This is a genomic window from Pseudodesulfovibrio halophilus DSM 5663, assembly GCF_059568665.1.
In genome coordinates, this window is the sequence record NZ_JCANTV010000011.1 from 62,672 (window position 1) to 173,824 (window position 111,153).

Here is a 111,153-nt window from a genome sequence, read left to right on the forward strand (position 1 = left end):
TGCAAATCTCCGTCGTCTCGCTCGTCTGCGCAATGCTCCTCGGGATCATCATCTGCGTAATGCGCATGACGCCTTTCAAACCCTTCAAGTGGTTTGCCCTCGCATTTACGGAATTTTTCCGGAACACGCCGCTGATGGTGCAGATCCTGTTCTGGTATTTCGGAGCGTATCTCGTGATTCCGGAAGGGATCATGACCTGGCTCAACGAGCTGTATGTTTTCGTTCCCGGCGCTTTCACGCTGTTCGGTCATGAATTCGTGGGCGAGTGGATGCTGCTCAACGTCGAGTTCTTCTCCGGCGTAATCGCCCTGACGGTCTACACCTCTGCGTTCATCGCAGAGGAAATCCGGGCCGGCATCTTCTCGATTCCGAAGAACCAGCTGGAAGCATCCCGCGCCGTGGGGCTCTCGTTCACGCAGGCATATCGCTATGTCGTCTTGCCGCAGGCGGTGCGCATCGTCGTGCCGCCGCTCATCTCCCAGTCCCTGAACCTCATCAAGAACTCCTCCCTGTGCATGGTCATCGGCGTCAGCGAGCTGACCTACATGGCCCGTCAGGTGGAGTCCTATTCGTTCCGCGGGTTCGAGGCCTTTACCGTCGCGACGCTCATCTACCTGTGCATCTCGCTCGTCGTCTCGCTTTGCATCAATCTGTACAACAAGCACTTCATGCTGCAGGTGAAATACTAGGGGGCCGCAATGCACTGGGAAGTCGTTTGGAACAACTTCGATTATTTCCTCTGGGGGGCCACCAAGTTCGACGGGGTCTTTCCCTACATTCACAACGTCGGCGGGCTGCTGGCGAGCATCATTCTCGCTGTGCTCGGCATCTTCTTCGCCTTCTGGATAGGCATGGCCTTCGGCCTCATGCGCCTGTCCAAGAAGCCCTGGCTCAGATATCCGAGCGTCTTCTACATCGAGGTCATCAGAGGCGTGCCCCTTCTGATGCTCATCTTCTGGTTCTACTTTCTGGCCCCTGTGGCCGTTGGCAAGAATCTGCCCGGATTCCAGAGTTCGCTCATCGCCTTCGTCATCTTCACCGGCGCTTACATCGCGGAGATCGTCCGTGCGGGCGTTCTTGCGCTGCCGAGCGGACAGCTTGAAGCGGCGCGCGGCACCGGCCTGTCGCAGACGCAGGCCATGGTGTTCGTGATCCTGCCGCAGGCGCTGCGCAACATGATTCCGTCCTTCGTGAACCAGTTCGTGTCCCTGACCAAGGATACCTCGCTGGCCTATGTCATCGGCGTGAACGAGCTTACCCGGACCGCGGTTCAGGTGGACAACCGCGAGATGAATGCCTCCGCAGAGATTTACATCACCATCGCGGTCCTGTATTTCATCATCTGTTGGGTGCTCACATCCACGAGCCGCAGGTTGGAAAAACAGTTGTCACGCTATCAGGCCAGAGGAAGTTGATGCAGATTACCAGACCGCTCGAGGTCGCGCCTTACATCGACCATACGCTACTCAAACCCGACGCCACCGCCGCCGACGTGGACAAGCTGTGCGCCGAGGCGGTTCGTTTCGGATTCCGCACGGTGTGCGTCAACCCCATACACGTCAAGCTCGCCACCTGGCTGCTCAAGAGGGAGGAGCCGGGCGTATGCAGCGTGGTGGGATTCCCCTTGGGAGCGAGCCTGACCGAAACCAAGGCCGCGGAGACCGAGGCCGTCGTCCGGCTGGGCGCCTCAGAGGTCGACATGGTCATGAGCGTCGGGTGCTTCAAGGCTGACGATCACAAGACCGTGCTTCGGGACATCGAGGCCGTGGTGAAGGCGGCTGGCGGCGTGCCGGTCAAGGTCATTATCGAGTCCGGGCTGCTCAAGGATTCCGAAATCGTAAAAGCCTGCGAACTGAGTGCGGAGGCCGGGGCCGCCTTCGTCAAGACATGCACCGGATTCGGGACCGGGAGTGCTTCGCCTTCTGCCGTGCGGCTCATGCGCGAGACTGTCGGAGATTCGCTCGGCGTCAAGGCCAGCGGGGGCATCAAGAATTTCAACGACGCCCGGCTCATGCTGGAAGCCGGTGCCGACAGGCTCGGCACCTCCTCGTCCGTGGCGGTCTGCGGCGGCCGTGCTCCGCGAAAGCCCAAGCAATGAGTCGCGACAGCATCCGCAACATACCCCTCCCAGCCGCCATCGAAGCCGAGTCCTTTCGGATCATCGACGCCGAAGTTCCCGAGCCGCGTCCTTTCGAGGGCGAGCAGTGGGAAATCGCCCGCCGCATGGTGCACACCACCGCGGATTTCGAGCTGCTCGAACTCGTACACTTCCACCCTGACGCCATCGACCGGGGTAAGGCCGCGCTGGCATCCGGCTGCACCATCGTCACCGATACCGAAATGGCCCGTATGGGCATCCCGAACCGCCGCATGGAGCCGCTTGGCTGCACCGTGCGTTGCCTGATGAACGACCCGCGCGTGGCTGAGGCAGCCAAGGAGCGTGGGACCACCCGGGCTTTCGCCGCCGTTGACGTGGCCCTTGCGGAAATGAAACCCGCGGTCTGGGTTGTTGGCAACGCGCCCACCGCCCTGATCCGGCTGGTTGACCGGATCCGCGAAGGGGCCGAGCCGCCTGCGCTTGTAGTCGGCATGCCCGTGGGCTTCGTCAACGCAGCCGAGTCCAAGGATTACCTCATGGACTCCGGCGTTCCCTGCATCTCCGTGCGTGGCCGCAAGGGCGGATCCGCGCTCGCCGCCTGCGTGGTCAATGCGCTGGCGGAGATCGTTCTGCGCTGAGTCGTTATTCCCGTATCATATTCGTCCCTGTGACGCTTGCCTTGCTCATAAGACAGTGCTACGCCGGAACTATTACTGTTCGGCCGAGGCATTGGGGTTACCACTCTTTATCGGATTGAGGTTATGGCAAAAAAGAAGAAGGGACAGAGCAAGGTCACGGTCTATCCGGACTGGTGCAAGGGTTGCGGCGTTTGTGTGTCCTTCTGTCCGGCCAAGGTGCTTGAGCTGGACGAAACGGGGAAATGTCACGTTGCCAGGGAAGACGACTGTATTCACTGCGGGTTCTGCGAGCTGCATTGCCCGGATTTCGCCATCGTCGTCACTGCAAAGACGAAATCGGAAGAATAGCAGTCCACCGCTGCGGGAGAGGATTTTCCAACATGGCAAGAAAGAAGAAGAAAAAAGAGATTTTCGCGCTCGGCAACGAGGCGGTGGTCGAGGGGGCCCTCATTGCGGGCTGTTCGTTCTTCGGGGGCTATCCCATCACTCCGTCCTCTGAAATCATGGAGATAATGGCGAACCGTCTTCCCGGAACGGAGGACGGTGTTTTTATCCAGCTGGAGGATGAGATCGCCAGTATGGGAGCCGTGCTAGGCGCGTCGCTGGCCGGCAGAAAAGCCATGACCGCCACCTCGGGTCCCGGCTTCTCGCTGATGCAGGAGCATCTGGGCTACGCGTGCATGGCCGAAACTCCGTGCGTGCTGGTCAACGTCATGCGCGGCGGCCCTTCCACCGGACTGCCCACGAGTCCGGCGCAGGGCGACGTGATGCAGGCCCGCTGGGGCACCCACGGCGACCATCCCATTGTCGTGCTCTCCGCTTCTGATGTGCAGGAATGTCTGGAGATGACCATCAGGGCCTTCAACATGGCCGAAAAATACCGCACCCCGGTGGTGCTGCTCATTGATGAAATCACGGCTCATACCCGGGAGAAGATCGAGGTGCCCGAGAACGGCGACTACGAGATCCTCAACCGCGTGGTGCCGTCCATGCCGCCGGAGTGGTACAAGCCTTACGAGGAGACGGTGCGCGGCGTGCCGCCCATGCCGCCGGTCGGGTCCGGCTACCGTTTCCACGTCACCGGCCTGACCCATGACCGCAACGGCTTTCCCACCTCGCGCCCGGACGAGGTCAACGAACTGGTGCAGCGGATGCACCGCAAGATCGACCAGTTCTTCTACGACATCCAGATCACCGAAGAGACCACCACGGAAGACGCCGATGTGGTCGTTGTGGCCTACGGGTCGGTGGCCAGATCCGCGGAATACGCCGTCCAGCAGGCGCGCGAATCCGGGGTGAAGGCCGGACTGCTCAAACTCAAGACGCTCTTCCCCTATCCCAGACGGGCCACCGAAAAGCTGTTGGCCCGCGCACGCACGATCGTGGTGCCGGAGATGAACATGGGGCAGATATCCCGCGAGGTGAAACGGGTGAACATGGGGCGCGCCTCGGTGCGCACCGTGAACCGCGTCGACGGCCAGATCATCACGCCTTCCGAAATCCTCAAGGTTATCATGCAGGGGTAGGGCCATGAACGAAGTGACAGGAAATCAGATCATTCATCAATACCTGAGGCACAACAAGAAGTTCCCGCACGTCCTCTGCGCCGGATGCGGCCACGGCATCGTGCTCGGTTCGCTCATCCGCAGCGTGCACGCGCTCGACATCCCCAAAGACGACATGGTGATTGTCGCAGGCATCGGCTGCTCCGGCAGACTCGCCGTGTACGTGGACTTCAACACCATTCACACCACGCATGGACGCGCGCTGACATTCGCCACCGGCATCAAGATGGCCAACCCCAAACTCAAGGTCATCTGCATCATGGGCGACGGGGACGCGCTGTCCATCGGCGGCAACCACCTGATCCATGCGGCGCGGCGGAACATCGGCATAACCGCGCTGGTGCTCAACAACAACATTTACGGCATGACCGGCGGCCAGAGCTCTCCGGCCACGCCCTCGGGCAGCGTGTCCATGACCGCGCCCTTCGGCCAGCTGGAGGAAAACTTCGACACCGTGGACCTCGCCAGAGGCGCCGGCGCCAACTATGTTGCCCGCGGTACAGTTTTCCACGTTCAGAAGCTGGAAAAGCTCATGCAACAGGCCATCACCCAGCCCGGGTTCAACATGCTTGAAGTGCTGACTCCCTGCCATACGCAGTACGGTCGCAAGAACAAGTTCAAGGGCCCCGTGGATATGTACAAATGGCTCAAGAAAACGGCGGTTCCCGTTGAACGGTACGAAGAAATGACCGAGCAGCAGCGGGCGTCGCGCATTCCCATTGGCGTCTTCGCCGACAAGGGGCAGCCCGGGCTCGAGGACCGCTATTACGCCCTCAAGAAGGAAATGCTCGCCAAGCAGGAAGGGGAGGGCAAGTAGATGAAACAGCCAATGAATCTGGAACGTTTCGAAATCCGTTTCTCCGGACTCGGAGGGCAGGGGATCATCACTCTCGGCAGAGTCATGGGCGCGGGGCTTGCGCTGGGGCACGGCTACAACGTGACCCAGACCCAGAGCTACGGGCCTGAAGCGCGCGGTGGGTCCAGCCGCTGCGACCTCGTGGTCAGTTCAGGGCGCATCAGCTTCCCCAAGGCGGAAAACCTTGATCTGCTCGTGGCGTTGTCTCAGGAGGCCTGCAATGCCTATTATCCGTATCTCAAGCCCGGCGGAGCGCTGGTTATTGAGACGGATATAGTGAAACAGCCGCCGTCCAACCACTACCTCGGCCTGCCTTTCACCAAAATGGCCAAGGAGAAGATCGGCATCGTGCAGGCCATGAATACCGTGGTGCTCGGCGCGTTGACGCACCTGCTGCCGTTCACGGTTCAGCGCGTTATGCGCAAGAACATGGAAGAGGCGCTGCCGCAGAAGATTCGGGCAGTGAACGTCAAGGCGTTCAACCTCGGTCACCGTGAGGCGAAAAAAGCGTTCGGAGAGTCCCCCGAAATATGGGGAAAACCTTCCGAGGACCAATAGCTCGTCAAAAAGCCCTCTTCTCTGGAAGGGGGCTTTCTTTTCGGCATGACGGGGTGGGGTTTGCCCCGCACACAGCTTCGTTGAGGCCGGGACACTGATCTATCAGCGTGAACCCTCTTGCTGCGTTCCCTCAAATTGGCTAACATTGGGATTAAAACCAACTCCCCTTTTGACCTAGGGGAAGGCTGGAAGAACGTCATGCATGATGCCGACAAGCTGTCGATTGGGGATTTACGAACCCTTTTGAAGCCTTATGCAAGGTATGACCATGTGCGAGCCGGATGGCAGGTCGTGGATACGTATCTGCCGTACTTTGGCATGTGGGGACTGCTCATTTATCTCGTGAAGAGCGAAGCGCCATTTTACGCCGTATTGCCCCCCATCATTCTTGCTTCCCTGCTCCTGGTCAGAATTTTCATCATTTTCCACGACTGCACCCACGGTTCGTTTTTTGCCACGCGCCGGGCCAATGTTGTTCTGGGCTACATATCCGGCATTCTGACCTTCACTCCCTTTGCCTACTGGCAACACAATCACCTTGTTCACCATGGAAGTTATGCCAATTTGGACAAAAGAGGCGTGGGCGACATCTGGACGTTGACCGTGAATGAGTATCGGAATCTTCCTCCGATCAAGCGGCTAGCGTACCGCCTTTATCGCAACCCGCTCATCTTCCTTGGAATCGGCCCAGGCTATTCATTCCTGATTACCCAACGTTTCCTGCACAGATGGGAAGGAAGGCGTGAGCGCTTCAGCGCCATGATTACAAATGTCGCCATCGTGACGATCGTCGTTCTGGCCAGCCTGATCATTGGCTTGAAAACCTATCTGATGATTCAGGTGCCGATAATGCTCATCGCCGGAGCCATAGGGGTATGGCTGTTTTACGTTCAGCATCAGTTCGAGGGTGTTTACTGGGCGCATCAGGACGAATGGGATCCGGCAAGGGCTGCCATGGAGGGGTGCTCGTACTACAGGCTCCCCAAGGTGCTGCAGTGGTTTACCGGCAACATCGGGCTGCACCATGTGCATCACATTCTCCCGAAAATCCCCAATTACAGGCTTCAGGAGAGCTATGATTCCACACCGGCGGTGCAAAAGGTCCGGGAGTTGACCTTTCTGAAAAGCCTGAGGTCTCTGAGACTGAAGCTGTGGGACGAGGAAGAGCGTAGGCTTGTCGGCTTCGCTTCCGCAACCGCTTAGTGCCACCTGTTCCGACAGAAGTTGCGACGCCGGACCGCGCCTGCGGCAGAGGCGTTCGCGGTAGGGCATGGCGCGCGGAGCACGCGGTTATTGCATCAGTCCGAGTACGCCGAATATGATCAGATAGGCTGCAACAATATAGTTGAGCATCTTGGGGACGAGAAGGATCAGTATTCCTGCCATGAGAGATAGCAGAGGTTGCAGGTCCACGTGAAGATTCATATTGGAACTCCTTGTTGTTTCTTGTCGGTGCTATCAAGCGCCGATTTTCTGTTATTGTTCTTCTTCGCTCAGCTTGTCCTTGAGACCGCCAACCATCTTGAGCGTCAGGTAGTTAACCACGCTCAGGACGATGGCTATCTCATAGCGGTTGAACGCGGTGGCCACGCCTATGGCGCCCATGTTCCAGATGCTTGCAGCGGTTGCCGTGCCGATGACGGATTCCCTGTGTTTGAGGATCGCGCCGCCTCCGAGGAAGCCGATGCCTGTGACGAGCCCCTGAAAGACCCGTGCCTCGGACCCGGTGGAATCAAGCACCGAAATGCCCACCAGCATGAAGCCGCAGGTGACGACGGCCACGAGCGGAAACGTTCTCATGCCGAAGCGGATTTCGCTTGCTTCCCGGTTGAGTCCGATAGGCAGGGCCAACAGGTAGGCAAAGGCGAGGTGCCAGAGGTGATACCAAACCTGCGCCCAGTCGATATCCATGAATGGCGGCACGATGCAAATCCTCGTGACAGCTAGTTGTCCACCGACTCTTCGAGCTTGTCCCCGGCTTCCTCAATGCTGTCGCCAGCCTCTTCAATGGCCTGATCGACCTGCTTGCCAGCCTTTTCGGCGGGTCCTTCCTGTTCACAACCGAAACCGACGACAAGAAATGCCAGCAGACAGAAAACGTAGATGAGCTTCTTGAATACTTTCATGAGGTCTCCTTATTGGGTGAAGTGAATCAAACGCGCGGCTTGCGCCTGCCCATAACCAGCGAGATTACGAAAGCAACAAGGAACACGAAGAAAAGAATTTTCGCCACTCCAGCAGCCGCCGCAGATATTCCGCCAAAGCCGAGGATGCCTGCGAGTATTGCCACGATGAAAAAGACGACTGACCAGGACAGCATATTCCCTCCCTATAGTGAAAGTGAAGACTGGGGCGGAAGCCCGCCCCAGTCGGCATAAGCTATTTGATGCGTGCGCTTGCGGACTTGATGGCTTCGTCAAGAATGTCCCACGCGCCCTGAAGACCAATTTTCAGGTCCTGCCAGGCGCTGTCTCCTGCCTCCTGGAACTCGGCCAGCTTGATCTTGGCCTCTTCGCGGCGTTCCTTCAGCTGCCTGATTTCATCGTCATACTTGACGCGCAGGTCGGCCTCCGCGCCTTTGGCCTTGGCCTCCAGGCGGGACACTTCGGCGTTGAGCTCGTCGAGCTTGGCCTTCATTTTCTGAACATATTCTTCACGGTTTGCCATGAGTAATGCTCCTTCGTGTTTTGTCTGTTGAGTGAATTTGTAGTGCGCAATTCACAGGAACTTAGTGTGCATACTACATGAAACGAACGTTTCGTCAAAGGGGGGCATAAAACGAGAAGGGGCAGCTGGCGGGAGCGGCTGAAATGGAACGGAACGGGCTTAGTCTCTGAGGGCGCGAATGAGGCGTCTGATGAGCGAGTCGTTACCGGCGGCACTGTTTGGGATAGGGGGAGCTGCGGCGCAATGGACGGGGGTACAGGAATCCGGCAGTTCGGGAATGGACAGGGTCAGCCCGTGCCGCGAGGCAAGTTCGGTCAGCGCGGCCTTGATGGAATGGAACGTGGCGGAGCCGTGCCCGGAGTCCTCGTCATGATCGCAGCGATACTGTTGATGTGCGCGATGGAGCTGCTCCATGCAGGACTGGAAGAACGACGGGAGATCCTCGCCCACCACCGGGTCCACGGCATCCAGAGCCATGTTGGCGGCGGTGATGATCTCTTCGCCCGTATTGCCCCAGTGCATGGAGTCGTTCTTGCGCTGTCCGTCGCGGATCTCCTGTTCGATGATCCGGTCGAGCTCGCGTCGCACAGGGCGGATGAGGGGTTGTTCCAGAGGTGGCTTCGTCATGGGCTTACAGGTTTTGCAGCTCACTAGCGCAATCCGGCGGGCAGATCAAGCCCTTCTTCAATTCGGGGCGCTTTCTCGGGCCAATCCGTTGCGAATGACGCGCAGCAGCCCGTAGTCATAACGTCCCTGAAGCTCTTCGTGGACCGGAGAGAGCTCCATGATGCCCCGTGTGCGGAACGCGGTCATGACGTCGCGAATCTCGCGGACGGCGTCCTCCTCAAGTAGACACATGTCACGCCAGTTCACCTCGCCTGTGGATACGGCGCTGGCAAGGTGGTTCCAGACGGTGTTCGGCTTGAGGTTTCGTTCCTGCGCCACCGCCTCGACGCTGCCGAGCCGCGTGAACGCACGCGCGCTCTCGAGCGCGGATTCGCTCGCGCGTTCCGGTGTCGATTTGGCGGCGCGTTGATGCGGCAGGGGCGGGATGTCATCAGGTCGGCCGTTTATGGCTTCATGCCCCTCCAGAACGGCAAGGAAGGTTTCACCGAAACTTTGCAGCTTCATTGCCCCGATGCCGCTGAGAAGCCCCATGTCCGCCTGTGTCGACGGGCGGTAGCGGACCATCTCCAGCAGGGTGCGGTCCGGAAAGACCGCGTAGGGCGGAATGCCGCGCTCGGAGGCCAGTTCGGCCCGCTTTGCGCGCAGGGCGTCGAAGAGGATGCGGGCTTCGCTGGTGGACAGCGTTCCCTCCTCGTCGATGCGTTCGCCCTTGGTGCGACGGCGGGAGACCTTCGGAACAACAGGATCGGTGCGCAGCACCACTTCGCGTTCGCCGCGAAGCACCTGCCACGAGTTCTCGTTGAGACGCAGCGCCCCGTGGCCCTCCATATCCACCTCAAGCAGTCCGGATGCCCCGAGCTGGCGGTAGACGGAACGCCACTCCCCGCCGGAAAGCTCCTCGCCGATACCGTATGTGGAGAGCTGGTCGTGGCCGAGCTGGGTGATGCGCTTGCTTGTTTCGCCCTTGAGCACGTCCGCAAGGTGCTTGGCCCCGAAGCGCTGCCCAGTTCGGAAAATGTTGGAGAGCGCCTTCTGCGCGGCCACGGTGCCGTTCCACGTTTTGGGCGGCTGGGCGCAGGTGTCGCAGTTCTGGCAAGGTTCGATGTCCTCGCCGAAATAGGAGAGCAGCGCCTGTCTGCGACATCCCGGAGCCTCCAGAAAGGCCATGATGGAATCCAGTTTGCGGTGCTCCACGAATTTGCGCCGGTCGTCGGCCTCCCCGCCCACGATCATGGAGCGCATGATGGCAAAGTCCTGAAGCCCGTATGTCATCCACGCGTCCGCCGGTAGCCCGTCGCGCCCGGCGCGTCCGGTCTCCTGATGATACGCCTCAAGGCTGCGCGGTGGTTCCAGATGCGCCACGAATCGTACGTCCGGCTTGTCCACGCCCATGCCGAAGGCCACGGTGGCGACCATGACCAATCCTTCCTCGCGCATGAACCGCTCCTGATGCGAGTTCCGGTCCTCCGCGCTCAGGCCCGCGTGGTAAGGCAGGGCGGTGATGCCGTTTTTGTTCAGGAACGCGGCGGTTTGTTCGGTCTTCTTGCGGCTGATGCGGTAGACGATGCCCGAGTCGCCCTGATGTGTATTGCGTATGAACTGGAGTAGCTGATGCTGCGGCTTGTCCTTGGGCTGTACCGTGTAGCGGATGTTCGGCCTGTCGAACCCGGTGGCGAAGATACGTGCCCCGTCGAGGCTGAGGTGCCTGAGGATGTCGTTGCGGGTGGGCAGGTCCGCCGTGGCTGTGAGCGCCATCCTCGGCACGCCGGGAAAGCGCTCCGGGATGATGGAGAGTTGGAGGTACTCCGGCCTGAAGTCGTGCCCCCACTGTGAGACGCAGTGCGCTTCGTCGATTGCGAAGAGGTTCGGCCGAAGCCGCGCCAGCCGGTCCAGAAATTCCGGGCGGCACAGGCGCTCCGGCGCCACGTAGAGCAGGTCGAGCCGTCCGTATTCCAGGTCGGCCTGCACCTCGTTCATTTCCTGCGCCGAGAGAGATGAGTTCAGGCATGCAGCGCGCACGCCCGCCTGACGCAACGCCGCCACCTGATCCCGCATGAGCGCGATGAGCGGCGAAACCACGACCGCGAACCCGTCCCTGAGCATGGCCGGAATCTGATAGCAGAGCGACTTGCCGCCGCCGGTGGGCATGAGCACGACCGCATCGCCTCCCTCGGCCACGTGAGGGATCACGTCGCCCTGAAGGCCGATGAAGTCATCGAATCCGAAAACCGTGCGCAGGATATCATGGGGAGTCGGCATGCGATGGAGCTACCAGTTGGGGCCGATTCGGTCAAAGCCCGATGCAGGGGCTACTCGGCATTTCCCTGATAGTCTGCGAGAACTTTCTGCAATTTTGGCAAGGGAGTATCGCTGTTGCGGACGATGGCGTCCGGGATCTTTGCAACACCCGGATGCCGTTGGATGGTTGCCCCGAGGGACCACTGCGCGGCGGGGCTGCGAAAGTCAGCTTCTCGGCCCTGGCGACCTTGGCCACGTACTGTACGTATGCGCATCCCTGTATGCGTAAAAGGGCATCCAGCACCGGTCCAGATCCACCACGAACATGCGGTAACTCTGTATTGTATGTTTTTACAGGGCAAAGAAAACGGGCGGAGTGGAACCGCCCGTTTCATATATGCATATGTTCGCCCGTGAGGGCTTGGATGGACCGGATGTGCGCATCCGGTGGGTGCGCCGGTTACCAGATTGTCCGGATGACGACTCCGGCGTCCGCCATGTGCTTTTTGATGTCCGGCAGGGTCCACTCGCCGTAATGGACGATGGAGGCGATGAGGGCGGCGTTGGCGCGGCCCTTGGTCACGGCGTCCACCATGTGGTCGGGATGCCCGGCGCCGCCGGAGGCGATGACCGGGATGTGAACGGACTCGGCCACGAGGCGGGTCAGTTCAAGGTCGTACCCGTCCTTGGTGCCGTCGGCGTCGATGGAGTTCAGGCAGATTTCGCCTGCGCCGAGCGCCTCGCCGGTCTTGGCCCATTCGAGGGCGTCCATGCCCATGTGCTTGCGCCCGCCGTGGATGACCACCTCGAACCCGGAGGGGATGTCCTCGCTCTTTTCCACGCGTTTGACGTCCATGCCCAGCACGATGCACTGGGAGCCGAAGCGGGCGGCGCCTTCGCTGATGATGTCCGGGTTCTTGACGGCGCCGGAGTTCACCGAGACTTTTTCGGCGCCGGCGAGCAGCACGTCGCGCATATCGTCGACCGTGTTGAGGCCGCCGCCCACGGAGAAGGGGATGAATATCTCGGAGGCGACCCTGTCCACCACGTCGAGGAAGATGCCGCGTCCTTCGGAAGAGGCGGTGATGTCGTAGAAGACGATTTCGTCCGCGCCCTGCTCGTAATACTTGCGGGCGGTCTCAACGGGATCGCCGATGTCCACGTTGTCCTTGAACTTGATGCCCTTGGTCAGACGGCCGTCGCGAACGTCGAGGCAGGGGATGACTCGTTTACTCAGCATTGGCTGCCTCCAGACAGAAATTGTGGAAGTTCTTGAGCATCTGCAGTCCGGGCTTGCCGCTCTTTTCGGGGTGGAACTGCACGGCCCAGAGCCCCCGGCGCCCGTGCACGGAGCAGAAGTCGCGGCCGTAGCGGGTTTCGCCGATGATGAATTCCTCCTTGGGGGCAGGGAAATAGCTGTGCACGAAATAGAAATTCGCTTCGGGGTCGATGCCCCTGAAGAGTTCGCATTCCTGCTTCAGTTCAATGGTGTTCCAGCCCATGTGCGGGACGCGGATGGGGTCGCCCTCGTAGTCGGTCCAAGAAGGGTTGAAGAGGCGGCATTCGCCGGGGATGATGGCCAGTGCCTTGGTGTTGTTTTCCTCGGAATAGTCCAGCAGAATCTGACAGCCTACGCAGATGCCCAGCATGGGTTTTTCCTGCCAGATGAGCGCCTTGAGCGTCTCGTCCTTGCCGTCGATGTGCAGCTCGTCCATGGCCTGTCCGGCCGCGCCGACACCCGGAAAGATGATGCCGTCGGCGGCTTCGAGCCGTTCCGGGTCATTGGTGATTTCGTTTTCGATGCCGAGGTGATCCAAAGCGCGTTTCACGCTGGTCTGGTTCCCGGCGTTATATTCAAAGATTGCCAGCATGTCGGCCCTCCTCAGGGGTTTCATTCATTCCAGCGAGTAGTGAAAAAAAGCTCGGATTGCAAGTCGTTTTCCTCACGCGCTCATTATTTACGTTTTTCGAAGCGCTTTTGGGTGTCTTTTCAAAAATGTAATTTTTCATGGAGTGTATGCTTTTTACAACGTGCCGGAATGATTTGCAGTTATAAATGGCACACTCTTTGAGAAGGAAAAGGGAAAAACGGCGTATGCATAAGCCGCAAAAACAAGGAGGCCGCATGATATCGATAGTAATGGGAACCGTGTTGTTCGTTCTGGCAAGTCTTTCCGTGTCGGTCTTCTTCGTGAAGCTCGAACTGGTTGCCAAGGACGTGGCCGAGGCCGCGGTCGAGAGTCCCGCCCCGGCAGTGCGCGAGCTGCGCAACGGCAGGGAAGGGCTGGTTATCTGGTAGGCCGGGCTTCTTCGGGATAGACCTTCAGCAGCAGGTCGCCCTTCCACGGGCCGACCTGCTTTCCCAGTCCCCGCAGGCGGATGGGACGGCCAGGATGGAAGTCAGAGGGCAGGGTCACTTCGATGGTACGAGGCTCGTTGCTGAAGCGGCGATGAACCGTGATGCGGATCTTGCGTCCCGGCATGAGCACGCTGGCGGGGAAGTAGGCAGTCAGTTCGTCGTCGAGGTGGGAGCGAACCCAGTTCCGGGCGCTACCGACGATGCCGTCCGAGAGGTCGAGCTCCAGCTTCCTGCCTTTGAAGTTGAGGCTGAGTTTTCGGCGTTTGAGTTTTAGTGGGCCACCGTGCGGGCGGTTCTTGTCCACACGATTGTAGATGTCCTCAAAGACCTGTCGTGCGAACGGGTCGTTCATGAGGTCCCGGAATACTTCTTCTTCTCTGTAATAGAAGCGTTGGCTGCGCGAGCGCGTGGATTCCGGTCCCGGCTCCCACTTCTTGCGCTGTTTCTTTTGTGCGCCGGGTCCGGGCCGCGTGCTGCGCTGCTGCCGCTGATAGGCCCGCGCTCCTTCGTCGGGGCGCTTGTAGGCCCTTCCGTGGCTGCGGTCGCGGTGCTCGCTGTCCGCACGGCTGCCCCCGCCCGAGCCGGGCTCTTCCCCGATGGTCTTGCGCAGAGTGACGTACGCCTCGTTGACCTTCCGGAAACGGTCGGCCGCATCCGGCGAGTCGTTCAGGTCGGGGTGGAGCTTGAAGGCGAGCTGCCTGAAAGCGGTCTTGACCGCGTCCATGTCCGAACCGGCGCGGACGCCGAGAATCCGGTAGCATTCATTGACGGACATGGACATGGTGGACGGTTACTCCTCGTTGATGAGCGCGTTGGCGTCGCAGTCGGGGTCGTGTCGCGAAAGTCCTTCCCGGCGGATGTATTCCTTGCCCTGACGCACGAACTCGTCGTGACCCGCCTCGGGGTTTACGCCGGGACAGTATTCCTGAATCATCCTCCAGCTTCCCTCGTCGACGAGGTTGCCGCGAAAAAAGGGCCACGCACGACAGATGTCGGGTCTGCCCGGATGCACGCTACATCCCGCGCCTTCACGGAAGAAGACGCAGTAGCCGTCGTCACCCGTGACGACCTGCCATTTCCCGCCGCGCTGGTAGGCGTACTGTTCAAGCATGGAATCCACTTCCTGCTCAAGATGCTCCGCAAGGCGCACACGGTCTTTTTCGGACATGACGATTCCGCCTTCGCCATGGCAGCAGTGGCCGCACATTTTGCAATCGAAAGCCGCGACGCTCATCGGGCCTCCGGCAGCAGGCGTTCGGCTTCGACCTTGAGGCAGAGGTCTTCTACGACCATGACGCCTTTCGGTTCGAGCATGGCGCGGGCTTCGGGGTTGAAAATGCCCGACTGCATCCAGAAACAGCGGGGCAGCGAGTCCAGCTCCAGAACCTCGGCGGCGTGCTCCGTGCAGAACTCGGAGGCTCGAAAAAGGTCCACTATATCAACATGATGCGGGATATCCTTGATGGTCTTGTATGTTTCCAGTCCCCATACTCCGGTTCGTTTCGGGTGGACGGGGATGACGGTGAAACCCATGTCGATAAGGGCGCGGCCCACTCTGTCCACGGGGCGGCCCGGCTTGTCCACGGCTCCGACGACGGCGACGGTCTTGACCTCGCGGAGCAGGGCGGCTAGCTCTTTCTCGTTGTACAGCATTGCAACTCCTTCGTCCGCATTTTGATACCGGAAACATCCGGTCTTGCATAGTCCCCCGTAACCGTCCAGGAGATTGAGACATGTTTGAATCTTTGGCGAATATACCGCAGGAAGAACTGGAGCGTCGGTTTGAGGCCGTGCGAAGCCACCTTCGCGAGATCGCACCCGAAACCGGCGGTATTCTGATTTTTTCCCGCCTGAATATCTATTATTTCACCGGCACGCTCGGGCAGGGCGCGCTGTGGATTCCGCTGGAGGGCGACCCGGTCCTGATGATTCGCAAGGGCGTGGATCGCGCGCGACTCGAAGCGGGGCTTGAGCCGCACCCCTTCAAGTCCTACGGCCAGATTCCCGAGGTCTGCGCTGCGGCAGGAAGCCCGCTGAGCGCGACTGTCGGCGCGGAGACCGCCGGCCTGACGTGGCAGCTCTCCAACATGCTGACCGCCAAGCTCTCCGACACGACCTTCCAGCCCGCCGATCATGCCGTGGCGCTGGCCAAGTCCGTCAAGTCGCCTTGGGAGCTGAACATCATGCGCAAGGTCGGTCAGCGGCACCACCACTGCCTGCACGAGCTTATCCCGGAAGTGATCAAGCCGGGCATGAGCGAGCGCGAAATCTCCCACAAGGCGTGGGAAGTGTTCTTCGCCAACGGGCATCAGGGACTCATGCGAATGCAGGCCCACGGCGAGGAGGCCTTCCTCGGCCATGTCTCTGCCGGGGATTCCGGCAACTACCCCAGCATCTTCAACGGCCCGCTCGGATTGCGCGGCGAGCACCCGGCGTCGCCCTACATGGGCTATGCGGGCAGGCTCTGGAACGAAGGCGAACCGCTCGGCATGGATATCGGGTTCATTGTGGAAGGGTACCACACCGACAAAACGCAGACCTATTGGGCCGGACCGGCCTCATCCATCCCGGACGAGGTTCGCCGCGCACAGGATTTCTGCATGGAGATGCAGCAGTGGGTAGCGGACAACGCCCGTCCCGGCGCAACGCCCGAGGAGTTGTACCTGCACTGCGCGTCGCAGGCGGAAGAGCGCGGTTTTGCCGAAGGCTTCATGGGCCTCGGGGAAAACAAGGTGCCCTTCATCGGCCACGGAATCGGCCTGACCATCGACGAGTGGCCGCCGCTTGCCAAGAAATTCCGCGACCCGCTCAAACCGGGCATGGTCATCGCCGTGGAGCCGAAGCAGGGTATTCCCGGCGTCGGCATGGTCGGCGTGGAGAACACTTTCGAGATCACCGAGGACGGCGCACGCTGCATCACCGGCGACGAGTTCGACATCATCTGTGTGGAATAGCGTCCGCTCCGATATAATGGCATGGAAAAGGCCCGCATCGAAATCTCGATGCGGGCCTTGTCTTATACGAGTGTTTCCGTGTTACTTCAGGGCGCGGCGGTAGATTTCCATCACATCTTCGCGGTTCATCTCGATGGGCGTGATGCTGAAGAGGTTGCCCATGGTGTTCAGGGCGTTGTCGGCCAGTGCCGGAATTTCGTCTTCGGTGACGCCGTAGTCGGAGAGCTTCATTTCGTCCAGCCCGATGTCGGTGATGAGGTCGTCGAGCATCTCGATGAAGCACATGGAGCCTTCACCTTCCGGCTCGACCTCACGGGAGTCGGCCATGGTCAGGCCCACGTCCTCGAGGCGCTCCTCGCCCTTTTCGGCAAGGTAGCCGAAGTAGGCTTTGGAGAGCATGACCAGACCCGCGCCGTGCGGCATCTCGGGATGGAAGCCGGAGAGGGCGTGCTCCATGCTGTGGTGCGAGATGCAGCAGGAGAGGGCTTCGCACATGCCCGCGGCGGTACTGGCCCATGCCAGAGCGGTGCGAGCTTCCATGTTGTCGCCGTCCTCCACCGCGATGGGCAGGTAATGCGTGATGAGGTGTACCGCCTCCAGCGCCAGCAGGTCGCTGGTGGGCTGGCGGCAGGTGGCCAGGTAGCACTCTACGGCGTGGAAAAAGGCGTCCATGCCGGTGAAGGCGGTCTGGTTCTGGGGTACGGAAAGCATCAGCTCCGGGTCAACCACGGAGAGGGCGGGGAAAGTGGAGTCGTTGCCCCAGCCGATCTTTTCCTCGGAGCCGGACTTGGTGATCACGGTCCACGGGTCGGCCTCGGTGCCGGTGCCGGCGGTGGTGGGGATGGCCACGATGGGGAGCGCGGGCTTTTCGGGTGTGGCGCCCTTGCCGGAGCCGCCGGTCATGTAGTCCCAGTATTCGCCGCCGTTTGCGGCAAGCAGGGCGATGGACTTGGCGGAGTCGATGGTCGAGCCGCCGCCGAGACCCACCACGTAATCCACGTTCTGCTCACGGCAGATGTTCGCGGCTTCTTCCACATGCTCGGAGAGCGGGTTGGGTGTGATGCGGTCGTAAACGATAGTGGAAACCTCGCGCTGGCCGAGCAGGCCCTGAACGCGCGAGAGGTATCCCTGCTTGAGCATGACGCCGGACTCGCCGATGACAATCATGGCTTTCGAGCCCTGCGGCAGGCGGGGCGTGGTGGCAAGGACGTCGAGCTTGCCCGCGCCGAACTCGATGCAGGTGGGAATGTTGAAGGTAAATTGCATTCTATGATTCTCCAATGTGTTTATCTTCTTACTTATTATATGATTCCAGAATTGTTTCAACCTGCTCTTCGGTGAAGAGATCGCGAAGGACCACCGGTTTGTTCCAGTCGTCTCCCGCCGGGAAGAAGGCCGCCACCGGGAGGCTGCGGCTGCCGAGCGAGAACAGCAACTCCTCGCCCTCTGGGTTCTGTTCCGAAAGGTCCACCTGCACGAACCGCACGCCGTGCTCCTCGCGCCACTGGGAGAGATTCTCCGGCGTCAGCACCGTGGCCTCGATGACCTTGCAGGTGGGGCACCAGTCAGCGGTGAAGTCAACGAACATGGCTTCGCGGCCGAGGCGCTCCTCGAAGGTGACCGGGTTATAGGCGGTCCAGCGGAAGGTTTCACGCTCGGGCGAGTAGAACCAGAACAGCGTGATCCCGAGAAGGGCTATCCCGGCAAGGCGCAGGCCCCAGCGGGTTCCGGTGGAGACGCCCGGTCCGGCGAGGCCCCAGAGCCATCCGGCCGGGACCGCCAGCCACATGACGAACAGGGCGGGCATGACATCGCCGGGCGGCAGAATGTTGATGAGGTACAGCACGGTGCCGAGGAGGAAAAATCCCACGACCCGTTCCACGTGCTGAACCCATGCGCCGGGGCGCGGCAGCCATGTCGCCACTCCGGGAAAGACCGACATGGCGAGATAAGGCGAGCTCATGCCGAGGCCCACGGCCATGAAGACGGCGGCGATGTGTCCGGGAGGCTGCTGGAGCGCCCAGGCGAGCACGCCGCCGAGGAAGGGGCCGCTGCACGGCGTGGCGAGCAGGGTCGCCAAGAGACCGGTGAAGTAGGCCTGCGCCTTGTGTGAGCGCACTTTGCTGTCGAATTTGAGGTCGATGACCGGCAGGTCGAACAGCCCGAGCAGGCTCAGGCCCATGACAAAGACGAAGATGGCGAGTCCGGCGACCACTTCGGGCTGCTGGAAGATGCCGCCCCAGGCGATGCCGGTCTTCCAGAGAATGACCGCCAGCGCCCCGAACCATGAGAGCACCCCTGCGGCGAAGAATATCCCGTGCGTACGGATTTCCTTCCTCCGCTGCTCCGGATCCCCGCCACCGCCGAGCAGGGCGGAGACTTTCAGACTGATGACCGGCAGCACGCAGGGCATGAGGTTGAGCAGCAGGCCCGCAATCAGGCCGAAGAAGAGCGCGGCCCCGAGGCTCGTGACCTCGAGGGATTCCGTGTACGGTTTTGGCGAGAAGCCCCATTTCCCGCCGGGATCAACGGGCTCCTCTCCGAAGGCTTCCAGAAATTCTGGCCACCACGGCTGCAGCTCGGCCTTGGCGAGGTCGTCGGGGTTGAATGTCTTCGGCCGGAACGGGATATCCATTCTGGCGGGCAGGCATTTGGTGTCGGAACAGAAGAGCAACTCCACCTGTGCGTCGATGCTGCCGCTCTCGGGAGCGTCGGGCGGAATGGGCAGGAAGACCCGCATGACGCCGTCAAAGATGTTGGCGGTCTTGTTCGGGTCGAAGGCGTCGGGCTTGGAGACACCCGGCGGGAAGATCGCGCCCAACTCCATGCCGCCGGGCTCGATGGTGGCCTGAACGGCTGTCGGCTTTCCCACTCCGGTGGGTTCGGCGGAATAGGTGTGCCAGCCGTCCTCGAAGGTCATGGTCAGGACGGCCATGGACGTGTCGCCTCCGGGAAGGGCGTACATCCCCCAGCTTGTCTTGGCGGGGTAGTCCTGTGGCTGAAAGCCCAGTTGTGCCGCGGCTGGTGCGGCTGCGAGAAGCATCAGGAGCAGGCTTGCGAGGAGCGTTTTCAGAAGTCGATTCACAAAAAATCCTTGAAAAGCGTTTTTTATTGTTGACATCGAACCGTCACATGGATAGTTATCTCTCCGCGCTGAGGGCAAACGCCCCCGACGCCGAGTGGGTCACTAGCTCAATTGGCAGAGCAGCGGACTCTTAATCCGGAGGTTCAAGGTTCGATTCCTTGGTGACCCACCACTCGAAAGACCAACCCGACAGCTGAGGCTGTCGGGTTTTTTCGTTGTGTGCGTCTTTTTGTGAGCAGCGTCGTGTTTCACCGGGTGATTCCTCAACGTTCAGTGTGATGAAGCGGTCGGTTGACGGCTTGTGAAAAAATATCCGCCCGAATGGGCGGAGTCAATGGGAATCGCGTTATTACCCGACAAGTTCGCACTTTTGTGTTTCTCAGATGGCTGTACTGAATGCGCTGCCGGGAGTCGGTGTTTCGATGGGCGAGGAGGCGGCCTGATAGGCCTGTGCGGCGCGGCGGGTGCGCGGAGAGGGCGCCGTTTCGTCTTCGGCGCGTGCGGAGTCTTCACGGTCGGCTCTGGCGGTCTGTTGCTCCTCCTCCGCTTCCTTGCGTTCCGCCTGCCTTTCCTTCTGCATCTCGAGCCGGGCTTCCTGCGCCAGCTGGGTTGCCTTGGCCGCAACCTTGAGGTCTTGCGCCGAAGGGTTGGCCGGGGCCATTGCCGCCTTGCGGACCGTGCGCGCCTTTTCTTCAGTTGCCTCGGGGTTGCCCGGCACCTTGGAAACGTCGATGCTGACGTTGCCGCCTACGGCATACTGGCGCCCGTCCGGGCCGGTCTCATAGGAGTAAGAGGGGCCGCCCTGCACGTGCGCACCGCCCGCAGACATGTGCGCCTGCTCATGGGTGCGTACTTCCCGGTCTCGCTGCTTGAGTTGGTCGAGGTTTCGCTTCTCCGCACCATTGAGTTCGGAGCGGGTTTTGACCACCTTCTCCACGCCCTGTTGCGCCGAACCTCTCTGCCCGGCCTCGGCCTGACGCTGGTCTCGACCCTGTTGCTTTCTTTCGTCCTCCGGGTGCTCCTGCACTGGCTCCACGGGAGCCATGCGCGGCGTGCTATGCATCTTCTGCAAGCTGCCGTAAAGGGTCCCGAAGAGGGATGCGGTGAAGTCGTTTGACGAAGTGACGAAGCTCATACTGTCTCTCGCGTATAAAAGTCCTTTTCAGTCTACTTATCGGTAGGCCCTTGGCTGTTCTTTAGGGGGGAGGGCAAAAAAAACGGGGCGACCCGTAAGTCGCCCCGCAAGTGTTTGCTATGGCTAGAAAAGCTAGACTTTCGCGCCCTGCATTTCTTCTGCGGAGAAGTCCCATTCCACATCGTGCGGCGGGAGCTTTTCGGTGCTGAAGAAGCGCGGGAGTTGGTCGTCCTTTTCGGTGAAGCCGGCGCGCTTGTTGAATTCCAGCTCGTCCTTGAGGCAGTCCACGCCAAGGGCGAGGAATTCGTCGGCGGTGAATTTCAGGCCGGTGTGGGCCGCGACAACGTCGCACATGGCCTGCACGCCGTTTTCGTCATCGAGCACGGCAAAGGCCACGAAGAGGCAGAGTCCGAGGGAGTCAATCGCGGCGGTGGCGATCTGAAGGTTCTTGGAAACCTCCACGTTGCCTTCCTTGTTGTGCCCGTCGATCTCGCCGCCGACCTTGAGGACGTTCTGGCAGACCGCGTAACCGGCGGTGTGGTCGCCGCCCATGGGGGTGGTGGCGTAGGTGACGCCGACGCCCTTGACCGCGCGCGGGTCGTAAGCCGGCAGGGACTGGCCCTTTACCGTGGGCAGGCGGTCCACGCCGAACGCGCCGCCCGCGAAGTCCACGCCGTTGGCGATGATGCGGCCGAGGTGGTCGCCGGTGCCGATCTTGTTCAGCAGGTCGATGGCTGCCTCGCCGTCACCCCAGGGGATGATGCCGCCTTCCATGGCCACGGCGATGGTGTTGCCCATCTCGATGGTGTCCACGCCTTTGTCGTCGCAGATGCGGTCCATCTGTGCGATCTGGTCGATGTCGTCGATGAGGCAGGCAGCGCCCATGGCCCAGATGGTCTCGTATTCGAAGCCGGAGGTCAGGTAGTTGCCGTCCTTGTCGTTGTACTGCTGGGAGCACTGGATGACGCAGCCGACGTGGCAGCCTTCCTTGGTCTTTCCGCCGCGCGCTTCGATGGTTTCGGCGATCTTTTCGCCGGAGATGTCGGCAGCCTTGTCATACTGGCCGAAGCGGAAGTTCTTGGTGGGCAGTGCGCCGGCTTCGTTGATAATGTTCACGAGCACCGCGGTGCCGAAGCCCGGCAGGCCCTGACTGGTGACCGGATGGCCGGTGAGCACGTTGACCCAGTCCTTGCGGGCGGTCTTGAATGCTTCGGGGTCGGCAGCGGTGACCTTCTCGTTCACTTCGGGGTCGAGCACGAGGGCCTTGATGCGCTTGGAGCCCATCACGGCGCCCATGCCGCCGCGACCCGCGGAGCGCGCAGGACGCTTGTAGGGGTCGGTGAACTGGATGGTGGAGGCTTTGCCGCAGTATTCGCCGCCGGGGCCGATCATTGCGGCAACGACCTTGTCGCCATATTCTTCCAGCAGCTTGTCGTGGGCCGGGTAGGTGTTCATGCCGGTGATGTCGGCGGCGTCACGGAACTCGACCTTGTCCTTGGAAATGAAAAGGGTCTGGAGCGGGGCGTCGGCTTCGGGCTTGTCCTCCAGCACGATCGCGAGGATGTCCAGCTTGGGCAGCTTGTGGGCGAACAGACCGCCGGAGTTGGACTCCTTGATGCCGCCGGTGAGCGGGGATTTGGCGCCCACGGAGGCGCGGCCGGAGTTGGCCGCGGAGGAGCCGGCCAGAACGCCGCCGGCGAAGACGAGCTTGTTCTCGCCGGAGAGCGGATGACAGTCTGCCGGGACTTCCATGTTGACCAGCCGGGAAGTCAGGGCGCGTCCGCCGAGACCGGCGTATTCTCCCAGTTCCTCAAACCGGTATTCCTTGGTACGAGTGTTGATTCGCAGAATGCGGGGCATGAAGCACCTCGTCGTTTGAAGTTATCTGTCACCGCAGCGGCGGTGGCGAACATTTATTTGACAAATCCATTTCACTATACTCATTGTGAAGAAAATTTGTCAAAGAAAACAACAGACTATGCCTAGTTGGGCATAGTTGTGTCTAGGGTGCGGATAAACCGTACGTTCTGGAGGAAATGACCATGGAGTGTGAAATGCGGGCGGTGGAAATTGGCGAGGGAGTTCCGGGGATAACCACGCTCCTGCAGAAGGGTGTCGGCATCCCCGCGCCTTCCGGTACGAGTGTTGGCGACTTCCTTGAGCAGATCCTCGGCCTGACGCCCCAATACATAGATACCGATGTGCGGACGATCTTCTTGAACTGTTCCCCGGTGGACGACATTGATGCCGTGCACGTGAAGGATGGGGACGTGCTTTCGCTTTCCGCCGCCATGCCCGGCCTCGTGGGCATCGCCATGGGGCGTAACACGCCCGTCAGCGGCTTCCGCAGCGACATCAGCGCCAAGGACTGCGGGGAAGTGCCGAAGGGCGACGCGCTGATTACGGTCAAGCTGTTCAACCTCGTGGCCCGCGAAGTCGGGCCGGAGATACTCTCCCGCGGAGTGATTGTTTCCGCAGGGGCCTTGAAGTCCGCACTGGGCGATGCGGCGCTGGATGCGATGCCCGAAGAGGAGAGAGTAATCCTGCGTGTCGTCTAGCCTCTCGGCATTGACTCCCTTTTCACCTGACAGTACCACTGTGCGTGGATTTTATCCGAGTAGGCCGAGTTCCGTTCCAGATATAGACAAGGAGTCATCATGACCGAGCATATTCAGTATTCTCCCGAAAAGGACGCCCTCGTCCTTCTTGATCAGCGCTTTCTGCCCAATCGTGAAGACTGGTTCGTCTGCAGGACCACCGACGATATCTGTTTCGCCCTTGTGGTCATGGTGGTTCGCGGCGCCCCCGCGATCGGGGTTACCGCCGCCTATGGCTGCTATCTCGCGGGACGGGAAGTGCAGGGGAAGGAGGGTGACTGGAAAGAGAACCTGAACGCCAAGCTCGATCAGATCGAGAACGCCCGCCCCACAGCGGTGAACCTGCGCTGGGCTGTTCGCGAAATGCGCCGAGTCTGGAACGAAGCCGGCGCGGTCGCCCTCGACGAACTCTGTAGCGTCTGGCTGGAACGCGCCAAGCAAATCCATGCGGGCGATATCGAAATGTGCGAAAGCATCGGACGCTTCGGCGGCGAGGTGATCGACGACGGCGACACCGTCATGACTCACTGTAACGCCGGGGCTCTCGCCACCGCAGGGTACGGGACCGCTCTCGGCGTCATCCGCGGCGCCGTCGATCAGGGCAAGAACGTGAAGGTCATCGCCAACGAGACCCGCCCCTTTCTGCAGGGAGCGCGGCTCACCGCCTACGAGCTTCACAAGGACGGCATCGAGGTCAAGGTCGCCTGCGACAACGCCTGTGCGCTGCTCATGAAGAAAGGCCTTGTGGACAAGGTGGTCGTGGGTGCAGACCGCATCACCGCCAACGGCGACGCCGTCAACAAGATCGGCACCTACGGCGTGGCGCTGCTTGCCAAACACTTCGGCGTCCCGTTCTACGTCGCCGCTCCAGTCTACACCATAGACCCCGAAACGCCCTCCGGCGACGATGTCCCCATCGAAGACCGCGATCCAAAGGAAGTCACCCACGTCGGCGACCACCAGATCACGCCCGATGACGTCGAGGTCTACAACCTCGCCTTCGACCCGACCCCCAACGAGCTCATAGCGGGCATCATCACCGAAAAAGGCGTGCTCAGACCTCCGTATACGGAAGCTATCGCCGCGCTGTTCGAATAGCGGCTCGAGGCCACGGCACGAAGGCGCTGTCAAAGCCTAGCCTGCTGATACGTTTTCCCATCCATGCCGGGCGTGGCATCTCCACGTCCGGCATGGCTTGCGCATGATGACGTTCCTGTTACACGCAGGGTTTGCCGTTGACATATCCGCATAGGCGGATACGTTCTGTCTCATGCAGCAACTTGCCGACCGCCTCAAGGGGTTGTCAGACCCGACCCGCCTTCGAATGCTGGCTCTGCTCGACATCGGGGAGCTTTGCATTTGCGACCTCATGGAAGCCCTGGACCTTCCGCAGTCCAAGGTGTCCCGTCATATGTCCTTTCTCAGGAAAGGTGGATGGGTGACCAGCCAGCGCAAGGGCAAGTGGGTCTATTACGCACTTGCCGTCCCCGCCGATCAAATGCAGATCGAATTGCTAGCGGTATTGCGAGAACATCTGCCGGAACTCGCCGCAGGCGTTGAGGATCGCGCACGTCTGAGGGACTATCTGAAAACCAAAACCGCAGACGCTTGCGGCTGAGCCGACGAGGAGAAGTCATGTCCGAATCCGTTGTGAAAAGACTGTCCTTTCTGGATCGCTACCTGACCCTTTGGATCTTTATGGCAATGTTCATCGGCGTCGGCGGCGGATATCTCTATCCCGACATCAAGAACGTCATTGATTCCTTTCAAGTCGGCACCACGAACATTCCCATCGCCATCGGGCTCATCCTGATGATGTATCCACCCCTCGCCAAGGTTAAGTACGAGCAGCTGGGGCAGGTTTTCAGGAACTACAAGGTGCTGGCCCTCTCTCTGGTGCAGAACTGGGTCATCGGCCCGATTCTCATGTTCGGCCTCGCGATCACCTTCCTGTCGGGATACCACGAATACATGGTGGGCCTGATCCTCATCGGCCTTGCCCGCTGCATCGCCATGGTCATCGTCTGGAACGACCTCGCCAAGGGAGACAGTGAATACTGCGCCGGACTGGTGGCGTTCAACTCGATTTTTCAGGTCCTGTTCTTTTCCGTCTATGCATACGTCTTCATCACCGTCCTGCCCGGCTGGTTCGGTCTGGAAGGGGTCGTGGTGGACATCTCCATGGGCCAGATAGCCGAAAGCGTACTCATCTATCTTGGCATCCCCTTTCTTGGAGGCATGATATCCCGATTCGTCGGAATCAAGCTCAAGGGAAAGCAGTGGTATGAAACGGTCTTTATCCCGAAAATCAGCCCGCTGACCCTCGTTTTCCTGCTCTTCACCATCTTCGTGATGTTCTCGCTCAAGGGCGACAAGGTGGTCGAACTGCCGTTCGACGTGGTCCGGATCGCCATCCCGCTGACCATCTATTTCCTGCTCATGTTCCTGGTATCCTTTTACCTTTCCTACAAGGCGGATGCCACCTACGAACAGGCCACAACACTGAGCTTTACGGCCGCTTCCAACAACTTTGAACTGGCCATAGCCGTGGCCATTGCCGTTTTCGGCATCAACTCGGGCGAAGCGTTTGCCGCCGTCATCGGCCCACTCGTGGAAGTGCCGGTCCTGATTGCTCTGGTGAACGTCGCTGTCTACTTCAAGAAGAAATTCTTCCCGCATGCGGTGGAAACCATCGGCGGCGTTTGTCACGTGAAGTGCGAAACGTCCGAGGTAAAGTAGTTACAGTGCCTCCGGCGGGCCTTTCAGCCGGACCAAAGGGGCGGGCCCCCTTTGGAAACCCTGAATTGTCCGCGGGGGTGCAGCTGCTGAATCCGTGCGGCCGCACAACTCGCGACCTCGCTGCAACCCCGCGGACGGGTTGATGGATTTGTTGAGATTGTTAGCGAATTCCTCCCATTTCCCTCCCCGCCCGTTAAAGAATGATGTCCCCGCTGACGCGAAGCGCAGCGGGGACATCATTCTTTACGGGCAAACCGGGGAGTCCAGAGGGCCCTCGGCCCTTTGGCGGGGGCAGGGCAGCGCCCTGCTCCTCGAAGAGCCGCCGGAGGCATCCTTTTCTATATATCCGACTCCACGCGTTTCTTGTCTGCTTCGACGAGCAGGAAGGCGATTAGGCCGCAACCGATGATCTTGAGCCAGTCGAGGACGTCGAGGGGCGCGCTTTGGAAGATGTTCTGCATGAAGGGGGCGTAGGTGTAGAGCAGTTGCAGAATCGCCATGATGCCGAACCCTGCAGGTACCCACGGGTTGCTCATGAAGCCGAGGGCGAAGGGGGAGCTTCTGAAGGAGCGCGAGTTGAAGAGATAGAAAGCCTCGACGGCGACGAAGACGTTGACGGCCATGGTCCTGGCTTTCTCTACGCTGGCTCCGCCGAGCAGTTCCCATTTGAAGAGCCCGAAGGCGGCGATGAGCAGGAGGAGGCTGACAAGGGCGATTCGGCTGAGGATGACCTTGTCGAGTATGGGGCGGTCCGGGCGTCTGGGGGTTCTTTCCATGATGCCGGGTTCTTTTGGTTCGAAGGCGAGCATCATCCCGAGGCATCCTGCGGTGGTCATGTTGATCCAGAGTATTTGCAGGGGCAGGATGGGCAGGGTGGCGCCGAAGAGGATGGCGGTGAGAATGACAAGCCCTTCGCCAGCGTTGGTGGGCAGTGTCCAGGCGATGAATTTGACGAGGTTGGCGAACACGCCGCGTCCTTCTTCCACGGCGGCTTCGATGGTGCTGAAGTTGTCGTCGGTGAGCACCATGTCGGCGGCTTCCTTGGCGGCTTCCGTGCCGCTGATGCCCATGGCGATGCCGATGTCGGCCTGCTTGAGGGCGGGGGCGTCGTTCACGCCGTCACCGGTCATGGCGCAAACTTCCCCGTGAGACTGCAGGGCCATGACGAGGCGGAGCTTCTGTTCGGGGGAGACGCGTGCGAAAACAGGGACGCCCTGAACGCGTTCGCGCAACTGACTGTCCGTCATTTCGCCGATTTCCCTGCCTGTGAGCACGGGGCAGTCTTTGCCGAGGGTGCAGCCGTCTCCGCCTAGGCCGAGCATCATGCCGATGGCTTCGGCGGTGATGGCGTGGTCGCCGGTGATCATCTTGACGCGGATTCCGGCGCGCAGGCAGGTGCCGACGGCCCGCTTGGCCTCTTCGCGAGGCGGGTCGATCATGCCCTGAACGCCGAGCAGAACCATGTCCCCGGACACATCCTCGTGTCCGAGTTCCTTGCCGTCGGGCAGTTCCCTGCTGGCGAGAGCGAGCACGCGCAGGCCTTTGGAAGCGAGTTTGTGCTGGATGGCGACCATCTGCTCCCTGTCGATGTCGGAGAGAGTCCCGTCAGCGTTCATGACCTTGGAGCAGTAGTCGAAGATTTTTTCGGCGGCGCCTTTCATGTAGGCGATGTTGCGATTGCCCTCGCGGTGCAGAGTGACCATGTACTGCATCTCGGATTCGAAGGGCAGCTCGTCCTTGCGGGGGGCGTCGGCGTTTTCCTCTTTGCGGGAAAGGCCGAATTTACGGGCCGATACGAGCAGGGCCGCCTCTGTGGGATCGCCTTCCACGGTGAACTGGTCCCCGTCGTGACGAATGACAGCGTCGTTGCAGAGAAGCCCGGCGCGGAGACATTCGCGCAATGCGGCGTTTTCGTTCAGTGGGTGGGAGCCCGCCTCGCGGGGGGCCAGCTCGCCTTCGCTGGAATAGCCGGTGCCGCTGACATCGTAATAGGAGTCGCCGCTGTGTATTTCCTGCACGGTCATCTGGTTCTCGGTGAGCGTTCCGGTCTTGTCGGAGCAGATGACGGTGGTCCCGCCGAGGGTTTCCACCGCGGGAAGTTTTCGGATGATGGCCTTTTTCTGCGCCATACGGGAGACGCCGAGAGCGAGGATGATGGTCACGGCCGCTGGGAGCCCCTCAGGGATGGCGCCGACGGCGAGGGCCACGGCCGCCATGAAGGTTTCCGTGACGGGCTGGGCGCGCATCATGCCGAGCGCGAAGGATGCGCCCGCGAGGGCGAGGATGGCCACGAGCAGAATGTGACTGAAGCGGGATATCTTGCGGGTCAGGGGCGTTTCCAGCTCCTGAGCGGCGTCGATCATGCCGGAGATGCGTCCGATCTCGGTCTTGTTTCCGGTGGCCACCACGATGCCGCGGCCCTGACCGTAGCTGACGAGGGTGCCAGCGAAAGCCATGCTGGTTCGGTCCGCCAGCACCGCGTCATGGGCTGCGGGAGTGCCGCTTTTCTCTACCGGCACGGATTCGCCGGTGAGTGTGGATTCGTCCACGCGCAGCTCTCTTCCGCGGACGATGCGCACATCGGCGGGCACTTTGTCTCCGGAGCGCAGGACAACGACATCGCCGGGGACGATGTCTGCTGCGTCCATGCGCAGGGTCTCACCGGCCCGGATCACGGTGGCTTCGACGCCCATGGAGGCGGCGAGCGAGTTGAGGGCCTTTACCGCCTTGGATTCCTGAAAGAATCCCACGAGCGCGTTGACGAGGACGACAGCGAGGATCACCCCGGAGTCCACCCACTCGCCGAGAGCGGCGGTGACGATCCCGGCGACGATGAGGATGTAGACCAGCGGCTGATGGAACTGCAGCATGAACCGTTGCAGGGCGGTCGTCTGCTTTTTGCCGCTGATGGCGTTGGGGCCGAAGTCTTTCAGTCGTTTCTCGGATTCGAACTGATCCAGTCCTTTTTCCGGATCGGTATCCAGAAGGTCGGCCACTTCTTCGGAAGGCATGTGATACCAGTGTTTTTCAAGCAGAGATTCCATATTTTCTCCGGTTCTATGTATGTCGCTGTTTTGCAAGTGTGGATCGGGGCGCGGGTGGTACTTCTAATTGTGTAAGATGTCCAAAGAGTCGGGGAAGGTCAAGCGTATCTTTGCCAGCCGGATGGGACCAGTCGGATGCGTGATGAAATGAAAAGAGGGGAGCGCCTGCAGGCACTCCCCTCTGTAATAAACGTGGTATCTGACCGGATCAGCTGAATATCAGCTCGCCGTCGGCCAGGTCGACCGTGACGCTCTGACCGTCCTGCAGGTCGCCGCTGATGATGCGCTTGGCAAGCGGCGTCTCAAGATGCACCTGAAGGTAGCGGTGCAGCGGGCGCGCGCCGAAGCTCGGATCGTAGGCGGATTCCGCGATAAAGGCTTTGGCCGGATCGCTGATCTCCAGTTCGATCTTGCGGTCGGCCAGACGCTCGCGGATGCCTTCGGCCAGCAGGTCCACGATCTTCACCAGCTGGTCCATGTGCAGCGGGCGGAAGAGCACTGTCTCGTCCACGCGGTTCAGGAACTCCGGCCTGAAGTGCTGGCGGAGCGTGCCCATGACCTGAGCCTCCACGCCTTCGCGGAACTCTCCGGTCTCGTCGATGCCCTCGAGCATGTACTGCGCGCCGAGGTTGGAGGTCATGATGATCACCGTGTTCTTGAAGTCAACGGTGCGTCCGTGCGAATCGGTGAGGCGTCCGTCATCGAGAATCTGGAGCAGCACGTTGAACACGTCGCCGTGTGCCTTTTCGATTTCGTCGAAGAGCACCACGGAGTAGGGCTTGCGCCGCACGACTTCGGTGAGCTGGCCGCCTTCGTCGTAGCCGATGTATCCCGGAGGCGCGCCGATGAGCCGGGCCACGGTGTGCTTTTCCATGTATTCGGACATGTCGATGCGCACCATATTGTCCTGCGAGTCGAACAGGGCCTGCGCGAGCGTTTTGCACAACTCGGTCTTGCCTACGCCGGTTGGGCCGAGGAAGATGAACGAGCCGATGGGGCGCGCCGGATTCTTCAGGCCCGCGCGGGCGCGGAGCACGGCGTCGGCCACGGCGTTTACCGCCTGATCCTGTCCTATGACCCGCTCGTGGAGCTGATCGCCGAGGCGCAACAGTTTCTCGCGTTCGCCCTCCAAGAGCTTGGAAACAGGAATTCCGGTCCAGCGGGCGATGACCTGCGCCACGTCGTCCGGTCCCACTTCCTCCTTGACCATTCGCTGGCCTTCGCCGTCCTCGAGCGCCTTGTTGCGCTCGGCGAGCTCGCGTTGAAGCGCGTTGAGCTTGCCGTATTCGAGTTCCGCGGCGCGGTTGTAGTCGTGGATACGCTTGGCTTCATCGATCTCCAGCCGCACGGACTCGATCTCTTCCTTGATGGAGCGCAGCCGCTCGATACCGCCCTTTTCGTTTTCCCATTGGGCGGTGAGCCGGGCCTGCTTCTCCTTGAGATCGGCCAGTTCCTTTTCCAGCTTTTCAAGGCGCTCCTTGGATGCCTCGTCGGATTCGCGCTTGAGGGCCTCGCGCTCGATCTCGAGCTGCATGACCTGCCGGCTGGCCTTGTCCAGCTCGTAGGGCTGGGAGTCGATCTCGGTGCGGATCAGGGCCGCGGCCTCGTCGATGAGGTCTATGGCCTTGTCCGGGAGCTGGCGGTCGGAGATGTAGCGGTTGGAAAGAACCGCCGCCTCGACCACCGCGCCATCAGAAATGCGCACGCCGTGATGCACCTCGAAGCGCTCTCGCAGGCCGCGCAGGATGGAAATGGTGTCCTCGACGCTCGGCTCATCCACCAGCACGGTCTGAAAGCGGCGCTCAAGCGCCGGGTCCTTTTCGATGTGCTTGCGGTACTCCTCGGTGGTGGTCGCGCCGATGCAGTGCAGCTCGCCGCGCGCCAGCATGGGCTTGAGCAGGTTGCCCGCGTCCATGGCGCCGTCGGTCTTGCCCGCGCCTACGATGGTGTGGATCTCGTCGATGAACATGATGATCCGGCCCGCGCTCTCCTGCACTTCCTTGAGCACGGCCTTGAGGCGCTCCTCGAACTCGCCGCGATACTTTGCCCCGGCGATGAGCGAACCCATGTCGAGGGCGAAGATCAGCTTGTCTTTGAGCCCCTCGGGGACGTCGCCCTTGACGATGCGCTGGGCCAGTCCTTCCGCGATGGCGGTCTTGCCCACGCCCGCGTCACCGATGAGCACCGGGTTGTTCTTGGTGCGTCTGGAGAGGATGCGGATCACGCGCCGGATTTCCGCGTCACGGCCGATGACGGGGTCGAGCTTGCCGCTCTTTGCGGCCTCCACAAGATCGCGTCCGTATTTCTTGAGCGAATCGTAGGTGGCCTCGGGGTTGTCCGAGGTCACGCGCTGGTTGCCCCGCACTTCGGTGAGGGCTTCGAGCACGCGGTCCTTGTCGAGGTTGAACTGCTTGTTCACGCGCCCCACGCCGGAGGAAGCCGGCTCGTCCATGAGCGCGAGGAAGATGTGCTCGACGCTGATGTATTCGTCCTGCATGCGTTTGGCGTGCTCGTCCGCAGTGACCAGCGCACGCTGGAGCCGCTGCGTGACCACGATCTGGTCCGGCTTGGCGCCGGGGCCGGAGACGCTGGGCAGTTTCTTGATTTCGGCTTCGAGCGCGCCGGAGTAGCGGCCCGGTTCGGTGCCGAGCTTGGACAGGATCTGCGGAACCAGTCCGCCGTCCTGCGTCGCGAGTGCGTGGAGCAGGTGCTCCGCGTCTATCTGCTGGTGCCCGTGCCGAATGGCGAGGTTCTGGGCCTCCGAAACGGCTTCCTGGGTCTTTTTCGTAAATTTGTTCGGATCCATATATGTACCTCCTTGACGAAAATGCTCTAGCGCTGCCTGAGTTCCGTGATCTCGCTCTCAAGCTCCTCGATGCGCTCGAGGAGGTCGACGATGATGCTGCCTCCGGTGAAGGTGATCTCGAGGTCGTGGCAGATGCGCATGAGTTTCTGTATGCGGTACACGTCCCGGTGGCTGAAGATGTATTCCTCTGAAGCGGTTCTTGCAGGTTCTATCCAGCCCAGCTCGGTCAACTCGGCCATGGCCCCGGGGGTGACGCCGGTCAGCTCCACGAGCTGCGTCCAGGCCACGTAGGTGGAGCGCTCCGGCAGATTGAGGCCGGGGATCGAAAGCAGGGTCTGCTTGAGTTTCCGCGTGGGCATGAATACTACCTCCTAAAAGTCTCTCGGCGTGAAGGACGATTTCTCGGCCAGTTCTTCCATGAGTTCCCGTTCTTGGTCGGAAAGTTTCTGCGGCACCTGAATCATGATGCGCACGTACTGGTCGCCGCGCTTGGCGCCGGTGCCGAGGCCCTTGTCCCGGATGCGCAGCTTCTTGCCGGAGCCGATGCCTGCCGGGATGTTCATGTCCACGGAGCCATCCAGCGTGGGGACCCGGACCTTGGTGCCGAGGGCGGCCTCCCACGGTGCCAGCGGCAGATCGAGGGTGACGTTCGATCCGTCGACCGAGAAGCGGGGATGCTTGCGCAGCTTGATTTTCAGGAACAGGTCGCCCGGAGGGCCGCCCGCGGGGCCGGGGTGTCCCTGCCCGGAAAGCCGGATGCGCTGGCCGTCCTTGATGCCCGCGGGCACGTTGACGTCAAGAGTCTTGGTGCTCGGCGCGCCGGTAGGACCGGTCTCGGTCAGGGTGATGGTCTTCTGGCCGCCCTGAAAGGCCTCTTCGAGCGACAGCTCGTAAATGGCTTCGGAGTCCTGTCCCTTGCGAGGGCGCTGCTGGAAGTGCTGCCCCCCGAAGCCGCCGGTCTGGCGGAAACCGCTGCGGAAGTCGCCTCCCGCGCCGCCGAAGATGGTCTCGAAGAAGTCGCTGAAGCCGCCGGCATCACCGAAGCCGCCACCGCCTCCGCCGAAGTCGAAGTGCATGTTTTCATAGCCCGGCGGGGGCTGGAAATTCTGTCCGTGCTCCCAGTTGGAGCCGAACTGGTCGTACAGCTTGCGCTTTTCGGGATCCTTGAGGACTTCGTAGGCCTCGCCGATCTCCTTGAACTTGTCCTCGGCGCTCTTGTCATTGGGGTTCAGGTCCGGGTGGTACTTTCGGGCGAGCTTCTTGTAAGCCTTGCCGATTTCCTCCTGACTGGCGGACCGGGATACCCCGAGAACCTTGTAGTAGTCTTTGTATTCGACGCTCATCTACGTCGCACTCCTTGAACGAAAAGATTTCTCGATTTCAAGGTCCTAGGATAATGCGCGACAGTGCCAAGTCAAGGCCCCCGGATGGAAAAATACCATGACTTTTCCACAGGGGGCGACTGCTTATGAACAGGCTGGGGGACTCAACCCGCCGAGCGAAGGTCGGGCAACGGCGGGTCGATGGACTTGCAGTGGGGGTGGAACTGTTTTTCGAGCAGGGCGTTCACGAGGTCTGCGCGAGAGCGCACCGGGACTGTGAAGCGCGTGGGGCGGGTCGCGATCTCTTCCGGAGTGTGGGCGTCGGACCCGGCGGTCATGGCGAGCCCCCGGCGGCGGGCCATGTGCATGGCGCGAATGTTTTCCTCCGGTCGGTTGCGGCCGTTGGCCACCTCCACGATGTCGCACAGCCCGGGCCCGAAGACGGAAGTGTCGGCAGGGCGTGCCTGCCTGAAGGGATGGGCCCCGATGGTGGCCCCGCCGGTGTCGCGCACATGCTCCACGAGCTGTGGGGCGCTCATGCCGGGCGGGATGTCTTCGAAGGGGCCGAAGACAAGGTAGTCACCCTCGTCCGTGGCGTATTCCATGCCGATGATGACCAGCAGCCCGTTGTCCTGCTCGCCTTCGCGAACGAGCTCGCGCGCCCGCATGCTGTCGTGGTCGGTGATGCACACGGCGTCCATGCCCAGAAGACGGGCTCTGGAAAGAATGGTATCCATTTCGAGAACGGAACACGGCGAAATGGAACTGTGGACGTGAAGGTCGACGAGCATGTCTATTTATGGACATTCCCCGCGTGGATTGCAAATATCAATGCTCTATCCTGTTGCGTACAGGACATAGATAAAATATATCCTCGGCAGATTCGGACGCATGTCCGAAATACAAGGGAGCCGCAATGCCGAAGAAATGTATAATGATATTGTTGGACGGAATTGGTGACCGCAGCTACGCGCGCTACGGAAACCGCACGCCGCTGCAGGCCGCGGAAACTCCGAACCTGGACCGGCTGTCCACGCTCGGGTGCAACGGGCTGTACCACGCGGGGAAGCTCGGACAGCCGCTGCCCAGCGAACTGGCGCACTTCGCCATGTTCGGCTATGAGCAGGACGCTTTTCCCGGCAGGGGGGCGCTGGAGGCTCTCGGGGCCGATATTCCGCTGGAGCCGGATGACGTGGCCGTGCTGGCCCATTTCGTCCACCTCAAGAACGAGGAGGGCAGGCTCAAGCTCGGGTATGACCGCATGTGCGGCGACAACAACGAGATCGAGACCTACTGCAACACCGTTGCGGAATATGAAGTGGACGACGTCACCATCCGGTTTCATCCCACCAAGCGCATGTTCGGGGTGGTCACCCTGCACGGCGAGGTGGCTCCGTGCTTCACGGACTCCAACCCCATGGTCGACGGGCGCTGGCTCTCCGACGTGGTGCCGCTGGATTCCCACCGCGGCGACGCCCGTTGCGTGCGCGCTGCCGGGGCGCTCAAGAAGTATCTGGCATGGGCCTATCGCCAACTCGAAGCCACGGAAGTCAACAAGATCCGCGAGCGACAGGGGCTTCCCTCCATCAACGGGATGGTCACCCAGCGCGCGGGGCAGCTCGGCAGCGTGCAGCCTTTCCGCGAACGGCACGGCCTCACGGGCCTGAGCATCGCCAACGGCGTCATGTATCGCGGTCTGGCCCATTATCTGGGCATGGACTTCGAGCGCGCCGTAGACTCGGGGGACCACGCCTTCGACATTTCATCGCGCATCCGCCGCGCCCTCGACAAGTTCGACGACTACGACTTCATCCACGTTCACACCAAGGCCCCGGATCAGGCCGCGCACACCAAGAGCACGGACGCAAAGCGCAAGGTCATCGAGGCGCTCGACACCGGCATAGGCATGGTCATCGACGAGCTGCTGGCCGACCCGGAGCTGTTGGTGGTCGTCACCGCCGATCACTCCACCCCGAGCTGCGGCGAAATGATCCACTCCGGAGAGCCTGTGCCCATGACCTTCGTGGGGCAAGGAGTGCGAAAAGACAAGGTGCATTATTACGATGAGATTGCGGCTGCCACCGGCTGCCTCGGCTATCCGCGCGGTGACGAGTTCATGCATCTCGTCCTGAACTATCTCGACAGGGGGCGGCTGAAGGGAATCCGCGATTCGGCCAGGAGTCAGCTGTTCTGGCCGGGCGACTACCGCCCGTTCATCCTCCCGGGAGAAGAGTGATGCACCCGGTCGGAGTTATTCACGGCCGCTTTCAGGTGCTCCACAACGATCATCTGGAATACCTGCTGGCCGGGAAGCGGCTCTGCGAGCATCTCGTGGTGGGCATCACCAATCCCGACCCGGCCCTGACCGCGGGAGAAGAGGCCGACCCGGAGCGCGACGACCCGGCCAACAACCCGCTGACCTACTGGGAACGGCAGGTCATGGTGCGTGAGGTGCTGACCGGCGCGGGCGTCTCCCTGAGCGATTTTTCCGTGGTGCCGCTGCCCATCAACAAGCCGGAGCGCTTTCATTATTACGTCCCCATGGATGCCCTGTTCTTTCTGACTATCTACGATGATTGGGGGCGCGCCAAGTTGCGGCGGTTCCGCGAACTGGAGCTGGAGACCCACGTACTATGGGAGCGCTCCCCGGAAGAGAAGGGCATCAGCGCAGGCACGGTCAGGGAGGCGCTAGCCCGAGGCGAGGATGTCTCGGATGTGGTGCCGCCGGAAACCCTGCGGCTCGTGAAGCGGTGGGGATTGGCGCAGCGATTGCGCGAGATGTGTGAATAATGAAAGGCCGGGGAAAGCCCCCGGCCTTTCATTTTAATACCGGACCCGGTTGACCGCCGTATTGTCGCGGCTGACCGTCCGGTGATATTTGAGGGCCGGGTTTCCGAAGAGCATCACGTAGACAGATTTATGGTCCTCGGGTACGCCGAGCTTGCGGCCGAGCTCCGGCACGATGTCGAACAGGGCGTATTTGCCCAGCCCGCACCAGACGGTCCCCACGCCCTTCGAAGTCGCGCAGAGCTCGAAGTAGCTCAGGGCGATGAACGGGTCTGCCTCCGGACAGGGGGAGTCCTCGGGAGAAGACGCGATGATCATGTGCGGAGCGCCCCGGAACGGCACGTCGATGCCCTGCTCCCAAGCCCCGATGAACTGCTCGAAAGGCGCATACCGTTCGGGAAGGTTGCCTGATTGCACTGCCTTGCGAATCCCTTCGAACGCTTCCTCGCGGATATTGTCCATGGTGTCGGCGTCGTCAACCAGCGTGAAGAGCAGGCGGCGGTTGTTCACGCCGGTGGGGGCGTGCGCCAGCATGTCCATGAGCCATTCCACGGTTTCGGGGTCCACGTTTTCCTTCTTGTAGCGGCGGGTGGAGCGGCGGCCGCGCACCAGCGTTTCCATCTGCTCCGGTGTGGGCAGTGCATCATCAAGGGGCAGGCAGTCTTCCGGCGAAGTCCCCAGAATGGAAAGCGCGCCGGGCTCGCAGATCGCCAGACAGTGCTGGCAGCGGATACATTCTTCTTCGCCACCGTCCTTGATGCGCGGAAATTCGGGCTCGAGTTCGATGATGGAGCGCGGGCAGTCTGCGGCGCACTCGCCGCATTGAGTACATTTTTCCTGATCAACCGAGAATTGCAGCATAGTGTATCCCTCCGGGTTTTGCCGTTTCGATGTTTGGTACAGAGTTTAGCATGGTGACGGGAAAAGTGAAGAGGGCACCCTCGGGTGCCCTCGTATGGTTTCGGTGATCAAAGCGTCGATCAGTCGTCCGGCAGGTGGGACGCGTTTTTGGTCTTGATGTAGCGGATCATGGACAGGGTGTTTTCGGCGCGCAGCCGACCAATGGCTCCGGTTGAATAGCAGCCGACCACCAGCTTGCCCTTGTCATCCGCCACCAGACCCGTGGCGTGGATGTACCCGTCCTTGTGATCGTAGTGACAGCCGAAGGTGCGCGAGGTCTCCTCGGCGTCGAGGCCGTAGGCTACCGGTATGCTCAGTCCGACGCGTTCGACCATCTCACGGGTCTTCTCCGCATCGTCCACACTGGCAAGGCACAGCCTGACACCGGCCTCACGGAACTCCCCGGCCAGTCTCTCGAATTCAGCAGCCTGCTGACGGCAGTAAGGTCACCAGTGCCCCCGCAGGATGCAGATGACGCTCCATCTACTCTTCAGGTCGAGGGCGGGGTTGAGGCTGGTGCCGTCCAGCATTTGCCATGTGACGGCCGGAAGGGGGCTCCCGGTCTCCAGATGGCTTCCGAGAGTGGTCATGGTTGCCTCCTTTTCCTACCTCATTAACAGGGATTGAGCGTCGGGACAAACAGGAAGGGACGAGGAAAGGCCCCTCTAGTCGCTTCCGCGCGTCGGATTGGCCAGCACCCGCTTCACCGCCTCGCGCATCTGTTGGCGGATTTCTTCGTCAGGCAGTTTGTTGGAGATGACGATGCTTCCGCGCTGGCTGTAGCGGGGCGGCAGCAGGTTCAGGGTCAGCGCGTAGATGTCCTGAAGGTCCAGCGGATCGAACTCGTGGCCCGGAGCTTCCTCTTCCAGAAGGCCGGGCATGAGCGTCGCCACGCGTTTTTCGTTGCGGTTGCGGATGCCGGAAAGGTCCACGCCGTTCACCGGAGGGAAATCGTGGGGTGTTGTCATGCGGACTCCTCGCTTTTTGCGGTCATTGTAACGCATGATTAAGGAGATGCACAAGCGTTTAAGGTTTTGGCATGTCCGATGCATGCCTTGCAGCGGATCGTCATCAAAACGACACGCAGGAGGACTGGGTCATGACGCCTTATGTGAGCAATGCGCTCGGCAGCTACAGCACCAACGCCTATACCTTTTCATCGCAGAAGCAGGATGAGGCTCAGGCCGCGCCCAAGTCTGGCGACAGCGCAAGCAAATCCGATGAAAACCAGAAAGGTTCCGACAGCTCGTCAGTGGCCAACAGGGTGGCGGAGCTTCTCAGGGACATGCCCAAGGATGCTTTCGGCCGCATGTCCTTCGAGGAGATAAGCGGTTACCGCAAGCAGGTGGAGGAGCAGTTCGACAGCGAAATCCGCGCCGAACTCAAGGAGCTCGGTGTTGACGTGGACTCGAAGTTCCAGCTTATCTACGACGAGTCCACCCAGCAGGTTGTGGTGGGCAACGACCATCCCGACAAGGACAAGATCGAGGCCTACTTCGCGGATAATCCCGATCGGGTGAAACAGTTCAATACCATTATGGATCTGTATGAGGTGGAGCAACTCAGCCAGAACCGCATGAGTCCGCAGCAGCTGCGTCAGAAACTCAACACCCAGAGCATGGCCTTCTGGATGCAGCAGAACGGCGGCAGCGACATGTTCACCGGGATTCAGGGTATCATGTTCGACGCCCAGAACAGCTACATGCGTGCGCTGAACATGAAGGTCTGACCCGGCGCACCCGGATTTTCGTCAAAAAAAGCGCGGCCCCGAAAGATCGGAGCCGCGCTTTTGCGCTTCGTGTGCGATAGAACCTATTCGGCCTCGGCCATCTTTTCCCTGAGCGCCGTCCTGATGCGGCAGACGCCACACAGATCCAGCGAAGTGGGGGAGCCGCATTCGCCGCAGGGGGTGACTTCGTCGCCTTCTTCCTTGTTCAGCATGGCGAACGCGGGGCGGCCTTTCTTGAGGAATCCCTCGTAAAAGGAGAATTTGCTTCCGGGGCTCTTGTATTCCAGTTCGCCGAGGAGATGCTTGTGGTTGGTGAAGCTGGCGCCGCCGGAGTATGGGCAGGGATCGGAGTGAATCTCGATGCCCTTGAGGAATGCATAGTTGGCGGTTTCGAATTCGCTCAGGCGGTAGAGCGGCTTGACCTTGCGCACGAAGCCTTCCTCGGCGGGGAGTGTGGGGCCCTGATCCGAAAGGTAGCCCGCGTCCCAGCGCAGGGTGTTGGCAAAGAGGCGGGCCGCCTCGTCGTCGAGGTTGTGACCCGTGGCCAGCGCGTCGTAGCCGCCCTCGCGGGCGATCCTGTTGAAATAATGACGCTTGATCTTGCCGCAGACAGAGCAGACCGGGCGGTTGATGTGTTTTTTGATCGCCGGGATGGGCAGTCCTTCACCGGCAACCTCGAGCACCTGCAGCTTGAGGCCGTGCAGTTCGCAGAACGCCTCGACCTTGGCGCGGGCCTTTTCCGAGCTGCGCGGGATGCCCAGATCGATGTGCAGTCCGGTGACGTCGTAGCCCTGGAGGGAAAGCTCCAGCATCAGCGCCAGCGAGTCCTTGCCGCCCGAGAGGGCCACAAGGATGCGCTCTTCATGGGTGAACATCTTCTGCCTGCGGATGGCGGTCTCAACCTGCCGGGTGAAGAACAGCGGGTAGCAGTCCTTGCAGAAGGCCGTGTTGTGGCTCGGAAGGGATACGACGGCTTTTGCCTTGCAGCGCTTGCATTTCATGGCAAACCTCCTATCCTGCGCTGGTTACTTTGCGCACGAGCAGATGGTCGCCGTGCAGCAGTCTTTCGTCTGGCGTGAGCAGCTCGCCGTCGCGGATGATCAGGGCCATGGTGTGCCTGAGCCCGAGGCGGTTGAGCATGGCGATCACGGTGCGTACCTTGTGCATCTCGACGGTTTTTCCGTCGGGTTCGACTTGAACGGTGATCATGTTGTCTCCTTTCCCGCAGGAATTTCCTCTCCCGGCGGGGCAGGCTCTTGTAGCCGCAGACGCCATGGTTCGCAAGGATATGTCTCGTGCGGAAATGCGGTCAAACGCGGTGGGGGGTTAGAATCCTCCGGTATTTGATGAACAGGTGTTGACCGAAAAAAGAATTTTCCCTTACATTGAGCCATGACTGAAAACCCTCTGGAGGACTAATGGATCAACACAAGATACTCGTCGTCGACGATGAAAAGCATATTCGCATGCTTTATCGGGAGGAGCTTGAAGCCGAAGGGTTCCAGGTGGCGACTTCCGACGGCGAGGAAGACATCCTCGACGTCATACACAGGGAGAAGCCGGATATCGTCATTCTGGACATCAAGCTCGGCGTGAACCGTTCGGGGCTGGATCTTCTTCAGGAAATCCGCGCCGAGAGCCAGACGCTGCCGGTGATCCTGTCCACCGCCTACGACTCCTATCAACACGACATCAAGTCCATCGCCGCGGACTACTATGTGGTGAAGTCCGTTGACCTCACCGAGTTGAAGGACAAGGTGCGAATGGCCGTGAGCAAGGCCAGCGTTGCCGGTTGATTTCTTCAGATGCCTTTTTTCACGCGGCGGCAGGTCGTTTCCGGCCTGCCGCCGCGCCTTTGCGTGCCCTGCCGGAGATGAATCTCCTTGCCTGCCGGGGGTTGCTGTGGTAGCCGCTCTTCATGTTCGACATATCCAGCACCATCCGGGAGATAGCCGTGCTCGCCGTGCCCCTGCTGGCGGCGCTCACGCTGCACGAGCTCGCTCACGGATTCGTCGCCTACAGGCTGGGCGACCCAACGGCCAAGAGGGCGGGACGACTGACGCTCAACCCTCTCAAACACCTGGACCCGATCGGGACCGTCGTGTTCTTCCTCATCAAAATAGGCTGGGCCAAGCCCGTGCCGGTGGATCCGAGGTATTTCAGGAATCCCCGAGCGGGCATGGCGTTGGTATCGCTTGCCGGCCCCGGCGCGAATTTCATTCTGGCCGCGATCTTCGCCGCAGGGTTTCACCTCATCAGCAGCAGCACGGTCTCCGACCCGGAAGGGATGGCCGTCAAGGTGCTGGTGCCGCTGCTGCTCATCTGCCAGGCCGGGGTGATGGTGAACCTGATTCTGGGCGTGTTCAACCTGCTGCCCGTTCCGCCGCTGGACGGCTCGGGCATCGTGCAGTACTTTCTCCCGCAGCGACTTGCGTATCAGTACGAGCGTTTCGGACGCTACGGCATTTTCGTAATCCTCGGCCTGTTCATTCTGGGCGACATCCTCGGCTTCAGCGTGTTGGGCACGTTCCTGTTCCCGCCGGTCCGATTCGGAGCCGCGCTGCTTGGTGTTCCCCTCTAACCGATTCAACCACAAGATACTCCCCATGAGCGAAAAGAAACGCATTCTCTCCGGCATGAGACCCACCGGCCCCCTGCACCTCGGTCACTACTTCGGCGTCATCGCCAACTGGATCAACCTGCAGGATGATTACAACTGCTATTTCTTCGTGGCCGACTGGCACGCCCTTACCAGCGAATACGCCGACTCCTCCAGGATCAAGGGCTTCGTGCCCGGTCTGGTGCAGGACTGGCTGGCCGCGGGCATCGACCCCGAGAAGTGCGTGGTCTTTCAGCAGTCCATGATCAAGGAACACGCCGAGCTGTTCCTGATCCTCTCCATGGTCACGCCGCTTGGCTGGCTGGAGCGCAACCCCACCTGGAAGGAACAGCGCGAGCAGCTCACCAACAAGGACATCCACACCCACGGCTTCCTCGGCTACCCCGTGCTGCAGGCAGCGGACATCCTGATGTATCTGCCGGACGCCGTGCCCGTGGGCAAGGATCAGCTGCCGCACCTCGAGCTCAACCGCGAGATCGCGAGACGTTTCAATCATATTTTCGGCAGGGACTTTTTCCCCGAGCCCAAAGACCTGCTCACCGAGGAGGCCAAGCTGCCGGGGCTGGACGGACGCAAGATGTCCAAAAGCTACGGCAACGCCATCGGCCTGTCCGAGGACATGGACACCATCGTGCCCAAGGTCCGCGGCATGCTTACGGACGAGAACCGCAAGCGCAAGGCCGACCCGGGCGACCCGTCCATCTGCAACCTGTTCCCGTACCACAAGCTTATGACCGATCCCGCGCGCCTGCCGGAGATCGAGGCGGGCTGCCGGGACGCCAGCTGGGGCTGCGTGGACTGCAAGAAGCTGCTGCTGGAGTCGCTCGAAAAATTCCTCGCCCCCATTCAGGAGCGGCGCAAGAGCCTCGACGAGGACACGCTCGCCGACATCCTGAACGAGGGCAACAAGAAGGCCCGCGCCTATGCACAGGATACCATGCAGCAGGTGCGTGAAATAATCGGTTTCGACTTTTAGCGAATCCGCAACCCGAACCGAAGGAAGGGCTTTATGTCCGTCGCTAACGAAGGCAGCAAGGTTAAGGTCAATTACACAGGCAAGTACAAGGACACCGGCGAGGTGTTCGACAGCAGCGAAGGACGGGAGCCCCTGGAGTTTGTTCTCGGTGAGGGCATGGTCATCGCCGGTTTCGAGAAAGCGCTTGTCGGCATGCAGGCCGGCGAAACCGCCAGCATCGAAATCCCGCCGGAAGAAGGCTACGGTTCCACCCGCCCTGAACTCATCTTCGAGGTGCGCCGCGAGCAGCTGCCCCCGAACATCGCTCCCGAAGAAGGCATGATGCTGGAAGTGGCCACCGAATCCGGTCAGGCCGCTTACGTCCGCGTCAGCGAAGTGGCGGAAGAGACCGTCACCCTCGACGGCAACCATCCGCTGGCCGATCAGACGCTTCAGTTCGAAATCGAGCTGGTCGAAGTGTCCTAGCTTCAGACTCGTCAGACAGTTCTCGGCCCCGCTTCGGCGGGGCCGTTTTCTTGAACGCATCAGGGGAGGAGTGTGATGCCCGTATCCGAGAGAATCGCGCAGATGAAGCCGTTCATGGTCATGGAAGTGCTTGAAAAGGCCCAGCGCATGGAGCGCGAAGGCACGAACGTCGTTCATCTTGAGATCGGCGAGCCGGACTTCGACACGCCGGCAAGCATCAAAAAGGCCGCCTGCGCCGCCCTCGACGACGGTCATACGCACTACACCCACAGCCTCGGCATCCGCGAACTGCGCGAAGCCATCTCCGACGACTATCGCCAACGTTACGGCGTCGAGGTGGACCCCGGCCGCATCATCATCACGCAGGGCACCTCGCCAGCCATGTTCGTGCTCTTTTCCGCCATTCTCAGGCAGGGGCAGGAGGTCATCGCCTCGGACCCGTGCTATGCCTGCTATCACAATTTCATCCGGTTCGCGGGCGGCGAGGTCAATCCGGTTCCGGTCACGGAGCAGGACGGCTGGCAGTACCGAGTGGCTGCCGTGCGTGAGGCGGTCAACGAGCGGACGCGGGCCATCCTGATCAACTCGCCGGCCAACCCCACCGGCACGCTGCTTTCCCCCGAGCGTATGAAGGCGCTGGCCGAGCTGGCCGATGAAAAAGGTCTGCACCTCGTCTCCGACGAAATCTACCACGGGCTGGTTTACGAGGGTCGTGAGCACTCGGTGCTGGAGTATTCGGACGAAGCCTTCGTCTTCAACGGGTTCTCGAAACTTTACGCCATGACCGGCTGGCGGCTGGGCTATCTCATCGCCCCGGAATCCTTTGTGCGTCCGTTGCAGATCGCCTGTCAGAATTTCTTCATTTCCGCCAACTCCATGGCGCAGTGGGCCGGAGTGGCCGCCCTTCGCGAAGCGGGTGAGGACGTGGAGCGCATGAAGGCCGTCTACGACGACCGCCGCCGCTACATGCTCTCGCGATTGGAGGGCATGGGGCTGTCCATACCGAATCCGCCCACCGGCGCGTTCTACATTCTCGTGGATTTTCGCAAATACGCCGAACGGTTCGACGGCAGCTCCCTCAAGCTGGCGTACGACATTCTCGAAAAGGCCGCCGTGGGTGTGACGCCCGGCGTCGATTTCGGTCCCGGTGCGGAAGGGTACATCCGTTTCTCCTACGCCAATTCGCTGGAGAACATCCGCGAAGGCATGGACCGTCTGGAACGCTACCTCAAGGAATTCTAGCCGCCCATGCCCAGAGTTTCGGTCACGCTGCCGTGCTACAACTGCGAGCCTACGCTGGCCCGCACGCTCGATTCCCTGCTGTCCCAGACGCTTGAGGATTTCGAGATTCTCGCCGTGGACGACGGCTCCACGGACGCGACCCGGACCATCCTCGACGAATACGCCCGTCGCGACGCTCGTGTGCGGCCGATTTCCATCGGGCACGGCGGGGTGATCAAGGCCGCGAATACAGCCATCGCCGAGGCCCGGGCGCCATACATCGCGCGCATGGATGCCGATGATGAGGCATTGCCGGAACGTCTGGCGGCACAAGCCGCTTTGCTTGACTCGCGTCCGGACATCGGACTTGCCGGGTGCCGCATCCGATTCGGCGGGTGCCGGAAATCCTGCGCCGGGTATGCCCATTACGTGGACTGGACCAATACACTGCTCGAGCACGAGGCCATCAGCCTCAACCGTTTTGTGGAATTTCCGGTGCCGAACCCGTCCATCATGTACAGGCGGGAATGCGTTGAGCGTCACGGCCCGTACCGGGAGGGCGATTTCCCGGAGGATTACGATCTGCTGCTGCGCTGGCTGGAATCCGGTGTCCGCGCTGCCAAGGTGGATGCGGAACTGCTCGTCTGGAACGACCCGCCGGACCGCATCTCGCGAAACCACGAGCGGTACGCGGTGGAGGCGTTCTACCGGGTGAAGAGCGGCTATCTCGCCCGCTGGCTGGAGCGGCATAATCCGCATCATCCGGAAGTGCACATCCTTGGTTCCGGGCGCACTACGCGCAAGCGTGCCGATATGCTTCTGGAGCACGGCATCACCTTTGCCGCCTACTACGATGTTGACCCCAACAAGATCGGGCATGTGGTGCACGGCGTTCCGGTGCGAAACCGCGACAACGTCCCCGAAGCGGGTGAAGGCTTTCTGCTTTCCTACGTGGGCAGCCGCGGCGCGCGTGAGGAAATCACCGCGTTTCTCGAAGCGCGCGGGCTCGTCATGGGGCGCGACTGGCTGCCCGCTGCCTAGTCTTTGACAGTCTGTTGATCCCCCTGTAAGGACTTACGATATTCAATCAGAAATTATCTGGAGGAGCGCATGCTTCTGAGCAACGTGGAGACCATCCCCGGCAAGCGCATCGTTCGGCACCACGGCATGGTGACCGGCAGCACGGTTCGCGCCCGGTTTTTTCTCATAGACCTCTGGCAGTGGATCAAAGGTTTCTTCGGCGGTGAGCTGAAGGGGTACAGCAAACTCATCGGAGACACCCGCCAACAGGCGCTCAAGCGCATGGAAGAGCAGGCCGAGCGCCTCGGCGCCAACGCCGTGGTGAATGTGCGCTTCGCCACTTCCACCGTCTCGCTTGGGTCCTCGGAACTGTATGTTTACGGTACCGCCGTGGAGGTTGTGGATGCTTGAGCATCTGCTCGATGAATACCTGCCCCTTCTGGTGATGCTGCTGGGCACGTTCCTGACAGGCATGATCATCGAGCGTCGCCATTATGCGTCCATTCTGCGTCGCGAGCTGGCAACCGCCGGGATTCATCATCTCAATTCAGGCAAGAAACTCGATCCGAAGGCGCGCATCCGTCAGTCCCGGCTGGTATGCGGCGAAGCGGTCATTTCGGTGGAATTCTTCCGCTGGTTCGTGGGGCTGTTGCACAGCCTGCTCGGCGGCACCATGCGCGAATACGAGGCCGCGCTGGATCGCGCCCGCCGCGAGGCGGTGCTGCGCATGAAGGAGTCTGCCGAGGGAGCCTCGGCCATCGTGAACGTCCGGGTGGAACACACGCCCATCAGCTACGGCTTGAGCCGTTTCAGCGGTGTCGAGGCCATCGCTTGGGGAACCGCCGTCTATCTGGAGGAAGACCGTGCGGGGTGAATACGGGTTTTCCGACAACCCCAACGTGAGCAAAGGCTCACCCCTTCTGAGTGCGCTCAAGGTTTTCGCAGCCGCAGCCGCACTTGTGGCGGCGCTTTATTTCTGCATCGGCTTTGCCGTCGACGCCGTGGTCCCCTTGCTTCCTGATTCCACAGTTCGATCCGTAACCAAGCGTATGGATTGGATAAGGATTCCGAGCGCCGCAAAAATGACCCCGCTTGAAAAGTCCGTGCAGCGACTGGCGGACAGGCTCGCGGAGGCCGACCCGAGTGCGCCGCGGATTCGCGTGCGGGTGGTCCCTTCCGAGAAGGTAAACGCCTTTGCACTCCCGGACGGGACCGTGCTGCTGAATACCGGCCTGCTGTCCCGGTTGCAGTCGGAAAATGGTCTGGCTTTCGTTCTCGGGCACGAGATGGCCCATGTCCGCAACCGGGATGCTCTTCGCGGGCTCGGGAGGGCCATGGCCTATCAGGTGGTGGCCGAGGCTGTGGGGTTCGGTTCGGAGCAGGTTTTCAGCGACCCGGCGGAGCTCTCCGAGCTGGCCTTCTCGCGCGGTCAGGAGGAGCGCGCGGACCGGGAGGGCATGGACACGGTTCAGAAGCTCTACGGCCATGTGGGCGGGTACGACGAGTTTTTCCGCATCATGCAGCGTGAGCGTTCCCAAAAGGCCTGGGCCACCTACTCCTCCACGCACCCCCACGACGAGCGACGGATACGGCTGATGCAGGAGCACTCGGAAGACATGGGCTATGTCATGGGCTCCGAAACACCGCTCATCCTCCCTCGCCAGGGAGACAAATCGCTGTGAGCCGCTTCGGAACGAAGCCCTGCCGCTGGTGGAAAGCGCTGGTCCTCGGGATGATCCTGCCGGGACTGGGGCAGGTCTATACCGGCAGGAGCGCTTTCGGTTTCGGAGTCTGCGCAGCGCAGGTCCTGCCGGGCATGATCGGCTACAGCCTGATGGGTACGTTTGCCGGACTCGTGGCCGCCGTTGCCATGATGCTCGTTTATCATGCGGTTTTCGCGGCCGAGGCCGCCTTCAGGGTCATCCGGAACGGCCCGCTCATTCCGCATCCGCGGCGCGGCTGGGTCTACCCCGCGTTCATTGTTCTCTCCATCGGGCTGACCTACGCGATGTCGGCGCTGCCGCAGCAGTACGAGGCCTTTGTGGTGCCCACTCCCTCCATGACGCCCGCCCTGCGTCCGGGGGATCGGTTCATGGCGGAAAAAATCGACCCGCAGGACCCGCTGCACAGGGGAGAGGTGGCAGTTTTTCTGCGGCCCGACGGCGTCTACTTCGTCAAGCGCGTGGCGGCCGTGGCCGGAGACAGGGTGCGGGTCGAAAGAGGGCTGGTCTACGTGAATGATGTCCCTGTCAATTCCGGGCACGAACCCAAGGGGGCAAAGACGCTTCACGGACCCTCTCGGAAGGGGCTGGTGCTTGAAAAGGGAGAGGTGTTCATGCTCGGAGACAACTCCGCCCGGTCATGGGATTCCCGCTATTTCGGTCCGGTGGGCAGGGAGGACGTCCAATATCGCGCGCTGTATCTTTACTGGGCGCAGGACGGTCGCACGGGCAGGACGCTCGGTCAGTTCCAGTAGGCAGGCGAAAGCAGCAGTCCTTCCGCCAGCGAAACCTTCAGTACGTTCACTTCCGAAATTTCCAGTTCCTGCATGTAGCCCAGCACGAGGATGAGGTTGGACAGGTCGGTGGGCGCGAAGCCCCCTCCGAGCTCCCAGTCCGTCAGACCGAGCCGCTGATTGATGGCCTTTTGAAGATCGATCCGGTTGTACGGGTTCTTTCCCCCAAGCTGTCCGAGCACGCTCAATGAATGGACCGGGCCGATGCCGACGATCATGCACTCCCCGTTGCCGATGACGTTCCGCATGTGCTCGGGCAGCTCGGCGGCCTTGTCCCGCGCTATCTGAAGCGCCTGCCGATAGTCCCTTTCGCTTATGGGGTTCGGCGTGTGCGATATTCTGCTCTGAATGTCGTAGATGATGTCATTCTTGAAGGAGACCGAGGCCGTGCGGTCCGTGTGGTAATAGGTTCTCGCCCTGTGTCTGAGCGTTATCTGCGTGCTGCCTCCGCCTATGTCCCAGACCGCCAGCGGGCCCTGCGGGTTGCCGAGCTCGTTCAGCGCGGAGCGAACGCCTATGATCGCTTCCTCTTGTTCGTCTATTATCCGAGCGGGGATTCCCGTTTGCAGCGAAAGCCGCTTGATGTACGCATGCCCGTTTTCGGCATTGCGGAAGGCCTCCGTCGCCACGGCAGACATGGCCTCGGCCCCGAGACTGCGGGCCTGTGCCTGAAGAAAACGGATGTGGCTGATACCTTCGGCCATCATGGCCGGGGGGATGCGGTTGCCTGTCTGGGGAGCGATATTGTCGGAGAAGTCCGCCTTGATGTGAAGTCGTTTCACGATTCGCCTGATGATGTGGGAACCCTCGTCCACATCCGCGACAACGCATTTGATGGAGCCGGAGCCAATATCCATGGCGGCCCGGCGTTCGAAGTCGGAGCCGCCGTGAAGCCAAAGCGTGGCTGCGGCGATGAGAAGGGCGGCGATGATCAGAATATGACGCATACCGAAACAGTAGCCCGAAGGCCACTCTCGGCGCAATTATTCTGCGCTCTTCGTGGAGCGGTAAGTATCCCTGTTGCGCCGTATCTGGTATTTTATCACGGCATTGTTGTGTTCGCGCAGGGACTTGCTGAAATGGTGGGACCCGTCGCCCTTGGCTACGAAGTACAGGAATCTGTGGTCTTCGGGATGTACGGCCGCCTTGAGGGAGTCCAGCCCCGGCGAGCAGATTGGACCGGGCGGCAGGCCCGGATGCACGTATGTGTTGTACGGATTGCCCGGGTCCTTGAGGTGCTTCTTGCGGATGTTGCCGTCGAAGGAAGGGCCGAGGCCGTAAATGATGGTGGGGTCGGCCTGAATCAGCATGCGCCGCTTCAGGCGGTTGGCGAAAACACCTGCGATGCGTTCTCGCTCGGTTACGTCGCCGGTTTCCTTTTCAACCAGCGAGGCCAGCACCACGAGCTTCTTCAGTTTCTCCCAGTCCGGCAAACCGTCAGGCCAGACCTTTTCCGCCTCGGCAAAGAACTGCCTGAGCATGGTGCGGACCATGTAGCGGCCCTTGTCCGATTCTGGCGGTGTCAGCAGATAGGTCTCCGGAAAGAGGAAGCCCTCTGCGGTTTCCGTCTTGATGCCGAACTCCTTCAGCAGTTGCGGATCCTGCGCGGCGGCGGCGAATTCTTCCTCGGTGCAGACACCGGACTCGGCGACGACCTCGGCGGTCTGCCACCACGTCAGCCCTTCACGCACCGAGACCTTGACCATGATGCCCGGGGTGGTGGTCAGCACTTCCAGCACCCGGTCGGGGCGCCAGCCCGTGTTCAGCCGGAACTTTCCTGCCCGGACATCGTTGACCGTGCCTTTTTCGCGGGCGAGGGCCCAGAAGCGGTTCACGTCGGTGATGAGGTCTTTCGAGCGCAGGTCGCGGGCGACCACGAGGAACGGGGAGCCTTTCTCCACCGTAAAGACCACTTCGTGCCCCGGTGTTTCGGGCGGCACGGTGCGGAACTGGTGGTCCAGCCAGGCCATGGCCCAGAAATAGCCGGACGCGCCGAACGCGACGATTCCGGCCAGAAGGAAGAGTATTGCTAGATTGCGCTTTCGAGCCATGTGCGAAGGATGACGGTTGCGGCCTGCTGGTCGAGTGCCATTTTTTTCTTCTTGCGTTTCAGGCCCGCGCTGCGCAACTCCTGTTCGGCTTCCGCCGAGGAGAGCCGTTCATCAACGAGGTGAATCGGCTGTTCGATGCGCCGCGCGAGGCTGTCGGCAAAGTTCCGGGCCTGCCGGGTGGTCAGGGTATCCTCCCCGTCGAGCGAAAGGGGAAGACCGACCACCACGGTTTCAACAGACTCCTTTTGTATGATTTCCAGCAGTTCGTCAAAGAGCGCGTCGCGGGTGGTGCGCTCAATGGTCTTGTACGGCGAGGCCAGCATGCCGGTGGGGTCGCTCAGGGCGAGCCCCACCCGCTTAAGGCCGAAGTCTATGGCGAGAACGCGCAAGGATCTATGCTCCCCTGCGTTCCACGCGGTTCATTATCTGCTTGAGTTCCCGCTTCCACTTGGGGCCGCCCACGCAGCGCGCGAGGTATTCCACGGTGTGCAGCACCGGGTTGCCCTGACGGTTTTCGGCAAGGCAGCGGCTGATGCCCACCTTGCAGGACGGGCAACCGACCACGACGGGCAGGCTTTTGTTGTTGCCCGCGTCTTCGCGCAGCTGATTCTTCTTGCGGTCGCGGATGCGGTTGTAGATGGCGGGGCTGGAGAGCGCTCCGAGACCGGATTCTCCGCAGCAGCCGGGGGAAAGTGCGGTCCGTGCGCCGGTCAGCTCCTCCAGCGCGGAGCGATACATCTCGGGAGCCTTGGCCTTGGGGACGTCCACCCATTCGGCATGACAGGCCGCGTGGTAGATGGCGTCGCCTTCGCAGTTCACGCCTTCCAGCCGTTCGGAGAGGAACTGCACCGCATCCAAGTGGCGCATGGGTTCCACCAGATCTCCGGAGAAGTCATGACTCTCCAGCGACTCGCGGCAGGTCCCGCAGGCCGTGAGCAGGGTGGTGGCCTTGAGCCCGGCCTTGCCCGTTGCCACAAGCAGGTCGAGCATGGCCTTGCCGTTGCGGTGGCGGTTGGTCTTGTAGGCTTCCTCGCAGCCGCTGGCGAGCAGCGGGTAGCCGCAGCACATGTGCTTGTCGGGCAGCACCACGTTCACGCCCGCCTTGAGCAGCAGGTAGACCGTGGCCATGCCGATGTCGTGCGAGAACAGCGCCGCACCGCAACCCGGAAAGTAGAGCACGGTGTCGTCGCGTTTTGCGCCCGGAGCCTTCAGCACGAAGCCCTTGTCCAGCTCCAGCGTCTCGAAGATGTTGCGGAAGTCCATGTGCGGCGTGGGGGACGCGATGGCCGGGTTCTTGAACCGCCTGCGCCAGTGCGCCGGGAGCAGTCCTACGGCCTTGCTCTGCATGGTCTGGCCCAGCGAAAGGGCCTTGGCGACCTTGGGCAGCCTGCGGGCCGGCTCGTCAGCGATGCGCTCCAGCACGACCTTCTTGACCGGATGGCCGCTGCGCCCCTTGTAGTCGAGGAACGCGCGCATGCGCAGGGCGGCGCCGGCAGAGTCGATCTTCACCGGGCAGACGGCCTGACACTTGCCGCAGGCCGTGCAGTGCTCCATGAGCTCGCGCAGCTTGTCGAGCAGGTGCGGGGCGGGCTGGCCCGTCTGAATCTGGTCGTAATATATGGACTCGATGAGCGCACCGAGCCCGATGTTCTTGTTGCGCGGATGGTGCATGAGCCCGCTCTGGGGATGGAACATGGGGCAGACCTGCTTGCATTTGCCGCAGCGGGTGCAGGTCTGGATGTCCTTGAGCAGGTTCATGAGGTCTTCCTTGTCCTTCAGCGCGGTCATGTCCAGGTCCTGGATGAGGCGGTTGAAGGAGAAGGTGAACGGTTCGCTGGGCAGCTCGCGACGCGTCAGCTTGCCGGGGTTGAAGATGTTTCGCGGGTCAACCTGATGCTTGTAGGCGGCCAGCGCACGAATCTTCTCGTCGTCGAGATAGTCGATCTTGGTGATGCCGATACCATGCTCCCCAGAGACCACGCCGTCCAGTTCAAGGACCTTTTCGAAGACCTGTCCTGCGGCACGGTGCGCTTCCCGAAGCATTTCCGGGTCGTTGGAGTTCACGGGCAGGTTGACGTGGCAGTTGCCATCGCCCGCGTGCATGTGGTTGGCGATGATCACGCGCTTGGCCTGCAACTCGTCCCACAGGGCCTTGATGTCGTTGTCCAGCTTGGGGTAGCGGTCGCGCAATTTGGCGAACAGGTACCGGCACTGGGACTCCTGCTCCTGATCGGAGATGTCCGCGAAGGTGACGTCGCCGCGCATGATGGCCTTGCCGCGTTCCAGACCTTCGTCGAGGTCGGCGTCGTTCTGATCCACGCCGGGCAGGTCACGCACCTTGTAAAGCGTACGGCGGTAAATGCGGCCGAGATATTCGAGGTTCAGGTTCTCGAGGAAATCGGAGAAGTCGGGGATGACCTCCAGCGGAATGACGATGTCCTCGTTGATCTTGAAGCCCGAGGTACGGCGCGAGATGGCCGAGAGCTTGTGGCGATCCTCCCAGAAGAGTTCGCCCTCTCTGGCGTCGCGCGCGGCGAAGATGTCCACGCCGTCGTAATTGTCGGCGAGCGAAACCACGGTCTCCACGGCCTGATCCAGCGCGTCCTCGTGGTCCGAGTCGAGCTGCATGATGATGACCGAGATTGGCTCGCCCTCGTACTTGGATGTCTTGGGCTTGTATTCGATGGCCTGCACGTATTTGGTGCCGAATTCCTCCAGCGCGGAGATCTTCACCAGGTCGCCCTCGTCACGGATGGTGTCGCGAAGCCCCACCACGTCCTTGATGACGTACATGGCGTTGCGCATGGAGCGGCCGTAGAATTCGAGACAGAGCACACGCGAGTGCTTCGGCCTCGGGTGGCAGATGAGGGTGGCTTCGGTGAAAATGCCGTCCACGCCTTCCTTCTGAACGCCCGGCAGACCGCCGAGATATTTGTTGGAGACGTCCTTGCCGAGACCGGGGGAGCGGATGTCGCGGCCGCTCAGGGTCACGGTATCCACGTGCTTGCCGGATTCGTCGTATACGTCGAAGGTGGCGCTGCCGTCCTCAAAAACCTTGTGGCGCGGGTGATCCCGTCGGACAACAGTGATGATCTCGCCTTTGGGCGTGACCATGCGGTAGCTCAGGATGTTGTCGATGGTGGTGCCGTATTCGAAGGCGAAAGGGCCGCCCGCGTTCTCCGAGAGATTGCCGCCTATGCTCGAACCTGCCTTGGACGCCGGGTCCACGGTGAGCAGCAGGTCCTGTTCGGCCGCGGCCTTGATGGCGGTGAGCGTGATCACGCCGGTCTGGACGGAGATGGTCCGCTCGTCGGGGTTCACGTCCAGAACCTTCTTGAAGCGGGCCAGCGAGAGCACCACGCTCCTGTTGGCGGTGGGAATGGCGCCGCCGGTCAGGCCGGTGCCGCCGCCGCGCGGAATGACGGAAAAGCCCATCTCGTCGGCGAGCTTGACGATACGCCTGATCTGCTCTTCGGTCTCCGGATAGAGCACGAGCATGGGCAGCTCCATGCGCAGGTCGGTGGCGTCGGTGCAGGACTGCACGAGATGCAGCGGGTCGTCGCCGATGCCGCCGCGATCCATGAAACCGCGCAGCCGCTGGACGAGTTCGCCTCTAAAAGCTGTGTCGGCGTCGAAGGAACGCCAGAATTCACGGATGCCCGCGGAGAGAATCTTGGGGTATTCCCCGGACATGAGGGGGCGCGACATGTTCAGTCGGCGCTCCACGCTCTTGCGGACCAGTTCCGGGTCCACGAAGGGATTGTAGCGAACCATGAAGAGCTCGGCGGCCAGTTCAGAAGCCAGCTTGCGGACGGACTCGGGCCATTCGGCGACCTGTTCCATGTCCACCATGCCGAAAACGCGGCTGAAGAGCTGTTCATCCGATATGGAAATATGAGGGCCAGTGTGTGCCATGTATGATTCAACCTTTTCCTTGCGCGAAACGGCGCGGTTGATTGACGGTCGAAGAAGAGGGGAACTATAGGCACCGGATGGCCGGTTGGCAACCCCCGGAAGTCCGCGAACCCCCCGCGGGCCGCGCTTTTCGATGGGAAAAGCCGTCCGGTGCTCCGGTGGTTTCGCATGTCGCCGCGCAGGTGGCTGCCAGTGCGCGAAACAGCAGTTTTGTTGGTCGGCATTACGCAAATCGAAACGGGTGCTCGAAGGGGGCGGAAGTGATGTGGAGGGCGCGCGTTCAGGGCGGGCGACAGCTTTGCTTTGACAATGTTCATGGAATTGCCCCAGACTCGAATTCATCGCCCGTCGGCGAATAATCCGGTAATCTCGATGGAAAAAAGGAAAAATGAGCGCTCTCACTCAGGACATCATCTTCTTTCACATTCCCAAGGCGGCGGGGACGTCGTTTTACAATCGTCTGGCCGAGAGCGTCGGCGGCAGGCCGGTTCTTTTTCGGCACATCGACGAGGACGCGTTCGCTGAAGAGCTGGGCGGGCAACGCCCGAAAGTCTGGAGTGCGCACCCCAGCGGTGACTTCGGGCGCTGGAAACGCCTGCTTCAAGCCCGCCCCCGTGCCGCCAATGTCACGTTCCTTCGGGAGCCGGTGGACCGCTACGTCTCCGAATACTGTTTCCGCGAAGGAGAGTACCGGTCCATGGATATCGACCTGGAGGACACGCTCGCGCTGGACCCGTTGCGTCACCTGATGGTGGACAACCTCCAGACCAAGATTCTTGCGTCAATGGGAGCGCCGAGAGATTACTCCGTCCCCGCCACGCAGGCCGATCTGGACACGGCCAAGGGCAACCTGCTCCGTCATTTCTCCTTCGGTCTGGTGGAGCACTACGACGAGTCCTGTCGCCGTATCGCGCAGCGGCTGGGAGTGGTGTTGGCCGAGGAGGCCAGAGTGATGAACGCCAATGCGCGGCGCAAGCGGCTCGACGAGCTGCCCGCAGAGCTGCTTGAACGCATCGAGCTGCATAATCTTTACGACCTTGACCTGTTTGATTTTGCAATGACCCTCTTTCTGGGGCGCCGCGGTCGTTGATTTGCTCCGAGCGGAAGAGGCGAGCCGATACAACCCACCTTATTCTTTTATAATTGGTTTGCACGCTGATGAAGGTACCCTGCGCAAGGACGGTCCGACCCAGTGCGCACGCGGCCGTGACATTGGTGTAAACAAGGGAGCCCGGCTTCATGATGATATACATTGTTTTCGGGGCAGTCGTTCTGAGTCTGATCGCCTTCCTGCTCTGCCGACTCCTGAAAAAGAGAGACGTCGCTGAAATCAGGCGCAGCGAGAAGCGTTACCGCGACCTGTTCGATAACCTCACCTCCGCCTTTGCCCTGCACGAGATCATCCTCGACGACGAGGGGCAGCCGGTCGATTATCGCTTTCTGGAAGTGAACCCGCTGTTCGAGGAACTTACGGGCCTTTCGCGAAGTGACGTGCTCGGCGAGAGGGTGCTGGAGGTGCTTCCCGCGACCGAGGCGGAGTGGATCGAACGGTACGGCAGAGTGACACTGACCGGAGAGCCCGAAGAGTTCGTGAACTACTCTCAGGAGTTCGACAGGTATTTCGAGGTGCGCGCCTACTCGCCGGAGCCCGGTTGTTTCGCGACCATCTTTTCGGACATTTCCGACCGCATAAAGACGCAGCAGGCGCTTGCCGAAAGCGAGAAAATGTATCGGGAACTGGTGGAGTCTGTTCAGGACGGCATCACCCTCGGCGACGAAGAGGAGCGCATCGTCTACGTGAACCCGGCTCTTGCCGAGATACTGGAAGGCACTCCGGAGGAAATTCAGGGCTGCTGTTATGCGGATTTCGTCGAGGAACAGAGCCTGGACATCCTTGAGCAGAATGAAGAACTTCACAGGCAGAATCACAAGACCCGTTACGAGGTGACAGTCCGGTCACTCAAGGGAAACCTGCGGAATCTGGTCACTTCCGGTTGCGGACGGTTCGATGAGCAGGGGGATTACATCGGCAGCATGGGAGTGGTCCGCGACCAGACCGAGGTTCGGGAGATGCGCCGTCAGCGACGGGAGATGGAGGCGCGCTACAAGACCATGGTCCGGAATATGAGCAGCGGCGTTGCCGTTTACGAATCCGATGGGAGCGGTGATTTCATCATCAAGGATTTCAACCCCGCCGCCGAGAGAATCACGCGAGTTTCCAGCGAGGATATTATTGGACGCAGGCTGACCGAAGCCTTTCCCAATATGCGCCAGGTCATCTTTTTCGACGCCTTGAGCCGGGTCGACAGAACGGGCGAGGCAGAATATCTGCCGCCGTTTTATTACATGGATGAAAACCGTGAGGGCTGGCGGGAGAATTACATTTACAAGCTCGACAACGGCGAGACCGTGGCGATTTTCGACGATGTGACCGAGCGTATCGAAACCATGCGCAGCCTCGCCAAAAGCGAAGAGCGTCTCTCGCTGGCGTTGGATGCGGTCTCCGACGGGCTGTGGGATTGGAATATTGCCACCGGCGAGCTGTATTTCAGCAACCGATATTATACCATGCTCGGTTACGAACCCGGCGAGTTTCCTGCCAGCTTCGAGTCGTGGAAAAGCCTGCTGCATCCCGACGACGCTGAAATTGCCGTCGCCGAAGTGAACCGGCACCTGAGTGGAGGAAAGCCGTTCAGCATAGAATTTCGGGCACGCACCAAGGACGGCGGCTGGAAGTGGATTCTGGGCCGTGGCCGCGTGGTGGAGACTTGCGAGAACGGTCACTCGACCCGCATGGTCGGAACGCACATCGACATAGACTCCCGCAAGAAAGTCGAGGCCGAGCTGTTGGAGGCCAAGGAGATGGCCGAAACGGCCAACCAGAGCAAGTCCGAGTTTCTCGCGAACATGAGCCACGAGATACGGACGCCCATCAATGGCATCATGGGTATGCTCCAGCTGCTGGGAACCACCGACATCGACAGGGAGCAGCGGGAGTACGTCCGCATCGCCCTTGACTCCAGCCGAAGTCTCACCGATTTGCTCAGCGACATCCTGGACCTCTCCATGGCGGAAGCCGGGCGCATGAGCCTGCGCGAGGAGCATTTCGACCTCAACAGTATCATCGGCAGCGTGGGCAAGGTGTTCAATCACGTCGTCGATGACAAGGGGCTAGACTTTGTCGTGAGCGTCGATCCCTCCATACCCTCGGTCCTGCGCGGGGATCCGGTACGCCTGCGGCAGGTTGTCTTCAACCTCGTGGGCAACGCCATCAAGTTTACTGAAGAGGGGAGCGTCAATCTGAGCGTCTCTCTGCTGCATCGCGACAAGGAGAGCGCGCGGCTGGAGGTGTGCGTCAAGGATACGGGCATCGGCATACCCGAGGACAAGCAAAGGTACATTTTCGAAAGTTTCACGCAGGTGGAGTCCTCCTTTTCCCGTCCGTATCAGGGGGCGGGGCTTGGACTGCAGATCGTCAAGCGCATTGTGGACCTCATGGACGGAAAAATCGCGCTGGAAAGTTCGCCGGGCAAAGGAGCGGCCTTCTGCGTGGAGGTTGTCATGGGCGTTTCCGAAGCATCGCCGCGGCGTGCCGACCTGAATGAGCGGACCTTTTCCGCCATAGGGCGCGACGCGCGTGTGCTCGTGGTGGAGGATGAAAGGGTGAACCGGCTCGGCATCTGCCGCCTGCTAGAGAAGGAAGGGTTCATTGTGAGCACCGCAGCCAACGGGCGCGAGGCGCTGGAGGCTCTGGAAACGTCCCGGTTCGACCTGATCCTCATGGACGTGCAGATGCCCGTGATGGATGGTCTGGAAGCGACCCGCATCATCCGTAACGAAGAGCGGTTCGCATGGGCGGCGGGCACGCCCATCGTTGCGCTGACGGCTCACGCCATGAAAGGGGACAGGGCCAGATTCATGGAGGCGGGGATGGATGGATATATTGCCAAACCCGTTGAAATGGAGGCGCTTCTCCAAGAGATTGCCCGTTTCGCCGGAGTCGATGGGTAGCACGGGCTCTGGACTTCCACGGCTGGCGGATGTAGATTGCCGCCTTTCGAAAACCAACGGTGGGAGTTGCCATGATTGCCGACGATTTTGCCGCCCTGAAGCTTTTCATCACCGGTCCGACACATATCCGTCCGGAAATCCGCGAAGCCGCGTCCCTGCCCGAATTCGGGCACCGCGACAAGGAGAACGACAAGCGCTCCGGCCCCATCTTCGACGGGCTGGCGCGTCTGGCGCAGCTCCCGGAGGGCTATCGGACATTTCTGATAAACGGCTCCGGCTCGACATGCATGGAGGCCTCCATCCGCTCCCTCGTGGCGGATGACGAAACCCTGCTCAACGTCACCGTGGGCGCTTTTGGCGACCTGTATTACAACATCGCGCTCGCCAACGGCAAAAAGGCCGTGAAGCTGGCCTTCGAGCCCGGACGCGCCGTGAATCCCGAGAAGCTCGCCGCGGCGATCGACGAGCATGGAGCCTCCGTGGTCACGCTGACGCACAACGAGACCAGCACCGGGGTGGAGAACGACATCGTCACCTTGTGCAAGGTGGTCCGCGACAAGGGCGCCATGCCGCTTGTGGACGGTGTATCCATCTTCGGCGGGGCCGACCTGCGACTTGCCGAGGCCCGTCCGGCCATCTACTGCACCGCCACCCAGAAGTCCCTCGCTCTCCCGGCCGGTTTCGGAATCGGTTTCGTGAGCCCCGAGGCCGCGGAGAAGGCCGCCACAGTCAGCAACAAAGGGCACTCCACGGACATCCTCAAGCAGCTCGACAAGGCCGCCCTCGGGCAGGCCCTGACCACGCCAAATACCGCGCTGCTTAATCAGATGGCCGTGCAGCTCGACTATATAGTCAACACCGAAGGGGTGCAGGAGCGCTTTGCCCGTCATGCGAAGATGCGCGAAATGGCCCATTCCTTCGTGGAAGGACTGGACGGTTTCGACCTGTTCGCGCAGGAAGGGTTCCGCTCGCCCACGCTGACCACGGTGCGCTGCCCCCGTCATGTCACCGCAGACAGGCTCAAGTCCGTTCTCAAGGAACGCATGCGCGAGCTCGGCTACCTCTTCGATCCCGGCTACGGAAAGCTCAATGGCCGGCTGGAGCAAGAGGGGCGGGCCGTCATGTTTCGCATCGGGCACATGGGCGACATCACGCCGGAAATGCTCTCGGAGTATTTTGAGGTGCTCGGCGAACAGTTGGCCACGCTCTAGGGTCTGGTCATTTCGGTCCCGTAGAGGGCGCCGAATTTGCGGAACTCCGACTGCCTGCCGATGATGGCGATCATGTCGCCGGTCAGCAGTTTCTCGTCCGGATCGGGGTTGGTCACCAGTCCTTCGATGCGCATGACGGCGACCACGCTCGCTCCGGTGCGCTTGCGGATTTCCGCCTCCTCGATGGTTTTGCCCACGAGCGGCGAGTCGATGGGGATATCCACCCACAACAGCTCCAGAATGCTGCCGCCGTGTCTCACGATGCGGCCGAAGTCCTCGCTGGTGCAGTCCTCGCGCAGGGGTTCGTAGAGGTCGCGGTGGACGCGCTCCGTGAAGTTGTTGATCTCAGAGGTGGGCACATCGAGCCGTGACAGCGTCTGCCTGACGAACTCCAGCCCGGCCTCGAAGCTGGGCTGCACCACCACATTGACTCCCATGCTGGAAAGATCGCGCAGGTTCGAGGCGTCTTCGGCGCGGGCGATGAGCGCCACGTCCGGGGCCATGCGGCGGACCATCTGCGCCTGCGTCCGTGAAACCATGTGCGCCGGAGTGGTGATGAGCGCCACGCTGGCCCGGTCGAGATGCATGGCTTCCAGCACCACGTCGATGGTGGCGTCCCCGTATATGACAGGATGACCGTCCTTTTTCAGGCGCTCAACGCGCCGGAAGTTGTTCTCGGCCACAAGGTACGGCTTGCCGAACCGCCTGAGAATCTCGGCGGCGGCGCGTCCGATGGTGCCGCCGCCGATGATGGCGACGTGCCCGTCGAGTCGGGCCTTCTGGATGTTGATGCTTTCATAGGGCGGCGCGGACGTGAAGCGTTTGCGCAGGCTGTAGAGCGGCGCCGACAGACGCGATGCAAGCGGCGTCAGGATCATGCTGACAACCGCGGAAGCCATGAACAGCGCGAAGTCGGCCTGACTGAGCGCGCCTGCGGAAAGGCCGGCCCGGGCCAGCAGGAAGGAAAGCTCACCCACCTGCCACATGGTCAGCGCCGTGGCCAGCGGCACGATGTTCCGGTAGCCGAAAGCCCGTGTCACGCCGAAGAATATCAACCCCTTGCCGAGGAAGAGCAGCAGGGTGATCAGGGCGATCTTGCCGGGGTTGGACATGATGACCGCCGGGTCCAGCAGCATGCCCGCCGAAGCGAAGAACAGCAGCCCGAAGATGTCGCGCAGGGGCAGGATATTGCTCATGACCTGATGCGCGTAGTCGGACTCGCTCAGGAGCAGGCCCGCCATGAACGCGCCGAGGGCGAAGGACAGCCCGGCCAGATGGGTGGCGTAGCCGATGCCGAGCCCGATGGCGCAGGTGGAGAGCAGGAACATCTCGCGGGAGTTCCAGCGTGCGATGCGGCGCATGAGCCATGGGATTGCGGTGCGGCCGAGGAAGATCATGACCGTCAGGAACGCGGCGGACTTGAGTACCGCCCAGCCGAGCCGGGACATTCCCGCGCCGAGGTCCCCGATCTCGGGCAGAATGATGATCAGCGGCACCAGCGCGAAGTCTTGCACGATGAGCATGCCGATCATGACCCTGCTGGAGAGCGTGCCGAGAACCCGCTGATTTTCCATGGTCTTGAGCGCCACCATGGTGCTTGAGAGCGAAAAGAAGGCGCCGAGCCACATGCAGGCGTTGGTGGGCAGGCCGAAGAGCTTGCCCACGCCGAAGCCGAAAATCGCCGTGAGGATGATCTGTATCGGCCCGCCCACGAGGGATACGAGCCGTACGGGCTTGAGTTCGCTCAGGGAAAATTCGATGCCCAGCACGAACAGCAGCAGGGCCACGCCGATCTCCGCCAACAGTTCTATCTCATGTGCGTTGCCAACGGTGATGCCGCCCGTGTTCGGTCCCACGATGAGACCGGCGATGATGTATCCGATGATCAGCGGCTGCTGGAGTTTCTTGGCGGCGAAGGCGCATATCAGTGAGGCGAGGATGATTATGATGAGATCTGCTGCGATGCCCATGGGGCTTCTCCGTGGTCGGTTCGGTTTCCGGGTATGGTTCTTCGTGCAAGGATAGCGGGCTTTTGCCTTTGAGTGAAGGGGACAGGCGAAAGACCTTTTGCGCGCTCTTCTTGAGATTGCGGCCCTTTTGCTCTACCATGCGCGCTCACTGCGACAATTGGAATTTCATACAAGCGTTCAAGGGGATAAAATGCCTGTAGTGATGGGTACCGCCGGTCATATCGACCATGGCAAGACCACGCTGGTAAAGGCCCTGACCGGTATCGACTGTGACCGCCTCTCCGAAGAGAAGAAGCGGGGCATCACCATCGAACTGGGATTCGCCTTTCTCGATTTTGACGACGACTCGCGCCTGTCCGTGGTGGACGTTCCCGGGCACGAGCGTTTCGTCAAGAACATGGTTGCCGGTGCCGCAGGCATCGACTTCGTGCTGCTGGTCATCGCCGCGGACGAAGGGATCATGCCGCAGACGCGGGAGCATCTGGAAATCTGTTCTCTGCTCGGCATCGACACCGGCATGGTGGCCCTGACCAAGACCGACATGGTGGACGAGGAGTGGCTGGAGATGGTGCAGGAGGAAGTGGCCTCCTATCTTGAACCCACCTTCCTCGGCGGCACACCGATCATCCCCGTATCCGCCCACACCGGGCAGGGCGTCCCCGAACTCAGAGCCGAGCTGAAAAAGCTCATGGACCGCTTCGCGCCCAAGCGCCGTTCCGATCTGGCGCGACTGCCCGTGGACCGGACCTTCACCATGAAGGGCTACGGCACCGTGGTCACCGGGACGCTTATCTCCGGGAATTTCAAGGTGGGCGATGACGTGGTCCTGTATCCCGACGAAACCCCGGCGCGCATCAGGACGCTCCAGTCCCACGGACAGGGCGTGGAGGTGGCCCCGGCCGGACGCCGCACCGCAGTGAATATTCAGGGCCTTGAAGTGCAGGACGTCTCGCGTGGTGAAATCCTCGCCCGCCCCGGCACCATGTTCCCGTCACAGGTCTGGGACATCGAGTTGACCATGCTGGAATCCTCTCCGCGGGCGCTCAAGCATCGCAAGGAAGTGCATTTCCACCACGGCTCGCGCGAGATCATGGCCCGGATATATCTCAATGATCGAGACAAACTGGCTCCGGGGGAGACCGCTGTCTGTCAGGTCCGCTTCACTCAGCCGCTGGCCTCGGTCTACGGCGACCGCATCGTGCTGCGATCCTTTTCGCCGTTGCGAACCATCGCGGGCGGACGTGTGCTCAGCCCTGTCGGCCACAAGGTGAAGCGATTTTCCGACGCACAGAAAAAGCTGGAAGCGCTCACTGCCGAATCGCCCGAGGAAGTCATCGCGGCGCAGCTCGACCTCGCGGGACCGCAGGGCCGCAGCTTTGCCGAACTGTTGACCATGACCGATCTTGAAAGCAAGGCGCTGGAGAAGACCCTCAACGGCATGGCCGGTAAGCAGCTGGCGCTCATGTTCGACAAGGACGAGCGTCGCTACGCATACGGGCCGCTTGTTTCGGAGCTGATGGAAGGCCTTGTGGCGTGGTTGACCGAGTTCCACAAGAAGCAGTCCATGAAGCCCGGCGTCCAGCGCGGGGAGCTGGCCTCCACGTGGGGCCGCAAGCTGCCCGCGAAGCTGCTGCATCTGGTGCTGGAGCGGCTCATGAAAAAGGGCGACGTGGTCGGCGATCAGGAAATCCTTAGGTTGAAGGACCACAAGGTGTCCCTTGCTTCGGACACGGCCAAGGTGCGCGAACTCATCCTCGGCGCCTACGAGAAGGGCGGCATCAGGCCCCCCAACCTCAAGGATGTGCTGGAGCCGACCAAAATGGACTTCAAGCAGGCCGCCCCGGTGTTCCGGCACCTGCAGGACGAGGGCAAGCTGGTGAAGATCAAGGAGGAGATGTACTATCACGCCCCGGCGCTGGAGGACATCCGCAACCGGATCATCAGGTTTTTTGACGACAACGAGGAAATGGGCGCGCAGGACTTCAAGGGCATCACCGACCTGTCTCGCAAGTACGCCATCCCCGTGCTCGAATATTTCGACAAGCAGCGGCTCACCGTCCGCGTCGGCGATGTGCGCAAGCTGCGCAAGTCCGGCGTATAAAGCCGCTTGACAGGCCGAACCGTGCCAATTAGGGCAAGATCATGAGACGTGTCATAGCCCGTGCAACGTTTGTCCTGACCTGCTTGGTCCTTGTCGCATCCCTCGGCCTGAGCGGATGCGCGGCCCACAAGCCGCCCAAGGACTACTCGGAGCCCGCCGAATCCCTTGACGCCGAAGCCGCGAACACGCTTGAGCGGTTCCTCCTGGAGGACTCTCAACAGCGCCTTCATGACTATCTGCAGACGGCGCACGCCGTTTTCGTCATCCCCACATACGGCAAGGCCGCCTTCATCTTTTCGGTTCGTGGCGGTTCCGGGGTGCTCGCGGTGCGCGATGACCGGGGCGACTGGCAGGGCCCGGCTTTCTACAGCATCGGCGCGCCGGGTGTCGGCGTGCAGGCGGGGGTCAGGGTGCAGTCGGTTGTCTTTGCCTTCCGCACGCCGGAAGCGTTGGAGAATTTCATGGAACACGGGGTGATCGGCGGTGCGTCATTTGCCGTCGAGTTTCTGGATGCCGGGTTTCAGGACAACGCGAAGTGGGACGATCCGAATCCCGAGATGCTTGTCGTTACCGAACTTTCGGGTCTTTACGCCGGTGCCGGCGTGGAGGTCGGGGTGCTGAACGCGCGATCCCGGCTCAACGCCGCTGTGTGGGGCGACGGGGTCGACGCGAAGCAGATTCTTGAAGGAAAGGCCGGAAAGCGAAAGACCGCATTCATGAGCCTGCTGGAAAGGCTCGCCAGGCCGGAAATGAAAAAAGGCGAAACCGAAGTTTCGCCTAAATATTCCAGTGGGGTGAGTGAAGGGACTTGAACCCTCGGCCACCTGGGCCACAACCAGGTGCTCTACCAACTGAGCTACACCCACCGCATGAGGGCCGTAGAACTATACGACTCCCTCGTCGTGGTCAAGCGTAGATTTCAAAAAAAGGAAAATTTTCATGGATAAACTCATCGTACAGGGGGGCGGCGGCCCTCTTGAGGGCAACATCCGCGTCAGCGGCGCCAAGAATGCCGCGCTGCCCATCCTCATGGCCTGCCTGCTGGCCGAGGGCAAGGTGGAATTGGAGAATGTGCCGCGCCTGCGCGATATTCATACCTCCCTCAAACTGCTGGATATCCTCGGCTGCGAGACTACCTTTGACGACAACAGCGTCACTTCCGAGGCCACGAACCTCGTTCCGGAAGCCCCTTACGAGCTGGTCAAGACCATGCGCGCTTCGGTGCTCTGCCTCGGGCCGCTACTGGCGAGGCTCTGCGAGGCCCGCGTCGCCCTGCCGGGCGGCTGTGCCATCGGCGCGCGGCCGGTGGACCTGCACCTCAAGGGCATGGAGCGCATGGGGGCGGAGTTCGAACTCACCGAAGGTTATATAAAAGGTTACTGCAAGGGCCGGCTGAAGGGAGCGCATATCACCTTCGATTTCCCCACTGTGGGCGGAACCGAGAACCTGCTCATGGCCGCCAGCCTCGCGGAAGGGGAGACCATTCTCGAAAACGCGGCTCGCGAACCCGAAGTCACGGACCTTGCCAACTTCCTGAACGCCATGGGTGCGAAGATATCCGGGCACGGCACCAGCGTCATCCGTGTGGAGGGCGTGGAGAAGCTCACCGGATGCCGCTACAAGGTCATGCCCGATCGCATCGAGGCCGGCACCTACATGTGCGCCGCCGTCATCACGGACGGCGAACTGCTCATCGAGGACTGCCCGTATCACGAACTGGACGCGGTGGCCTATAAGCTGCGCGAGATGGGCGCATGGCTGGAGGAGCGCGACGGCGGAGTGCTCGTGCGCCGCGACGGACCGCTCGTGGGAACGGACATTACCACGCAGCCGTACCCGGGATTCCCTACCGATATGCAGGCCCAGCTCATGTCTGTCATGTGCGTCGCGGAAGGTGCCGGCTCCATTGAGGAGAAGATTTTTGAAAACCGCTTCATGCATGTGCAGGAGCTCGCGCGGCTCGGCGCGGACATCCGGCTCAAGGGTCGCACCGCTGTCATTCGCGGAGGCAAGCCGCTGCGGGGCGCGCCGGTCATGGCTTCCGATCTGCGGGCCAGCGCATCCCTTGTGCTTGCGGGGCTGGCAGCCGAGGGCAAGACGGAGATTTCTCGCATTTACCATCTTGACCGCGGGTACGAGAATATTGAGGCCAAGCTCTCCGGAGTCGGCGCCAACATCTGGCGCGAAAAGGAATAGCGCGGGCAGGGAGAGGCGTTGACCGGCATTGAGACGACCCGGGTGCCGGGCCTCCTCCCGTGGCAGATATGCCTGCTTGCCTACGCCCTCGGGGTCCTCTCCGTCGAGTCGTGGGGTGCGCCCACAGCGGCGCTCTGCGTGCTTCTGGTCGTGGACGCCATCCTGAGAAGACGACGTATTCATCCGGCGGTTCCGGCGCTTTGCGCCGCCGCCGGATTTCTTTATGCCGGGGCCGTACTCCCGGAGCCGCCGCCAGTTCCCTCGTGGGTGCAGCCGGGGGAGAAGGTCATGGTGCATGGCACTGTAGAGTCTGTGAGGACCAAACCGGACATGCGCCTGCAGATGGTCCTGAACGGTCTGTCTGTGGAGGGTCGAGGCATCCGTCGCCCGCTTGATGGGAAAATGGTCTGGACGTGGAAATATCCCCGACGGACCCCGGAGCCGGGGCAGGCGCTGTCGGTTCCGGTCAACCTGAAGCCGCTGGCCGGTTTTGCCAATCCCGGGCTGTGGAATTATGAAGCGTACTGGCAGAGAGAGGGCGTTTTCTGGCGCGGCTGGAGCATAGGCAAAGCCGACATCCGCTGGGGAAAGCCCCCTGACGCGCCGCTGTGGCAGCTCCGGGCGGGGCTGCACGATGCGGTGACGGACGCCCTGCCGGAAGGGCAGGGCGGGGCAGTGGTCCTGAACCTGCTCACGGGCGACCGGACGCATATCATGCCCGAAACGCTCGACGCGGTGCGGGCGGCCGGGCTTGCCCACATCCTCGCGCTATCCGGTCTGCATGTCGGCTACGTCGCCCTGTTCGGCCTGTTGCTGGCCCACGTTGCCGGATTCATTCGGCCGGGAGTCTACCTGAGTTTGCCGCGCCCGCAGATGGCGGTGTTGCTGGCCATGCCGCTTGTCGCGCTTTACTGGTGGCTGGGTCAGCCTTCGGCATCCCTCACACGCGCCTCGCTCATGTTCTTCTGCTGGGGAGGCCTGCTGCTTGCGGGGCGCGGACGCGCACTCCTTGACGGCCTGTTTGCGGCTCTGGCCATAATCATTCTTTTCGACCCTCTTGCCGTCTTTGACACCGGACTGCGCATGTCGGCCTGCGCCGTGGCCGGGATCGCCTTCCTGTTTCCCGTGCTTCGTCGCCGGATAGCCGTACGTGGGCGCGGGGCCCTCTTCAGGGTGCTGGATGCCGCCGCCGCGCTGCTGTGCATCGGCATAGCCGCCAATATCGCGCTGCTGCCTGTGGTGGCCCGCGGTTTCGGCACGGTGGCCCCGGATGTTGTCCTGAATCTTGTCTGGGTGCCGGTGGTTGGGTTCGTTGTCATGCCTCTGGGCATGGCGGGGATGTTTGCTGGAGCCTTAGGCGGGATGTTCGCCCCGCTGGGTGAGATCGGTAGCGCTCTTGTACTGGCCGCTTCGCATGTGATGACGGCGCTGCTGGACGTGTTGCACTGGTATCGCGACGCCGGGCTTGCTCCCATGAATGCAGTGTTGCGTCCTCTTTGGCCCGAGATGCTCGGTTTCGCAGTGCTGCTTGCTGCTGCGCTTGCGCCGCGGAGGCAACTCGCCGTGGCCGCCCTCGGTACGCTGATGCTTTTCATCCCGCACATACAGGTGATGGTTCAGGACGCGCGCGGCGTGCGGCTGGACATGATCGACGTCGGGCAGGGGCAGGCCGTGCTGATCTCCGCGCCCGGCGGACGGAGGGTCCTGGTGGACGGAGGCGGCGTCGGCGGCCGGACCTTCGACATCGGCCGGGCCATTGTCGGTCCATATGTGGCGCACGGCAGGCCGCCGCGGCTCGATGCCGTAGTCATGTCCCACGCAGACCATGACCACATGGGCGGGCTGGCGTGGATAACCGAACGCTTCGAGGTGGGGCGTTTCATCGGCAATGGCGATCCCCCGGACGGCATTGCCGGAGGGCGCATTGCTTCCGCAATTGAGGGACGGGGTATTCCGGATCGGATACTATCGTATGGGGAGACGTTCCATGCGGGGCAGGTGACGTTCCGGGCGCTGGGACCCGTTGCCGAGGCCGAAGGCTGGGACAGCAACGACCGGTCACTGATACTGCGGGTGGAGTGGCGCGGGGAGCCGTTGGCGCTGCTGCCCGGAGACGCCGAAGGCCGGGCTCTTCAGGCCCTGTCCGAGAGTGACGCCCCGTGTGACGCGCCGGTGGCGGTGGTGCCGCACCACGGCAGCGCGGGGAGTGTGCATCCCGAGGCGCTGGATGCCGTGAACCCGGAGCTGGCCCTTGTCTCCTGCGGGAAATACAATCGTTACGGGTTTCCGACGCCCGAGGTGCTTCGCGAACTGCAAAGGGTGAAAGCCCGCCTGTACAGCACGGATAATGATGGTGCGGTGCGTCTGCGCTGGTCTGAGCCCGAGGCTTTGCCGCAAATCGATACGGGACGGGGTGGAACCGTTCAGGAGTCCCGGTCGGTTGTCACGATGCCGTGAATGGGGTAAGCAGATGCTCTTGATTCAACAGGATGCGTCGCACATGGAAGCAAACGATCAGATTGTAAGAGCCGTAGAAGCCATGCCGGAGCTTCCGGGCACGGTCAAAGGCCTTCTGGCCATGGACTGTGCCGGGCAGTGCGGGGCCGTGGAGTTCGTGGAAACGCTCGGACGGGACCCTGTTTTCAGCCTCAAGCTGCTGCGTCTCGTCAACTCCCGGTTCTGCGAAAAGAACGATGACGCGGCCTCCCTTCAGCGTGCCGCGGTCTTTCTCGGCACCCGGACCCTTCATAATCTGGCCGTCGGGCTTGCCTGCGTCGGCGCGTTCCCCGCAGGCGGCATACGAGGGGTGGAGGCCGGAGAGTTCTGGCTGCACAGCCTTGCGACAGGGGTCTGTGCGCGGCTCCTCGCCGAAAGAATGGGTGCTTCCGTCGAAGAAGGCACGGAATACTTCCTCGCAGGCGTTCTTCATGATATAGGGAAACTTGTCATGGTGGGGCCTTCCGAGGCGGAGTATTCCAGAGTGCTGCGGATGGCCTCGGAGCCGGGGTGCGCACTGGTGGACGCCGAGGTGGAGGTCTTCAACATGGGACACCCCGAAGTGGGTGCCATGCTGGCGAGGAAGTGGAATCTTTCGCCGGAGGTCGCGGAAGCGGTGAGGTGTCACCACGTTCCCTCTGCCTCATCCGGAGACCTCATGACTTTGTGTGTGCATGCGGGCAATGAAATCGCCAAGATGCTGTCATTCGGTTCGGCGGGGGATTTCGAGGTTCGCGGCCTGCCGCCGGTGGTGGAGAAGCGTTTCGGCATGAGCCTGAAGGAGTTGGCGGACGATCTCGGAGACCTCGACGCGGAAGTGGATCGGGCAAGAATTTTCATCAAGCTGGCGGAGGCCGGAGCCTAGAAGCCTGAAGTCAGTCGAACGCCAAACCGGAGGCCCTATGATAGTACGATGCTGGGGAGCGAGGGGAGGCATAGCCGTTTCCGGAGCAAGGTATACGCGCTTCGGCGGCGACACGTGCTGCATCGAGATCCGCGACAACGACAACCGGATCGTGATCATCGACGCGGGCACTGGGCTGCGTCCTCTCGGAGACCGCATGCTTGAGGAAGGCATCCTCGAATGTGATCAGGTCTTCACCCATCTCCACTGGGACCACCTCATGGGACTGCCCTTTTTCAGGGTCCCGATTCGCGGAAAGGTGAGGGTCCACGGCGATCCCATCGAAATTCCGCTCCGTGAATGCTTCAAGACTGTCATGGCCCACCCGTTCTTTCCGGTACCCTTCGAAGATCTTTTTTCCGGCATGGAGTTCTTTCCGCAGGGCGATGCGTTCCGACTCGGAAATCTCGATGTGAGCACGGTGCCGCTGAGTCATCCCGGTGGCGGGCTCGGTTATCGCTTCGAGGAGAACGGCCGGTCCTTCGTCTTTCTCACGGACAACGAGCTTTCCCATGTGCACGGGCAGGGGCTGACGCCGGAAGGCTATGCCGAGTTCGCGCAGGGCGCGGACCTGCTGGTGCATGACGCCGAGTATCTTCCTTCGGAATATCCTGCCCATGTGGGGTGGGGGCACTCCCACTGGATGGATGCGGTGGGCCTGGCGGAAGCGGCCGGAGTCAAGGCGCTGGGCCTGTTTCATCACGGTGCGGGCCGTAAGGACGTGGAAGTGGCGGCGATAGTGGACGATTGCCGGAATGAGTTGAAGCGCCGGGGCGCGGATATCGAATGTTTCGCCATGGCCAGCGAGCACGTGGTGCGCCTTTAGGCCGCTTGCTTTTGACCCGGAAACGTGCAAATGTTCCCGGGTTGTTGGTAACCATTGCTTTGTTTTTCGGAGGGATTGCATGAAAGCCCTGATCGTGGACGACGATTTCTACAGCAGGAACATGATTCACGAAATCCTGAGGCCCTACGCCTCTTGCGAAATCGCCGTGAACGGCGAGGAGGCCATCGAGGCCTTCCGGGCGGCGCTCGGGAGAGGCGACCCGTACGGTATCGTCTGTCTCGACCTTCTCATGCCCGAACTCGACGGGCAGGAAGCCCTCAAGGAAATTCGCTCCATTGAAAAGGAGCACAAAGTCCATCCGCAGGCCGAGGCCAAGGTCATCGTAACCACAATGCTGGACGACAACAAGGAAACCCATGACGCCTTTTTTCTCGGAGGCGCGACGTCCTATCTGGTCAAGCCCATCGACGAGGAAAAGCTGCTGGGCGAATTGCGGAGTCTCGGCGTTCTCGACTGATCGCGGACGGTTTCGAGCGTCCCTTTTTTCGGACGGCCACGGCAACGAACGTGGCCGCTTTGCGTTGTGCGACGCTCTCGGGAAATCGTCGGGCCTTGACCGCCTCTGCCTCACTTGATCCCACCCCGCAGGGTAGAGTGCGGGATAATTTATATGAGTCAAATACTTGGAATAAAATTCAGCGATTACGGACAGGTTTACAATTTCTCGTCCGGTCCGTACGTCGTTCGCGAAGGCCAGAAAGTCATCGTGAAGACCGATCAGGGCATGGGGCTGGGCGACGTGGTCCAGGTCCGTCAGGCACCACCGGACGGAGAAATGGACGAAGACATCAAGCCCATTTATCGCCTTGCCAATGAAGAGGACGAGAAGACACAGGAAGAGAACGACCAGCTCTCCAAGGACGCCTACCGGTTCTGCCGCAAGTGCATCACCAACAGAAAGCTGGACATGAAGCTCGTGGAGGTCGAAGTGTTCTTCGACCGCTCCAAGATGATCTTCTACTTCACCGCTCCGGGCCGCATCGACTTTCGCGAACTGATCAAGGATCTCGTGCGCGAATACCGCACCCGCATCGAGCTGCGGCAGATCGGCGTGCGTCACGAAACGCAGATGCTCGGCGCCGTGGGCAACTGCGGTCAGCTCTGCTGCTGCAGGCGCTTCCTGCGCAAGTTCGCTCCGGTGACCATCAAGATGGCCAAGGAGCAGAACCTCTTTCTCAACCCCACCAAGATTTCCGGCATCTGCGGCCGCCTCATGTGCTGCCTGAGTTACGAGCAGGAGGGCTACGAGGAGTTCAACCGCGAGTCCCCCAAGGTGGGTAAGCGCTATCCCACAGCCTACGGACAGGCCAAGGTCCTGCGTTCCAACTTCTTCAAGAAGAGCCTGACGCTGTTGCTCGAAGGCAATGAAGAGCGGGAGATACCCCTTGACGAGTGGAAAGAAATCGTCAACAAGGCCGAGGGTAGCGTTGAAGCCCCCCGCCAGCAGGGTCAGCCCGCCTCCGGACAGGAGCAGCAGCCCCGCAAGATCCAGCCGCAGCGTGCCGAAGGCGGCGTTTCCGACGAGGAGAAGGAAGGGCAGAACGCTCGCCGCAAGCCGCCTCGCCGCAAGCCGCGCGGAGGCAAGCCCGGCGGACGCCCGCCCAAGGGCGGCTCCGAAGACCGTGAGGGTGGAGCCAAGAAACCCCGCCAGCCCAGACGCCGCCCCAAGCGCAAGAAGGGCAAGCGGCCCCCCCGGCAGAAAAAAGAGGAATAACCCCGATCACGCATCACTTCGCCACAGGAGCGACTGATTTGGAACGTTTTTATATTACGACCCCCATCTACTACGTCAACGCGCGTCCGCATCTCGGACACGCGTATACGACCATCGTTGCCGACGCCCTGACCCGTTTCAACAAGCTGATGTCCAGGGACACCTTCTTTCTGACCGGCACGGACGAGCACGGCGACAAGATAGTTCAGGCCGCGGAAAAGAACGGCATGTCCCCGCAGGAATACGTGGACGGCATCTCTGCGGAATTTCAGGCGCTGTGGCCGGATCTCATGTGCGAGAACGACGACTACATCCGCACCACGCAGGAGCGGCATATCCGCACGGTTCAGGAGATTCTGCAGAAAGTTTACGATTCCGGAGACCTCTATTTCGGCGAATACGGCGGACACTACTGCTACGGCTGTGAGCGCTTCTATACGGAGAAAGAGCTGGAGGACGGAAAGTGTCCGGACCACCAGACCGTTCCCGAATATATCTCTGAAAAAAACTACTTCTTCAAAATGTCCAAGTATCAGGACTGGCTGAAGGAGCATATCCAGAAGAATCCCGATTTCATTCGTCCCGAGCGGTACCGCAACGAGGTCCTCAGCCTGCTGGACTCCGGCGCGCTCGAAGACCTGTGCATCTCCCGCCCCAAATCGCGCCTGACGTGGGGAATCGAGCTGCCCTTCGACAAGGACTACGTCACGTACGTCTGGTTCGACGCGCTCATCAACTATCTGACCGCATTGAACTATCCCGACGGCGACCTGTACCGGGACTTCTGGCCCGCCGCCAATCACCTCGTTGCCAAGGACATTCTCAAGCCGCACGCCATTTTCTGGCCCACCATGCTCAAGGCCGCGGGCATCGAGCCGTATCAGCACCTCAACGTGCACGGCTACTGGCTGGTCAAGGACACCAAGATGTCCAAGTCGCTGGGCAACGTCGTGGAGCCGCTCAAGCTCAAAGACACTTACGGACTTAATGCCTTCCGGTATTTTCTGCTCAGGGAGATGTCCTTCGGGCAGGATGCGTCCTTCTCCGAAGAGGCGCTTGTGGGCAGGCTCAACGCCGATCTCGCCAACGACCTCGGCAACCTGTTCAACCGCACTCTCTCCATGACCCACAAGTATTTCGAGGGCAAGGTCCCTTCGCCTGTGGATGAGGAGATCGAGGATGCGGAGATCAAGAAGATCGGCCGCGAGGCCATGAAGACGTATCAGGCCATGTTCTCGGAGTTCAAGTTCTCCCGCGCACTGGAAGGACTCTGGGAACTGGTTCGAGGCCTGAACAAGTATATCGATATCACCGCTCCGTGGACGCTGAATAAGAACGGCGAAACGGAGCGTCTCGCCACGGTTATCTACGTGCTGCTTGAAAACATGCGCAAGATCGCCGTCCACCTCTGGCCGGTCATGCCCGAGGCGTCCGAGAACATGCTTCAACAGCTGGGCATCTGCTTCGACCCGCGCAAGGTGGACCTTGCCAAGGAAGTGGACGTCTGGGGGCTGTTGGAGTCCGAAGTGGAGATCGCCAAGACCTCCAACCTCTTCCCGCGTGTCGAGCTGCCTGAGCCCGAGCCTTCCACGTCCATGGAGTCCGCCAAGGAGAAAAAGTCCGGCAAGGGCAAGAAGAACGCGCCCAAGCAGCAGGACAATGGGTTCATCGAGTTCGAGGATTTCCAGAAGCTGGACCTGCGCGTCGGCACCGTGACCGGTGTCGAGGTGCATCCCGACGCCGACCGGCTGCTACTGGTTCAGGTGGATATGGGCGAGGGCGAGCCGAGGCAGGTCGTCGCCGGACTGGCCGAATTCTTCTCCCCCGAGGATCTCAAGGGCAAGCAGGTGGTCGTGGTTGCCAACCTCAAGCCCCGCAAGCTGCGCAAGCAACTTTCGCAGGGGATGATACTGGCCGTGAAAACCGACGAGGGAATGCAACTTCTCACGCCCACCGATGAAGTGGTGCCAGGGAGCAAGGTCAGCTAGATTACAAGCGAAAGCCCCGGTTCAGCCGGGGCTTTTTTATTCCTGCCTGACCCTTTGCTGGCTATCACCGGTGTTTTTTCTGTCCGGTGCGCGCTGCATGAGCTGGATGATGGGTGTGACGAATTCGTCCGGGAATGCGCCGGAGAGGGAGCCGACAAAGCTGCCCACCACGGCACCCACGAGAAGGTTGGCCCCGTCCGCGCTTCCGGCGACCTGAATTACCGTACCTGCCAGTGTGCCGGCGAGTCCGCCGAGAATCATGCCGTCGTTGTAGACACCCCGGTAGGGCTTCATGCCCCTGATGACGCGACACAGGTCCTTAATGAGGAACCCGCACAGCCCGCCAACGAACGCGGAGCTGATGGTCAGTATCGCGCCCGGAAAGATGTAGTGCAGGGCAAACCCCTTGGACATGGTTCCCTCCATGAGCCCGGCAAGCCCGCCGATGCCCATCATGGAGTAGAACCCCTTTTCTTTGAGATCCAGATGAAAACGCATTCGAGTCTCCGGAACATTTTGCCTTTGGAGTATCGTATGCCAGAATCATGCCGGGTTAGGCATGTAAACGCTTAATTAAAACAACTGTTTAGCTAAAACTTTTGTTTACAATTTTTTACAGACTGGTTACAAGCTGCTTGACTTTGTCAGGAAAATGGAACTCGCGCCGCGCGCTGGGGTCTCCGAATGACTTTGGGCGCGGCTTTTTCATGCAATAGGTATACGTCAAGCAGAAGAGGGGAGGAAAGTATGAAACGGAGTAATGCTTGCCGGGCGGTGCTGCTGGCGGCGATTCTCGTCGTCGGGTTTGCGGCGCAGGGCTTTTCGGCCGGGTTCGCTCTCTATGAGTGGAGCAACCGCGGAAACGGTATGGCCGGTGCAATGACAGGGCTTGCGGACGACGCCTCGGCCATTGCATACAATCCGGCAGGGATCACCCAGCTTGAAGGCGCCCACGCGATGGTCGGCTCCAGCTTTGTGGCACCCAGCGCGGAAGTGAACATGGGCGGCGAAACCTACAAGTCCAAGAACAAGGTCTATACCATCCCGCACGCCTACTTCACCCAGCAGATCAACGATCAGCTCTGGGTCGGCTTCGGCGAATACTCCCGTTTCGGCGTCGGAACAAACTACGACCACGACTGGGCCGGTGCGGAAAACGTCTACAAGGCGGTGATGAAGAGCTTCACTCTCTCCCCCGTAATGGCTGTCAAGCTTACCGACGACTGGTCCGTCGCAGGCGGCATGGACATTATGCGTGCCGCATTCGAACAGAAGAAGATGCACGCTGCTCTTGGCGATGTTCATATCAACGCGGAAGGCTGGACCGTCGGCTGGAACCTTTCCACCCGCTACGAGTTCAACGACCAGTGGAGTGTTGGTCTTGTGTATCGCGCCGAGCAGAAGATGGTCGGCCGTGGGACCCAATCCAATTCCAATCATCCCCCCGGTTACGGGTCCCTGACCACCATGATCGCAAACCTGCCCTCCAGCATCACCGCCGGAATTGCCTACAAGCCCACCGAAGACCTGCGGTTCGACTTCGACGTGATCCGCTCCCATTGGTCTTCTTACGACGGCATCGAATACAATTATGACGGCGGGACCGCCTCCGTCACCTCGGTCAAGAATTATAACGACGTCATGCGCTACGCTCTCGGCATGGAGTACGACCTGACCGATTCCCACGTGCTGCGAGCCGGTTTCGTCTATGACGAAAGCCCGATTCAGGAAGGTCGCGAAGACTTCATGCTTCCCACCAGCGACCGCTACATCTACTCGCTGGGTTACGGATACAAGTACGGCGACTGGACGCTTGACCTTTCCGGCATGTACGTCCGCAACGAAGGTCGCGTCATCGAAGCGCGCCCCACCGACGGCATCCCCGAAACCGCCCACATCCACAACAGCAAGGCCCTCGTGGGCGGTCTGACCATCGGCTACAGTTTCTAGCCGCACGAAGCTGCAATCATGACCGCATCAAGGCGGGAGCCCTCCGCGGAGGGTTCCCGCCTTCTTTATTGTTGACATCCTTCCCGCCTCGGCTTTCACTGCCGGAGTCATGATCACACTGGATAATCTCAGTCACACTTATCAGGGCGGGGTTCAGGCGCTCCGCGGCCTGTCTTTCGAGGTCCCCGTGGGGGCGCTGGTCTGTATTGCCGGGGTCAACGGCTGCGGCAAGTCAACGGCGTTGACCGCGATCTCCGGCATCGTGCCTGCGGATGACGGCGACGTCTTTCTGAACGGACAGGCAGCCGACCCGGAAGAGCGGCGACGGGCCTGCCGTCTGATGATGCAGAATCCCGACATGCAACTCATCGGGGCCACCGTGGAGGAGGACCTCATGCTGGGACGACGGGAAACCGAGCGAGATGCCGCGTGGAATCTCCTTCGCTCGCTCGGGTTCGAGGCCGACGGCGAACGTCCGGTGCACACCTTGTCATGGGGCATGAAACGCAAGCTCTGTCTTGCCTCCGCGCTGATGGACGAGCCTGAGGCGCTGCTTCTTGACGAGCCTTTCAGCGGACTGGACTATCCGGGGATCGTTGAGATGCGCAGGCTGCTTTCCGCGAACCGCCGCGCCGGGCTGACGCAGCTCGTCGCCGCGCACGATCTGGAGTGTCTGGCGGACATGGCGGATGTGTTCGTGTTGGTCGCGGAGGGGAGGGCCGTTGCCTCCGGAAGCGCCGAAGAGGTCTTCGACAGTCTCGCCGAGCACGGCGTGCGTCCGCCGTGTTCGTGGCGTCACGGACGAGGGCTGGAGCCGTGGGAGGCCCGATGATCGAACGAGGCGCCGCAGGCGTGCGCGGGCTTGACCCGCGCCTGTGCGTGGGGCTTTCGCTTTTTCTCGGAGTGAGTCTCTGGAGGATGCCGGTCGAGGCGGTCGGAGGCGCGACGGGCTTTCTCCTGCTGCTGACGCTGTTGCTCGGACGTGGAGCGGAAGGGGGCACGGGGGCGCGACCGCTCCTGATGTTCGTGTTCGTCTGGAGCGGAGTGCGGTTCGGACTGGCCCTGTGGGACGGCATCCCGCTGCAGGAGGCGCTGGTGCTTTCCGGGGTTATCGCCTTGAGGCTTGCAGGACTTCTGCTGCTTGGGCTTGCGTTGTCGCTAGCAGTCTCGGCAAGGCGCATCGGACTGGCCCTGAGCTGGGCCCTGCGACCGCTTCTGGGGCGTGACGCGTGGCAGGGGGCGCTGGCCTTCGCGCTCATGGTTCACATGATCCCGGAAACCAGACGCAACCTGCGCGAGCTCAGGCGGGGGTTGTCATTGCGGCAGGGAAGGCTTTCGCTGCGACAGCGTCTGACGGCGGTCCCTCTCGCCCTTGTCAGGGTCATGGCGCGTTCGGCGTGGACCCGGGCAGTGGCCGTTGCCTCCCGCAGGCTCGACGGTCCGGAGGCATGGACCGGCGGCCTTCGCTGGCGTACCGCCGATTCCGTGGTGGCGCTGGTTGCCGCGGCCGTTCTCTTGCCCGCAAGTTTCTGATTCCGTTGTCACCGTCGTTCATTCATGGCATATCATGGAAAACTATCCCGGAGGAATTCCATGACCGCCTTTTCCAGCATGACCCCCGATGAACTGCGTGCCTACATGGACGCGCGGCGACCGGATGAATATTTTCTTCTCGATGTCAGACAACCCTGGGAATACGAAGAGCTGCACCTGCCCGGCGCGCAGCTTGTTCCTCTTCCGGAAATTGCCGACAGGCTGAACGAAGTACCCTCGGACCGTCCCGTGGTTGCCTACTGCCGTTCTGGCGGGCGCAGTTCGGCTGCTGCTGGATTGCTTCAGGGCAAGGGATACGACGTCATCAACCTTCAGGGCGGCGTCTCCGCATGGCAGGGTCACGCAGCGTTCGGCCCCGTGACTCTCGGGCTGGCCGCGGTTCCCGAAGACGCCTCGGTGCGGGACGTTCTTCTTGTCGCCTGCGCAATGGAAAAACGGCTCGAAGATTTTTACGAATCCCGCATGGGGTTGGCCGCCAACGATGCAGAAAGCGATCTCTACCGAACGCTTGCCGGATTCGAGGACAGGCACCGCAGGACTCTGTTCAATCTTTACCGTAAAGAGGTGGACGCCGGGGCCGAGAGGCAAGTCTTTGAAGAGCAGGCCGTCGCCGCAGGGAGCGGGCTTTCGGAGGGCGGTGTCGAGCCGGAGCGGTTCCTTGAAGAGTATGGTGAGATGTTCGAAGGAGAAACGGGCATCGTGGAGCTTGCAATGCTTTTCGAGGCGCAGGCGCTGGACTTCTATGCACGCTGCGCCGCTCGGGCCGCCCGCCCCGAGGCGGCGGATGCGCTGACGCATCTGGAGCGCGAAGAAGGGGCGCATCTCAAGCTCCTCGGAAAGTTTCTGGACGACATGGAAGGCCCCCGATGAAGATTGATCTCGCTGCCGAAATGCTCATGGAGTTTGATGACGGCGTGCGTTTCAAATGTCGCTTCGTCGGTCTCATAAAGGAGGAGTGCGTTATCGTTCGCGTGCCTGTCACGCCTGGAATCCGGGGCCGTATCCAGCCGGAAAGCGAATTGACATTCCGTTATCTTCACGACGGGAGCATTGTCTCGTTCACTACGGTTTCCCAGTTCTACAAGGCTACGCCTTATTCGCTGCTCTTCGTGAATTACCCCGAAGAGTTCGACTATTACGGCCTGCGCAGGAAAGGGCGGATATCCTGTCAGATGCAGGCTTCGCTGATGAAGAGCAAGACCGAACTGGAAGGCCTGATAACCGATATGAGCCAGTCCGGCTGCCGTTTTATCATGCAGCGCTCGCAGGACCCGGAAGGGTTCGTGAAGGCGGGCGACTTTGTTTCCGGCAAGTTTATCACTTTGGAGAGCGGAACTCCGCACGAGTTCCGGGCCAAGGTTGCCCGCAGGCGGGATAGGGAACAGGACGTCTCCCTCGGGCTGGTTTTCGAGCAGGGCAAAAGCGGCCTGCCCGAATCCATGGCGCAGTATCTTGAAAAGATATCCGAATTTCAGAAGCTGCTGGATGAAAGCTAGCTGTCCGCCACCTTTTTCCTGACGAGCAGCACCTTTATGTTCGGCAGGACGATGCCGCCGATGATCAGCAGCGCTCCGGCATATTGGAGCGCCACCACCCGTTCCCCGAGCAGCCAGCCAGCCGCCACCAGCGTGGCAACAGGCTCGATGCTTGAAAAGATGGCCGCGTAGGCGCTGCCCACTTTCTCCACCGCGAGGTAGAGAAAGCCAACCGCAATGACCGAGCAGATGAGCCCCAGCCCGACACCGATGAGCAGGGTCTCGCGCGTCATGCTGAAATAGAAGGTCGGGTCTCCGGCGATGTTGTAGGCGATTCCGGCGAAGGCCAGAACGTAGACCGTTGCCTTGAACGGCGCGGTGTTGCGCAACAGCACCTGCACCACCATGAGGTAGACGGAGAACGTCGCCATGGCCCCGAAGGCCAGCATGAGTCCGTAGGAGTCCATCCGCTGAAGAAAGGCATCGTAGAAGACCAGCGCGAAGCCCACGGTCACCAGAAACAGGGACACGGCGACGGTACGGTCGATTTTCATTTTGAAGACCAGCGCGGAGAGCAGGGTCACTGTCACGGGATAGAAATAGAGTATGAGCGCGTCCGTTGCAGCGGGGATGTACCGGGCGGCGGTGACGAAGCAGAAGGACTGGACAGGATAGATGAACAGGCCGATGAGGCCGCAGCGCAATACCGTCTTCTTGTCGGGCAGGATGTCCTTGCGCCTGAAGAGCGCCAGCCAGCCGCCGAGCAGGATGGCACCGAATGTGAAACGACACTGCAGAATCTCCACCGCGTCCATCCCGGCGGCATAGCCGAGCTTGGCGAAGATCACGAGCATACCGAAAGCCACGGCGGATATGAATGAATAGATGAGTCCGGCCAGCACGAATAACTCCCTTTGTCCGAATGGTAACCACCCGAAATCAGGGAGCGTAGTCGGCTAAATGATATCAGGCAACCTTTTTCAGGTAGGCCAGGTATTCCTGGTTGCCCTTGGGACCGAGAATCTGTGAAGGGACTACGCCGACGCACTCCATGCCGAGCTCCTCGCGCATGAATGTCAGCACGGAATCCACGGTCTCCTGTCGGAGCGCCTCGTCGCGAACCACGCCCCGGTCGGTCTGGCCGGGGCCTACCTCGAACTGCGGCTTGATGAGGGTCACGATCTCCCCTGCCGGTTTCAGGAATCTTGCGCAGGCGGGCATGATCTTGGTCAGGGAGATGAACGAGACGTCCGCAACCACCATGTCCAGCGGTTCGGGAATCAGGTCCGGCTCTGCGTGACGGATGTTGGTGCGTTCGATGTTTACGACGCGTTCATCGGTGCGAAGGCGTTCGTGAAGCTGTCCGTATCCCACGTCCACGGCGTACACGCGTGCTGCGCCGTGCTGAAGCAGGCAGTCGGTGAAGCCCCCGGTTGAGGCTCCGGCATCCAGCGCCACCTTGTCCGAACAGTCGATGTCGAATGTTTCGATGGCGGTCAGCAGCTTGAAGGCACCTCGGCTGACGAAGCGGTCGTCCTCCGGAACGGTGAACTCCGTGCCTTCCGGAAACTGCTGTCCCGGTTTTGTCACCGGGGTCTTCTGGCCCCTGTCCAGAAAATGGACCTTGCCGGCCATGATCAGGCGCTTGGCCTTTTCACGGCTTTCGGCGAGTCCCTGCTGATGGATGAGCTGGTCTGCGCGCTGCTTCTTTGCCATGGCGCCAGTTGCTACCACCAGACGCCAGTCCCGGCAAGCGCAATGAAAAGGCCGCCCTGGGGCGGCCTCCTGAGGTTATTTCATTTCATAGCTTGTGGGGCCGTCCGAATAGTCGGTCCGCTTCAGCCAGTGGGAAGGGTAGCCGACGGCCCTGACCGGGCTGCCCGGGACGTTGATGTATCCGTCCGAGTACTTGGCCACGAGCTTGTCGCCAAGCTCGCGCCATGCCTTGAGGACGTGCTCGGCGTTCTTGTTGCCGAACTCGGTCAGCTCCCGCACGGCATCTTCTTCACTCAGGCCCTGTACAGCCTCGTCCATGAAAGCGATGTGTTCGACTTCCATGTCTTCCAGCTTTCGCTGTAGCGGGATGATGTCCGCACGGGTCATCTGCCGGAAGTTGAGGCGCGACCAGTTGCCCACGAAGTCGAAGGCCCACCATGCGGAGTCACGGTCGAAGTGCTGCGGATCGCCGGTCTGGTATGCAGCCGGGATCGACTGGGCCTTGGCGAAGAACGGTGTGAAGACGGTGGTGTATGAGACGTCCGGGCCGAACCACAGAAGGCCCTTGGCCGCTTCGGGCGCGTCGGGACGGGTCTGGCAGACGAAGGTGTAGCCCTGATAGAATACGGAAATGGCGCGCTCCCATGCGCCATAGGCCTTTTTCCCCTTGCTCACGTCATTCTGGTTGCCGTCGTACGGTCCCACGAATCGATGCGGAACGCCATAGGGACCGGCGGCGGTTCCGCGCGTCAGGTCGAACTGCGTGCCTTCGTAGTGGTCGCGGTAGAGCGAAAACACATCCTGCGGTGTGAGCTTATGCTGGGGCTTGATGGAGAAGGGGTAGTCGCGGGTATATCCGTCATCCACCCACGGAGAGAGGCCGAGGCTCGGATTGACGCGATCGAAGACTCGCCAGACGCGCCTCAAAGAGTAGTAGGGATGGTTGTATTCGCCCGGGCTGACTGCGCGCAGCCAGTCGAGGGTTGACTCGCCGTCCCACCAGCCGAGAGCATCAAGGCCGGGCTTGAGGTGTTCCGAGTAGAGGAAGTTGTCCGGGTCGTCCCACTGCACGTCGCGGATGCGGAACTCGTTGGCCGCCACGAAGAATTCGCCGTCGGGGACGCGCTTGGCGACCCATGCGGAGTGGTGGCGCTTGTTCGGCAGGGCGCACATTTCCATGACCCATGCCTCGTCTTCGTCGGCCACGAGAAGCGTCTCCCCGGTGGAATAGTATCCGTACTCGTCGATGAGCCAGCCCATGAGTTTGACGGCGGTGCGAGCGTCGCGACAGTTCTCCAGAGCGATTCTGGAGAGCTCCGAACTGTAGAAAAGGCGCATGGGCTTGCCGTTTTTCCGGGCCTGCTCACGGCTGACCGGCCCCGGCTCGAAGTTGGCCGCGTTGGTGCATTCGCCCATCATGAGGTTGTGCTCGTTCATGATGCCGTAGTTTCCGTCGAAATAGGCGTAGGAACGAGCGTCCTGCTTGCCCGCTTTTTTGCGGATAGCTTCGTACGGCACCGTGCCGATCGGCTTGGATGGCTCGTGTCCTTTGGTGTTGTAGAACTGCCCCCGGTCATCGGTGACCAGTCTGGGGTAGGGATAGTTCTCCCGAAAAATCGGTCGTTCTCCCTCCTGCTGCGTGGATGGAACGCGGATCAGCCGCTGGTCGCCGAGTTCGTCATCGTCCGAGTGTGCCACCATGGCGGAGCCGTCGGCGCTGGCCCCCTTGGTGACGATCATGGTGGTGCAGGCCTGAGCCCCAGGGATGTTGGATGCGAGGAGCATCAGTGCCGTGAAGAGAATCGTCAGTCGCATTGTCAAAGTCCCCCTTGAAAGTTGCATGAACCACATACCTCATACCACGGTTGGCATCGGCTGTAACCTTCAAGCATCGTGAAGCAATCTCCTGTTGCCGGAGGAGCCTTGAAGTGACATGGTGCGGCCCGCCTCGAGACACGGCGTTTCGAGCCGACGCTTTCGTAAAACGGCGTTTCATGGCAGTATCGAAAATAATGACCATCAAGCGAGGAGAAGGGCGATGCGAATAGCCGCCGCAGTGAGTGGAGGCATGGACAGCCTGCAGGCGCTGGTGTCCCTGCTCGATTCGGGACACGACGTGGTTGCCGTGCACGGTTTGTTTCTGCCCCGCAGCGAAGAACAGGAACGGACGGTCGAAGGCCTCGAGAGGGAATGCGAGAGGCTCGGCGTGGAGTTTCATGCCGTGGACCTGCGTAGGGAATTTCGCAAGTCGGTCATCGAACCGTTCCGGGACGCCTACATGAAGGGACTCACGCCCAACCCGTGCGCCGTCTGCAATCCGGTGGTGAAGTTCGGCGTTTTTCTGGACCGCTGCCGGGAGCTCGGAGCCGAGAGGATCGCCACGGGCCATTACTTCAGCACCCGCGAGGTGCCTGGAATGGGGCTGATGCCCCGACGCGCCGCCGACCCTTCCAAGGACCAGAGCTATTTTCTTTCCCTCGTTCCGAGGGAGCGCCTGCTCGCATCGTATTTCCCGCTGGCGGAGCGGTTCAAAAAGGACATCCCCGATTCACTGGAGCGTCGGGGCGTGGAGCCGCCCGTCCCGACGGAAAGTCAGGACGTGTGCTTTGTGCCTGATGACGATTACCAGCGTTTTCTGGAAACGCTCGGCCCCATGCCCGACGGCGGAGCGATCGTGCTCAAGGACGGCACGAAGGTCGGAGAGCATCGCGGCCTGTGGCGTCATACTCAGGGGCAGCGGCGCGGGCTCGGTGTGGCGTGGTCTGAACCGCTGTACGTTCTGGACAAGGATGTAGAGCGCAACGAGCTCGTCGTCGGGCCCAAGTCGGAACTCGCCAGCAACGGGTGTATCATCCGGGATGTGAACGTGTTTTCTGATCCGGCGAGCTGGCCGGATATCATCGATATCCGCACCCGCTATCGTCAGGCCAACAAGGCCGGTCGCTGGGAGATCGAAGGCAACAGGATGCGCCTGAGCTTCATCGAATCCCAGTCGAAGCCGACTCCCGGGCAGATCGCCGCGCTGTACAAGCCAGACGGTACCCTGCTCGGCGGCGGCATAATCGAGAGCGACTTCTAGTCCCTGTCGTCATAGAGGGTGTCAATGGGTTCCCAGACGTTTTTCAGGTCCTCCTGATACCCTTCGTTGCGGACCCGCCGCATGGTATTGAAGATGTCCGAGGGCATCCGGTCCTCGTGGCGCATGAAGTAGTCCGCCCACCAGCGCACTTCCTCCTGCTGCCGGAAGCTGCGCGGCGCGCGGAAGGACTTCAGCCGTCGCAGCCCTTTTTCCCGCTCGCCCATGCCTATCTCCGTCAGGCCCAGATAGAACTGCGCGTCGGGATTGTTCGGGTATTCTTTCAGCACAGCTCGGAAGTAGGGGACCGCCTCTTCGAAATTGCGCGCCTTGAAGGCCTCGTATCCTTTCCTGTTGAGCTTGTATGCCCGGCTCGGAGCCGGGTAGAGGAAGTCATCGTAAGCGCTGACGCTGACTGCTCCCCGCCCGTAGTTCACGCCGGCGGTCAGCCCTATTGTCTGGCAGCCGACGAGCAGCAGGAGCATCATGATGGGCAGTACCGTCTTGATCATCTTGACCCTCGCTGGGTTTGAATGTAGCACCCCGTTCATACTGGATGCCCGAATGAGGCGTACGGAAGAGGTTACATGAGAAGATTTTATACCGCCACTCTTGGTTGCAAAATCAACCAGTACGAAACCCGCTCGGTGAGCGAGGCGTGGACCGCTTCGGGGGCCTGCGAAGTGAACAGCGAGGCCGAAGCTGACGTCATCCTCGTGAACTCCTGCGCGGTCACCGCCAACGCCGTGGCCGATCTGCGGCGTCTGGTGCGCCGGCTGCACCGCGACAATCCGCTGGCCGAGATCATCGTCACCGGTTGTGCGGCTCAGGTGGCGGCTGACGAGGTGGCCGAGCTTCCCGGCGTGGAGCGGTTGGTGCCCCACAAGGACAAGGCCGTCCTGCTGGAAGGGCTCGACGCGTCGGGCTCCGTGTCCGCTGAAGGCGACTTTCCGCCGTTTTCCGTGTCCGGCTACGGCCGTGCCCGCGCCGTGGTCAAGGTGCAGGACGGCTGCTCGCATCGTTGCACATACTGCATTGTGCCGCTCGCCCGCGGAGCGAGTGTCAGCAGACCCGCCGGGGCCGTCATGGAGGAGATTCAGCGCCTGCTGGATGCCGGGTTTCGCGAGTTGGTTCTCTCCGGCGTCAACCTGCGCCAGTTCGGTCGGGAACTGCCCGGCGAGCCGGATTTCTGGGATCTGCTTGGCGAAATCGAGGCACGTTTCGGTCGTGAGTGGAAAGGGCGGGCGAGGCTTCGGATTTCATCGCTCGAGCCGGGGCAGCTCGGCGACAAGGCGTTGGCCGCACTGGCCCAGTCCTCTCTGGTCGCGCCTCAGCTGCATCTGTCCCTGCAAAGTGGCGATCCCGAGGTGTTGCGCCGCATGGGAAGGGGGCACTACCGGCCGGAGCAGGCTCTTGAATTTCTGGAGCGGCTGGAGGACGTCTGGCCCGTCTTCGGCCTCGGCGCGGATCTGCTCACCGGATTTCCCGGCGAGACCGGGGAGGAGTTCGAAAACGGGGTGGAGTTCTGCCGCAGGCTGCCGTTGAGCTATGCTCATGTGTTTCCCTTTTCACCGCGGCCCGGCACTCCGGCCGCGGAGATGAACGGGCAGTTGCCCGGAGACGTCAAGAAGGCGCGGGCGAAACGGCTCCGCGCGCTTGCCGCAAAGGGCAAGGCCGATTTTCTGGAGAAGCTGTCAGGACTCCCGGAGCTGTCGGTTCTGGTGCAGGACGACGAAGGACGCGGCGTTAGCGAATATTATTCGACCTGCCGCATCGAGAATCCTTCTGCGTTGGCGAAGCCCAGGCGTCTGGTGCGATGCGTGCCGGTGCGGGTGGAGGACGGCGTTGTCGTTTGCAAAGAAAGTTGAGAGGGTTGCTGACAGGACTCCACTGTTTGTATATTATGCGCGAAATTCAGCGAGGATCAATTAATATGCCAGTTAGCATGACCGGATTCGGAAGATGCGAAACCGGAGGAGAAGGGTTCTCCCACGTATGGGAGATTCGAAGTGTAAACGGTCGCTTTCTTGATGTGAAGTGGAGGCTGCCCGGCTCCCTGCGTTGCATGGAGAATGCATGGGAGAAGACGGTCCGCCGGTTCGCGTCGCGAGGAAGGGTCGACATTTCGCTCAACCTCGAGGTCAAGAGCCCCGAGCTCCTTGGTGTCACCCTCAATGAAACCATGGCCGACGCCATGTTCACGCAGCTTTCCGAACTGGCCGAACGTCACGGGCAGACCTTTGAGCCAGACTTCAACCGGGTGATGGGTATGTCCAACCTCTGGCGGGAGGCTGGCGGCGAGCCGGACCCCGGCATGCTGGACAGCCTCGGCCGCGGACTGGAGGAGGCCCTTGCTGAATGGAAAGCCTCCCGTGAGGCCGAAGGGGAAGACATGGCCCGCGACCTCAAGAGCCGCGTCTCCGTGCTGAGGGAGTATACCTCCGAAATAGCGGAGCGTATTCCCGAGGTGCTGACCGAAAAGCGGGAAGCGCTGCGGATCAGAATCCGCGAAGCTCTCGATGCGGCGGGTGCGGAGTTCTCCGAGGACAGAATCCTTCAGGAGATCGCCATTCTTACTGACAAGCTGGATGTATCGGAAGAGCTGACTCGGCTTGATTCTCACCTCGTGCGGCTCGCAGAGGTGTTGGATTCGGACGGCGATGCCGGGAAAAAGCTCGACTTCATCCTTCAGGAAACCTTCCGTGAAATCAACACCTGCGGCAACAAGGCCCAGGACACCGCCGTCAGCAGACTGGTAGTGGACTTCAAGGCCGAACTGGAAAAGTGCCGCGAACAGGTTCAAAACATCGAGTAGGTGGACATGCAGAAACAGGGACAAAGACATGGCCTGCTGAATATCGGCTTCGGCAACTTTGTCGTGATCGGACGCGTCGTGAGCATAGTCAATCCGACCTCGGCACCCATGCGGCGACTTCGCGAGGACGCGCGTCAGGACGGACGGCTCATTGACGCAACGCAGGGCCGCAAGACCCGGGCCATCATCATCACCGACTCAAACCACGTCATTCTCTCCGCGATTCAGGCGGAAACCATCGGCCAGCGCTTCAGCGCGGAGGAGGGCGAGTAGATGCCGGAGGCCAAATCCCCCGAGCGCAAAGGTCTGGTACTGGTAGTCTGCGCTCCGAGCGGGACCGGCAAAAGCACACTCACCGCACGACTGAGAGAGGAGTTCCCGGACATCGGTTTTTCCGTCTCCTACACCACCCGCCCTCCGCGCGAAGGAGAGCGGGACGGGGAACACTATCACTTTGTCAGCCGTGAAAGGTTCATTGCCATGCGCTCGCGCGGGGAATTCTGCGAGTGGGCCGAGGTCCACGACAACTTCTACGGCACGGCCACGCAGCCGGTTCGCGACATGCTCGAAGCCGGGAGCGACGTGCTTTTCGACATAGATGTGCAGGGGGCCATGCAGCTGAGGCGCACCTTCCCCGAGGGGGTCTACGCGTTTTTGCTGCCCCCGTCCCGCGAGGAGCTGCTGCGCAGGCTCCGGGGGCGCGGCACCGACACAGTCGAGGCGGTGGAGCGCCGGATGGAAAATGCGCGCGGCGAGCTTGAACGGGCCGGGAGTTTCGACTTCTGGGTGGTGAACGACGAACTGGAGCGCGCCTATCAGGAGTTCCGCTCTGTCTATCTGGCGGGAAAGGCTCGGCCCATGCAGTATCAGGGCATGCTGGACGAACTGCTGGAGGAGTGGATCGATGGCTGAGCTCGTGGTCGCGCTGGATTATCCGGATGCCCGAAGCGCACAGGACATGGCCGAAAAACTCTCTGGCAGCGTGCCATGGGTGAAAGTCGGCCTTGAACTCTTCGTGGCAGAAGGGCCGGAGCTGGTGCGGACACTCAAGGGCATGGGGTTCAAGGTTTTCGTGGATCTCAAGTTCATGGACATTCCGAACACCGTGCGCGGGGCGGTGCGGTCCGCCGTGTACAGTGGCGCGGATATGGTCAACATCCACATGCTCGGCGGCAGACGTATGGCTGAGGCCGCTCTGGCCGGGCGCGACGAGGCCACGGACTCCGAAGCCTGCAAACCGCTTCTTCTCGGCGTCACGGTGCTGACCAGCATGGAAAGCGATGACCTTCCTTTTGATTTTCACGGAGATATCGGAGAGCTGGTTCTTGACCTCGCTTCGAAAGGGAAGCAATATGGACTTGATGGGGTTGTATGCTCCGCCATGGAGGCGGAGGCCATCAAGAGTGCCTGTGGTCAAGAATTTCAATGTCTTACCCCGGGAATTCGCCCCGTCGGGAGTGAGGTCGGCGACCAGCGCCGGGTCATGACGCCCGCAAGGGCCGTGGCGGCAGGGTCGGATTTTCTGGTGGTGGGAAGGCCCGTCACCGGTTCTGCGGATCCTCGGGCGACCGCCGACGCCATCGTCAGAGAAATTCGCGACTCCCTCTAGGGGAGTCCCAAAGAGGTGTGCATGACCTCCGGTCGGACTGACAAGCCGGAAGCCTCTCAGGTTGCCGGGCTTGGCGAAAACAAGATCAGCGGCGTCTTCTCCACGCAGAACGTGGTGAAGGTCGGTACCGGCACGACGCAGCGCAAAACCATCCAGAAGACCTACTGGTACTGTATGGAGCGCGACGACGAGGGCGTGGACGTGCAGCCGCTGAACAAGAGTTTCATCCCCTCCGGCCCAAAGCGCAATGTTCCCAAGGACGAGTTCCTCGAAAAGTTCAGTCCCGAGCCGGAGTTCTACATTCAGACGGTCTATCCCGCCATGCAGGAACTGGACGACACCATCGTGCGCGGTGAACAGCATCGTGCACGCGGCGCCCAGTACAGCGCGGAGTTCGAGTTCAAGCAGGCCACGAACCTTGATGAGGACAACGTCCGGGCCAACTTCGGCCTCGGCCTGACCTATCTGGACCGTGGCGATCAGGTGAAGGCTAACGACATCTTTAAGCGTCTGGTCAAGCTGGATGCGGCTTTCGAGACCGAGCACAAACACCTCTTCAATGATTTCGGCATCAACCTTCGCAAGAACCGCATGTACGATCAGGCGCTCGACTACTACCTCAGGGCAGAGAACCTTGCGGAGAACACCGACGAGCACCTGTATCACAACATCGCGCGCGTCTTTTACGAGCAGGGCGAGCTGAAACAGTGCATAGAGTACCTCAAGAAAAGCCTTGAATTGAACCCGAAGCTCGAGGAAAGCCAGAAATTCTGGGAGTTCCTCGACAAGAACGGCATGCTTGACGGAAAGCCCAAGCCCTCGGGCGGCGGCAAGAAAAAGGTTCAGATAGACCTTTAACGAGGAGTGCCAGTGCAGGCCAGCGTGCAGGATTTCTTGGCGGAGCTTCCCGAACTCAAGGAAGATCTCCCATTTTCCCCGGAGCTGTTCCAGAAGCTGTTCAAGCAGACCGGTGAAAGCTCCTATGCGTCCATGGATGACATCGCCGAGACGATCTCCGTGGACCAGGGGCTTACTGCACGCATTCTCAGTCAGGCCAACTCAGCCTATTACGGGCTTCAGGCCGAAGTGTCCTCGGTTCAGCGAGCCGCTGCTGTATTGGGGCTTTGCGAAATCCGAAATATTGTCATGACCATAGGTGTGACAGCCCTTGCAGAGAAGTTTCCGGTCCCCAAGGGGTTTTCACTGAGCGAATACTGGGTTCACCAGTTTTTAACCGCGGACCAGGCCCAGCATATGGCCAAAGCGCTCGGCAAAGGCGAGCCCGACACCATGTTCACGGCGGGTCTTCTGCATGACGTGGGAAAGCTCATAACCGCCCTGAAACGCCCGGACGACTGGGAAGCCATGCATTCCAAGGCGAGGCAGGAGCACATGGCTGCCTACAAGGCGGAAGACGCCTACTGGGGAATGGATCACGCCGTAATCGGTTCTCTTGTCCTGAAATACTGGGATCTTCCGGCCGAGCTCGTGGAGCCGGTCAACTGGCATCACGCACCGAAACTGGCCGGGGATTACCGATATGAAGCCGCGATTCTCTGCCTTGCCGACGCGGTGGCCCACCTCGCAGTGAATGCCGAGCATCCGCTGAGCACCGTTACTGCAAAGGTCGCCCCGCAGCTCGGCCTTGAGCTTGAGCCGCTCGTGGAGCGCGCCTCGGAACGCCTCGAATCCGGCGAAGCCTCACATTTCGCAGGCATGGTCGCCTGATCATTTTTCCTAAAGGAGTGAAAATTGCCCTGTAAATGGATACCTCGTTTCGACGAGGCGGTGCCTGCCGACGTCGAAAAAATGGCCGATCAGCTCAATATTACTCCCCTGTTGGCCGAGATTCTGTGGAGCAGAGGGCTACATTCCACGGAAGCCATGGACCGTTTCCTCAGCCCGAGACTGGAACATCTGGCGCATCCCTCGACCATTCCCGGACTCGAAGACGCGGCCAACACGCTTGCGCGTGGCTTCGCGGACGGACGTACCGCGGCGGTCTGGGGGGATTACGATGTGGATGGAATCACCTCCTCCACAGTCGTGAAGGAGTTCCTCGCAGCGCGTGGAACAGAGGTTCTGCATCACCTTCCGAACCGTCTGGAGGAAGGCTACGGAATGAACGTGGCCGGTGTTGAGGAGCTTGCCCGCAACGGTGTAACCATGCTTCTGACCGTGGACTGCGGCATCACGGATTTTGAACCCATCCGGCGGGCAAAGGAGCTCGGAATGGTCGTGGTGGTCAGCGATCACCACCTTCCGGCCGATGAATTGCCGGTCGCCGACGCCATCTGCAACCCCAGACTTCCCGGAGGAGAGGGAGGGCCATATGAAGCGTTGGCCGGTGTCGGCGTGGCGTGGATGATAATGGCGCAACTCAATTCCCTTCTCCCCGGCGATCGTGTGGACATGCGTTCCTTGCTTGATCTGGTGGCATTGGGAACCATCGCGGATGTGGTCCCGCTCTCGGGACAGAACCGTATTTTGGTCAAAAATGGTCTTTTGAAGATCAAGGAAGCCAATCGTCCCGGTCTGGCAGCGCTCAAGACCGTGAGTAATTTCGACCGTTACGCGGAGCTTGGAGCCGGGCAGATCGGCTTTCACCTCGCCCCCAGAATCAACGCTGCAGGGCGACTCGGCAGTCCTGAAAAGGGCCTCCAACTGCTCACGGCGCATTCGTACGAAGCCGCATTACCCATTGCAACCGAACTCGACGCGGTCAATGCAGAGCGCAGAAAGACGGAGCTGGAGATTACGGAAGAAGCCATGCGGCAGGCGCATTCAATGCTTGATCACCGCGGTTTCGTCCTTTTTGCCGAGCATTGGCACTCAGGAATTGTCGGGATTGTGGCCTCGCGTGTCGTGGAAAAGTTTTATCGCCCCTGCCTCCTTGTGACCCAAGATCCGGAAACTGGACTGCTCAAAGGTTCCGGACGGAGCATTGATGAGTTCGATTTGCATGGCGGCTTATGCGAACTGGAGGATTTATTGGAAGGCTTCGGCGGACATCGGCAGGCTGCAGGAATGTCCTTGAAGCGGGAAAAACTCGACGCGTTGAGGAAGCGTTTTGATGCAATCGTGGCCCGAGAAGTTGGGGAAAAGCCGTTGGCGCCGAGGTTGAAAGTGGACCGTGAACTGGCCTTTTCGGAGATCACCCACACCCTGCTTCGCGAACTGGACCTTTTGCAGCCCTACGGGATCGGCAATCCGGAGCCCGTGTTTACTTCCGAGCCTGTAGTGGTTCAGGATTACAGACGTTTTGGGCGTGAGCGGGAGCACGTCAAGTTGGTGCTGCGAGACGAAAGAACCGGTGCAAGCCTGCCTGCCAAGGCGTGGCGCAAAGCTGAATCACTTCATCATTCGTCGCAGAATTCAGTAATGAGGTTTGCGTTTACTCCCAAAATTGACCGTTTTGACGGCATTCCTCGGATCGAAATGAACGTCAAAGATTGGAATTAGCAAGCTGATTGTTTGCTTTCAGGCATAAAAAAACGGGGCTTTCGGTGAAACGAAAGCCCCGTTTTTTGTTTGAAATGAAACCTATTTTTTGCTCAGACCGAGCTTTGAAACGACCATTTCGGCCGTGGTCTTGGCGAACTCTTCAGCCGGAAGCCGGTCCTTTTCCTCGGGAGAAAGCACCAGTTCGGGCCGGTTCGCGAGGCTGGTGTCCGGGGTGACTTCATAGTCTGACGGGAAGGAATTTTCGAAGTACATCTGCTGAAAATCGACGAACTTCAGGTGATGAGCGGTGGAGTCGAGTACGCAGGTTTCATCCTTGGAAACAATGCCGAGTTCCTTCGCGCGGGTGGCGCCGGCGAGACATTCACCGCCCTGTGTACAGGCTATGTGCCCGTTTCGATTGGCGAGGATCATGGAATCCATGATCTGCTGCTCAGTCACCTGAACCACCTGAAACGCACCGCGGCCGCCGATGGCTTCGAACTTCTCGGCGAAATGCCTGACGCGAGGGAAGGAAACCGGGTTGCCGATCATGGCGGCTTGCGCAACGCTGGGCGTTACCTTTACCGGATTGAACTCCCGTTCAGCCGGGTCATTCACTGCGTAAAAACGGTACACCGGGTCAGCGTGATGCGACTGGACGCCGAAGACGCGCGGCAGTGTTTCGATGATTCCAAGTGCGTGCAGTTTGAGGAAACCGGCCATGATCGCAGTAATATTACCGGCATTGCCAATGGGGACGAAGACGCATTTTCCGTCGAGATCCCAATCATACCATTGTGCGATTTCAAAAGCGTAGGACTCCTGACCGAGGATGCGCCATGCGTTTTTAGAGTTCAGAAGCGCAACGCGATAGTTGTCGGCCAGATGCTCGACAACCTTCATGCAGTCGTCGAAAACGCCGGGAACTTCCAGCACCTTGGCGCCGGCCCCCAGGGGCTGGGAGAGCTGTGCAGGGGTTACCTTGCCCTGTGGGAGAATGACAACGGACTTGATGGGGCCGCCAACGTAGGAGGCATAGAGCGCGGCCGCCGCTGAGGTGTCGCCGGTGGAAGCGCATACCGTGAGGATTTCGTCCCAACCCTTGGCGCGAGTCAGCGACTTGAGGTAGCTGAATGCGCAGGCCATGCCCCGATCCTTGAAAGACGCGCTGGGGTTCTGCCCGTCATTCTTGTAGGCGGTGCACAGACCGGTGCGCTCGTTCAGGGAGTCGGAAGAGGCCACCACCGGGGTATTTCCTTCGCCGAGGTAGACAATGTCCTCTTCGTTCAGCACTGGGGCCATCAACTCGTAAAAGCGGAAGATGCCGCGCAGTGCCGTGTTCTTGGATGCCGCGCGTTCGTCGAATATCCTGCGCCATTCCGCCCCGGACGTTTTCTTCAGTTCGTCGAAATTCAAATCTTCCAACAGGAAGACACCGCCGCAGTCGGGGCAGGTGTAGTGAAGCTCGTCCGTGGGGAAACGCTTGCCGCAGCCCAGACAGAAGTATTCCATGTCGCCGCGGTAATCAGGAAAAATGTCCTTGCTCATGATCGGGTCATCCATTGGTTGAGTTACGTGGAACGATCGGGTCGACGAGGTTCCGGTTACAACAGGCGCTGGGGAAGATCATCCCTTTTCTGCGAGTTGGTACGGATTATGGCCAGACGCGGGGGATACTCAAGACAACCATGGCCGCGCCAAGGCTGAACTTGATAGTGAAGCCGAACGCCTTGCCCCAGAACGAGCCGAGGGCGGCCAGCTTGGCGGCCTCCATTCCCTTGTCGGGCAGTTCCACTACGAGACACCCAAGATAGGCTCCCGCCAACGCACCGAGTATGGCGCCGATACCGAAGAAAAACGGCGCACCGAAAATGGCGCCGATGATGGCGCCGACGATGCCGCCGACGTTGCCGCCTCCGCTGGCGCCGTATCGTTTCGCCCCCCATGATTGCAGGACGAACTCAAGAATCTCGCCAACCACGGCCATGGCGGCAAGAACGCCGACAAAGCCCCAGCCCATGGATTCGGGATAAATCCACTTCCACAAAGCCACGAGCGCGAGGGCGATCCAGTTGGCAGGCCCGCCGAACACGTTGACGATCTGCGACGCCAACAGCAGCAGTATGATCAGGCTTGACCAGAGGTATTCCATCGAGGCTTACTCCTTGTCGCGAAGGTCCACAACGCGCACGGCCTTGCCCGGCGCCTTGGGGATGGAGTCGTGCATGACCAGTTCCACACGCGGGGTGACGAGAATCTCGTCGCAAAGTCTGGCGGCGATGCGCTTCTGGAGCCCCTGGAGAGCGCGCATGTCCTCCACGAAGTATTCGTCCTTGATCTCCACCTTCACGCGCAGTTGGTCCATATAGCCTTCGCGGAAAAGTTCGATGAGGTAGTTGTGTCCCACCTCGGGCAGGGACATGAGGGCCTGCTCAATCTGCATGGGGTAGATGTTCACACCTTTGAGGATGAGCATGTCGTCGGCGCGGCCTGTGATGCGGTCGATGCGGCGTCCGGTGCGGCCGCAGGGACATTCGCCGGGCAGGAAGCGTGTGAGGTCCCGCGTACGGTAGCGGATGATGGGCATGCCCTCACGGGTCAGGGTGGTCATGACAAGTTCGCCTATTTCTCCCTCCGGGACATGCTCGCCCGTGACGGGGTCGATGATCTCGGCGATGTAGGAGTCCTCCCAGACATGCATACCGTTCTGCTCGGTGCATTCAAAGGCCACGCCCGGCCCGTTCATTTCCGACAGTCCATAGGAGTTGTACGCCTTGAGGTGCAGCATCTCCTCGATGCGTCTGCGGGTTTCCTCGGTGTGCGGTTCCGCGCCGATCAGCGCGATTTTCCACGGCATCTCTTCGGGGGCGTAGCCCGCTTCCCGCACTTTGGCAGCAAAGTAGAGCGCAAAGGACGGGATGATGTGAAGCGCGGTCACGTTGAAATCGCGGATGAGCTTGATCTGGCGCTTGGTGTTGCCCGCTCCGGCGGGAATGGTGAGGCAGCCGAGGCGCTCGGAGCCGTAATGAATTCCGAGACCCCCGGTGAACAGCCCGTAGCCGCTCAGGTTCTGGAGAATGTCGGAACGACGGATGCCCACCGCGTACATGGAGCGGGCCATGAGCTCGGCCCAGGTGTCGAGATCCCTCTGTGTATAAAGGATGGCCGTGGGCGTGCCTGTGGTGCCGGAGGAGGCGTGCAGGCGCACGAACTCGTCAAGGGGGCGGGTCAGCAGACCGTAGGGATACTGCCCGCGCAGGTCGTCCTTGGTGGTGAAGGGGAGCTTGGTGATATCGGCGGCGGTCCGAATGTCGTCGGGGTCGAAATCCTTGAGCCTTTCCGCATAATAGGGAGAATTCACGGCGTTTTTGAGCACGGCGCGAAGCCTTTCGGCCTGCAGTTTCTCCAGTTCAGGGCGGGCGAGGGTTTCAGCGGGATCGAAATACATGATGGCCCCTTGATTGTGTTGCGGTTATTCGGACTGCTGCGGATTTTCGCCGTATTCGGAACCGTACGGCAGCGTCTCCATATTCTCGAAGAGCGTGCACTCTTTCTTGAAGTACAGTGTGACGGAACCGGTGGGACCGTTACGCTGCTTGCCGATGATGACTTCGGCCTCGAATTTGCGCGGGTTGTCGTCGCTCTTGTTATAAGCGGCGTCGCGGTATAGGAAGATAATGATGTCGGCGTCCTGCTCGATTGCGCCGGATTCGCGAAGGTCAGACATCATGGGCCGCTTGTCGGTGCGTTCCTCGACTTTTCGGTTGAGCTGCGAGAGCGCGATGACCGGAACGTCCAATTCCTTGGCGAGGGCCTTGAGGCTTCGGGAAATATCGGAGATTTCCTGCTCGCGCGAGTCGGGGCGCGCACTCGAACGCATCAACTGCAGGTAGTCCACGACAATGAGGCCGATGTCGTGTTCGGCCTTGAGCCGACGGCACTTGGCCTGAAGGTCCAGTGTGGAGAGGGCCGGGGTGTCGTCAATGAAAATCGGCGACTGCTGGAGAACGTCCGCCGCTTCGTACAGCCTCTGCCAGTCGTCATCTTCGAGGTAGCCTGTCCGAAGGTTGCTCAGATGGACCTGACTCTGCACGGCGAGCAGGCGGGTCATGAGCTGTTCCATGGACATTTCAAGCGAGAATACGGCGGTGGGGACCTCGGAGCGGGCCCCGGCGCGCAGGGCCAGATTGAGCGCGAACGCGGTCTTGCCCATTGATGGACGGCCCGCGACGATAAGCAGGTCGGACTTCTGCAGTCCTGCGGTCAACTTGTCGAATTCAGTGTAATGGGTCTGAATCCCGGTGACCGCGCTCTTGTTCTCGAACTTGTGCGTCAGTTCCTCGAAGACCCTGCCGACCAGCCGCTTGCTGTCGAGCATGTTGGTCTCGGCCTTGGACTGCGCGATCTTAAAAATGTCTTTTTCCGCGACGCTGAGCATCTCGTCCACATTGCCGGTCTCGAAGCAGCTGCCGATGATGTTCGCGGAAACATCGATAAGCTGCCGCAGGATGGCTTTGTCGCGGACGATTTTTGCGTGATAGTTCGCGTTGGACGCGCTGACCACCGAGTCTGCAAGCTCGGCCAGATAGACGGGGCCGCCGATGGAGTCGAGGGTGCCCTTGGTGCTCAGGTGGTTGCCTACTGTGATGAGGTCGATGGGGCTGTTGCTGCGCGAGAGTTCCGTGAAGGCTTCGAAGATGGCCTTATGCGACGGTGAATAGAAGTGGTCGCCCTGCACTATCTCGACGAGCGAGTTGAACAGGGACGGACTCTGGAAGACGCCGCCCAGTACGGCCTGCTCGGCCTCGAGATTGTGGGGGGGGACTTTACGCAAAAGGTCGGAGGAGGCCCCTTGCAGGGCATCCTCCGACGTCTTTGCGTTGCGATAGTTGCCGGACTTATTCGGTCTCGGCATCGGCGGATTCGGCAGCCGCTTCAGGCTCGGCCTGGGCAGCCGGAGCTTCCTCGACGGGCTCCTCGATCACGCCGCCTTTCTTGGCGACGGTGAGCTTCAGCTCGCCGCGAACATCCGGATGCAGCTTGATTTCGATATCGAACTCGCCCAGAGAGCGGATGGGATCTTCCATCACGATCTTGCGGCGGTCGATGTCCACACCCTGTTCAGCCATGGCGTCGGCGATGTGGGTCGGGGTGACGGAGCCGTACAGCTTGTCGCCTTCACCCACGCGCACGGTGATTTCCACCGGATTGGCGGCAATCTTGGCGGCCAGTTCTTCGGCGTCGGCGCGGAGGCGGTCGGCCTGAGCCTTGAGCTTTTTGCGCTCGAGCTCGAACTGCTTAAGGTGAGCCGGGGTGGCCGGGGCGGCAAATCCCTGAGGGATCAGGTAGTTGCGACCGTAGCCGGCCTTGACGGTGACCACGTCGCCGAGGCGACCGAGGGAGTCGATGTCAGCACGAAGAATAAGTTTCATGATGCGTCCTCCCTACAGGTTGGTCTTCTTTTTCACGTCCGTGGAGTGGACAGTGGTGTAGTACAGAAGAGCCATCTGGCGAGCGCGCTTGACCTCGGTGGTGAGCCTGCGCTGGTGCTTGGCACAGGTACCGGTGATGCGGCGGGCGATGATCTTGCCGCGCTCGGTCACGAAGTCCTTGAGCACGTCCGGGCGCTTGTAGTCCAGGGGGAGTTCAGCGTCGGCGCAGAACCGGCAGAACTTCCTACGCGGAGTGAATTTTTTGCGAAATGCCATTTTCGGTCCTCCTTACGCGGCCTGCTTGACGGTGATGAACTTGAAGATGCCGTCGGTGATGCGGATGTGACGTTCCAGTTCGGCGATGAGCTTGCCGGGAGCGTCGAACACCAGGCGCACGTAGTAGCCCCGGGACTGCTTCTGGACGGGATAGGCGAGGGTGCGCATGCCCCACTCGTCGGTCTCGGTCATTTCGCCGCCCTGATCGGCGATGATCCCGGTGAATTTGTCCAGGATTTCCTTGCGGTTCTCGTCACCCAGTTCGGGGGAGAGCAGCAGAAGGGTTTCATAAGATGCCATATTTCCTCCTTTTGGTCGTGGGCCCCACTCCGTGGCGCGGAGCAGAGCAAGGCAAGAGAGGGTATTTAGTCCCTTTCCTTGTCGCTGTCAAGTTTGTCGCCGTCGTCCTGCGGCTTCCAGCCGCAGGTCTTGTCCGGGCCTCAGCCCAGCTTCACGCCCAGCTTCGGAAAAACGAAGCGGGCGATGATGTAACCGGCGATGAAGACGATGCCGAGTATGGCGAGATCGCCCATGGCGTCCTCCTAGCTCGAAAGTTCGCTGCCGGTAAGCAGCTTGTAGGCTTCGAGGTATTTCTTTCTGGTGCCTTCGGCGATTTCCTCCGGGATGGAAGGTCCGGGGGGCTGCTTATTGAAGCCGATATCCACCAGCCAGTCGCGCATGTACTGCTTGTCGAAGCTGGGCTGGGATTTCCCGGGCTCGTATCCTTCCACGGGCCAGAACCGCGAAGAGTCCGGTGTCAGCACCTCGTCGATGAGGATGAGTTCGCCGTCAACGGTACCGAATTCGAACTTGGTGTCCGCGATGATGATACCGCGTTCACGGGCATAGTCGCGGGCGCGGCTGTAGATGGCCAGAGAGATTTCCTCCACCTTGCGCATCATCTCTTCACCGACCAGCTCGGAGGCGCGGTCAAGGGTGATGTTTTCGTCATGGTCGCCGAGGTCGGCTTTGGTGGAAGGCGTGAACAGCGGCTGCGGAAGCATCTCCGATTCTTGAAGATTATCAGGAAGATTGTGGCCGCAGACCTCACCTGTCTTCTGGTAGTCCTTCCAGCCGGAGCCGGTGATGAAGCCGCGTATAATACATTCAATAGGGAGCGGCTTGGCCTTCTTGACCAGCACGGAGCGGCCTTCGAGCATTTCGCGGTGCGCCTTGAGCGGCTCGGGGTAGTCATCCACGCGAGAAGCGATGACGTGGTTGGGGACGAGGTCCTTCATGCGTTCCATCCAGAAGAGGGTAATGCTGTTGAGCACAGCGCCTTTCTGCGGAATCGGGTCCGGAAGGACCACGTCGAAGGCGGAGATGCGGTCGGTGGTCACGATGAGCAGCGTATCCGCGTCGATCTCGTAGATGTCGCGGACCTTGCCCCGGGAAACAAGGGGGTATTCCTTGATGTCGGTGTTGACAACGGCTTTCATGGCGGCTCCCTGTTTATGATTGCTTGTTGCGGCATTCCACGCTTCTGGCGTGCGCCTCGAGACCTTCGAGTCTGGCAAGCCGGGCGATTTTGTCGCCGTGTCGGGCTACGTAGCTCGGGCTTGCTGCAATGACACTGGATTTTTTGCAGAAATTCTGGACGGACAGTGCGGATGAGAAACGCACGGTACGCAGAGTCGGCAAAACGTGGTTCGGTCCGGCGAAGTAATCGCCAACCGGCTCCGGCGAATGGTGACCCATAAAGATGGCCCCGGCGTGCCGGATGACACCGAGGTGCGACCATGGGTCGGCTAGCGAAAGTTCGAGATGTTCGGGCGCGATGCGGTTGATCAGGTCGGCTCCGACCGTAAGGTCGTCAACCACTATGGTCGCTCCCCAGTCGGCCAGCGCCTTGGCGGCGATCTCTCCTCTCGGGAGTTCCGCCGTCTGGAGTTTGAGCTGTTCACAGGTCCTTTCAGCCAGTTCAGGGCTGTCCGTCACGAGGATGGAAGCGGCGAGCGGGTCGTGCTCGGCCTGCGAGAGCATGTCGGCTGCAAGCCACTCAGGATTGGCGGAGTCATCGGCGAGGATGGCGATCTCACTGGGGCCGGCCACCATGTCGATACCAATCTGCCCTATGAGCTGAGACTTGGCCGTGGCCACAAAAATATTGCCGGGCCCCGCGATGACGTCGCAGGGGGCGATGCTTTCGGTGCCGTAGGCGAGGGCGCCGATGGCCCAGGCGCTTCCGGAGAGGTGGACCTCGTTCAGCCCCAACAGGGCCGCAGTGGCGAGAATGTATGGGTTGAGCGTACCGTCGGCGCGCGGGGGCGAGGTGACGGCGATGCTCTCCACTTCGGCCACCTGCGCCGGGATGGCATTCATTATAAGGCTGGATATGAGCGGTGTTTCTCCGCCTTTGCCGCCGGGAACATAGAGCCCGACGCGGTCGACAGGTCGCACCATCTGTCCGAGTATGGTGCCGTCCTCGGAAGTGGTCCACCACGAGTTTTCGCGCTGCATTTCATGGAAATTCCGAACATTGTCTATGGCTTCCGCAAGAATATCACGGTCTTCAGCGGGGATGGTGGACAGTGCTTCCCGGATCACGTCTTCTGGGACGCTCAACGTGTCTCGTGTAATGTCCGGGCAGTCGAATTTTGCGGTGTACTCAACCAGCGCGTCGTCGCCACGGCTACGGATGGCCTCGAGTATTTCCCTGACAATGCCGTCGACCTTGGTGTCCGGGTCTTTGCGCCTGTCCAGCCACTGCCGGATTTCGTCCCAGTCCTGATGTCCCGTATACGTAAGTTGCTTGCAGGGCATACTGCTCCTCTGCGGCTAGGTGGTCGGAAATGGTTCTGCTGCTTGCCGGGAGGCCATCTATACCCAAGGGGGGGGCAAAAGTCGAGAGGATGAAAGCCAACAAAAAAGGGCCGGGGCAAAAGCCCCGGCCCGGTAATGTCGCTTGGCAAGCAGGTAGTCGCTTACAGCTTAGAAGCTGTAGTTCATACCCATGGACAGCTTGTAAGCGTCGCCGCCGGTGTCGTTGCCCCAGACGTCTTCATCCAGGTCGGCGTTGACCCAACCAAGCTGCACGTAACCGGTCAGCTCGTCGTAGATCTTGTACTCGGAGTCGAAGTTGACTTCCCAGACGTGATCTTCTTCGGTCAGGGTGTTGCCGTAGGTGCGGTTGTTGAAGGTAGCAACGTCAGCGTCGGCAACCCAGTCTTCGTCGTTGGTACCGGTGTAGTAGACGATACGAGCGGTGTGGGACAGGTCTTCCATGAAGGAGAAGTCCTTCATTGCGAGGCCGAGAGCCCAGAAGCCGAGCAGGCTCGGGTCGTTACCAGCGATGGCGCCGGAGAGACCCCAGTTACCGTCGGTGAAGAAGGAGCTGATAGCCCAGTCAGCAGCGAGGGTGGGCATACGCTCGGATTCGCCACCGTCGTCGGTGGAGTTTCCGTCTTCACCGGAGGTGTAGACGAAGAATGCTTCAGGGGTGACGTACTCTTCCCAGCCGGTGTAGGCCACGGAAGCGTCGAACAGGTAACCGGACATCTTGTTGATGTCTTCGTCAGCGTCGACAGCACCGTAGTTGAAGTCAGCCTTGGTCACGAAGTCAGCGAAGGTGCCTTCGAAGGCAACGCCTGCCCACCATGCGCCGTCGACTTCTTTTTCGCCGGCAGTCGCGTTGAACGCGGAGAGGCCGCCGAGAAGGGCGTTACCAACGTTGTCGCCAACGTTGGCGTATGCGAAGAACGGCTTCACGGAGATGTTGTCGAAAGCCATCGGAGCAACGGCCATGTAGACGTCCTGCTGACCGAGCTTGTTCTCTTCGTTGGCGTTCTGACCAGCGCGAGCGTAGCCCACGAGGTAGGAGATGTTCTCGGTGATCGGACCGCTGACGGTGGCAGCAGCCACTTCGTCGTTGAGGATCATGCCGCCATTGAGGTCAACTGCGGAGGGCAGGGAGATGCCCTGGAAACCAACGCGGGAGTTGATTTCGGTGCCGGGCCAGTTGAAGTCAATGTAGCCCTGCTTCAGTTCAAAAGCATTCTGGCTAGCGGTGATGGAGGTGGCGCCGACGCCCCAGGTGTTGGTGCCAGCTTCGGTGTACACAACGCCCTTGAGGTTTTCGTTGGCGATGAACTGGAACTTGGTGCGCAGACGCTGCAGGACGTTGTAGGCCTGGTCGCTGTCGGTGTTCAGGTCATCGTCGAGACCCATGTTGCTCTGCCAGTAGGCTTCAAAGGTGTAGTCACCGGAAGCCTTGATGTCAGCCGCGGAAGCGGTGGTGGCCAGGCCCAGCACGAAAGTGCAGAGCAGAGCCAGCATGACAAAACGTTTCATTGTTTACCTTCCTTCTTTTGCAATTTGCGCCAAGCAATTGGCATTACCGAGTCCCCTTTTACGCGAGGGTGGGGTGGGATGCAAGGGGTTGGTGCGTGATTTTTTGAAAAAGGTACAATTTTTTTTACAGTCCAAAAAATTGGTCCGCAGTAGCGTCGCGTTTTTGCTATCATCCTGAAATGTAAAGTGTTTTTGTTGTCCTTGATAGGTGCGTCTACTCGCGGTATTACTCGAAAAACATGGAAACCGGCTTTTTTTGCCAAATCGGAGTTCGAGTCGTTGAGTACGAAGTACAAATTTTCACCCACGGATTTTCCCCGCTCTCCCGGTGTCTATCTCATGAAGGATTCTTCGGGGAGAATCATTTATGTGGGCAAGGCGTCCAGTCTTCGCGCGCGGCTGGCGTCGTATTTCCGGGCGTCAGAGCGGTTGACTCCCAAGACCCGGGCGCTGGTGGAGCGCATTGACTCGATAGACATTCTTCTCGCGTCCTCGGAAAAGGAAGCCCTGCTTCTTGAAGCAAGCCTGATCAAGAAACATCGCCCGCGCTACAACGTGGTGCTTCGCGACGACAAGCAGTATGTTCTCTTTCGGCTGGACAAGTCGAACCGCTATCCTCGCCTCGTGATGACGCGAAGGGCTGTTCGTGACGGAGCGGTGCATTTCGGTCCCTTCACCTCGGGCACCGCCGCCAAGCAGACATGGAAACTTGTGGGCAAGGTCTTCCCTTTGCGCAAGTGTTCCGATCACGCCTTTAACAACCGCGTTCGCCCGTGCCTATATTATGATATGGGCCAGTGTCTTGGGCCGTGCGTGCTCGATGTGGACCCCGACGAGTACAGTGAGGTCGTCAAACGGGTTGAACTGTTTCTGGCCGGGAGGACGTCCGAACTGCTCGACCAGCTGCGGCGCGAAATGCAGTGTGCCTCGGAGGCGCTGGAATTTGAACGGGCCGCCCGAATCAGGGATCAGATCCGGGCAGTGGAGCAGACCGTCGAACGACAGGTCGCGGTGTTGCCGGACGGGAAAGACCTCGACGTCGCGGCAATGGCGGAGACCGCCGGCGGGCTCGGGCTCGGCCTGCTGTTCATCAGGCAGGGCAAGCTGCTGGATGAAAAGCACTTCTTCTGGCCCGGACTGACGCTGGAGGAGGGGCCGGAGGCGCTTCGGAGTTTTCTCATTCAGTTTTATACAAAGGGGAAGTTCCTGCCTCCGCGTATCATCGCGCCGGGCATCGAAGATCCCGAGGTGCTCTCCGAAGCCCTTTCGGAGCACTCCGGAAAAGCGGTGCGCGTTGCGGTCCCTTATGGCTCCCGGGACAAGCACCTTGTGGAGCTTGCCTCCCGCGTCGCGCTCAGGGCCGAGTCTGACCGCGAAGTCGGCGTTTCCGTCATGCTGAAGAACGCCTTGCGGCTGGACAGAGAGCCGGAGCGTATCGAGGGTGTGGACGCTTCGCACCTCGGCGGGCAGGGGATGCGCGTGGGGCAGGTCGTGTTCGTGAACGGGCTGCGCTCCAAGGATGACACGCGGGTGTACTCGGTTCCGGAGTCCGAAGGCAGCTCAGACGACTATGCCGCGCTTGCCGAGTGGGCCGAAAGACGTATCGAGTCCGGTCCGCCGTGGCCCGATCTGGTGCTCATCGACGGCGGCAAGGGGCAACTTGCCTCGGTCGAGCGGGTTTTATCCGAGCAGGGGGCGGACTGGCCGCTGGCGTCCATTGCCAAGGGGCCTTCGCGTCGAGCGGGAGAGCTGGAGGACAGGATTTTCCGGCCCGGAAGGAGCAATCCCGTGAAGCTCAAGCCGGGCTCGCCGGAACTGCTTTTTCTGCAACGGGTTCGCGATGAAGTGCATCGGCTGGTCATCGGGGCACAGCGACGAACCAGAAAGCAACGCGTACTGGACAGTCAGGTCGGATCCATAGAAGGGGTCGGTCCCAAAACGGCGAGGCTGTTGTGGGATCGTTTCGGCGGGATCGATGCCATGCTGGATGCTTCTCTGGACGACATCCTGTCGCTGCCCGGCATCGGAAAGAAGCGGGCCGCGGTCATCCACGAAGCGCTGGAGCGAATGCGAAAGGCCAAGTCCCGCAGCTAGATTTCGAAAGGCTTGCCGATCTCCGTGGGGACCATCCTGGTCGACGGGGAGCAACGTTCCAACGCGCCTTCGAAGTCCTGCAGGTTTTGCAGCAGGATCGGCCACGTGCCCCAGTGCATGGGCACAACCTGATCGCAGCCGATCATGGTGCACGCGTGGGCCGCGTCCTCGGCGTCCATTGTGAAGCGCCCGCCGATGGGCAGGAAGGCCGTGTCGATGTCGTGCCGTTGTCCGAACAGTGCCATGTCTCCGAAAAGGCCCGTGTCCCCGGCATAGTAAAGACAGCGGCCGTCCTCGAAAGTCAGGATGAACCCGGCGGGGGAGCCGGTGGCGGAGGAGTGTGCGGCCTGAACCATCTTGATGTTGATGCCGTACCGAACCACGGTTCCGCCGATGTTCATGCCCACGCCGAGAGATTCCGGAAGGCCCTGCACGATCAGGCTCTGGATGACGTCGAAGATGGCGACTACTTCGGTGTCCAGACGCGTTGCCAGCTCGAGGGTTTGGCCCACGTGGTCGGCGTGGTCGTGGGTGACAAGGATCAGGTCGGCTTCCTTGATGTCCTTGTACGTAACCGGCGCCGCCGGGTTGCCCACAAAAAACGGGTCGATGAGGATCGTGATTTCACGGTTTTTGATGCGAAAATTTGAATGACCGAACCAGGTGACTTCCATCCGTTCCTCCTAGTCGCCCCAGCGACGATACAGGTCGTGGGGGATGTCCAGTTGATCCAGTGTCTTGCCGGCGATGAATCCGGCCAGAGCGTCGACCCCGCCGGGCTCGTGGTAGAAGCCCGGACAGGCCGGGAGTATCACGGCTCCCGCCTTGGCGGCGCGGAGCATGTTTTCCAGATGGATGACGCCGAGCGGAGTCTCGCGCGGGACGAGCACGAGCTTGCGGCCTTCCTTGAGGGTGGCGTCCGCGGCACGGTGCAGAAGCCCTTCGCCGTAACCGTTGGCGATGGAGGCGAGGGTCTTCATCGTGCAGGGGCAGACGATCATGCCGTCGTGTCGCCATGATCCGCTGGCGGGCGGAGCGGTGATGTCTCTGCAGTCGTGCAGGATGCAGCCCTTGGCGAGGTCGTCCACGGTCATGCCGGTTTCGATGGATAAGACTTTCTCGGCGGCTTCGGAAACTATGAGGTGCGTTTCCACTCCGGGAGCGGCGGCGAGGGCTCTGGTCGTTGCCATGGCGTAAGGCATCCCGCTCGCACCGGTCACGGCAAGCACGATCCTTCTGTCGGTACTGGGCAAATCTGTTTCTCCCGGCTTTGTCCGGCATGGTGCCGAATGAAATCTTTGGGGTATATCTAAACTTTTTTTAGAACGATAATCAAGCCGAAACCCCGTCATTCTTTCGGTATTTCGTCACAGAGCTTCTATTTTGTCTCTTGGCGGGCTATGCTTGACAGTGATACCGGGGTAATATAGTAACCCCGTTTCGTGCGGGCAATTAGCTCAGATGGATAGAGCGCCAGCCTCCGGAGCTGGAGGTCGCAGGTTCGACTCCTGCATTGCCCGCCACAAATATGTAATCCCCAAGCCCCCGCCCGTCGGGGGCTTTTTCGTGCAATGCTTCCAGCTCACGGTGCCTGTGGCCGTGGGGGCAGATGATTTCGCGCTGGACCTTCGCTTCGTCCGCGACTAATGAGTACGTCATGACATCAGTGCGAATCGGCGACACTCCCGACATCCTTTTCGTCGAACAGGACTATTTCATCGTCCCGGAGCTGCGTCGTGCCATGGAGCGGCTCGGAGTCACCCATCGCCGCATCGCCTTTCGTCAGTCGCAGGATTTTCTGAAGGAGCTTTTCGAGGCGATCGCCGCGCGGCGGCCAGACTTCATCCTGACCGTCAACCATGCGGGACTCGACGGCGAGGGGCAGGTCCTGGAGCTGCTGAGAGGGCGCGGCGTGCCGCTTGCAAGCTGGTTTGTGGACCGCCATGAGATGTACATGCGCGGGCCGGTTTCACCGGATGCGCTGCTGGCCGTGTTTTCGTGGGACCCCGAGGCGGCGCGGGCCATCGGCAGAACAGGCGTGGCGTATGCGGGGTATCTTCCCCTGGGCACGGATCCTGAGTGCTTTCGACGCGGTGATGACGTACCCGGAAAGACCGGGGTCGGGTTTGTGGGGTCGTCGTGGACCGGAAAGGTCGCGGACGTGCTTAAGGCCGGGCGTTACTGCGCCGACCTTCTGCGCGGTTTCAAGCCCCTTGCGGAGAAGTGGCTCCTTTCGCCGGGAGCTCCTGTTTTTCGTGTGCTTCGGAGCGAGAAGTCGCTCTATGATGTATGGAAAAGGCTTTCCGATGAAGAGCGGACCCTCTACCTACGATTGGTGCAGATGGAGGCCACCCGAAAGCATCGCATAACCGCCATCCGTGAGCTTCTTCCTTTCAGGCCTGTCGTGGTCGGGGATGCGTATTGGCGCAAATCGCTGGCGGGGAGAGGGGAGTACGAATGGAAGCCGCGGCTGTCCTATCGCGACGAGCTGCCCGGCTTTTACGGGAGTAATGCCGTGAACTTCAACGTGACGAGCCTGCAGTCGTACGCATCGGTCAACCAACGGGTGTACGACGTTCCTGCCTGCGGTGGATTCCTGCTGACAGACGCCGGAGAGACGCTGGAGGGGTTGTTCGATCCTGAGAGCGAAGTGGCCTGCTACGACCGGTCCGAGGACATCGGCCCACAGGTCGCCCGCTGGCTGGAGGATCCCGCAGGAAGACGCGGGGTGGTCGAAGCCGCCCGCCGGAGGATACTGGCGGAACACACTTACGAGCATCGTCTGGCGGAGATTGTCTCCGTGATGCGTAAGGTCTTCTGAGCTGTTGCTGGTTACTCTGAGGACTCCTCGGAGTGCTCGTCTTCAGCGGGGGTTTCTTTTTCCCGTTTCCTCTCCTGCTTCTTGAGCAGCTTCTCTTCTTTCTTCTTTTTCTTGGCCAGATCCTTCTGACGTTTTTCAAATTTATAGTTGCGCTGGGCCAATGAAATCTCCTTGTAGCAGGTGAAAGAAAGCGCCCGCCTCCCGGATGAGAGACGGGCGCCGGATGCCTTTACTGAAGCAGGAAGCTACCAGCGGGGGCGCTCGACGCGGGGACGAGCTTCGTTCACTTTGATATTACGGCCGCCGAAATCCTTGCCGTCAAGGTTGTCGATGGCTTCCTGCGCGTCGGAATCGCCCATTTCGACGAAACCGAAGCCGCGAGGGCGACCGGTTTCACGGTCCTCGATGAGGTTGACGGAGTTGACTTCGCCGTAGGTCTGGAACGCGGCGCGAACTTCGTCTTCGGTCATGGACCAGGGCAGATTGCCGACATAAAGCTTCTTGGACATGTACTGTTCTCCTAGAACAAGAGTGATGATGCAATGGCGCCCGTGCGCCAATAATAAAAAAGGAGCAGCAAGCAAGATGCTTTCGCTGCTCCTGAATGTACCTGTTTCCTTCAAACCAGCGCTGGCCAACATTTAGACCGCGCCTCCACGGGTGCCGCTGGTGTGTGTCAGAGGGGACAATCCTTCAAAATGAACCCTGTGTCAAGGTCTTTTTGGGGATATCTGTATTTTTCGGCGACAGGATGATTTCAAACAAAATTTGTGTGTGATGTATGCTGCGTTCGAAATCATTGTAGTGCGAATGAATAAAATGGGTATGACATGTTTATTGCAATAAATGACATGGATTGAGTCTGGTTATTATACTGCATTGAGCAGTCATGAGATGAAATTTGTATACAGACGATGCTCAAAACAATTTACAGCTATGCAATAAAAGTTTTCAAGCATGACTAAAATTTTTTTGAGCACTTGTTCATGTGTTGTTCTTTGCGCGATCCTTCTTGAAATGAGGAATGGATATGTGCCACAAGTTTTTTCCCGTCCTTGATAAAGGGCGATGCTATGGAAAAAAGCCACTCATCTGGAGGTTCATATCGCTGCCTGGAATGACAAGAGCAAGGCCAAGGAATTCGTTGTCGAAAAGCTCGGCAACGATCTGTCGGAACCGTCCGTGGTGGCTGTAACGGAGGCGCTTCACAATGAGGTGCTGCTCAGGACGCCCCGTGACGCGGCGTGTAGCGCCGGGTGTCATTACTGTTGCCATATCATTGTACATGCGAGTATCCCCGAGACGATCAAGGTCGCTTGCGGGGTCGACCGGTCCATCTTCAATCGCGTTCATGACCGGCTGGACGAGTTGAGCAGGGACGAATGGATAGCGTACAAGAATCATTGGGTGGAGAATCAGATACCGTGTCCGTTTTTGCTGGACGGAAACTGCTCCGTATATGATTGCCGGCCGAGCGTCTGCCGGGGGCAGTACTCCCTAGATGCCGGTGAGTGTCTCGCCGCCTATCATGCCTGTGACCCCGAGTCGTCGGTGACGAACTTCTTCAACCACAAGAAAGTAAGCGCCATCCCGCGCGATGCTCTCGTGGACGGTTGTGCCGCCATGGGGCTTCACTCTTATCTGGTGATCATGCCGCTGGCCGTACGCATCCTGCTCAAGGAAAAGGATGCGGTGCCGCGCTGGCTCGCCGGCGAGGATGTGTTTCGTGAGGCCTGCGCGCATTAGCACAGTCGAGTAGAATGAAAAGGTCCGCCCGAGGCGGACCTTTCTTTCTGGGCGGTCCATAAACGAAAGAAGCCTCCAGTCGAAACTGGAGGCTTTTGCTTTCGTGGTGGTGGGCGATACTAGATTTGAACTAGTGACTTCCACCGTGTGAAGATGGCACTCTGACCAACTGAGTTAATCGCCCACGGCGGAGAAGACTTATACGTTCAGCGGTGCAGCTTGGCAAGCCCTTTTTTGCATTTTTTTCATGTTTCCGCCCTTGGGGAATCACATGATTCGCAGTCGTCGCCGGAACGGTGGTAGCAGGTGAGCCCGCAACGCATGCAGCGGCACATTTCATACTTGGCCTGCTCGGTGTCCAGCGCGCCCTCCACTTCGGAAAAGGTGCATACGCGCTCCTCTCCATGGCAGAGATGCGGCATCTTGGAGCGATGCCTGATGTTGACGTTGTGAACTTCCTTGAAGATCGTGTATGGGATCATCCCTCGCTGCAGCCGCTTGGGAACGAGCAGCGCCTCTTCGGTCAGCAGCTGATGAATGCTCCGCGCAGCCTTTCTTCCTTCGCCGAGAGCAGAGATGACGAGATCCGGACCGAGGTGCGCGTCACCGCCGACGAAGACGTTGGGTACGGCGGTTTGCAGCGTGTCCGGGTCGGCGGCGAGGGTGCGCCACTGCGTGGATTCGATGGAGCATTGTCCTTCGTCGTCATACAGGCATTCCAGTTCAGGGCGCTGGCCAATGGCCAGAAGAACCATGTCGCACTCGATGCGGGACTCGGATCCTTCGACAGGCACAGGTTTTCTGCGTCCCGAGGCGTCGGGTTCGCCCAGTTCGTTGCGGATGAATTCAAGGTGCGTGACCCGGCCTTCGTCATTGACGATGAACCGTTTGGGGGTGGCCAGCATCTGGAATTTGATGCCTTCGTCCTCGCAGGCCTGAACTTCTTCGACGTTGGCGGGCATTTCCTCGCGTGTGCGGCGGTAGACCATGGTGACGTCCGCGCCGAGTCTCAGGCTGGTGCGAGCGCTGTCCACCGCGGTGTTGCCGCCGCCGATGACCACGACCTTCTTGCCCACTTCGGCCGGCACCCCGAGCCCGACCTTGGTCAGGAACTCGGTGCCGCCTTCAACGCCTTTGGCGTCCGCTCCATCGACGGGAAGCTGGCCGCTGACCCACGCGCCGATGCCGAGGAATACCGCCTCGTACCCTTGTTCTTCCAGTGACGGCAGGGAAATGTCCCGCCCGAACTTGGTCTCTGTGACCACGTCGATGCCGAGCTCGAGGATTCCCTCAATCTCCCAGTCGAGCACGGCCTTTGGTAGCCGGTATTCTGGAATGCCATACCGCAACTGCCCGCCGATCTTGGGCATTGATTCAAAAATGGTGGGCGCGTGACCGAGCCTCCGCAGGAAGTAGGCGCATGACAATCCTGACGGGCCGCCGCCGATGACAGCCACTTTGCGGCCCGTGTCCGGCAGGCATTCTATGGGCTGGCGCTCGCCGGAGTTCATCTCCCAGTCTGCGATGTAGCGCTTGATCATGTTGATGCCGATGGGCTCTTCGACGTGCTGTCTGCGGCAGTCCTTCTCGCAGGGACGCGGGCAGACGCGGCCGATGGAGAGCGGCATGGGGATGCGTTCGCGAATCGTCGCGAGCGCCCCTGCCATGTCGCCGCGGCTGGCCTGCTCGATGTAGCGGGGAATGTTGATTTCACCCGGACAGCGCTGACGGCAGGGGGCAAGACAGTCGGTCTCAAGGTTGAGGTGGGTCATTCGGGAGGACAGGCTCACCAGCGAGATGACGCCGCGAGGGCAGGCCACCACGCAGCCATTGCAGGCCACACAGCGGTCGGGGTTGACCACAGGGTAGCCGTTCGGCCCCATGCGTATGGCGTCGAAGGCGCAGGCGTCCACGCAGGAACCGTAGCCGAGGCACCCTTCGGGGCACATCTTGGAGCCGGTGTAGAGCATGGCCTGCGCGCGGCAGTCGGTTACGCCCTCGTACCCGTATACGTCCTCGGCGCGGTCCCCGCCCGTGCAGTCCACAAAGGCGATCTTCGGTTCGGTGACCTTGAGCTCGATGCCCATGACCCGTGCGACGTTTTTCGCCACTTCGGGACCGCCGATGACGCAGACGTCGGAACCGGCCTCGCCCTTGACCACGCCGTTGGCCGCGCCGTTGCAGCCGGGGTAGCCGCACGCGCCGCAGTTGGCGCCCGCCAGAACGCGTTCCACCTGCGCGATGCGCGGGTCTTCGTAGACGTAGAGGACCTTGGAGGCCACCGCGAGGACGACTGCTGCCGTGAATCCGATGCCGAGAAGGACGAGAACCGAGGATGTAATCATGCCGCTACCGTATCATTGGGGTTTGGCCGAGGCGAGGTCGCCTGTCGGCTCCGTTCCCGAAGCGGTGAAACAGATGCTCACCGTGCGCAGATCGGAACGGGTGCGGTGAAGGGTGCCGCGCGGGACGACCAACAGGTCTCCCGGCCCGAGCGTTTCCGTCCGGTCCTCGAAATCGACCTCCAGACGGCCCTGAATGACATAGAAGGCCTCGTCCGAATCGTTGTGCGTGTGCCAGTGGAACTCGCGCTGCAGGACGCTCACGCGAATGTCCTGATCGTTGATGGTCGCGACCGGAAGGCTTTTCCAGTCCTCCTGCACCTTGCTCGCCAGCTCCAGCAGGCTGACCTTGGAGTGTCTTCCCTTTTTCTTCATGCCTACCTCCTAGCCCATTCCCTTGAACGCGAAGAAGCCGAGCGACATGAGCCCGGCCATGATCAGCGCCATGGGCGTCCCTTTGAGCGCCACGGGGACCCTTGCCATTTCTATGCGTTCGCGAATGCTCGCGAGAACCACGAGCGCAAGCAGGAAGCCCGCGCCCGATGCCGTGGAGTAGATCACCGTCTGCAGCAGCGAGAACTCTTCCCGCTGGCAGATGATGGCGATACCGAGCACGGCGCAGTTGGTGGTGATGAGCGGCAGGAAGATGCCGAGGGATTTGTAGAGCGGCGGGATCATCTTCTTGAGGAACATTTCCACGAACTGCACCAGCGAGGCGATGACCAGAATGAAGGCGATGGTCTGCAGGTATCCCAGATTGTACGGCACGAGCAGGTGCTTTTGCACCAGCCACGTTATGGCCGCGGCCAGGACCGCCACGAAGACCACGGCGAAGCCCATGCCCATGGCCACTCCTGTTTCCTTGGAGGTGCCGATGAACGGACAGTTTCCGAGATATTGGGCCAGGACGATGTTGTTGACGAATATCGCCCCGATCACCAGCACGAAGTAATCCATGCCGCTCCTCTTGCGTTAGTATTCTATGCCGAGCTCCTCGCATCGCTGCCGGATGCGTTCCATGGTCGCCGTCATCAGCGGCGCGCTCACTTTCTGCATCTCCTCGGCCATCTGGCGGTACATCTTGCCCTGAAGGGTCACCTGCTTGCGCCAGACCGGGGATTCGTAAATCTCGATGAGCTCTTCGATTTCCTGCGTAGTGAAGTTGCGGTCGTACATGTCGGTGAGCACGTTCATGGTCACATCCATGAGCTGGTTGAACAGCGACTGCACTTCCTTGTTGATGGCTTCTCTCGCCTCTTCGGTCAGGTCGGGGTGCGTCCGGCGGATCTTGGCCATGACGCCGTCGATGTTCGGTCCCACCAGCGAAGGGAGCGAGTTGGTAACGCCGTTGAGTTCAAGCATGTGGACGATCTTTTTGCGCTTTTCCTTGTCGATGTCGGAGTCGGTGGCCGCATGAGACGGTACCGCGAAGACGAGTGCGAGCAGGACCGCCATGGCGGCGAAGTGGGTGCGGGTGTTACGGAGCAAGTCCTTCCTCCTGAAGTCTTTTTTGGATTCTCTGGTCAGCCTGCTGTGCGAAGGCGTTGGCCCAGCCTCGGGCGAGCGTCATTCCTTCCCGGGATATCTC

General features: G+C 60.7%; 112 protein-coding genes, 4 tRNA genes and 1 pseudogene (2 of these 117 only partly in view). 59 read left to right on the plus strand and 58 right to left on the minus strand.

What is annotated here, in order from left to right; all coding sequences use genetic code 11:
- The 9 genes from BR24_RS09175 to BR24_RS09215 form a co-directional block, all read left to right on the plus strand.
- Positions 1-689 carry the 3' portion of an amino acid ABC transporter permease gene (locus tag BR24_RS09175; RefSeq protein WP_496541195.1) on the plus strand. 79 nt of this gene lie to the left of the window's left edge, so 689 of the gene's 768 nt are visible here — the last part of the coding sequence; its start codon lies beyond the left edge, outside the window; it ends in the stop codon at positions 687-689.
- Positions 690-698: 9 nt separating this feature from the next.
- A complete protein-coding gene (locus tag BR24_RS09180) occupies positions 699-1,415 on the plus strand; it encodes an amino acid ABC transporter permease (RefSeq protein WP_496541196.1) in 717 nt (238 codons plus the stop codon).
- Positions 1,415-2,098 carry a deoxyribose-phosphate aldolase gene (gene deoC / locus BR24_RS09185; protein ID WP_496541197.1) on the plus strand — a complete coding sequence of 228 codons (684 nt, stop codon included), beginning with the start codon at positions 1,415-1,417 and terminating at the stop codon, positions 2,096-2,098. Before BR24_RS09180 ends, deoC begins: the two co-directional genes overlap by 1 nt.
- On the plus strand, positions 2,095-2,736 hold the full coding sequence (locus BR24_RS09190; RefSeq protein WP_496541198.1) for a precorrin-8X methylmutase: 642 nt from the start codon (positions 2,095-2,097) through the stop codon (positions 2,734-2,736). Before deoC ends, BR24_RS09190 begins: the two co-directional genes overlap by 4 nt.
- Before the next feature lie 123 nt (positions 2,737-2,859).
- A complete protein-coding gene (locus tag BR24_RS09195; protein ID WP_018123156.1) occupies positions 2,860-3,084 on the plus strand; it encodes a 4Fe-4S dicluster domain-containing protein in 225 nt (74 codons plus the stop codon).
- A gap of 32 nt (positions 3,085-3,116) precedes the next feature.
- Entirely contained in the window at positions 3,117-4,262 is a 1,146-nt protein-coding gene (locus BR24_RS09200; RefSeq protein ID WP_496541199.1) for a 2-oxoacid:acceptor oxidoreductase subunit alpha, read from the plus strand.
- A gap of 4 nt (positions 4,263-4,266) precedes the next feature.
- On the plus strand, positions 4,267-5,118 hold the full coding sequence (locus tag BR24_RS09205; RefSeq protein WP_496541200.1) for a 2-oxoacid:ferredoxin oxidoreductase subunit beta: 852 nt from the start codon (positions 4,267-4,269) through the stop codon (positions 5,116-5,118).
- On the plus strand, positions 5,119-5,715 hold the full coding sequence (locus tag BR24_RS09210) for a 2-oxoacid:acceptor oxidoreductase family protein (RefSeq protein WP_496541201.1): 597 nt from the start codon (positions 5,119-5,121) through the stop codon (positions 5,713-5,715).
- Positions 5,716-5,913: 198 nt separating this feature from the next.
- A complete protein-coding gene (locus BR24_RS09215) occupies positions 5,914-6,918 on the plus strand; it encodes a fatty acid desaturase (protein WP_496541202.1) in 1,005 nt (334 codons plus the stop codon).
- Positions 6,919-7,005: 87 nt separating this feature from the next.
- On the opposite strand, the gene BR24_RS09220 is transcribed toward BR24_RS09215, so the two are convergent.
- From BR24_RS09220 to hisH, 9 genes are all read right to left on the minus strand, one after another.
- On the minus strand, positions 7,006-7,140 hold the full coding sequence (locus tag BR24_RS09220) for a DUF3096 domain-containing protein (RefSeq protein WP_496541203.1): 135 nt from the start codon (positions 7,138-7,140) through the stop codon (positions 7,006-7,008).
- Between the two features lie 51 nt (positions 7,141-7,191).
- The gene (locus tag BR24_RS09225) at positions 7,192-7,626 is read right to left on the minus strand and encodes an MgtC/SapB family protein (protein WP_496541204.1); all 435 of its coding nucleotides are present in this window, start codon (positions 7,624-7,626) and stop codon (positions 7,192-7,194) included.
- Between the two features lie 32 nt (positions 7,627-7,658).
- Positions 7,659-7,841: a hypothetical protein gene (locus BR24_RS09230; protein ID WP_496541205.1), complete on the minus strand. Its 183-nt coding sequence runs from the start codon at positions 7,839-7,841 to the stop codon at positions 7,659-7,661.
- A 26-nt stretch (positions 7,842-7,867) separates the two neighbouring features.
- Positions 7,868-8,035: a DUF1328 domain-containing protein gene (locus BR24_RS09235; protein ID WP_496541206.1), complete on the minus strand. Its 168-nt coding sequence runs from the start codon at positions 8,033-8,035 to the stop codon at positions 7,868-7,870.
- 59 nt (positions 8,036-8,094) lie between these two features.
- On the minus strand, positions 8,095-8,382 hold the full coding sequence (locus tag BR24_RS09240; protein ID WP_496541207.1) for a sll1863 family stress response protein: 288 nt from the start codon (positions 8,380-8,382) through the stop codon (positions 8,095-8,097).
- 159 nt (positions 8,383-8,541) lie between these two features.
- Positions 8,542-9,009, minus strand: a complete 468-nt coding sequence (locus tag BR24_RS09245) for a hypothetical protein (protein WP_496541208.1) — start codon at positions 9,007-9,009, stop codon at positions 8,542-8,544.
- 57 nt (positions 9,010-9,066) lie between these two features.
- Complete coding sequence (gene recQ, locus BR24_RS09250) at positions 9,067-11,268, minus strand: DNA helicase RecQ (RefSeq protein ID WP_496541209.1); 2,202 nt, start codon at positions 11,266-11,268, stop codon at positions 9,067-9,069.
- Positions 11,269-11,707: 439 nt separating this feature from the next.
- Positions 11,708-12,487, minus strand: coding sequence for an imidazole glycerol phosphate synthase subunit HisF (gene hisF / locus BR24_RS09255; protein ID WP_496541210.1), 780 nt, complete (start codon positions 12,485-12,487; stop codon positions 11,708-11,710).
- Positions 12,477-13,118, minus strand: coding sequence for an imidazole glycerol phosphate synthase subunit HisH (gene hisH / locus BR24_RS09260; RefSeq protein ID WP_018123169.1), 642 nt, complete (start codon positions 13,116-13,118; stop codon positions 12,477-12,479). Before hisH ends, hisF begins: the two co-directional genes overlap by 11 nt.
- Positions 13,119-13,372: 254 nt before the next feature.
- Here hisH and BR24_RS09265 point away from each other — a divergent pair, with 254 nt between their 5' ends.
- Positions 13,373-13,546 (plus strand): hypothetical protein, encoded by a 174-nt coding sequence (locus BR24_RS09265; protein WP_496541211.1) that lies wholly within the window; start codon positions 13,373-13,375, stop codon positions 13,544-13,546.
- On the opposite strand, the gene BR24_RS09270 is transcribed toward BR24_RS09265, so the two are convergent.
- Genes BR24_RS09270 through BR24_RS09280 form a run of 3 tightly spaced genes read right to left on the minus strand, consistent with a single transcriptional unit; the run spans position 13,536 to position 15,259 of the window.
- Complete coding sequence (locus BR24_RS09270) at positions 13,536-14,387, minus strand: J domain-containing protein (RefSeq protein ID WP_496541212.1); 852 nt, start codon at positions 14,385-14,387, stop codon at positions 13,536-13,538. The genes BR24_RS09265 and BR24_RS09270 overlap by 11 nt on opposite strands.
- Before the next feature lie 9 nt (positions 14,388-14,396).
- Positions 14,397-14,840 carry a YkgJ family cysteine cluster protein gene (locus tag BR24_RS09275; protein WP_496541213.1) on the minus strand — a complete coding sequence of 148 codons (444 nt, stop codon included), beginning with the start codon at positions 14,838-14,840 and terminating at the stop codon, positions 14,397-14,399.
- Positions 14,837-15,259 (minus strand): CoA-binding protein, encoded by a 423-nt coding sequence (locus BR24_RS09280; protein WP_496541214.1) that lies wholly within the window; start codon positions 15,257-15,259, stop codon positions 14,837-14,839. The genes BR24_RS09275 and BR24_RS09280 overlap by 4 nt, the downstream gene beginning before the upstream one ends.
- Positions 15,260-15,339: 80 nt before the next feature.
- Between BR24_RS09280 and BR24_RS09285 the strand changes: the two genes are divergently transcribed.
- Positions 15,340-16,560: a M24 family metallopeptidase gene (locus BR24_RS09285; protein ID WP_496541215.1), complete on the plus strand. Its 1,221-nt coding sequence runs from the start codon at positions 15,340-15,342 to the stop codon at positions 16,558-16,560.
- Between the two features lie 81 nt (positions 16,561-16,641).
- Here the strand turns inward: BR24_RS09285 and BR24_RS09290 are convergent, their stop codons facing one another.
- Positions 16,642-17,826: an iron-containing alcohol dehydrogenase gene (locus tag BR24_RS09290; RefSeq protein ID WP_496541216.1), complete on the minus strand. Its 1,185-nt coding sequence runs from the start codon at positions 17,824-17,826 to the stop codon at positions 16,642-16,644.
- A 28-nt stretch (positions 17,827-17,854) separates the two neighbouring features.
- Positions 17,855-19,645, minus strand: a complete 1,791-nt coding sequence (locus BR24_RS09295; protein WP_496541217.1) for a protein-disulfide reductase DsbD family protein — start codon at positions 19,643-19,645, stop codon at positions 17,855-17,857.
- 96 nt (positions 19,646-19,741) lie between these two features.
- Here BR24_RS09295 and BR24_RS09300 point away from each other — a divergent pair.
- A tRNA-Lys gene (locus BR24_RS09300) sits at positions 19,742-19,817 on the plus strand.
- Positions 19,818-20,024: 207 nt separating this feature from the next.
- On the opposite strand, the gene BR24_RS09305 is transcribed toward BR24_RS09300, so the two are convergent.
- Both BR24_RS09305 and BR24_RS09310 read right to left on the minus strand, forming a co-directional pair.
- Positions 20,025-20,780: a putative metalloprotease CJM1_0395 family protein gene (locus tag BR24_RS09305; protein WP_496541218.1), complete on the minus strand. Its 756-nt coding sequence runs from the start codon at positions 20,778-20,780 to the stop codon at positions 20,025-20,027.
- Between the two features lie 132 nt (positions 20,781-20,912).
- On the minus strand, positions 20,913-22,640 hold the full coding sequence (locus tag BR24_RS09310; protein ID WP_496541219.1) for an aldehyde ferredoxin oxidoreductase family protein: 1,728 nt from the start codon (positions 22,638-22,640) through the stop codon (positions 20,913-20,915).
- A 182-nt stretch (positions 22,641-22,822) separates the two neighbouring features.
- Here BR24_RS09310 and BR24_RS09315 point away from each other — a divergent pair, with 182 nt between their 5' ends.
- From BR24_RS09315 to arsB, 4 genes are all read left to right on the plus strand, one after another.
- Positions 22,823-23,338 carry a hypothetical protein gene (locus tag BR24_RS09315; RefSeq protein WP_496541220.1) on the plus strand — a complete coding sequence of 172 codons (516 nt, stop codon included), beginning with the start codon at positions 22,823-22,825 and terminating at the stop codon, positions 23,336-23,338.
- Between the two features lie 99 nt (positions 23,339-23,437).
- Entirely contained in the window at positions 23,438-24,475 is a 1,038-nt protein-coding gene (gene mtnA, locus BR24_RS09320; RefSeq protein ID WP_496541221.1) for an S-methyl-5-thioribose-1-phosphate isomerase, read from the plus strand.
- Between the two features lie 172 nt (positions 24,476-24,647).
- Positions 24,648-24,995: an ArsR/SmtB family transcription factor gene (locus BR24_RS09325; protein WP_496541222.1), complete on the plus strand. Its 348-nt coding sequence runs from the start codon at positions 24,648-24,650 to the stop codon at positions 24,993-24,995.
- Between the two features lie 17 nt (positions 24,996-25,012).
- Positions 25,013-26,116, plus strand: a complete 1,104-nt coding sequence (arsB, locus tag BR24_RS09330; protein ID WP_496541223.1) for an ACR3 family arsenite efflux transporter — start codon at positions 25,013-25,015, stop codon at positions 26,114-26,116.
- Between the two features lie 338 nt (positions 26,117-26,454).
- Here the strand turns inward: arsB and BR24_RS09335 are convergent, their stop codons facing one another.
- The 5 genes from BR24_RS09335 to BR24_RS09355 form a co-directional block, all read right to left on the minus strand.
- A complete protein-coding gene (locus BR24_RS09335) occupies positions 26,455-29,160 on the minus strand; it encodes a cation-translocating P-type ATPase (protein ID WP_496541224.1) in 2,706 nt (901 codons plus the stop codon).
- Positions 29,161-29,368: 208 nt separating this feature from the next.
- Positions 29,369-31,966, minus strand: a complete 2,598-nt coding sequence (gene clpB, locus BR24_RS09340; protein WP_496541225.1) for an ATP-dependent chaperone ClpB — start codon at positions 31,964-31,966, stop codon at positions 29,369-29,371.
- A gap of 26 nt (positions 31,967-31,992) precedes the next feature.
- Positions 31,993-32,325: a chaperone modulator CbpM gene (locus tag BR24_RS09345; RefSeq protein WP_496541226.1), complete on the minus strand. Its 333-nt coding sequence runs from the start codon at positions 32,323-32,325 to the stop codon at positions 31,993-31,995.
- A gap of 12 nt (positions 32,326-32,337) precedes the next feature.
- On the minus strand, positions 32,338-33,309 hold the full coding sequence (locus tag BR24_RS09350) for a DnaJ C-terminal domain-containing protein (protein ID WP_496541227.1): 972 nt from the start codon (positions 33,307-33,309) through the stop codon (positions 32,338-32,340).
- A gap of 143 nt (positions 33,310-33,452) precedes the next feature.
- The gene (locus BR24_RS09355) at positions 33,453-34,079 is read right to left on the minus strand and encodes a PHP domain-containing protein (protein ID WP_496541228.1); all 627 of its coding nucleotides are present in this window, start codon (positions 34,077-34,079) and stop codon (positions 33,453-33,455) included.
- Positions 34,080-34,204: 125 nt separating this feature from the next.
- Here BR24_RS09355 and BR24_RS09360 point away from each other — a divergent pair, with 125 nt between their 5' ends.
- The gene (locus BR24_RS09360) at positions 34,205-35,524 is read left to right on the plus strand and encodes a BPG-independent phosphoglycerate mutase family protein (RefSeq protein WP_496541229.1); all 1,320 of its coding nucleotides are present in this window, start codon (positions 34,205-34,207) and stop codon (positions 35,522-35,524) included.
- Positions 35,524-36,078: a nicotinate-nucleotide adenylyltransferase gene (locus BR24_RS09365; protein WP_496541230.1), complete on the plus strand. Its 555-nt coding sequence runs from the start codon at positions 35,524-35,526 to the stop codon at positions 36,076-36,078. The genes BR24_RS09360 and BR24_RS09365 overlap by 1 nt, the downstream gene beginning before the upstream one ends.
- Before the next feature lie 33 nt (positions 36,079-36,111).
- On the opposite strand, the gene BR24_RS09370 is transcribed toward BR24_RS09365, so the two are convergent.
- The 4 genes and pseudogenes from BR24_RS09370 to BR24_RS09385 form a co-directional block, all read right to left on the minus strand.
- Entirely contained in the window at positions 36,112-36,936 is an 825-nt protein-coding gene (locus BR24_RS09370; protein WP_496541231.1) for a nitroreductase family protein, read from the minus strand.
- 119 nt (positions 36,937-37,055) lie between these two features.
- Positions 37,056-37,409 (minus strand): annotated as a pseudogene (locus BR24_RS09375) (hypothetical protein); the annotation flags it as partial.
- A 12-nt stretch (positions 37,410-37,421) separates the two neighbouring features.
- Complete coding sequence (locus BR24_RS09380) at positions 37,422-37,565, minus strand: hypothetical protein (protein WP_496541232.1); 144 nt, start codon at positions 37,563-37,565, stop codon at positions 37,422-37,424.
- Positions 37,566-37,640: 75 nt separating this feature from the next.
- The gene (locus BR24_RS09385) at positions 37,641-37,943 is read right to left on the minus strand and encodes a late competence development ComFB family protein (protein WP_496541233.1); all 303 of its coding nucleotides are present in this window, start codon (positions 37,941-37,943) and stop codon (positions 37,641-37,643) included.
- Positions 37,944-38,014: 71 nt separating this feature from the next.
- Between BR24_RS09385 and BR24_RS09390 the strand changes: the two genes are divergently transcribed.
- Complete coding sequence (locus BR24_RS09390; protein ID WP_496541234.1) at positions 38,015-38,704, plus strand: hypothetical protein; 690 nt, start codon at positions 38,015-38,017, stop codon at positions 38,702-38,704.
- Positions 38,705-38,787: 83 nt separating this feature from the next.
- Here the strand turns inward: BR24_RS09390 and BR24_RS09395 are convergent, their stop codons facing one another.
- Together BR24_RS09395 and BR24_RS09400 are read right to left on the minus strand one after the other, a co-directional pair.
- Positions 38,788-39,705, minus strand: a complete 918-nt coding sequence (locus BR24_RS09395) for a TIGR00269 family protein (RefSeq protein WP_496541235.1) — start codon at positions 39,703-39,705, stop codon at positions 38,788-38,790.
- Positions 39,706-39,715: 10 nt separating this feature from the next.
- The gene (locus tag BR24_RS09400) at positions 39,716-39,913 is read right to left on the minus strand and encodes a ubiquitin family protein (RefSeq protein ID WP_496541236.1); all 198 of its coding nucleotides are present in this window, start codon (positions 39,911-39,913) and stop codon (positions 39,716-39,718) included.
- Between the two features lie 209 nt (positions 39,914-40,122).
- Between BR24_RS09400 and BR24_RS09405 the strand changes: the two genes are divergently transcribed.
- From BR24_RS09405 to lepB, 10 genes are all read left to right on the plus strand, one after another.
- Positions 40,123-40,500: a response regulator gene (locus BR24_RS09405; RefSeq protein WP_496541237.1), complete on the plus strand. Its 378-nt coding sequence runs from the start codon at positions 40,123-40,125 to the stop codon at positions 40,498-40,500.
- Positions 40,501-40,622: 122 nt separating this feature from the next.
- Positions 40,623-41,285: a site-2 protease family protein gene (locus BR24_RS09410; protein WP_496541238.1), complete on the plus strand. Its 663-nt coding sequence runs from the start codon at positions 40,623-40,625 to the stop codon at positions 41,283-41,285.
- A gap of 25 nt (positions 41,286-41,310) precedes the next feature.
- On the plus strand, positions 41,311-42,300 hold the full coding sequence (gene trpS / locus BR24_RS09415) for a tryptophan--tRNA ligase (protein ID WP_496541239.1): 990 nt from the start codon (positions 41,311-41,313) through the stop codon (positions 42,298-42,300).
- Between the two features lie 33 nt (positions 42,301-42,333).
- A complete protein-coding gene (locus BR24_RS09420) occupies positions 42,334-42,765 on the plus strand; it encodes an FKBP-type peptidyl-prolyl cis-trans isomerase (RefSeq protein WP_496541240.1) in 432 nt (143 codons plus the stop codon).
- Positions 42,766-42,840: 75 nt separating this feature from the next.
- Positions 42,841-44,007, plus strand: a complete 1,167-nt coding sequence (locus BR24_RS09425) for a pyridoxal phosphate-dependent aminotransferase (RefSeq protein WP_496541241.1) — start codon at positions 42,841-42,843, stop codon at positions 44,005-44,007.
- A 6-nt stretch (positions 44,008-44,013) separates the two neighbouring features.
- Positions 44,014-45,027 carry a glycosyltransferase gene (locus tag BR24_RS09430; RefSeq protein WP_496541242.1) on the plus strand — a complete coding sequence of 338 codons (1,014 nt, stop codon included), beginning with the start codon at positions 44,014-44,016 and terminating at the stop codon, positions 45,025-45,027.
- Positions 45,028-45,096: 69 nt separating this feature from the next.
- Positions 45,097-45,417 (plus strand): YbjQ family protein, encoded by a 321-nt coding sequence (locus BR24_RS09435; protein WP_018123201.1) that lies wholly within the window; start codon positions 45,097-45,099, stop codon positions 45,415-45,417.
- Positions 45,410-45,880: a YbjQ family protein gene (locus tag BR24_RS09440; protein WP_496541243.1), complete on the plus strand. Its 471-nt coding sequence runs from the start codon at positions 45,410-45,412 to the stop codon at positions 45,878-45,880. Before BR24_RS09435 ends, BR24_RS09440 begins: the two co-directional genes overlap by 8 nt.
- A 25-nt stretch (positions 45,881-45,905) precedes the next feature.
- A complete protein-coding gene (locus BR24_RS09445; protein WP_496541244.1) occupies positions 45,906-46,688 on the plus strand; it encodes a M48 family metallopeptidase in 783 nt (260 codons plus the stop codon).
- A complete protein-coding gene (gene lepB / locus BR24_RS09450) occupies positions 46,685-47,482 on the plus strand; it encodes a signal peptidase I (protein WP_496541245.1) in 798 nt (265 codons plus the stop codon). The genes BR24_RS09445 and lepB overlap by 4 nt, the downstream gene beginning before the upstream one ends.
- Here the strand turns inward: lepB and BR24_RS09455 are convergent.
- Genes BR24_RS09455 through BR24_RS09470 form a run of 4 tightly spaced genes read right to left on the minus strand, consistent with a single transcriptional unit; the run spans position 47,470 to position 53,487 of the window.
- The gene (locus BR24_RS09455) at positions 47,470-48,468 is read right to left on the minus strand and encodes a Ppx/GppA phosphatase family protein (protein ID WP_496541246.1); all 999 of its coding nucleotides are present in this window, start codon (positions 48,466-48,468) and stop codon (positions 47,470-47,472) included. The two genes, lepB and BR24_RS09455, sit on opposite strands and share 13 nt — an antisense overlap.
- Before the next feature lie 36 nt (positions 48,469-48,504).
- Positions 48,505-49,572, minus strand: a complete 1,068-nt coding sequence (gene mltG, locus BR24_RS09460) for an endolytic transglycosylase MltG (RefSeq protein ID WP_496541247.1) — start codon at positions 49,570-49,572, stop codon at positions 48,505-48,507.
- A complete protein-coding gene (gene ruvX, locus BR24_RS09465) occupies positions 49,551-49,961 on the minus strand; it encodes a Holliday junction resolvase RuvX (RefSeq protein WP_496541248.1) in 411 nt (136 codons plus the stop codon). The genes mltG and ruvX overlap by 22 nt, the downstream gene beginning before the upstream one ends.
- 4 nt (positions 49,962-49,965) lie before the next feature.
- Positions 49,966-53,487, minus strand: coding sequence for an FAD-binding and (Fe-S)-binding domain-containing protein (locus tag BR24_RS09470; protein ID WP_496541249.1), 3,522 nt, complete (start codon positions 53,485-53,487; stop codon positions 49,966-49,968).
- Between the two features lie 388 nt (positions 53,488-53,875).
- Between BR24_RS09470 and BR24_RS09475 the strand changes: the two genes are divergently transcribed.
- The 3 genes from BR24_RS09475 (at position 53,876) to BR24_RS09485 (ending at position 58,709) form a co-directional block, all read left to right on the plus strand.
- A complete protein-coding gene (locus BR24_RS09475; RefSeq protein ID WP_496541250.1) occupies positions 53,876-54,577 on the plus strand; it encodes a sulfotransferase family 2 domain-containing protein in 702 nt (233 codons plus the stop codon).
- A gap of 149 nt (positions 54,578-54,726) precedes the next feature.
- A complete protein-coding gene (locus tag BR24_RS09480; RefSeq protein ID WP_496541251.1) occupies positions 54,727-57,498 on the plus strand; it encodes a PAS domain-containing hybrid sensor histidine kinase/response regulator in 2,772 nt (923 codons plus the stop codon).
- Between the two features lie 71 nt (positions 57,499-57,569).
- Complete coding sequence (locus BR24_RS09485) at positions 57,570-58,709, plus strand: pyridoxal-phosphate-dependent aminotransferase family protein (RefSeq protein ID WP_496541252.1); 1,140 nt, start codon at positions 57,570-57,572, stop codon at positions 58,707-58,709.
- Here the strand turns inward: BR24_RS09485 and BR24_RS09490 are convergent.
- Positions 58,706-60,679, minus strand: coding sequence for a monovalent cation:proton antiporter family protein (locus tag BR24_RS09490; protein WP_496541253.1), 1,974 nt, complete (start codon positions 60,677-60,679; stop codon positions 58,706-58,708). The two genes, BR24_RS09485 and BR24_RS09490, sit on opposite strands and share 4 nt — an antisense overlap.
- 190 nt (positions 60,680-60,869) lie before the next feature.
- Between BR24_RS09490 and selB the strand changes: the two genes are divergently transcribed.
- Together selB and BR24_RS09500 are read left to right on the plus strand one after the other, a co-directional pair.
- On the plus strand, positions 60,870-62,780 hold the full coding sequence (selB, locus tag BR24_RS09495) for a selenocysteine-specific translation elongation factor (RefSeq protein ID WP_496541254.1): 1,911 nt from the start codon (positions 60,870-60,872) through the stop codon (positions 62,778-62,780).
- A gap of 41 nt (positions 62,781-62,821) precedes the next feature.
- Positions 62,822-63,592 carry a lipid-binding SYLF domain-containing protein gene (locus BR24_RS09500; RefSeq protein ID WP_496541255.1) on the plus strand — a complete coding sequence of 257 codons (771 nt, stop codon included), beginning with the start codon at positions 62,822-62,824 and terminating at the stop codon, positions 63,590-63,592.
- Here BR24_RS09500 and BR24_RS09505 read toward each other — a convergent pair.
- A tRNA-His gene (locus BR24_RS09505) sits at positions 63,571-63,646 on the minus strand. The two genes, BR24_RS09500 and BR24_RS09505, sit on opposite strands and share 22 nt — an antisense overlap.
- Positions 63,647-63,719: 73 nt before the next feature.
- Between BR24_RS09505 and murA the strand changes: the two genes are divergently transcribed.
- The 7 genes from murA (at position 63,720) to metG (ending at position 72,925) form a co-directional block, all read left to right on the plus strand.
- Positions 63,720-64,976, plus strand: coding sequence for a UDP-N-acetylglucosamine 1-carboxyvinyltransferase (murA, locus tag BR24_RS09510; RefSeq protein ID WP_496541256.1), 1,257 nt, complete (start codon positions 63,720-63,722; stop codon positions 64,974-64,976).
- Positions 64,977-64,994: 18 nt separating this feature from the next.
- On the plus strand, positions 64,995-67,433 hold the full coding sequence (locus BR24_RS09515) for a DNA internalization-related competence protein ComEC/Rec2 (RefSeq protein ID WP_496541257.1): 2,439 nt from the start codon (positions 64,995-64,997) through the stop codon (positions 67,431-67,433).
- Positions 67,434-67,476: 43 nt separating this feature from the next.
- Complete coding sequence (locus tag BR24_RS09520; protein ID WP_496541258.1) at positions 67,477-68,337, plus strand: HDOD domain-containing protein; 861 nt, start codon at positions 67,477-67,479, stop codon at positions 68,335-68,337.
- Positions 68,338-68,374: 37 nt separating this feature from the next.
- On the plus strand, positions 68,375-69,202 hold the full coding sequence (locus BR24_RS09525) for an MBL fold metallo-hydrolase (RefSeq protein ID WP_496541259.1): 828 nt from the start codon (positions 68,375-68,377) through the stop codon (positions 69,200-69,202).
- 79 nt (positions 69,203-69,281) lie between these two features.
- A complete protein-coding gene (locus tag BR24_RS09530; RefSeq protein WP_496541260.1) occupies positions 69,282-69,680 on the plus strand; it encodes a response regulator in 399 nt (132 codons plus the stop codon).
- A gap of 153 nt (positions 69,681-69,833) precedes the next feature.
- The gene (locus BR24_RS09535; protein ID WP_496541261.1) at positions 69,834-70,937 is read left to right on the plus strand and encodes a PSP1 domain-containing protein; all 1,104 of its coding nucleotides are present in this window, start codon (positions 69,834-69,836) and stop codon (positions 70,935-70,937) included.
- A 38-nt stretch (positions 70,938-70,975) separates the two neighbouring features.
- Positions 70,976-72,925 (plus strand): methionine--tRNA ligase, encoded by a 1,950-nt coding sequence (gene metG, locus BR24_RS09540; RefSeq protein WP_496541262.1) that lies wholly within the window; start codon positions 70,976-70,978, stop codon positions 72,923-72,925.
- 36 nt (positions 72,926-72,961) lie between these two features.
- Here the strand turns inward: metG and BR24_RS09545 are convergent, their stop codons facing one another.
- A complete protein-coding gene (locus BR24_RS09545; RefSeq protein ID WP_496541263.1) occupies positions 72,962-73,423 on the minus strand; it encodes a hypothetical protein in 462 nt (153 codons plus the stop codon).
- 249 nt (positions 73,424-73,672) lie between these two features.
- On the opposite strand from BR24_RS09545, the gene BR24_RS09550 reads away from it, so the two are divergent.
- The 5 genes from BR24_RS09550 to BR24_RS09570 all read left to right on the plus strand — a co-directional run bounded on the left by BR24_RS09550 (position 73,673) and on the right by BR24_RS09570 (position 77,925).
- Complete coding sequence (locus tag BR24_RS09550; protein WP_496541264.1) at positions 73,673-74,875, plus strand: OmpP1/FadL family transporter; 1,203 nt, start codon at positions 73,673-73,675, stop codon at positions 74,873-74,875.
- A gap of 109 nt (positions 74,876-74,984) precedes the next feature.
- Positions 74,985-75,707, plus strand: a complete 723-nt coding sequence (locus tag BR24_RS09555; protein WP_496541265.1) for an energy-coupling factor ABC transporter ATP-binding protein — start codon at positions 74,985-74,987, stop codon at positions 75,705-75,707.
- Complete coding sequence (locus BR24_RS09560; RefSeq protein WP_496541266.1) at positions 75,704-76,408, plus strand: hypothetical protein; 705 nt, start codon at positions 75,704-75,706, stop codon at positions 76,406-76,408. Before BR24_RS09555 ends, BR24_RS09560 begins: the two co-directional genes overlap by 4 nt.
- Positions 76,409-76,468: 60 nt before the next feature.
- Complete coding sequence (locus tag BR24_RS09565; RefSeq protein WP_496541267.1) at positions 76,469-77,299, plus strand: rhodanese-like domain-containing protein; 831 nt, start codon at positions 76,469-76,471, stop codon at positions 77,297-77,299.
- Positions 77,296-77,925, plus strand: a complete 630-nt coding sequence (locus BR24_RS09570) for a flagellar brake domain-containing protein (protein WP_496541268.1) — start codon at positions 77,296-77,298, stop codon at positions 77,923-77,925. Before BR24_RS09565 ends, BR24_RS09570 begins: the two co-directional genes overlap by 4 nt.
- On the opposite strand, the gene BR24_RS09575 is transcribed toward BR24_RS09570, so the two are convergent.
- The 3 genes from BR24_RS09575 to BR24_RS09585 all read right to left on the minus strand — a co-directional run bounded on the left by BR24_RS09575 (position 77,922) and on the right by BR24_RS09585 (position 81,435).
- Positions 77,922-78,806 (minus strand): DMT family transporter, encoded by an 885-nt coding sequence (locus BR24_RS09575; protein WP_496541269.1) that lies wholly within the window; start codon positions 78,804-78,806, stop codon positions 77,922-77,924. The genes BR24_RS09570 and BR24_RS09575 overlap by 4 nt on opposite strands.
- Before the next feature lie 64 nt (positions 78,807-78,870).
- The gene (locus BR24_RS09580; protein ID WP_496541270.1) at positions 78,871-79,620 is read right to left on the minus strand and encodes a TlyA family RNA methyltransferase; all 750 of its coding nucleotides are present in this window, start codon (positions 79,618-79,620) and stop codon (positions 78,871-78,873) included.
- Between the two features lie 75 nt (positions 79,621-79,695).
- Entirely contained in the window at positions 79,696-81,435 is a 1,740-nt protein-coding gene (locus tag BR24_RS09585; RefSeq protein WP_496541271.1) for a dipeptidase, read from the minus strand.
- A gap of 223 nt (positions 81,436-81,658) precedes the next feature.
- On the opposite strand from BR24_RS09585, the gene mnmA reads away from it, so the two are divergent.
- A complete protein-coding gene (gene mnmA, locus BR24_RS09590) occupies positions 81,659-82,699 on the plus strand; it encodes a tRNA 2-thiouridine(34) synthase MnmA (RefSeq protein WP_496541272.1) in 1,041 nt (346 codons plus the stop codon).
- On the opposite strand, the gene BR24_RS09595 is transcribed toward mnmA, so the two are convergent.
- On the minus strand, positions 82,696-83,208 hold the full coding sequence (locus BR24_RS09595) for a tetratricopeptide repeat protein (protein ID WP_496541273.1): 513 nt from the start codon (positions 83,206-83,208) through the stop codon (positions 82,696-82,698). The genes mnmA and BR24_RS09595 overlap by 4 nt on opposite strands.
- Positions 83,209-83,283: 75 nt before the next feature.
- Here BR24_RS09595 and mtaB point away from each other — a divergent pair, with 75 nt between their 5' ends.
- From mtaB to recJ, 8 genes are all read left to right on the plus strand, one after another.
- Positions 83,284-84,564, plus strand: coding sequence for a tRNA (N(6)-L-threonylcarbamoyladenosine(37)-C(2))-methylthiotransferase MtaB (gene mtaB / locus BR24_RS09600; RefSeq protein ID WP_496541274.1), 1,281 nt, complete (start codon positions 83,284-83,286; stop codon positions 84,562-84,564).
- 65 nt (positions 84,565-84,629) lie between these two features.
- Positions 84,630-85,511 (plus strand): YicC/YloC family endoribonuclease, encoded by an 882-nt coding sequence (locus tag BR24_RS09605; protein ID WP_496541275.1) that lies wholly within the window; start codon positions 84,630-84,632, stop codon positions 85,509-85,511.
- Positions 85,512-85,517: 6 nt separating this feature from the next.
- Entirely contained in the window at positions 85,518-85,784 is a 267-nt protein-coding gene (locus BR24_RS09610; RefSeq protein WP_026167371.1) for a DUF370 domain-containing protein, read from the plus strand.
- On the plus strand, positions 85,785-86,423 hold the full coding sequence (gmk, locus tag BR24_RS09615; protein WP_496541276.1) for a guanylate kinase: 639 nt from the start codon (positions 85,785-85,787) through the stop codon (positions 86,421-86,423). It abuts the gene before it with no gap.
- Positions 86,416-87,120: an orotidine-5'-phosphate decarboxylase gene (gene pyrF, locus BR24_RS09620; RefSeq protein ID WP_496541277.1), complete on the plus strand. Its 705-nt coding sequence runs from the start codon at positions 86,416-86,418 to the stop codon at positions 87,118-87,120. Before gmk ends, pyrF begins: the two co-directional genes overlap by 8 nt.
- Positions 87,121-87,141: 21 nt before the next feature.
- A complete protein-coding gene (locus BR24_RS09625; protein WP_496541278.1) occupies positions 87,142-87,978 on the plus strand; it encodes a tetratricopeptide repeat protein in 837 nt (278 codons plus the stop codon).
- A 12-nt stretch (positions 87,979-87,990) separates the two neighbouring features.
- The gene (locus tag BR24_RS09630; RefSeq protein ID WP_496541279.1) at positions 87,991-88,848 is read left to right on the plus strand and encodes an HDOD domain-containing protein; all 858 of its coding nucleotides are present in this window, start codon (positions 87,991-87,993) and stop codon (positions 88,846-88,848) included.
- An 81-nt stretch (positions 88,849-88,929) separates the two neighbouring features.
- Entirely contained in the window at positions 88,930-90,582 is a 1,653-nt protein-coding gene (gene recJ / locus BR24_RS09635) for a single-stranded-DNA-specific exonuclease RecJ (RefSeq protein ID WP_496541280.1), read from the plus strand.
- A gap of 81 nt (positions 90,583-90,663) precedes the next feature.
- On the opposite strand, the gene thrC is transcribed toward recJ, so the two are convergent.
- From thrC to BR24_RS09685, 10 genes are all read right to left on the minus strand, one after another.
- Positions 90,664-92,112, minus strand: a complete 1,449-nt coding sequence (gene thrC / locus BR24_RS09640; RefSeq protein ID WP_496541281.1) for a threonine synthase — start codon at positions 92,110-92,112, stop codon at positions 90,664-90,666.
- Positions 92,113-92,218: 106 nt separating this feature from the next.
- Complete coding sequence (locus tag BR24_RS09645; RefSeq protein ID WP_496541282.1) at positions 92,219-92,716, minus strand: DUF456 domain-containing protein; 498 nt, start codon at positions 92,714-92,716, stop codon at positions 92,219-92,221.
- Between the two features lie 6 nt (positions 92,717-92,722).
- A complete protein-coding gene (locus tag BR24_RS09650; protein ID WP_496541283.1) occupies positions 92,723-94,012 on the minus strand; it encodes a phenylacetate--CoA ligase family protein in 1,290 nt (429 codons plus the stop codon).
- A gap of 24 nt (positions 94,013-94,036) precedes the next feature.
- Positions 94,037-95,479 (minus strand): replicative DNA helicase, encoded by a 1,443-nt coding sequence (dnaB, locus tag BR24_RS09655; RefSeq protein WP_496541284.1) that lies wholly within the window; start codon positions 95,477-95,479, stop codon positions 94,037-94,039.
- Positions 95,463-95,996 (minus strand): 50S ribosomal protein L9, encoded by a 534-nt coding sequence (rplI, locus tag BR24_RS09660; protein ID WP_496541285.1) that lies wholly within the window; start codon positions 95,994-95,996, stop codon positions 95,463-95,465. The genes dnaB and rplI overlap by 17 nt, the downstream gene beginning before the upstream one ends.
- 12 nt (positions 95,997-96,008) lie before the next feature.
- Positions 96,009-96,272 carry a 30S ribosomal protein S18 gene (rpsR, locus tag BR24_RS09665; RefSeq protein ID WP_018123245.1) on the minus strand — a complete coding sequence of 88 codons (264 nt, stop codon included), beginning with the start codon at positions 96,270-96,272 and terminating at the stop codon, positions 96,009-96,011.
- Between the two features lie 12 nt (positions 96,273-96,284).
- Positions 96,285-96,572 (minus strand): 30S ribosomal protein S6, encoded by a 288-nt coding sequence (gene rpsF, locus BR24_RS09670; RefSeq protein WP_496541286.1) that lies wholly within the window; start codon positions 96,570-96,572, stop codon positions 96,285-96,287.
- A gap of 242 nt (positions 96,573-96,814) precedes the next feature.
- Entirely contained in the window at positions 96,815-97,711 is an 897-nt protein-coding gene (locus BR24_RS09675) for a phosphoribosylaminoimidazolesuccinocarboxamide synthase (RefSeq protein WP_496541287.1), read from the minus strand.
- A gap of 13 nt (positions 97,712-97,724) precedes the next feature.
- A complete protein-coding gene (gene hisD, locus BR24_RS09680) occupies positions 97,725-99,035 on the minus strand; it encodes a histidinol dehydrogenase (protein WP_496541288.1) in 1,311 nt (436 codons plus the stop codon).
- 168 nt (positions 99,036-99,203) lie between these two features.
- The gene (locus BR24_RS09685) at positions 99,204-100,562 is read right to left on the minus strand and encodes an outer membrane homotrimeric porin (RefSeq protein WP_496541289.1); all 1,359 of its coding nucleotides are present in this window, start codon (positions 100,560-100,562) and stop codon (positions 99,204-99,206) included.
- 279 nt (positions 100,563-100,841) lie between these two features.
- Here BR24_RS09685 and uvrC point away from each other — a divergent pair, with 279 nt between their 5' ends.
- On the plus strand, positions 100,842-102,656 hold the full coding sequence (uvrC, locus tag BR24_RS09690) for an excinuclease ABC subunit UvrC (RefSeq protein ID WP_496541290.1): 1,815 nt from the start codon (positions 100,842-100,844) through the stop codon (positions 102,654-102,656).
- Here the strand turns inward: uvrC and BR24_RS09695 are convergent.
- Positions 102,653-103,330 (minus strand): metal-dependent hydrolase, encoded by a 678-nt coding sequence (locus BR24_RS09695; RefSeq protein ID WP_496541291.1) that lies wholly within the window; start codon positions 103,328-103,330, stop codon positions 102,653-102,655. The two genes, uvrC and BR24_RS09695, sit on opposite strands and share 4 nt — an antisense overlap.
- A gap of 9 nt (positions 103,331-103,339) precedes the next feature.
- The gene (locus tag BR24_RS09700) at positions 103,340-103,909 is read right to left on the minus strand and encodes a UbiX family flavin prenyltransferase (protein WP_496541292.1); all 570 of its coding nucleotides are present in this window, start codon (positions 103,907-103,909) and stop codon (positions 103,340-103,342) included.
- A gap of 193 nt (positions 103,910-104,102) precedes the next feature.
- Between BR24_RS09700 and BR24_RS09705 the strand changes: the two genes are divergently transcribed.
- Together BR24_RS09705 and BR24_RS09710 are read left to right on the plus strand one after the other, a co-directional pair.
- A tRNA-Arg gene (locus tag BR24_RS09705) sits at positions 104,103-104,179 on the plus strand.
- 134 nt (positions 104,180-104,313) lie between these two features.
- Positions 104,314-105,477 (plus strand): CgeB family protein, encoded by a 1,164-nt coding sequence (locus tag BR24_RS09710; protein ID WP_496541293.1) that lies wholly within the window; start codon positions 104,314-104,316, stop codon positions 105,475-105,477.
- An 11-nt stretch (positions 105,478-105,488) separates the two neighbouring features.
- Here BR24_RS09710 and BR24_RS09715 read toward each other — a convergent pair whose 3' ends face one another.
- Together BR24_RS09715 and rbp are read right to left on the minus strand one after the other, a co-directional pair.
- On the minus strand, positions 105,489-105,638 hold the full coding sequence (locus tag BR24_RS09715) for a hypothetical protein (protein WP_496541294.1): 150 nt from the start codon (positions 105,636-105,638) through the stop codon (positions 105,489-105,491).
- A gap of 84 nt (positions 105,639-105,722) precedes the next feature.
- Positions 105,723-105,986 (minus strand): RNA-binding regulator, encoded by a 264-nt coding sequence (gene rbp, locus BR24_RS09720; RefSeq protein WP_496541295.1) that lies wholly within the window; start codon positions 105,984-105,986, stop codon positions 105,723-105,725.
- Positions 105,987-106,545: 559 nt separating this feature from the next.
- Here rbp and BR24_RS09725 point away from each other — a divergent pair.
- The gene (locus BR24_RS09725; RefSeq protein ID WP_496541296.1) at positions 106,546-107,223 is read left to right on the plus strand and encodes a hypothetical protein; all 678 of its coding nucleotides are present in this window, start codon (positions 106,546-106,548) and stop codon (positions 107,221-107,223) included.
- Between the two features lie 107 nt (positions 107,224-107,330).
- Here BR24_RS09725 and BR24_RS09730 read toward each other — a convergent pair.
- The 6 genes from BR24_RS09730 to BR24_RS09755 form a co-directional block, all read right to left on the minus strand.
- Positions 107,331-107,407: transfer RNA gene (locus tag BR24_RS09730), tRNA-Val, on the minus strand.
- Between the two features lie 61 nt (positions 107,408-107,468).
- Positions 107,469-109,568, minus strand: coding sequence for an FAD-dependent oxidoreductase (locus tag BR24_RS09735; protein WP_496541297.1), 2,100 nt, complete (start codon positions 109,566-109,568; stop codon positions 107,469-107,471).
- A gap of 12 nt (positions 109,569-109,580) precedes the next feature.
- Complete coding sequence (locus tag BR24_RS09740; RefSeq protein ID WP_496541298.1) at positions 109,581-109,940, minus strand: cupin domain-containing protein; 360 nt, start codon at positions 109,938-109,940, stop codon at positions 109,581-109,583.
- A gap of 9 nt (positions 109,941-109,949) precedes the next feature.
- Positions 109,950-110,522 carry an electron transport complex protein RnfA gene (locus BR24_RS09745; protein WP_496541299.1) on the minus strand — a complete coding sequence of 191 codons (573 nt, stop codon included), beginning with the start codon at positions 110,520-110,522 and terminating at the stop codon, positions 109,950-109,952.
- 15 nt (positions 110,523-110,537) lie between these two features.
- Positions 110,538-111,053, minus strand: coding sequence for a DUF2059 domain-containing protein (locus BR24_RS09750; protein ID WP_496541300.1), 516 nt, complete (start codon positions 111,051-111,053; stop codon positions 110,538-110,540).
- Positions 111,043-111,153: the final stretch of a DUF2059 domain-containing protein gene (locus BR24_RS09755; RefSeq protein WP_496541301.1), read on the minus strand. 405 nt of this gene lie beyond the right edge of the window; the window shows 111 of its 516 coding nt (coding positions 406-516); the start codon falls outside the window, past its right edge; it ends in the stop codon at positions 111,043-111,045. Before BR24_RS09755 ends, BR24_RS09750 begins: the two co-directional genes overlap by 11 nt.

Excerpts from the sequence above, each read along its gene's own strand:
- hisH (WP_018123169.1), bottom strand. The coding sequence starts at position 13,118 with ATGCTGGCAATCTTTGAATATAACGCCGGGAACCAGACCAGCGTGAAA.
- hisD (WP_496541288.1), bottom strand. The coding sequence starts at position 99,035 with ATGCCCTGCAAGCAACTTACGTATACGGGACATCAGGACTGGGACGAA.
- selB (WP_496541254.1), top strand. The coding sequence starts at position 60,870 with ATGCCTGTAGTGATGGGTACCGCCGGTCATATCGACCATGGCAAGACC.
- hisF (WP_496541210.1), bottom strand. The coding sequence starts at position 12,487 with ATGCTGAGTAAACGAGTCATCCCCTGCCTCGACGTTCGCGACGGCCGT.
- BR24_RS09485 (WP_496541252.1), top strand. The coding sequence starts at position 57,570 with ATGATTGCCGACGATTTTGCCGCCCTGAAGCTTTTCATCACCGGTCCG.
- BR24_RS09550 (WP_496541264.1), top strand. The coding sequence starts at position 73,673 with ATGAAACGGAGTAATGCTTGCCGGGCGGTGCTGCTGGCGGCGATTCTC.
- BR24_RS09585 (WP_496541271.1), bottom strand. The coding sequence starts at position 81,435 with ATGCGACTGACGATTCTCTTCACGGCACTGATGCTCCTCGCATCCAAC.
- gmk (WP_496541276.1), top strand. The coding sequence starts at position 85,785 with ATGCCGGAGGCCAAATCCCCCGAGCGCAAAGGTCTGGTACTGGTAGTC.
- BR24_RS09650 (WP_496541283.1), bottom strand. The coding sequence starts at position 94,012 with ATGTATTTCGATCCCGCTGAAACCCTCGCCCGCCCTGAACTGGAGAAA.
- BR24_RS09355 (WP_496541228.1), bottom strand. The coding sequence starts at position 34,079 with ATGCTCGTCGACCTTCACGTCCACAGTTCCATTTCGCCGTGTTCCGTT.
- BR24_RS09230 (WP_496541205.1), bottom strand. The coding sequence starts at position 7,841 with ATGAAAGTATTCAAGAAGCTCATCTACGTTTTCTGTCTGCTGGCATTT.
- BR24_RS09580 (WP_496541270.1), bottom strand. The coding sequence starts at position 79,620 with ATGGCAAAGAAGCAGCGCGCAGACCAGCTCATCCATCAGCAGGGACTC.
- BR24_RS09420 (WP_496541240.1), top strand. The coding sequence starts at position 42,334 with ATGTCCGTCGCTAACGAAGGCAGCAAGGTTAAGGTCAATTACACAGGC.
- BR24_RS09405 (WP_496541237.1), top strand. The coding sequence starts at position 40,123 with ATGGATCAACACAAGATACTCGTCGTCGACGATGAAAAGCATATTCGC.
- murA (WP_496541256.1), top strand. The coding sequence starts at position 63,720 with ATGGATAAACTCATCGTACAGGGGGGCGGCGGCCCTCTTGAGGGCAAC.
- mltG (WP_496541247.1), bottom strand. The coding sequence starts at position 49,572 with ATGGCTCGAAAGCGCAATCTAGCAATACTCTTCCTTCTGGCCGGAATC.
- deoC (WP_496541197.1), top strand. The coding sequence starts at position 1,415 with ATGCAGATTACCAGACCGCTCGAGGTCGCGCCTTACATCGACCATACG.
- BR24_RS09480 (WP_496541251.1), top strand. The coding sequence starts at position 54,727 with ATGATGATATACATTGTTTTCGGGGCAGTCGTTCTGAGTCTGATCGCC.
- BR24_RS09455 (WP_496541246.1), bottom strand. The coding sequence starts at position 48,468 with ATGCGTCATATTCTGATCATCGCCGCCCTTCTCATCGCCGCAGCCACG.
- BR24_RS09560 (WP_496541266.1), top strand. The coding sequence starts at position 75,704 with ATGATCGAACGAGGCGCCGCAGGCGTGCGCGGGCTTGACCCGCGCCTG.
- BR24_RS09210 (WP_496541201.1), top strand. The coding sequence starts at position 5,119 with ATGAAACAGCCAATGAATCTGGAACGTTTCGAAATCCGTTTCTCCGGA.
- rpsR (WP_018123245.1), bottom strand. The coding sequence starts at position 96,272 with ATGGCATTTCGCAAAAAATTCACTCCGCGTAGGAAGTTCTGCCGGTTC.
- BR24_RS09725 (WP_496541296.1), top strand. The coding sequence starts at position 106,546 with ATGCTATGGAAAAAAGCCACTCATCTGGAGGTTCATATCGCTGCCTGG.
- BR24_RS09180 (WP_496541196.1), top strand. The coding sequence starts at position 699 with ATGCACTGGGAAGTCGTTTGGAACAACTTCGATTATTTCCTCTGGGGG.
- BR24_RS09325 (WP_496541222.1), top strand. The coding sequence starts at position 24,648 with ATGCAGCAACTTGCCGACCGCCTCAAGGGGTTGTCAGACCCGACCCGC.
- BR24_RS09545 (WP_496541263.1), bottom strand. The coding sequence starts at position 73,423 with ATGCGTTTTCATCTGGATCTCAAAGAAAAGGGGTTCTACTCCATGATG.
- thrC (WP_496541281.1), bottom strand. The coding sequence starts at position 92,112 with ATGAGCAAGGACATTTTTCCTGATTACCGCGGCGACATGGAATACTTC.
- BR24_RS09410 (WP_496541238.1), top strand. The coding sequence starts at position 40,623 with ATGTTCGACATATCCAGCACCATCCGGGAGATAGCCGTGCTCGCCGTG.
- BR24_RS09525 (WP_496541259.1), top strand. The coding sequence starts at position 68,375 with ATGATAGTACGATGCTGGGGAGCGAGGGGAGGCATAGCCGTTTCCGGA.
- BR24_RS09345 (WP_496541226.1), bottom strand. The coding sequence starts at position 32,325 with ATGCCCACGCGGAAACTCAAGCAGACCCTGCTTTCGATCCCCGGCCTC.
- BR24_RS09275 (WP_496541213.1), bottom strand. The coding sequence starts at position 14,840 with ATGAGCGTCGCGGCTTTCGATTGCAAAATGTGCGGCCACTGCTGCCAT.
- BR24_RS09390 (WP_496541234.1), top strand. The coding sequence starts at position 38,015 with ATGTCCGATGCATGCCTTGCAGCGGATCGTCATCAAAACGACACGCAG.
- BR24_RS09555 (WP_496541265.1), top strand. The coding sequence starts at position 74,985 with ATGATCACACTGGATAATCTCAGTCACACTTATCAGGGCGGGGTTCAG.
- BR24_RS09400 (WP_496541236.1), bottom strand. The coding sequence starts at position 39,913 with ATGATCACCGTTCAAGTCGAACCCGACGGAAAAACCGTCGAGATGCAC.
- mnmA (WP_496541272.1), top strand. The coding sequence starts at position 81,659 with ATGCGAATAGCCGCCGCAGTGAGTGGAGGCATGGACAGCCTGCAGGCG.
- BR24_RS09380 (WP_496541232.1), bottom strand. The coding sequence starts at position 37,565 with ATGACCACTCTCGGAAGCCATCTGGAGACCGGGAGCCCCCTTCCGGCC.
- mtnA (WP_496541221.1), top strand. The coding sequence starts at position 23,438 with ATGACCGAGCATATTCAGTATTCTCCCGAAAAGGACGCCCTCGTCCTT.
- BR24_RS09350 (WP_496541227.1), bottom strand. The coding sequence starts at position 33,309 with ATGAGCGTCGAATACAAAGACTACTACAAGGTTCTCGGGGTATCCCGG.
- BR24_RS09435 (WP_018123201.1), top strand. The coding sequence starts at position 45,097 with ATGCTTCTGAGCAACGTGGAGACCATCCCCGGCAAGCGCATCGTTCGG.
- rpsF (WP_496541286.1), bottom strand. The coding sequence starts at position 96,572 with ATGGCATCTTATGAAACCCTTCTGCTGCTCTCCCCCGAACTGGGTGAC.
- BR24_RS09200 (WP_496541199.1), top strand. The coding sequence starts at position 3,117 with ATGGCAAGAAAGAAGAAGAAAAAAGAGATTTTCGCGCTCGGCAACGAG.
- BR24_RS09365 (WP_496541230.1), top strand. The coding sequence starts at position 35,524 with ATGCACCCGGTCGGAGTTATTCACGGCCGCTTTCAGGTGCTCCACAAC.
- BR24_RS09225 (WP_496541204.1), bottom strand. The coding sequence starts at position 7,626 with ATGGATATCGACTGGGCGCAGGTTTGGTATCACCTCTGGCACCTCGCC.
- BR24_RS09610 (WP_026167371.1), top strand. The coding sequence starts at position 85,518 with ATGCAGAAACAGGGACAAAGACATGGCCTGCTGAATATCGGCTTCGGC.
- BR24_RS09570 (WP_496541268.1), top strand. The coding sequence starts at position 77,296 with ATGAAGATTGATCTCGCTGCCGAAATGCTCATGGAGTTTGATGACGGC.
- BR24_RS09565 (WP_496541267.1), top strand. The coding sequence starts at position 76,469 with ATGACCGCCTTTTCCAGCATGACCCCCGATGAACTGCGTGCCTACATG.
- BR24_RS09280 (WP_496541214.1), bottom strand. The coding sequence starts at position 15,259 with ATGCTGTACAACGAGAAAGAGCTAGCCGCCCTGCTCCGCGAGGTCAAG.
- BR24_RS09290 (WP_496541216.1), bottom strand. The coding sequence starts at position 17,826 with ATGCAATTTACCTTCAACATTCCCACCTGCATCGAGTTCGGCGCGGGC.
- BR24_RS09475 (WP_496541250.1), top strand. The coding sequence starts at position 53,876 with ATGAGCGCTCTCACTCAGGACATCATCTTCTTTCACATTCCCAAGGCG.
- BR24_RS09625 (WP_496541278.1), top strand. The coding sequence starts at position 87,142 with ATGACCTCCGGTCGGACTGACAAGCCGGAAGCCTCTCAGGTTGCCGGG.
- BR24_RS09235 (WP_496541206.1), bottom strand. The coding sequence starts at position 8,035 with ATGCTGTCCTGGTCAGTCGTCTTTTTCATCGTGGCAATACTCGCAGGC.
- BR24_RS09370 (WP_496541231.1), bottom strand. The coding sequence starts at position 36,936 with ATGCTGCAATTCTCGGTTGATCAGGAAAAATGTACTCAATGCGGCGAG.
- BR24_RS09395 (WP_496541235.1), bottom strand. The coding sequence starts at position 39,705 with ATGAAATGCAAGCGCTGCAAGGCAAAAGCCGTCGTATCCCTTCCGAGC.
- BR24_RS09735 (WP_496541297.1), bottom strand. The coding sequence starts at position 109,568 with ATGATTACATCCTCGGTTCTCGTCCTTCTCGGCATCGGATTCACGGCA.
- BR24_RS09335 (WP_496541224.1), bottom strand. The coding sequence starts at position 29,160 with ATGGAATCTCTGCTTGAAAAACACTGGTATCACATGCCTTCCGAAGAA.
- BR24_RS09530 (WP_496541260.1), top strand. The coding sequence starts at position 69,282 with ATGAAAGCCCTGATCGTGGACGACGATTTCTACAGCAGGAACATGATT.
- BR24_RS09500 (WP_496541255.1), top strand. The coding sequence starts at position 62,822 with ATGAGACGTGTCATAGCCCGTGCAACGTTTGTCCTGACCTGCTTGGTC.
- pyrF (WP_496541277.1), top strand. The coding sequence starts at position 86,416 with ATGGCTGAGCTCGTGGTCGCGCTGGATTATCCGGATGCCCGAAGCGCA.
- BR24_RS09535 (WP_496541261.1), top strand. The coding sequence starts at position 69,834 with ATGAGTCAAATACTTGGAATAAAATTCAGCGATTACGGACAGGTTTAC.
- clpB (WP_496541225.1), bottom strand. The coding sequence starts at position 31,966 with ATGGATCCGAACAAATTTACGAAAAAGACCCAGGAAGCCGTTTCGGAG.
- BR24_RS09520 (WP_496541258.1), top strand. The coding sequence starts at position 67,477 with ATGGAAGCAAACGATCAGATTGTAAGAGCCGTAGAAGCCATGCCGGAG.
- BR24_RS09360 (WP_496541229.1), top strand. The coding sequence starts at position 34,205 with ATGCCGAAGAAATGTATAATGATATTGTTGGACGGAATTGGTGACCGC.
- BR24_RS09240 (WP_496541207.1), bottom strand. The coding sequence starts at position 8,382 with ATGGCAAACCGTGAAGAATATGTTCAGAAAATGAAGGCCAAGCTCGAC.
- BR24_RS09685 (WP_496541289.1), bottom strand. The coding sequence starts at position 100,562 with ATGAAACGTTTTGTCATGCTGGCTCTGCTCTGCACTTTCGTGCTGGGC.
- BR24_RS09285 (WP_496541215.1), top strand. The coding sequence starts at position 15,340 with ATGTTTGAATCTTTGGCGAATATACCGCAGGAAGAACTGGAGCGTCGG.
- trpS (WP_496541239.1), top strand. The coding sequence starts at position 41,311 with ATGAGCGAAAAGAAACGCATTCTCTCCGGCATGAGACCCACCGGCCCC.
- BR24_RS09710 (WP_496541293.1), top strand. The coding sequence starts at position 104,314 with ATGACATCAGTGCGAATCGGCGACACTCCCGACATCCTTTTCGTCGAA.
- BR24_RS09425 (WP_496541241.1), top strand. The coding sequence starts at position 42,841 with ATGCCCGTATCCGAGAGAATCGCGCAGATGAAGCCGTTCATGGTCATG.
- BR24_RS09675 (WP_496541287.1), bottom strand. The coding sequence starts at position 97,711 with ATGAAAGCCGTTGTCAACACCGACATCAAGGAATACCCCCTTGTTTCC.
- rplI (WP_496541285.1), bottom strand. The coding sequence starts at position 95,996 with ATGAAACTTATTCTTCGTGCTGACATCGACTCCCTCGGTCGCCTCGGC.
- BR24_RS09645 (WP_496541282.1), bottom strand. The coding sequence starts at position 92,716 with ATGGAATACCTCTGGTCAAGCCTGATCATACTGCTGCTGTTGGCGTCG.
- BR24_RS09385 (WP_496541233.1), bottom strand. The coding sequence starts at position 37,943 with ATGACAACACCCCACGATTTCCCTCCGGTGAACGGCGTGGACCTTTCC.
- rbp (WP_496541295.1), bottom strand. The coding sequence starts at position 105,986 with ATGTCCAAGAAGCTTTATGTCGGCAATCTGCCCTGGTCCATGACCGAA.
- arsB (WP_496541223.1), top strand. The coding sequence starts at position 25,013 with ATGTCCGAATCCGTTGTGAAAAGACTGTCCTTTCTGGATCGCTACCTG.
- BR24_RS09205 (WP_496541200.1), top strand. The coding sequence starts at position 4,267 with ATGAACGAAGTGACAGGAAATCAGATCATTCATCAATACCTGAGGCAC.
- BR24_RS09190 (WP_496541198.1), top strand. The coding sequence starts at position 2,095 with ATGAGTCGCGACAGCATCCGCAACATACCCCTCCCAGCCGCCATCGAA.
- recQ (WP_496541209.1), bottom strand. The coding sequence starts at position 11,268 with ATGCCGACTCCCCATGATATCCTGCGCACGGTTTTCGGATTCGATGAC.
- BR24_RS09745 (WP_496541299.1), bottom strand. The coding sequence starts at position 110,522 with ATGGATTACTTCGTGCTGGTGATCGGGGCGATATTCGTCAACAACATC.
- recJ (WP_496541280.1), top strand. The coding sequence starts at position 88,930 with ATGGCCGATCAGCTCAATATTACTCCCCTGTTGGCCGAGATTCTGTGG.
- BR24_RS09440 (WP_496541243.1), top strand. The coding sequence starts at position 45,410 with ATGCTTGAGCATCTGCTCGATGAATACCTGCCCCTTCTGGTGATGCTG.
- BR24_RS09215 (WP_496541202.1), top strand. The coding sequence starts at position 5,914 with ATGCATGATGCCGACAAGCTGTCGATTGGGGATTTACGAACCCTTTTG.
- BR24_RS09595 (WP_496541273.1), bottom strand. The coding sequence starts at position 83,208 with ATGATCAAGACGGTACTGCCCATCATGATGCTCCTGCTGCTCGTCGGC.
- BR24_RS09220 (WP_496541203.1), bottom strand. The coding sequence starts at position 7,140 with ATGAATCTTCACGTGGACCTGCAACCTCTGCTATCTCTCATGGCAGGA.
- BR24_RS09605 (WP_496541275.1), top strand. The coding sequence starts at position 84,630 with ATGCCAGTTAGCATGACCGGATTCGGAAGATGCGAAACCGGAGGAGAA.
- mtaB (WP_496541274.1), top strand. The coding sequence starts at position 83,284 with ATGAGAAGATTTTATACCGCCACTCTTGGTTGCAAAATCAACCAGTAC.
- dnaB (WP_496541284.1), bottom strand. The coding sequence starts at position 95,479 with ATGCCGAGACCGAATAAGTCCGGCAACTATCGCAACGCAAAGACGTCG.
- BR24_RS09305 (WP_496541218.1), bottom strand. The coding sequence starts at position 20,780 with ATGAGCTTCGTCACTTCGTCAAACGACTTCACCGCATCCCTCTTCGGG.
- BR24_RS09430 (WP_496541242.1), top strand. The coding sequence starts at position 44,014 with ATGCCCAGAGTTTCGGTCACGCTGCCGTGCTACAACTGCGAGCCTACG.
- BR24_RS09245 (WP_496541208.1), bottom strand. The coding sequence starts at position 9,009 with ATGACGAAGCCACCTCTGGAACAACCCCTCATCCGCCCTGTGCGACGC.
- BR24_RS09490 (WP_496541253.1), bottom strand. The coding sequence starts at position 60,679 with ATGGGCATCGCAGCAGATCTCATCATAATCATCCTCGCCTCACTGATA.
- BR24_RS09470 (WP_496541249.1), bottom strand. The coding sequence starts at position 53,487 with ATGGCACACACTGGCCCTCATATTTCCATATCGGATGAACAGCTCTTC.
- BR24_RS09195 (WP_018123156.1), top strand. The coding sequence starts at position 2,860 with ATGGCAAAAAAGAAGAAGGGACAGAGCAAGGTCACGGTCTATCCGGAC.
- BR24_RS09740 (WP_496541298.1), bottom strand. The coding sequence starts at position 109,940 with ATGAAGAAAAAGGGAAGACACTCCAAGGTCAGCCTGCTGGAGCTGGCG.
- BR24_RS09310 (WP_496541219.1), bottom strand. The coding sequence starts at position 22,640 with ATGCCCCGCATTCTGCGAATCAACACTCGTACCAAGGAATACCGGTTT.
- BR24_RS09695 (WP_496541291.1), bottom strand. The coding sequence starts at position 103,330 with ATGGAAGTCACCTGGTTCGGTCATTCAAATTTTCGCATCAAAAACCGT.
- BR24_RS09270 (WP_496541212.1), bottom strand. The coding sequence starts at position 14,387 with ATGTCCATGTCCGTCAATGAATGCTACCGGATTCTCGGCGTCCGCGCC.
- BR24_RS09265 (WP_496541211.1), top strand. The coding sequence starts at position 13,373 with ATGATATCGATAGTAATGGGAACCGTGTTGTTCGTTCTGGCAAGTCTT.
- BR24_RS09315 (WP_496541220.1), top strand. The coding sequence starts at position 22,823 with ATGGAGTGTGAAATGCGGGCGGTGGAAATTGGCGAGGGAGTTCCGGGG.